We start from the raw sequence: 97,373 nt of genomic DNA, 5'->3' as shown, positions 1-97,373 counted from the left end.
CTTGCTGCCCGCCTTCGCTCGGTCCGTCGGGTTCTTGCCCGTACGGGCCCCCCTTTTGACGCTCGGACCGTCGAGGAGTCGACCGAGACGCGACTGAAGTCCACCTGGCCCCGTTGGCCCAACTCATTGAGCAGGACACGCTGCAGGTGCTCGAACACTCCAGCGCGCGTCCATTGTTCCAAGCGTCTCCAGGCCGTCATCCCCGACAGGCCGAACTGTTTGGTCGGAAGCATCTCCCAGGGGATTCCGGTTCTGAGCACGAAGACGATGGCCTCCAGAGCTGCTCGATCGTCGGCCCGGGGCCGGCCGGGCTTCTTCTTCTTCTTGGGAACCGGAAGCAGCGGAGCGATCCGCTCCCAGAGCGCATCCGGTACGAGGTCCTGAGCCATGAGGCTCAGGTGCTCATGGCCAGGTTCTCCGGCTACCCTCCCTTTCAAACCTTACTTTTGTTAGGCGCTCTTAGGAGTTGTTATGCCTCCGCATTCCGTGTCGTCCCGTCCTATGTGGTTCCACAGACTCCTGCGACATACGTGCTGACGAAGGTCGTATCAGGAAGCTTGGCCCGCAGGGCTTCAGGATTAGCCCCCTCCCATCCAGTTCATGAGGAACTCGCGGAGATACTGGTTTCCGTGTCGAGACAGGCGGGACTAGTGGCGTGGAAGTCGCGAGGCTTTACTGACAAGTCCAGATGCCACTAATGCATCGGCACACCATCCACTCGCAATAAGTAGGATCGTAGCACCGGCGTGAGGCGGTGGCCGCACAGGCGTGTCCTTCCACGTTGACGCAGAAATTCGACGGCTGTCCAGGTGTGCACATAGCAGCCTGCGTTTGCACCTCGACGCGTTCTTCAAGGGGGGCGTCGTCGGGGCTTTGTTCTTCTTGGCCCACGCCGCATGCCACAAGGGACATAGACAACGCCAAAAGGATGAACTCCGTTCGCAGGTTCTTCATAACGCGTTCCCTCTCCTCTCTATTGTACTGTTTCGATATGCCGCTGGCGTCCAGCCACAAGACGGCCCCTGTCAGGTCAGCAACGTATTGTCCTTGATGATTTCCAGGAGTCGGCTGTGCTCTTTCTCATGTGAGGCCGCTAACTCTGCACTCAGGCTGCCCGTGTCGGAGGTGCGATGCGCGTAGAAAGCTGCGTCAGCCCGATCGAACAGTGGATTCATGACACTGGTGTAGGGAAGCCTCTGGAAGCCGAGCTGGGGCATGATCCTCTCGAGTTCTTCCAGAGTCAGTGTCCCCGCTTCTCCCGGTTCGTGCTCCGCGGTTGCCCAGGAGGTCTGCAAGAAAGCTCGATGAGGCAGCAAGGACATTCTCTTCACTTGGAAGGCGAATAGGAACAACATGTCCTGGAGTGAGGGAAAGGCTACCGAGAGCATGTTGGCGTTCGCGAAATCCTCCCCAATCTCCGCCCGGATGATCTTGTAGTCGTCCGCCTCCGCGGATGAACCACAATCATAGTAGTAGCTGCTGTAAGGGTCTTCCTCGTGCGCAGCAATGAAGATGTACCGCTGTGGAATCCTGTCACGGGCTTTGCTCCGATAGAAGCGCAGGATCCGGTCGATGAGGAAGCTTGTCTCAGGGACGAAGAAATCTCCCATGCTGTGTCCCATGTGCCGTAGAAACTCCTGATATCTGCCAGGGAGCCTACGACCCACCAAGCGCTCGAGCTCGGACACCTCTTCGGAGCTCGCCCCGCGAATCCTGTCGGCATATCCCGCGTCGTACCGACTGATGAACTCGATGAGTCCCTTCATCATCTCTCACCCATTGTGGAGTCGAGGTATCGCAGTTGTTTCTTCATTCCAAGTGGCGTCACGGGCACGTTCTCTCATTTACGTCGCATAGCATCTGCGTCAGATGCACCTGGCACGTCTTGCATGAGGGAACACTCTCTCCATGAGCAAATGCCGAGGTCATCTGCTTGCCATTCTTGAAGAAGGTCACCTTGACGAACTGCTGCCCTTGAGTGTGGCGCTTGAGAACTCGCGGGCGGTACCAGATCTCGGACATGGCGCCGGGAATGTGCCCATCCGCCTGTGCTTTTTGGAGGAGTTGCGGGGCTGCACAGGTGCCTGCCGGCTTGCCACCTGGGACCATTGGCATCTGGGAAATAGGGACCTTGTCACCTCGGGGATTTTGGATGACGCTTGTTGGCCCGAGTGGGTGGCAGAGCGTCCATCTGCTGTCTTTGGCCTGCAGCAAGCTCACGGCGTCCTTGAACCCGTCCACGTAGGGAGCCCTGCCGGACATGGCCGCGTAGATCTTCTGCCCTCCTTTGCAGGTGAGGACTCCAATCATGTACCCGTTGCGAGGCAATCCATCTTCATCGAACTTGAGAGTATATCCGAGCCCCTTCTCCTTCGAGACGGTCATGAGCGCCCGCAGCAGGTCTCGGGCTGTACCTTGAACGAGCTGTGTCTCCAGGATGCGATGGCTCGGTTTGGGCTTCTTGCATATAGGGCACCTGGTCCTTCCCTCGATTGGGTCGTCACCATAGGCCAATCCTGTGCCGCCCTGTTGAGTGAAGGCTGTGTTGAAGGTATTCCCATTGTGCTGGGTGACATCCAGGAACCGGGCTACCCCTTTCCCTTCTAGCTTGACGTCGATGCTATAGCTGCCCCAGGTCATCTTCCCTTTCGTCTTCGAGGAGATGAGGCCACCACCCGCCGTCCCTGGTTCGTCGCCGCTGCTTGTGCTGAGATTCGAGTTTGCGAGGGCAACAGGATTGCCCTCGATACTTACCGACTTGCTTCCGTTGGAGAGGTCACTGTCTCGCGCCACATTCACATAGGGAATGGGTACGGGGCCTCCAGGAGAGGGCGTCTTGCATACGTCCGGAACTGCTCCCGTGTTGACCTGATTGTCGCCCTTGTGCACGGCAGTCCGGCCATTCACATAGACTTTGCTCATGGGTACCCCAGCATGGCTCCTCCAACGACCGGAATACAAACCCACTTTCGTGCCTGTAATCGCTGTAAGGCAATGTGCGGTGTCCGCGTCAAGGTGGAGGCAGGCCGCATCGCCTCTATCTGGGGTTACCGATCGAGAACGTCCAGAAGGGGGTCTGGTGATGCGGGTGGAGGAACTTGTCGAACAATTCGCCGAGAATGTGGCCGCGCAGACGGATGCCATCCGTCGAGCAGATGCCAGGGAGGGGAACAAGCACGCCAGGAAGTATGCAGCTGCGCTTCAAGAACTTCGGACTCACGGGGATGCTGGGAGGGATGCGCTGGCCGTGCTGCTGAAGCACCCCCGCACGGATGTCCGAGCCATGGCAGCGGCGTTTCTTCTCCGTTACCGGACTGCGGAAGCTAAAGCAGTCTTGGAAGCAGTGGTGAAAGAGGGAGGAATCGCCGCAATCGGGGCGACGATGACGTTGAAACGCTGGGAGGAAGGCACCTGGGCCTTGGATCCTGAGTAGCCATCCGTTTCGAGGCCCGGTGGGCGAGGCGGCGGGAATCGAACCCGCAGCTTCATGGCTTGATGGGCGGCTGCGAGGTGGAGGAGCCTTTCTGCGGTAGGGCTGGCACATAGCACCGGCCTCGGAACAAGATGGCGGGATTTGAATCCGCTGCCACTCGGACGAGGTGTTGCCGTCTGACTTCATACACTCGGTAGGCTTGGCAGTGGTGCCGGCACTCGGAGCGCCTTGTTTATCTCGAGGAGCTCCTTCAGGCTGACTCAGCAGCAACCAACCCAAGGAGGCAGCCATGGGCAAAGGCAGCAGTGGCGGTGGCAAGGGCGGGGGTGGCGGCGGCGGCGGCAGCGGCGGCAAGAGTGGTGGGGGCGGTGGAAGCAAGGGCGGAGGTGGCGGTGCTCCCAGGCCCCCCAACGGCCCGAGCACCACCGGTCAGCCATCGGGCGGTGGCCGAGGAAACAACCCTCCCAAGAAGTGACAGGTCCATCCAGAGAGGGGGACATGCCAGGAGCGTCATGAACCCTGATATCTGGGGCGTGTTCCATGATGGGGTGTTGACGGGGGCCCGAGTCGAAGGGCCCGCCTCGATGGTGCTCACCATCGAGATTCCCTACCTCCGGGAGATGCTCCCGGGAGCGGGAAATGCGTTCGTCGTCCGCCTCTCCGGCAACCCCCGCCTGGAGTATGCCGAATACGGCTCACCTCCACGGTCCAGCCTCGAGCACGCAGTCGAAGCCGCTCCGGAGCTGCTCTACGCTGAACCGGTCGAACGTGGCGTCGAACTGGACTGTGCCCGGGGAACACTTCGGGTGGAGTATGACGACATGGCGGTCTCACTCGATACGGGCGAGAACGTCACTTACGACGAGCTCGTGTCTGCCAATCAGCGCTACTGGGATGGCTGGACGCGCGCTCGTCGCACCGATTGAAGAGTGGTCTACGGGCAGGTCGCGGAATCCGGTCCTCCGCAGAGGCCTTGCGTGCACGTGAGTTCGAAGAGACATGCTCGGGGCTCGGCCACGCAGGACTCGCCGGGATGGCCTTGCGGCTTGCAGGTGCCCGAGGACTCGGAGCAATAGAGGAGGGGATCGCAGGCACGATGGGAGCAGTCTTCTCCTTTCCCCGCGTACCGCTTGCACGTGCCTCCTGAACTGTCCGGAGACGAGCTCTCGCAGTAGAGCCCCTGGCGGCACTCCGTGGAGTCGCGGCAGCCCGCGTCTTCGGCGAGCAGCTCACGGCACCGGCCGGGCTCGCTGGGTGCGGCATCACAGAAGAGTTCGCTCTGGCATGGGGCTCCGGAGGCGGTGGGGGACGGAGGGGTGCACGCCTCCCCCTTGCGGCCCGGAGCCTTGCAGGTGCCGTTGACGCAGAGGAGGTTCCAGGCACAGCGGCGGTTCTCTTCGTCGCAGGGCGCGCCCTTGGATGCGGGCTGCTGGCAGACGCCGGTGTCCTGTGCGCAGTAGAGGTCCTGCGCGCAGACCTCATAACGGTAGTGAGCACAGGGTTGGTCCTGCTCCAGAGGCTTGTGGCAACTTCCTTCGATGGGGAGAAGTCCCTCGGCGCAGTGGCGAGGCGAGTCATTGGGCCCTTCACCGCTCAAGGGCTGGCACGTGCTGGGGGAGGGATCGAGTACGTCGGAGGTGCAGGCCGACTGGGCGCCACATTCTCCCGACGACTGGCAGACTTCACCATCCGCGGTGGTGCCGAAGAAGAACCGGCACTCCTCGGACGTGCCCAGGCCCCGCTCGAGCATGCGCGGGGACAGCGGATCCTGGCTGCACGAGGTGTCCCGAATCTTGTCCAGGCACTTCTCGGCAGCGCTCTCGTCGTAGCGCATCCGGCTCGCGCAGGGTTCGCCCTGCCGCGCGTTCAATCCCACCCGGGCGATGAGTTCCGAGAGCAGGCGCTGCTCACAGGAATCCTCTTCGTAGGAGACTCCACAGCTGGTGTACTTCTCGCACAACGCCTCCGCGAGCCGTTCATCGAAGTCCTCGCGCGCCACGCCGCCGCACGCCACCAGACAGCATCCCGCCAGGGCCAAAGCCACCGGATTGCAACGCATGCATTCTCTCCTCGTTGGGAGATGAGCAGGTGGTTGCGTGACTCGTCCTTGGCGAGCTAGCGCAGGGGGCTGCCACCTGTTCCTTCGCCTGCTCATCATAGGGATTTGGGATTGACACTGGAACCAGTTCCCTCGTCCCGAGAGGCACCTACCGGTTCGCCGTCCGGTCCAAGCACCCCTCCGTCTGTCAGAGACCCACCCGCGTCTGGAACGCCTGCATCTTGCAAGTATGTGCGGTGAGCGCGTCCGAGTAGGTCTCGAAGGGTCCGAAGCTGGGCATGGGGCCCGGAAGCTCCTGCAGGGAAGGTTCGCCAGGGCCGGGCCGCACAACCCCGGGGATGGGCTTGGGCGGCGAGCCCCCTATCTGAGCAGCGTCAGGACTGGAATCTAGAGGCGCATACGTACTTATGCGCCTCTCCTCGACTCCTCCAAGTCGTGTCGCCTCGAGTGGGAGAAGGGGGGCTGTCAGGAATGGCCCCAGAGCCACTCCACGTCGGCCGCGGCGCGCCGCTCCGCGAGCCACTCCTGGAACAGGTGCTCGCCGATCGCGGCGCGGGTGGCGGAGTCAAACACCGCCGGCTCAATCGCGAGGACCTGCTGGAGCTCGTAGCCCGCCTTCGTCTCAAGAGGCTCCAGCACCGTTCCAGGCGTTGCCGCGAAAACCACTCCCGCCTGCTCCGAAGGCAGCGCTGACCGGCGCACCCGCTCCAGCAGGGGGGGCGGGCTCTCCCAGCGGTGAGGACTCGGCGTCTGCTCCCGGAGCGCCTCCATGGCAGCCTGGAGCAGGTCCACCTTACCCCCAAGCAACCGCTCGTATAGGGAGCGTGCGCGCTCGGGGGTTCCGAGAACGATCCGCGCGATCACCGCCACCTCGAACTCGCTCTTGTGGCTCGCGAAGTACGCTTCCTCTCGGCCAGCGACCACGCGTTGCCGCAGCTTCCGGATCTTCACGAAGCCTTCCAGGCGGGTCTCCAGATTCCGCTGCGTCAGGCCCTGCTGCTCGATCCACTGCATCATCGCCACTTCGCTCAGGAGGCCCCGCCGCCTGCGAAACGCATCCATCGCCGCTTGTAGTTCCTCATCCGAAGCGGTGAATGCGTCCGGCTCCTCCTCGATTGCGTCCGTGATCAGGACGGAGTCCACCAGTTGCCTCGCGAGCCAGGGCTCGGCCCAGAGGAAGTCGAGCTGGGTGACGACGTCCGCGACCCCGATGCGGCGCTGGTTGACGCGGAGCATGTCGACCTCGCTCCAGCGGAACGTGCCGCGCAGCGCCCACGGCAGCCCGTGCTCTGGGCAATAGCCGATCGACACGCTCCCCCAGCCGGGGACCCGCAGGAGCGCGTCATAGTGCACCGCACCTGTGACTGACTCCTGATCCCAGAGCACATCGAGCTTCACCGGCGTCCGTGGCTCGGCCTCCCGCGGCTCCTTCCGCCCCGTGTGCTCTTGCACGCGCCGCTTCAAGCGGGCCTCGCCCTCGCCAGGAGCGGCGGGCTCCCGGGCAAGCCGGATCATCTCTTCCAGCACGCCCAGGATCGTCTGGTTGATGTCGCTGTTCATTCGTTGCTCCTGAATCACGCCGGGGGTGGCTCCGGCGCCCGGCCGGAGGCAAGCAGATCGCAGATCGCCTCACTGATAGGCATTCCGGTGAGCTGCTCGATCCAGAGGAATTGCCCATTGGGATTGATCTCGAGGAAGACGTAGCGCCCGTCGGGCGTCAGCACCATGTCGATGGCGCCGTAGCTGAGCCCCAACTGCCGTACGAGTTCCACGCAGCTTCGCCGGACTCCGTCTGGCAGCGTGTGTGGGTAATGGGGCGTGTGACCCAGATCGTAGCGCCGCCAGTCGATCCTCGTGCGATTGGCTTTCTGGGAATGGATCTCCGCCGCGAAGACCTGCTCACCCACGACGGTGATCCGCAACTCCATTCGCTTGGGCACATACGCCTGAAAAGTCACGGGTGCGTACCGGATGGAGTCCGCGTGGACCAGGTCACGCCGGGTCACCTGCTGCGTGTAGCGGGCGAGCTGGAGGTGCTTCAGGGTCATTGTCAGCGCGGGGCTCGGGAGTTTGCTCACGATGTTCCCCTCGTGCTTCGCGTAGAACTCCAGGAACTCCTCGGGATCGTTCGTGATCAAGGTCGGAGGGAGTTCCATCCCGAGCGCGCTGGCGAGCTTGAGCTGCAAGGGTTGCCGGGAGGCACGGCGAATCACCGGCCATGCCGCGGGGATCCACCGGCACGGCAGCTCCTCCCAGATGCTGTCGAGGAAGTTCGCGCACTCCTGCTTCGCGTAGGCCTGGGCATCCGGATTCGGGGTTTGCGCGGGCGGGAGAGGGGGCGAGGGGCGCCGGAACCACACGGCGGAGACGCGACCGAGATCGATGTCGCGAGCTTGGGTGCGAAGGCCGAAGGAGGGGCGTCCGTTCACGGAGGACTTGAACGAGACGGTCGCGCGGGACGGGAAGTCGGCGAAGTCGAACCAGAGATGCTCGAGGCCTCTCTGGGTGAGCCGCTCATGGACGCCCACGGCGTGCACATCCTGGGGCGCGGTGAGAATGATGATCATGCGCAACCTTTCGTCGCAAGCCGGGCGGCAGGGCTGCCTCGGGCGGTGCCCCGCCGCCAGGTACTCATCGCGGTCTGCTCGACGAGCTCACAGCACCTGGTGGTCGTCGGGACCGCAGGGACCGCACGTGTTGGGGCATGAGCACCCCGCCCCACCCGTGACGAGAGCGAGCTCTGCCTCCTTGAGCTCTTCCTGCCGAGATGCCGGGTCGCCGCTGGTGAGATCCTTGATCTTCGTGCGAGTGTTCATGGCTTCAACTCCTGTGTTCGGGTGGGACTTCGCCTTCAGGACCATGAGTGCGTTCAGGTCCACCGGAACAGAGGAGGGCAGGAGCCGACTGTGACGAGGGGCTCCCAGAGGCACAGTCTCTGAGGGACCGCGCGAGCAGGTGAGAGCAAGGTACCTGTCACGCCATGCGAGGAGGCGGCCGGCGGAGTGGGAAGTGCTCGAACTCCACCGGGCTCTCGACTCGCTACCAGCCGAAACCCAAGCGCAGGAGGGAGAAGTGAAGCCCTCGCGTAAAGCAAGGGCTGTTCCAGGGCATGCAGGAGGCGTATCCAGAGGGGCGCCCCCACCGCGCATGACACGGCTGTCAGAGCCCTCACACCTCGGGGCCGCACGCCGTTGTCATGGCAGAGGGGGCTCCTTCCGCGTCAGTTGTACGTGACGCTGTAGCTCCCCGCCGGAGCCCCGTTCACGAACGCATAGGACACGCCCTTGATGATCTGCGTGACGGTGCTCACCGCCGTCCCGTTGACCGTCACGGAAGCGAGCGTCCGCCCCGAAGCCGAGCGCACCGGAATCATGAGGGACAGGTTCCGTACCGGGCTCGCGACGGAGAACGTGAGCACCGTGCCGCTGAACGCCACGCCCGAGAGGAGCGTCCCCTCGCGAGCATCCAGCCACTCCAGCAACTGCTTCGCGCTGATGACCGGCACGCCCTCGCGCTGCGCCGAGGCGATGATGGCGTCCGAGCCCGTGGAGGGCTGAGTGTCCACGTGCATGTTCGCGGTGAACGCACCGTAGTACCCCTGGGGGCCCAGGGCATTGGCCAGCAGCGTGTCGATGTGGAGCGGGAACGACTGCCCGGACTCATCGGTCATCTGCGTGGTGGCCTGGTACACGTCGATGGGCGTGCCGTCCTGGTCCGCGAAGCGCATCGGGATGCCCGAGCCGGTGAACAGCCCCGGCCGATCCTGCACCCACTCGGGCGGCCAGAAGTAGTAGTTCGTGTCGAGCCGGATGCCGTGGTTCAAGGACACCTTGGCCTGCGTGGCCCAATCGCTCCAGGCGATGCAGTGCGTGCGGTTGGTGACGGGGGCGGGGATGCCCGGATAGGTGGACGCGAAGTCGCTCAGTTGGGGCGTGTAGTAGGCCGGATCCAGGTTGCTGGCGGTGAAGTCCGCGCAGCCGGTGCTGATGTGGATGGCGTACTCGAAGCCCTGCGCCACGTAGGAGGCCGCTGTGGTTGCGTCCACACCGCCCACGTAGTCGTACGCGGTGGCGCGGATGCACTGCCAGTCCGCGACGCTGCAGCCCGCGGGGCTCGCCGCGAGGTACTGGTTGAAGCGCGCGACGGTGGCGTTGCCCGGGTGCCCGTCGCCCGTCATCACCACTACGGCCTTCAGGGCGCGCGGGAAGTACCAGAGGCGCGGCAGCGGGATGGTGCTCGTCTGGTGGAGCATGTTCGCCAGGAGCCGCTGCTGCTCGTCGGCCTGGGGAATCTGTACCTTGTTCATGTTCACCCAGTCCGGCTGCGGGTCGAACGAGGCCGCTCCGTAGAACAGGTCATCCGAGCGAGCGCCCGGGCCAATCGACGAACCATCGCGGTTCTGCCCCTGCCACGCCGGGTTGCCCTGGCGCGTGAGGATGACGGACTTCGCCAGGTCATACGCGAAGGCGATGGCTGTACCTGTGCCCACGGCGCGCAGGCTGATGGCGGCGGCCGTCGTCGGGGTGGTGGCATTGCTGTACAGCGTGGCCACGGCTCGGGTGCCCGAAACGAGCGTGTGCACGTCCGCTGTGCCGTGGAACTGCATCGTGTCCGCGGTGATGCCAGCACCCGGGGCCTGCGACGTGTCCACGAGCAGGTAGCCGTTGCTCAGCGTGCCCGTGGAGGGGTTGAGCCCGAAGAGCGCGTCGAGGTTGGCCGAGGGCCGCATGGCGATGACCGTGCCGCCGGCCGTCACCCAGTTGGTGAGCAGCGTCACCTGGGCAGCGGACAGCGTCTCCTCGCCCAGCACGACGACCTTGTAGTCATTGAGTGACACCGTGCTGCCGATGTTGCCCGCGTCGGTGGTGGCGAAGGTGGTGAGGCCCTCGGCCTTGAGGATCTCCTTCAGGTAGTCGGTGAAGTGGTTCGCCGGGTCGGTGGCGATGAGCACCGGGCCGGAGCCGGTGACGCCGGGGCGAGGCAGGGGAGCGTTGGGCTCGAAGAGGACGTCCACCCAGTAGTTGGAGTTGAGGTAGCTCTGCGTGGGGAACGTGGCCACCGAGCCATACGCGAAGACGCCGTTGCCGCCCGCCGTCGTGCTGCCGGGCAGCGCGTGAAGGGGCGTCGCGTCCCGGCCGTTGGTGAGCCCGTTCGTGTCGAACGCGTAGCCGCCCGTGGGCGCGAAGTACGAGGCCACATAGGTGGTGCCCGCCGTGATGCTCACGGGCGTGGCGAACGTCACCTGCTGCCAGCCGGACGTCGTCTCGGCCTGGAACGTGGCGGACGCGAGCAGGGTGCCGGTGCTGCTCCACAGGTGGCCCTCGTGCGTGCCGGTGTTGCCGCTGCCCTTGTAGAAGCGGATGCCCGTCACCTTGCCATCCACGTCGGCCTTGAACTTCACGCCGACCTCGATGGCCGCGGTGTCCGTGGCGGTGCTCACGGCGGGCGTGGAGGCATTCGTCCACAGGCTGTACGCGCCCGGGGGCGGCGGAGGCGGCGGCGCCACGCCCGTGGCCTGGAAGACGACGTCCACCCAGTAGTTCGCGTTGTTGAAGCTCTGCGAGGGGAAGCGCGAGCTGCCGTACGCGAACACGCCGTTTCCGCCGCTGGAGGGGCCTGGCAGCGCGTGTAGCGGCGCTGCGTCCACGCCCGAGGCCAGGCCCCCGGCGTCGAAGGCATACGCTCCATTGGGCGCGAAGTACGACGCCACATAGGTGGTGTTCGCGCTGATGGCGACGGGCGAGGAGAAGCGCACCTCCTGCCAGCCCGTGGCCGTCTCGGCCTGGAAGGTCGCCGTGGCGAGCAGCGCGCCGGTGCTGCTCCAGAGGTTGCCGATGTGAGTGCCCGTGTTGCCGGTGCCCTTGTAGAAGCGGATCCCGAGCACGTTGCCGCTTACGTCCGCCGTGAACTTCACGCCCAACTCTGTGGCCTGCGAGTCATTCGTCACCGAGGGCACGGCCGGCGTGGCGGTGGCGGGCCAGATGCTGACGGGCTCCGCGGGGCGGAACACCACGTCCACCCAATAGTTGGAGTTGAGGAAGCTCAGCGTGGGGAACACCTCGCTCGCCCCATAAGCGAACACGCCGTTGCCGCCGTTGCTGGTGCCCGCCAGCGCGTGCAGAGGCGGCGTGTCCACGCCCGCCGCGAGGCCCGAGTCGGTGAAGGCATAGGCCCCGGCCGGCGCGTGGTACGAGGCCACGTACGTGGTGCCCGCGGTGACGCGTACCGGTGTGGCGAAGTCCACCTGCTGCCAGCCCGTGGCCGTCTCGCTCTGGAAGGTGGCCGTGGCGAGCTGGGCGCCCGTGTCGCTCCACAGGCTGCCCGTGTGCGTGCCGGTGTTGCTGGGTCCCTTGTAGAAGCGGATGCCGGTGATGTCGCCATCCACGTCCGAGCGGAACTTCACGCCCAGCTCCACCGACGCGGAGTCATTGGTCACCGAGGGTGTGGCGGGCGTGTCACTGCTCTGGAAGAGGGAATAGGTCTGGGCCTGTGCGCTGCTCGCCACCAGCGCCACCAGCGCCACCGTGAGCAGCGCCGCGCGGGACTTCGTTGTTCGTGCCATGGACGTTTCTCCTGGGGGGAATCCAAGGAAGCGGCCATAACAGAACAACCTGTCAAAACGCTCAAGTCACGAAAGTCCTGTCGAAACATTCCAGCGACGGCGTGTCACGCCTTCCCTCTCCGAGCCGCTCTCCTCAGGCCCAGAGTTCCTGTTTGAGCGTGGCAACCAGGGAGGCGGCGATCTCCGGGGCGGGCAGGCCCGCCTCGGTGGCGAGCATGGCGTCCAGCGGCAGTGCCACCTCCTCGCGCAGCGTCGCCACGGCCTCACGCTGGGCCTCGCGCAGGGTGGCGCGCTCGGCGGCTGACAGCTGCTCGCGCGCCCAGCGATCGATGGCCCAGGACAACTCGGCGTGCCGCGTCTCGTCCTCGGCGATGCGCGTCATGGCCTCGCGCACGTCCGCATCCCGCGCGTGCAGTGCCTGGTAGTGCGCCACCAGCGCTCCGAACGTCTCGCGCACGCAGCCCTCCACCGCGTTGTCCAACGCCACCTCGAAGAGCGAGCGCAAGGGCAGCTCCGCTACCTCGGGCCGCTGGGGTGTCGCGCCGAAGCGGCGGGCGAGCCGCGTGCTGACGTCCGTGTGAGTCACCTCCTCCAGGGCGCTCACGAGCGCGGCGTTCTGCAGCGAGACATCCGCGCCGTGCAGCGCGAGCTCCTCTCGCAGCCGGAGGAACGCCTTGATGGATGCGGCCTCCAGGTGCGCGGCCGACGCGAAGTGACGGCCCAGTGCGTCCGTGCAGGCGACGCCGTCCGAGGCGCGCAGCCCCACGGGCCGCCGTCCGATGGCGCAGTTCGGGTCGCCGCGCTCCAGGACGTGGCTCTCCACCTCCTTCACCTCTCCCGAGGCGGATACCTCCAGGACGAACTGGGTCAACTTCGTGTCGCGCCCGCAGGTGTGGCCGCGGGTGCCAATGACGTTGAAGCCCCCCTCGTCGTTCGTCCGGACCGCGCCCTGCTTCAGGTCGCTGCAGGACAGGTTGTAGTTGGATGCGAAGGCGAGCAGCACGGCCTCCTGTGTCGTGTCGATGGGGCCCAGGAAGCCCTTGAGCGCCTCCAGCGTCGTGAGGGCCGTCACCTCGTCGCCCCGTGTCGTCGCGACGTAGTACGCGTTGCACAGATCCGTGCAGGAAGATCGGAAGCCCGTTTGCGAGGAGAGGTTGCTCAGGGCCAACTCGCAGGCGGCCCGGTCGGAAGCCGTCGCGCAGGCCGTCCCCGAGGAGCTGCGCCGAGTCTCGGTGAAGGTGTCCCCCCCGCCCGGGGTGTAGGAAATGGATCGCAGTTCCACGAAGTCCGGGGGGACAGCGGGAGACAGGCCGCTTACCGCCAGGGAGCCTTCATCACAGGCGGGCGCGGAGTAGTCAGTGAGGTCCACGCCTCCACAGCCCACGAGGACCAGGGGAGAGGCGAGCGAGGTGCGCAGGGCGCGCGAGAAGAGACGACGCAGCAGAGGTGAGTTCATCGATGGCTCCGGTGGAAGTGCGGCGTCCTTCCCTGGAGCAACGGAGATGCCATGGCCTCCCCTCCGCTCTGTCCCGAGTGCAGTGGCCTCCCTTCCGGGCTCGGAGAGGCGCCATGGCGGGCTCAAAAACCTGAGACCTGTGTCACCCGTGGCAGATGTCCAGGCTGTATGGGGGCTGCTGGGCGTCTCAGCGGCTGAGAAAAGACGGGATCGCCCAGGAGATGCACGGCGGGGACGATATGCCCGACGGTTTTCTTCGTTCGGGACTGCTGTCCGCCCGCCTTTCGCGGGCAGCAGTCCCAACCGTTGCCTCATGCACATCGAGGGTTCGCCATGTTCCGTCTCGGTCTTGCGATCAGTGTCTTTGTCGCGTGCACGTCCGCCTTCGCCTCCCCACCGCCGCTCACCGAAGCGGAACAGCTCGCGTCGGTCAGAGCTCCGTTCGCGGCAAAGCGCGAGCATGTCACCGCCGACATCTATCACTACCAGTTCGATATTCGCGTCGGGTCCGCGCCGAATGCCGTCGTGCGCATCCATCGCGTCGTGCGCGAGCGTTTGCCGTGGTGGCCGAAGCCGACCTCGCACGCGGTGATGCTGCTTCACGGGGACTTCGCCAACTTCGTCACGAACTTCGCGCCGACGCTCGGCACGCCCGCGTCATCGGCGCCGGGGCTCGCTCCGTACCTGGCGGCCCATGGCATCGACGCCTGGGGAGTCGATCGCCGCTGGACGCTGCCCGCCACCGATGGGGACATCTCGGATCTGGGCGAGATGGGGGTGGAGCAGGAACTCGGTGACATCGCTGATGCGCTCGCCTTCGCGCGGGCGACGCGGGCCGTCACCGACCACGACGGAGGCCGCATCGTACTGGGCGGATTCTCGCACGGCGGCCAGCTCACCTACGCGTATGCCGCTGCCGATGGCCGCCACGTCTCGGCGATCGCCGTGCTCGACGTCTACTACGACATCGCGCCCGAGCACTCGGACCTGCGGGACCTCGCGTGCGCCAATGCCGCGGCGGAGCGCGATTGGCTGGCTCAAGGATATACCGACTCCGAGAACAGCTTCTTCATCACGGTGGGCTCGCTGGATCGCAGCGCGCCGTTGGAGCCGTCTCCCGTGTTCCCGCCCTATACGAATCGCGGCGCGCTGTTCACCATGGTGGGGCAGACCTACGCGTTCGCGCCGTACACGCCGCAGTACCACTTGATTGCGCCCGTCCTCGACGCCGAGGGCAACGTCACGGCGCTGCGCGAGTCGTCCGAGGACAGCGTGAGCGCTTGGTTCGCCAGCGCGCCGCCACACCAGTCCCTGCGCGAGACCGCGGAGCTCGATGAGATCTGGTGCGGCACCACGCCGAGGCCCTCGCTCTCGAAGATCCGCGTCCCGTTGTTCTATCTCGGCGCCGCCGGGGCGTTCGGCGACTACGGCCTTTACTCGACGACGCGGGTGTCGTCGACCGATGTCACGACGCTCGTCGTCCGTCGGTTCGGGCCGGAGCGCGCTGCCGAGGACTTCGGCCATGGTGACCTCTTGTTCGCGGCGGATGCGCCAGCGCTCGCCTGGCGCCCTCTTGCGACGTGGTTGCTGCGCCACTGAGCGCCGGCGTCCACCGCTGCTGCGGAGAGACGCCGCCCAGGCTCCGCGAGGTTCGCTCTGCAGGAGGCAGGCGGTGCAGGAGTCAGATGCCCCCGGCACGAATGATTTCCGCGATGGAGCGCTCCGCCAGTGCGGTGATGGTCAGTGAGGGATTGACCGTCCCCGTGCTGCCGGGAACCGCCGCGCCATCGACGACATAGAGGTGGTCGTAGCCCTTCACGCGCCCATAGGCGTCCGTCGAGCGTCCGAGCACCACGCCTCCCAGTGGGTGCGCTGTGAAGGTGGCGTTGACGTCCGGGATCAAGCCCGGAACGCCCACCTGCGTGCCGCTGGCGTCGGCGATGCGGTTGTTGACGGTTCGCAGAGCGGACACGACGTCGTCATTGCCCTGGCTCGGCCACTCGAGCACCACCTTCTTGCGGGTGCTGTCGTAGCGAAAGCTCGCACGATGCGAGTCCAGCGCCATGCCGAGCGTGCCGATCAACCCTGGGTTGACGGGCAGGTTGGGGACGTACCAGTTCTCCATCGTCACAGGCATCCTGCTCTCGTCGAGGATGCGTGAGGCGCAGGGTGAGCCCTGGTTGAAGCCTTCCAGGCCAGAGAACACTCGCGCGACCGCCGCGTCTCCGTTCGTGCCCCAACCGGTGCCGATGGTCTCGTCCAGGTTGGGCAGCGCGCCCGTGTCCCGGGCCGCCACGAGCAACTCGCTGGTGCCGATGGAGCCGGCCCCCAGGAAGAGGCTGTCCGCCGTCAGCGTCCGTTGGCGGAGGACCGTGCCGTTCGGAGCCACGACGTTGACCTGCACCCAGTAGCGGCCATCCGCCTCGCGGCCAATGGCCGTGACTTGATGGCCGGAGTGGATGGTCACCTTGCCCGTGGCCTCGGCCTGGGGGAGATAGTTCTGACCGAGATCGTACTTGGCCCCGTTCGCGTTGCCGAAGGTGCTCTCCCCGAGGATCGCGGAGGGCCGCGCCGTCCCGGCCAGCTCGCGCCGGACGATGTCCCATTGGAAGATGGAATCGATGCGCTGTGGCGTGTAGCCCGCCTGGGATGCGTGGGCGTCCCAGACTCGGGAGTGTCCGAAGGGCGCGCTCTGGTACACATCCGTCGGCATGGGTGAGACACCCAGCATCCGCCGGGCGAGCGGGTAGTAGACCCGGTCCATCTCCTCGTAGCTCACGACGCCCTGGAAGACGTGGTCGAAGAAGCGTCGCTCGGGCTGCACCATCGCTCCGGTGAAGACGACCGAGCCGCCGCCCACGGCGGCTCCCCGCCAGACCTTGATGTGCTCGTATTCAGTGACGTCGAGGACTCCGCCGAAGGAGTCGACTGGCCGGACGATGCCGTCGAACCCTGGGAAGCTCGTCCTGAACCAGACGGACCGGCCATCGATCAGCGACTCGGAGGAGAAGATCTGGCGCCACAAGTCTCGCGGCCAGCGCGAGCCGCGCTCGAGCATGGTGACCTGCACGCCCGCCTGTCCAAGCCGCAACGCCGACACGGCCGCGCCGAAGCCCGTGCCGATCACGAGGGCCTGGGAATGAGAGGGAGCGGTGGGCAGGGCCTGGAAGATCTCCGGCACCGCGAGCCTGTACAGGATCTCGTTGAGAGAACTCGCGGGCGGCATGGCCTCCGCAGCCCGGGCCACGCCAGCTCCGAGGAAGAAGGAGCCAACGCCCGTGACGGCTTCCAGGGTCCCGAATTTGAGCAGGCTGCGTCGAGCGATCTTCTTGAGTGGCTGGGGCATGGCGAGAATTGAGCGGAGAGGACTGGACTGGATCGGCCCTTGCGCTCACGGGTCGCCGAGAAAAACGAGACTCGATAGTTTCGGAACTTGACGGTTCCGGAACTCACCAGTATCAATATCTCACCGAGGATGTCCTCATGACCCAGAACGATGACGAAGCTGTCGATGTCGAGCCCGCACAGCCGGGGCGGAAACGAGATCCCTCGCGCGACGCGAAGCTCCTCGACGCCACACTCGAGGTCCTCTCCGAGGTGGGCGCCGCGGGCCTGACGATGGACATCGTGGCCGCGCGAGCCGGAGCGGGGAAAGCGACCATCTACCGCCGCTGGGCGTCGAAGACGGAGCTGGTCATCGACGCCGTCGCGCACATGAAACGCAATCAGGTCGATCTCGAGCACTTGCCCGACACCGGCACACTCCGTGGAGACCTGCTCGGCCTGTTCAAGCCGCAGTCCATCGAAGAGGGCGAGCGCAGGCTGAAGATCATGACTGGGCTCGCCTCGTTGCTTTCGCAAGACCCGGCGCTCGCCGAGGCCGCAAACGCCGCAGTGGTCCAGCCGTGGGCCGAAGCTCACTTCGCGCTGATGAAGCGAGCGATCGAGCGAGGCGAGATCTCGGCATCCGCTGATATCGGCACTCTGTCCCAGGTCATCCCGTCGATGGCTGCATACCGCACGCTCGTGCAACGCAAGCCGATGGACCTGGCCTTCCTCGTGTCGATGGTTGATGGAGTCATCATGCCGGCCCTCCGGAGTCAGCCTTCGGAGGGATCTCCCTCACGTGCCGACAAATCCCCGTTGCCCCGAAGAGCCTCGAGCGTGCGGAAACGCTCGAAAACCTGAACCTGCATAGAGGAAAGTCATGACCGTCAGCGTTACCAACCACCTCAACTTCCGTGGCGATGCTCGCGCGGCGCTGGAGTTCTACCAGTCCGTGTTTGGGGGGGACATCACGATCGTCACATACAAGGACGCCCAGAACGTCCAGGCCCCGTCGGAGGCTGATCAGGTGATGTGGGGCCAGGTCACCGCGAAGAATGGCTTTCGAGTGATGGCCTATGACGTGCCCTCCCGGATGCCCTGGGAGCAAGGCAAGAACCCGTTCTTCGTCTCGGTTCGTGGTGACTCAGCCACCGAGATCTCCGCGCTCTGGGAGAAGCTCTCCGCTGGCGCGACGATCGCGCAGCCCCTGGCGCCGTCGGGATGGACCCCGCTGTACGGCATGCTCAAGGATCGCTTCGGCATCACGTGGGTCCTGGATGTCGCGACGGCGTACAAGGCGTCCTGAGCCAGTGCTCTGGGAGACAACATGACCCTGTCTTTTGGAGTGACGTCGACGACAGACGACGTGCTCGAGAACCACGATCTCAGCGGCAAGCGCATCCTGGTTACCGGCGTGTCGGCTGGCCTCGGAATCGAGACGGCGCGCGCGCTCGTTGCCCACGGCGCCCACGTGGTGGGCACTGCCCGCGATCTGGCGAAGGCGGAAGCCGCGACCCGCGGGGTGCGCGCGGCAAGTGCCGGTCCCGGCGGATTGGAGCTGGTGGAGTTGGACCTCGCTTCGCTGGCGAGCGTCCGTCGCTGCGCTGACACGCTGCGGGACCGGGGAGAGCCGTTCGACGTCATCATTACCAACGCGGGTGTGATGGCGTGTCCGTTGGGCCTGACCGAGGATGGATTCGAGACGCAACTCGGCACCAATCACCTGGGGCATTTCGTGCTCGTCAACCGGATTGCCTCCCTGCTCCATTCAGGCTCGAGGGTGGTAGTACTTGCGTCGGCGGGGCATCGCTACGCGGACGTCGATCTCGATGATCCCAACTTCGAGCGTACGCCTTACGAGCCGTTTGTCGCCTACGGGCGCTCCAAGACCGCGAACATCCTGTTCGCGGTGGAGCTCGATAGGCGCCTCCGCGAGCGTGGGGTGCGAGCCACGGCGGTGCACCCGGGCGTCATCCAGACGGAGTTGGGGCGTCACCTCCCCGCCGACTCCCTTGCGTCCATGGTCGAGGAAACCAATGCGGACCTCGCTGCTCGCGGTAAGCCTCTGTTCGTGCTCAAGACGATTCCTCAAGGCGCCGCAACCTCGGTCTGGGCCGCGGTGGTGGCCGCGGCGGACGACGTCGGAGGCCGCTACTGCGAGAACTGCCATGTCACCACCAGGGTGACCCTCGACCCGCTCGATCACACCAGCGAAGGGGTTCGTCCTTATGCGCTCGACACGGAGCGGGCTGCTTCGCTCTGGGCCCAGAGCGAAGCGTGGGTGCGCGAGAGTTTCTGAACTCTATCGTTAGAGACTCGAAGCCGGTCGCGCATGGCCTGCGGAACAACTTCATCCCGTAGGCTGCCCGGCCGTGCGAGGCGCCCTCGCGACAACGTGTCCTTTCGCTTTGGCTCTCCACAGGAGCCAGGCGCTCGCCACGGAGAGCACGAGCAGGGTGAACACCGAGCCCTCCACGCCGTACTGGCCGCCGGTGAGCCAGTCCGGGCCGCTCAGTCTCCCTTGAAGCAGCCCGGTGCTCTCATGGCCGGAGACCGCGATGGAGAAGAGGGTGCCCAGGGTGTAGTTCCAGGCGACGTGCATGCCGATGCACAGCCACAGGCGGCGCGTCACCATGAACGCCGCAGCGAAGAACGCGCCGGCCACCACAGTGTTCGCAATCGCCAGCACTCCTGCACCGGCTCCCGCGAGGTGTGCCAGGCCGAACAGGAACGCTGAGATGGCCAGCGCAGGCCAGCTCCCCAGGGACTGCTCGGTGATGCGGAAGAGGATTCCACGGAACAGGAGCTCCTCGAACACGCCGGCGAAGATCATCTCCGCCAGAGGAATGAGGAACGTCATGCTCCAGCCGTTGCTTCCCACCCACGCGTAGGCGCCGACCGTGGCGAGCATGCCGATGACGGCCACCACCAGCAGGGCCCCGGTCAGCAGCCCCAAGCCGAGTTCAGCGGGTGCTCCCTCCTGGGAGAACTCCGAGAGCGGACGCCTCTCCGTGAGGCGCACATAGAGTCCATACGCTGCCAGCGCGGCGCTGGCACCCATCAGCCACTTCCACATGCTGCCGCCCAGCTTGTCGCCCATGGAACTGGCCAGTGACATCGCCAGTCCCACGGAGAGCGCGACGGCAAACGTGCCCAGCACGATCCGCGTCAGCGGGAACCGCAGGAAACGCCTGCCCAGCGATTCGGACGGACGCCTCATGGATTCCCTTCAGGAAGGAGTGAACGCCCTCGGGGCGGAGCTGAACCGAACTGGTATGGCCAGCATACCAGCTGGTTCAGACCGCCAGGCCAGGGGCTGCCCTGAAGGGCTCAGAAGAAGAAGAACGCGCTGCTCTGCACGGCCCAGTCCTTGGCCAGGGTCCCATCCTGGTACGTGTCCCGGATCTGAGCGTAGTCCAAGCCGATCCGGATGGCCTGCGTCGCATCGACGAACGCGCCTCCCTCGATCATCGCGATGCTCTTCCGGGCGGCCGCGGGGTTCGTGGTGAAGTCCCCCAGGTTCTTCACATCCAACCGGTAGTAGCCGGCGAAGAGGCCCAGCCGGCCCTCGGTTCCGGGCACGTAGTACTCACCGTTCACGTACCAGCTCTGGGTCTTCACCAGGTGCAGCGCGCCGCTCGCGTCATAGACGGCGAGCCCCGGATCGATGCGCGCCGGGAACGCGGGTGACGCGGGATTGGGGTTCTGCGGCGTCGCTGTGGGAGGAGGCAGGGCGGGGTTGGCGATGCCGTTCGCCGCGGCCGTGTACTGGTCCGCGATGCCCGAGCCCCGCGCGAACTCCGCCGTGAGCGCCAGTGCGTTGTCCTTCTTGTCCTTCGTCCCGGGGATGATGGGGATGAAGGCGTCCACCGCGAAGGCGCCGCCCGAGGCTTTGTTGACGGCGTGGGGGTCGGCGGTGAACTCGGGCACCTTGAAGGTGCGCGTGTCACCCGTGATGGCCAGGGACAACGGCTGCACCGCGGTCGCCGTCAAGAAGGACGTGTGGATGCCCGTCCACTTCGTGAGGGCCGCGCGCGCACCCGCCTGGATGTTCGGGATCGACGAATCCCGCTGCGAGGGGCGAAGGGCCGCCACGGCCAGCTCGACCGTGAGCGGATCCGTCTTGATCGTCTTGCCCACGCGCGCCTGGACCGTGCGCCCGAACAGCTCGCCGACCACGCCGGGCCACTGGACGACAGCGGGGATATAGGTGCCCTGCCAGCCAATCAGGTTCCACGTCTGCCCGACGGTGAAGTCGAGGATGGGGGTCTCCGCCTTGAAGAAGGCATGGCGGATGCGCAGGGTGGGGTTGCTGAAGAAGGCCGCCTCGGAGTTGGTCGAGCCCGGCGTGGGCGCCGTGCCGCCCGTGTTCTGGAAGATGCCGGGCTCCGAGCCGAGGAAGTCCGCCTCGAGGTTGGCGGTGAACGAGTAGCCCGCGGGTGAAGGCGTCTTGACGCGCAAGCCAAAGCGGGAGTCTCGCGCCGTGAAGGTGGTGCGCCCGTGGTCTCCCGCGAAGGTTCCGGGGCGGGGGACTTGTTGGTTGCCCACGAAGTCGTTGAAGCCCTCGGTCGAGTGGTACATGAAGTCGGCCTCGGCAAAGCCGTAGATGGTCGTCGACCACTTGCCGAAGACGAAGGTGTTGGCGTCGCTCGCGCGCTGGCCCAGCGGCTCGCCCAGGTCGCGCAGCGCCGCCTGGTACTCCTCCTCGGTGAGGACCTGCTTCTCTCGAAGGAGGCGCAGCGTGGTGAACGCGGTGGCGCGCGGCTGGTTGGGGTCCGCCGGGGGCGCGGCCGGCGGCGGAGGCGACATGGGAGGCGGAGGTGCTTCCGCGGCTCGCGGCGCGGAAGGCGCGGGGACCGGGTCCGGAGTCTTGGTGTCCGGTGTCCCGGGCGGTTCCGGGGGTTGGGGGGGAGCGACAGCCGTCTGCGCCACTGCGGTACTTCCCAGACAGAGACTTGCTGCCAACCACGCAATCTGCCGAGTCATGACCATATAGAGAGCCCTCCGGGGCGGCAGCTTACTGTCGGGCGCTGGGGGATGAGGCATGAATCACTCCTCATGTGGAAAATGTTCCCGTTCACGACTTCCTGCGTCATGCGCCGAGTGCCTTGTTCTGGAGGATGAGTAGGGTAGGCTCCGCCCGCGCAACGGTGATTGGGGGAGCGCGGGAGCCACTCCGTGAGCAACGACTTCATCCTCGAGACGAGAAACCTCACCCGCGAGTTCAAGGGCTTCGTCGCGGTCAATGGCGTGAACCTTCGCGTGAAGCGCGGGACGATTCACGCGCTCATTGGCCCCAACGGCGCGGGCAAGACGACGTGCTTCAACCTGTTGACGAAGTTCCTGGTGCCCACCCGGGGTCGCATCTTCTACAAGGGGGCGGACATCACCTCGGTGAAGCCTGCGGCGGTGGCCCGGCGCGGCATGGTCCGCTCGTTCCAGATCTCCGCGGTGTTCCCGCACATGACGGTGCTCGAGAACATCCGCGTGGCCCTGCAGCGCAAGCTGGGCACCTCCTTCCACTTCTGGAGCTCCGAGCACACGCTGCGGAGCCTGAACGATCGCGCCCATGCCCTCCTGGAGGAGGTGGGCTTGCGCTCCTTCGCGGACACGCTCGCGGTGGAGATGCCCTACGGACGCAAGCGCACGCTCGAGCTTGCCACCACGCTGGCGCTCGATCCGGAGCTGCTGCTGTTGGACGAGCCCACCTCCGGTATGGGCCATGAGGACATCGCGCTCGTCACCGCGCTCATCCAGCGCGTCTCGGCCCAGCGCACCATCCTGATGGTCGAGCACAACCTGAGCGTGGTGTCCCACCTGTCTCACACCATCACGGTGCTCCAGCGCGGGAGCATCCTGGCCGAGGGGCCCTACGAAGAGGTGTCGAAGAATCCGCAGGTCCGGGAAGCCTACCTGGGAGCCGCCGTTGCCTCCTGACGATCAACCCACCGAAATCCTCCGCATCACCAACCTCCACGCCTTCTATGGGGAGTCGCACATCCTCCATGGCGTGGACATGACCGTGAACCGCGGCGAGCTGGTGACCCTGCTGGGGCGCAATGGCTCCGGGCGCACCACCACCTTGAAGGCCATCATGGGGCTGGTGGGCAAACGCAGCGGCTCCATCATGGTGAACGGGCGCGAAGTCATCGGCATGGCCTCGCACAAGGTGGCCCACCTGGGCGTCGGCTACTGCCCCGAGGAGCGGGGCATCTTCTCCAGCCTCAGCGTCGAGGAGAACCTCCAACTGCTGCCCAAGGTGCGCAGCGGGGGGATGACGGTGGAGGAGATTTACAAGATGTTCCCCAACCTGCTCGAGCGCCGGAAGAGCCAGGGCACGCGCCTGTCTGGAGGCGAGCAGCAGATGTTGGCGCTCGCCCGCATCCTGCTGACCGGGGCGCAGCTCCTGCTGCTGGACGAAATCACCGAGGGCCTGGCGCCCGTCATCGTCCAACTGCTCGGCCGGGTCATCGGCCAGCTCAAGGAGCGGGGCTACACCATCGTTCTGGTGGAACAGAACTTCCAGTTCGCCGCGCCGCTGGCGGATCGGCACTACGTGATGGGCCACGGCCACATCAGCGAGATGATTCGTAAGGATGAGCTGGCCTCGAAGATGGACTCCCTCCACCACCAGCTCGGCGTCTAGGGAGCCCGCGCCGCAATCGCTCTATCCCCCCTTCTCAAGGAGTCACCGCATGAAGCTGAAGCGTTCCCCCTCCGTGAAGTCTGGAGCCGTCCTGTCCCTGTTGGCTGGGGTGGCCCTGGCAGGTCAGCCCGCCAAGCCTGCTGCTCCGGCCGCGCCCGCCGCTCCGGCCGCGTCGACTCCGGCTGCATCGACTCCGGCTGCCGCGCCCAAGACGGTGAAGATCTCCGATGACGTCATCAAGGTCGGCGTGCTCACGGACATGTCCGGCCTCTACTCGGACCTGGCGGGCCAGGGCTCCGTTGTGGCCGCGCAGATGGCCATCGATGAGGCGACCGGGGGCAAGGGCACGTTGCTCGGCAAGAAGGTGGAGCTCGTCTCCGCGGACCACCAGAACAAGGCGGACGTCGCCTCGAGCAAGGCGCGCACCTGGTTCGACGTGGAGAAGGTCGACGGCATCTTCGATCTCACCAACTCCGCCACGGCGCTCGCCGTCCAGGAGCTGGGCAAGACCAAGAGCAAGTGGGTGGCCGTGAGCGGCGCGGGCTCCACGGCGCTCACCGGGAAGAACTGTTCGCCCACGGGCGTGCACTGGATGTACGACACCTATGCGCTGGCCACTGGCACCGGTGCGGCCGTGTTCAAGGAGGGGGGAGACACCTGGTACTTCCTCACTGCGGACTATGCCTTCGGACACTCGCTGGAGGCGGACACCGCCGCCACCATCAAGGCCAAGGGCGGCAAGGTGCTCGGCGTCTCGCGGCACCCGCTGAACACCTCGGACTTCTCCTCGTACCTGCTGCAGGCCCAGGCCTCCGGGGCGAAGATCCTCGGCCTGGCCAACGCGGGTGGGGACCTCATCAACTCGGTGAAGCAAGCCAAGGAGTTCGGGCTCACCGACTCCGGCCAGAAGCTGGCCGGCCTGCTGGTGTTCATCTCGGATGTACACAGCCTGGGACTGGAGAACACCCAGGGCATGTACCTCACCGAGGGCTTCTACTGGGACCTGGATGACAAGTCGCGCGCCTGGTCCAAGGGCTTCTTCGACAAGTTCAAGAAGGCGCCCACCATGGTCCATGCGGGCGTGTATTCCTCCATCTTCAACTACCTGAAGGCCATCGAGGCCACCGGCACGGATGACCCGACGGCCATTGCCCAGTACCTGAAGTCCATCACCATCAACGATCCCGTCATCCGCAACGGCAAGCTCCGCGACGACGGCCGCCTGGCGCACGACATGTACCTGCTCCAGGTGAAGAAGCCGTCCGAGTCCAAGAAGCCCTGGGACTACTACACGGTGAAGCAGACCATCCCGGCCGAGCAGGTGGCCAAGCCGCTGTCCCAGAGCGAGTGTCCGCTGATCAAGAAGTAGTCCGGCCCGAAGGGCTGCCCGCGGCGCGCGAGCGGGTTGTGCGCGCCGCGGAGGTGTTCCCCCTGCTCACGAGGTTCTCTTCATGTCGGCACAGGTGCTGATGGGGCAGTTGTTGATCGGGCTGATCAACGGTGCTTTCTACGCCATCCTCAGCCTGGGGTTGGCCATCATCTTCGGCCTGCTCAACATCGTGAACTTCGCCCATGGTGCGCAGTACATGCTGGGAGCCTTCGTGGCCTGGCTGGGGCTGACCTACCTGGGCATCAACTACTGGGCCTCGCTGCTCGTGGCGCCGCTGGTGGTGGGCGCAGTGGGCGTGCTCATCGAGCGATTCCTGCTGTCGCGCCTGTACAAACTGGATCCGCTCTACGGGCTGCTGCTGACGTTCGGGCTGGCGCTCATCTTCGAGGGCATCTTCCGCCACCTCTATGGAGTCTCCGGCCAGCAGTACAGCGTGCCCGCTGGGCTCGCCGGAGGCCGGAACCTGGGCTTCATGTTCCTGCCCAACTACCGGGCCTGGGTCATCGTCGCGGCGCTGGTGGTGTGCTTCGCCACCTGGTTTCTCGTCGAGAAGACAAAGCTGGGGGCCTACCTTCGCGCGGGCACGGAGAATGCGCCACTGCTGCAGGCCTTCGGCGTGAACGTGCCGCTGCTGGTGACGCTGACGTATGCGTACGGCGTGGGCATGGCGGCGCTGGCCGGAGTGCTGGCGGCTCCCATCTATCAGGTGAGTCCGTTGATGGGCTCGAGCCTCATCATCGTCGTGTTCGCCGTGGTGGTGATTGGCGGAATGGGATCGATCCTGGGCTCGATCGTGACGGGGCTGGCGCTGGGCTTGCTCCAGGGGCTCACGAAGGCCTTCTATCCCGAGGCCTCGAACGCGGTCATCTTCCTCATCATGGCGCTGGTGCTGCTGGTTCGGCCCGCCGGACTCTTCGGCAAGGAGGCATAGGGCGTGGAGAGACAACGGTGGGGATATGCGGTTCTTCTCGCCCTGGCGCTGGCGCTGCCCTTCTTCGTGGACGATGCCGTCCTCTGGATGAAGGTGATGTGCTTCGCGCTGTTCGCCAGCGCCTTCAATCTGCTGCTGGGCTACGCGGGGCTCTTGTCGTTCGGCCACGCGGCCTTCCTGGGCTCGGCGGGGTACGTCACCGGGCACCTCATCAAGGAGATGGGGTTCCCTCCGGAGTTGGGCATCCTGGCGGGCACGGGGTTCGCGGCGCTGTTGGGGTTCGCCTTCGGCGCGCTGGCCATCCGCCGTCAGGGCATCTACTTCGCGATGATCACCCTGGCGCTGTCGCAGCTGATCTTCTTCGCGGCGGTGCAATTGCCCTTCACCCATGGCGAGGACGGCCTGCAGGGCATTCCTCGGGGGAAGCTGTTCGGCGTGGTGGATCTCAACTCGCCCTACGGCATGTATTACACGGTGCTCGGCATCTTCCTGCTGGGCTTCCTGCTCATCTACCGGACGATCCACTCGCCCTTCGGGCAGGTGCTGCGCGCCATCAAGGAGAACGAGCCTCGAGCCATCTCGCTGGGCTACGACGTCAACCGGTACAAGCTGCTGGCGTTCGTCCTGTCCGCCGCGCTGTCGGGCCTGGCGGGCTCGACGAAGGCGCTGGTGTTCCAGCTCGAGTCCCTCACGGACGTGCAGTGGCACATGTCCGGTGAAGTCGTGCTGATGACGCTGCTGGGCGGAATGGGGACGGTGTTCGGCCCGCTGGCGGGCTCCTTCGTGGTGGTGATGATCGAGGACTATTTCGCCGGGCTGGGTGAGTGGGTCCCGGTCATCATGGGCTGCATCTTCGTCTTCTGCGTGCTTGTCTTCCGCCGTGGGATTGTGGGCGAGGTGGCCGCACTCTGGAAGAAGCGGGCTTGACGCTTCGCGCGAACCAGCTGGAGACTTCTGGCTCCAAGAGGGAGGAGCCGGATGACCGTGCGAAGCGCTGGAGCCCGAGCGTCATCCGGCAAGGAGCCCTCCCCGAAGTCTCCCGCTTCAGGTGAGGAGCGCACTCCTTCGAGTGAAGCCCGCTCCCTGCCAGGGCCTCTCTGGGGAGCGCTCTCCATGCGGGCTGCGTTCCCCACAGGTGGGCCTCCGTCCGAACCGCGTCGGGGCTACTTTCGCGGCTCGCCAGGGGGCCGGCTGCACCGCAAGTGCGGCGGGTGTGGGGGAGCACTCGATGAGGTGCAGCGAAAGTGCGCCTCCTGTGCGCGGGAGGAGGAACTGCGGCGCGAGGCGGATGGCTCGTCTCCGCGAGGGACTCAGGACGGGAGAGGGGGCGTTCCTCCCATCGTGGACACCGTGCTGGGAACTCCCGGGCGGCCATTGGACGCAGAGACGCGCGCGGCCATGGAGCGAGGGTTTGGGAGGGATCTCGGAGCGGTGCGCATCCACACGGATGCCCTCGCGGGTGAGTCGGCGCGGGCCGTGGATGCACTCGCCTACACTGTCGGAAACCACGTTGTCTTTGGTGCTGGCCGCTATGCCCCACTTCGAGCTTCAGGGCGGGAGCTGCTGGCGCACGAACTGGCCCATGTGGTGCAGCAGGGGCAGGGGGGCGCGAGCGTTCCCCAGGCGCGATCGCTGAGCATCAGCCAGCCCTCGGATCCTGACGAGAGAGAGGCGGACGCCATCGCCCAGCGCGTCGTCGCGGGGGACGTGGCGCGGATGGGTTCGGGCTCCGGCGCCGGCATCCTTCACCGAGCGGTGCGCGAATCGGTTGTCCGGGACTTCCTCCCCAACCCTCGCCAGGCCCGTGCCTGCCTCATCCACGTCCACGGCGACGAGCAGAACGCCTTCCAGTCCGCTACCGAGTTGCGCCGCACGCACTGCGTGAACTTCGTCCACCTCAGTGCGAACTCCAGCCGCTATGTGCACATCGACCTCCCCGGAGGGGGCACCTGCGAGGCCGATCCCAACCGCGTCTTCACTCCAGCGGGACTCGCGAGCCATGCGCTGCACGGCTCTTGCTCGAACTCTCGGGTAGCACGCAGCGACCTGTCTTCCTTCGCGGGCAGCCTGGAGGCGGCCATTCGCGAGTGCCGGCTCGGTAGCGGGAGCTCTGGAGTGGGAGGCTCCCTGCCGCTGGTGGCCTTCCACAACAACACGATTGGGAGTGGGCTCGACATCCACTCCTATGATCCGCCGTCTTCGCCGGGAGCCACCGGAGGCAGCGAGAGCGGCGCCACGGAGAGGGACCGCTCACGGCTGACGCCTCCAGGAGCCTCGGGGCCTGTCACCAACCCGGCCGTCCAGTCCGGGCAGAGCCCGGATGACTTCCTCCTCACCACCTCGCTCGCGGACATGCGGGCGTTGTCCACCGGCGTCCCAGGGGGCAGCGGGCGGCGGTACAACACCGTGCTCCAGTCGACGGCACCGACCGACGATGGCTCGCTTTCCGTCGCGGTGGCGCAGCAGGCCGCAGCCGCGAACGCGCCCGACCGCTACATCAACGTGGAGGCCGGCGGGAAGCGCTTCCGGCCAGCCACCACGCCCCGAGGAGGCGGCACGCCCGTTCCCTCCGCCGCGTTCGTCAACAACCTGCAGATGGGGCTCGACGTCCTGACGTTGCTCGGGGTGCCGAGGCAGCCCTGTGATACTCCGGGCTCTGCTCCTGCCCAGTCGTCCCCTCCCGCTTCAGGCGAAGGTCCCCGTTTGATGAGACAGGTGGATGGGGGGACTCCCGCGGAGGAACGCGCCGGCATGGAAGAGCAGCCCGAGGGCTTGCTGGAGCGCATCATCCGGCTCATCCGGCTCATCCTGGATGCGCTCGACGAGACGTCCCGCCTGCCGGCTCCGGCTCCTCGGGATCCGGTGCCCCCTTCCACCGATACCTGCCGCACGTTCGCGGACTCCGCCGCGCTCGATGCCCGCAAGGCTTCGTGGAGCACACAGCTCGCCGGAATGGCGATTCCGGACGTGGTCCAGTGGATCATCGGTATGGGCTCGGGGAGCGTCTTCACTGCCGCTCGGAGCGAGGCACGAGCCCAGATGGACTGCCTGCTCGCGGCGCTGGAGGCCGCTGCCGGGCGCACGGGTTCCGGCATCTCGGTTCCGGGGGGGCGCCGTGCGAACTGGGTCGTGGGCGCCGCGGGCCAGTGGGGCTACCGCGACTTCACTTCGCAGCGGAGGATCTGGGAGCGGAAGTTCGACTTCCGCGTCGACAGCCCGACTTCTCCGGTCATGCTCTCCGACCGGAATCCGAACGCCTTCGATCGGATCAGCGCCAGAGCGAGGCGCACCTGTGGCTCCCTGCTGGGGTCCGAGCTCAAGTGGAACCCCGAGAATCCGGCGCACCGGTTGGCGTGGGGAGCCGCCGCGCTTCCTGGGACCACGCCGCCCGCGATGCCGGCGAGAGCCCGGAGCCTCACCGCGGACGAGCGGCAGCGGGAGATCCTCGAGGCCTCCTCGGCGCCCGGGATTTCCCGGCATCACTGGGGCACCGACGTGGATCTGCTCAGCGTGGAGCCAGGGCATTGGGCAGCGGGTACGGGCCGCTTCGCAGGCGCCTATTCCTGGCTTCGCGCCAATGCCTCCACGTATGGCTTCATCCAGTCCTTCACGCCGCTGTCGGCGGTTGGAGGTCTGGGCTACATGGCCGAGCAGTGGCACTGGTCCTACTACCCGGTCGCGCAGGCGCTCCTGGACTTCGCCCGCGCGCATCTCACGGACATCGAGGGTGCACTCCAGACGCAGTGGGGCTCGGCTCCGCAGTTCAGCTACATCCGCCAGCACTGGCAGCAGTTCATGTTCAACGTCCACCAGCGGCCCACCCCGTTCTGACGTCCCGCAGTCGTCACGCGAGGATGAGCAGGGGGCGTGGTAGGCCATGCCCCTGCCGCGCCCGCGCCCTTTCTCTTCGGTTGAGAGCGACGCTCACGGCCCTCCAGCCTGGCTGTCGTCGCTCGTGGTCACGGAGTATCCGGTCGCCCCCCCGTCTTCCGTGTTGGGCCGTAGCACGATGCGCACGGTGGCCGCCGGGTTCCTCGCGCACTCCGTGGCGAGCTTCAACTCGATCGTCGCGTTAGGGCTGTTGGGGATCAGGTGGATCTCCGCGGGGTACCCGTCCAGGTTCACGCGGTCCGCGACGCCACCGAGCGTCTCCACCACCTGGCGGAGACTTACTTCCCCCGATTCGTCGTTGACGTAGATCCGTACCAGCACGCCGGAAGTACCGGGCCACGCCGTGACATCGAGCACATCGAGCACGCTCCCGGTGGTGCGGCATCGCGCGGGAGGGGGAAGCGGGTCCACGACTCCGTATGGAGGCTGACACGCCATGGTCACGGTGGTGGTGCCTGCCGCGATGAGCACATTCAAGTGCTTGAGCACGCGCTGGCGGACCGATGCCGCTCCACTCGCGGCGACTGGCTTGGGGAGGATCTCCGGCATCAACTTCTTGCGGTCGTCGCTCACAGGCTCACCTCCGCCCGGGCCCGCTGGAGTGGCGTCGCGACCCTGTCTCCGATCTCGGTCAATGGCAGCCCCTGGGGAACAGCCTGTGCCAGCCGTGCCGCCAGAGCCCGCGCTCGCACCCGGAGCCCAGCCTCCTCGGCGCGCAGGCGCTCCGCGAGTTCACGCGAGAAGTTGGGATCCCCCGAAGGTGGAGCCTCCTCGCGCACCCGAGCGATGATCTCCCGCATCGCTCGTACGCTGCCCGTGCCCAGCGCGCTGCACAGGGCCTTGCCCTCGTCCAGCCATCCGGGCAGCAACTGCTCCGGGTGGAAGCGGCGGACCACCTCCACGTCGAAGCGGGTGCTCATCAGCGTGTTGGCCAGCGCATCCGGGGCGAAGTTGCGCTCATGGAAGACGGTGCTTGTCAGCGCGAAGACCCGTTCCACCTGCGCGTCATGCAGCGAGTAGTCCCACTGCAACCAGTCCCCGCGCGCGCGCCCCTCCTTCTGCATGCGGTGGAGCAGCGGCGTGCCCGCGTACAGCTCCGTGCGCCCGAAGTTGAACGGGTGGTGAGCGTGCGCCTCCATGAACTCGAGGTTGTCCTCCAGGCTCTCGATCGTCGTGTCCGGGTCGAACAGCAGCACGTTGAAGCACGTGTACAGCCCGAGCCGCTCCACGCGCTCCATGGCCTCCCAGTTGTGTTTGGGCTTTGCCCAGCGCTGGAGTGTCTTCAGCCCCTGGTCCGCGTCTGTCTCGATGCCCACGTAGCAGCGGATGCAGTGCAGCCGCTCCACGAGCACTGGGAAGACGCGCTCCTGTACATCCGTGGGGCGCGCCTTCACCACGGTGGCGAAATGGCGGACCTTGCGCGCCTCGAGCAGGTCCGCGAGCCGGTTCAGCCGCTCGGCGTTCTTGGCTCCGCTGGGCAGGAAGAAGTTGTCGTCGTGGAACACGAAGATATCGATGCCGCGCTCGTGGTGGAGCGAGGCCATCTCGTCCGCCACGTCCTCGAGCGGCCGCTCACGGTAGCGCTTGCCCGGTAGTACCTGCTCGTGCCACGCGGCGATGCAGCAGAACGTGCAGTTGGCGTAGCAGCCCCGCGTGCTCACCAGCGGCGCGATGCGATGGCCAAAGCACTCGGCGGGCTCACCCCGGCGATCCGGCCAGGCCAGGGTGGCCAACTCCGGCGCATTGCGCAGGGGGTTGATGCCGGGCACGCCCTGGGCGTCTCGTACGGCGAGTCCCAGCATGTCCCCAAAGGCCTGCCCCGAGGCGACTCGCTGAACGAGCTCGACCAGCGTCTCCTCGGCCTCCTGGCGACAGATGGAGTCCACCTCGGGGAAGTCCCGCAGCACCTCCTTGGAGGCGAAGGTCGCGAAGTGCCCGCCGAAGGTGATGTGTCCGGAGTACCCTCCCTCCCGCAGGGCCACCGCGAGCGCGAGCATGTCCGGGGCCCGCCACTGGAACGCCATGGAGATGCCCACCAGCACGGGAGGCTCCGGTGCCCGGGTGATGCGCTCCACGAGGCCCGGCAACTGCGAGCCTTGGTTGAAGGGGAGAATCTCCGAGCGGAACCCCACGCGTGCCAGGGCACTCGCCAGGTATCGGAGTGAGAGGTTCTCTTCGAATTCAGGGCCTATGAGGGCGACCCACTGCTGGCGCATGCGCACTCCCACGATGGAGCAAGGGCGCCGGCCTCGCCTTGGACCTTTGGAGGTAATTCAACCCGGTCTTCGTTCCCCAGACAAGCCGAGTTCCCGCCTTCTGTGGCGGCCCCTTGGGGTGGGAGGGAGCGAGCTGGAAGGGGGCTCCCTCACGATGCTGGGGTTCCCTTCGCCCCAGTGTAGTAAGTTGGCCTGAATGGTACGTCCTTCAGTTCTGGTGGTTATCGGGTTCCTCGCTTTCACCTCCCTCGACGCATCCGCCGCGCCTCCCGAGGCGGCTCCCGCGAAGTCCGTGGCGGAGGCCTCGAAGCGGCTCGAGGGGGCTCGCGCCGCCCTCACTGCTGCTGTTCAGCGAATCGAGAAGGATCCGCCGAGCAATCCTGATCTCGACGCGGCTCTCGTGGCGGTGGAGGCGCTGAAGGGCGCGCTCGACGCGGGCGCGAGCTTCGAGACGGCGGATCTCGACTACGCCAGGTCCGTCCTCGCGGCGCGCAAGGAGCTCCGGACGCAGCGCGAGTACGTCGAAGGGCGTCGCGCCAAGGTCCACATCTTCGACTCCCGTCGGCGCATGGACGAGGCGCTCGCGACCCTGAACGATCGCATGACGAAGTTCTCGGGGAAGGAGCCCGGTCCCAAGGAGATGGACGATGCTCGGGCCGCGGTGGATGCGGTCAAGAAGCTGGCGGACGAGAGCCGGCCCCTGACGAAGCAGGATGAGAAGTTCGCCGCGTACATCTCCGACGTCGACGCGACCCTCGCCCGTCACCAGAAGGCGATCGACGACCGGTGGTTGGCGCAGTCGGCGCAGAAGCAGCGCGGACTCCTGGACGAGAGCCGCAAGGCGCTGGCCTCCGCGGTCACCGAGCTGGGCAAGGCCTGGTCGGACGAGAAGTTCTCGGCCACCGACAAGGCGGTCACGGCGCTGCAGAAGGCGATCGACGAGGGCAAGCCGCTCGAGGATCGCGACAAGGCGTACCGCGGGGAGGCGGACAAGGCTCGCGCCGAAGTCACGCAGGCCCGGCGCAAGATGGAGGAGTCGGTGGTGCAGGCGGGGGTCTCTCGCATCAAGACGGAGATGGAGCCCGCCCGGGAGGAGCTCAACGCGGCCGCAAAGGCGCTCCGCGCCCGGAAGCCCACGCCCGAGCAGTTCGCCGAGGCGAAGACCGCGGCGTTCGTGGTCCGCAAGCTGGTGGAGAAGTACGAGCCGCAGGCCGCGGCCAGCCAGCCCATCGCCCAGTACCTCACCGAGGTGAAGAACACGCTCACCGAGGTGGAGGTGTCACTCGAGGTCCGCAGCCTCGATACGGCCCGTGCCGACGTCACGCAGGCCCTGCGCAATCTCGAGAAGCGGAGCGTGACTCCTGAGCAGTTCGAGGAGGCCAACACGGCGATGGTCATCCTGCAGAAGACGCTCGAGACGGTTCACACGAAGAACCCCGCGGTCAGCCCCTCAGCTGCCGACGCGCGTCAGTTGCTCAAGGATGGGAAGACGACGATCGAGCGGCGCCGATACGAGGTCGACCTGCAGCAACAGCGCGCGAAGGTCGACGAGGCGCGCAAGAACGCGACGGCCCTGGTCGCTGGAATTCAGAAGGAGAAGCCCTCCGATGCGCAGATCCAGGAGGCGGAGAAGGCCATCCAGCAGATCGGCGTGGTGTTGGATGCCGGCGTTGCCTTCGTGAAGAAGGACCGCGACTACGGGATCTACGCCAAGGAGTCCAAGGAGCGCATGGCGGAGCTGACCGATCGCGTCAACCGGCGGAAGATCGTGCTGGCCGCGGCGGACGCCCGCGTGCAGCTCGCCGAGCGCCTGGCCACGGCGAAGGAGAAGCTCGACGCCGCGAAGCTCGCCACCTCCACTGACGGCGATATCGATGCGACCTCGAAGGTCGTGAACGATCTCATGCAGATGTTCGAGGCGCGCGCGGAGCTGGAGGGGCAGGACGCCGGCTACGCGTCGTACGCGGAGCGGTCGCGCAACGAACTGCTGAAGCTGGTGGAGGCGCTCGAGTTCGCGCGGCAGGCGCGGGCGTTGCGGAAGATCACCGGTGAGGCCCTGGCCGCTGCCAGCACGACGTCGGAGGCGGCCGCTTCCGCTGCGGACCTGCGCAAGAAGAAGGACCTGTACGCGAACGCGATGGACAAGCTCAAGGCTTGCCAGGACGAGGGCGCCAAGATGGTGAAGGAGAACGCCGGCCTCGCTGGGGTCGACGTGCTCATTGGCGGACTGCCTACGCGGCCCCAGGATGTGATGGCGCAGTGTGCCCAGAAGGCTGCGTCGCTGCAGGAGCCCCAGAAGAAGGTCGACGTGCAGATCCGGTTCGAGGATGGCCCGCGGAAGGCATACGACCTGGCGAAGTCCCTGCTGTCCAAGGGGCGCAAGAACGAGGCGCTCGATCAGTACAACGGTTGCGTCGCGGAGGGGCGTATCCTCGAGAACCGCTATCCTGAGTTCAAGGATCAGAAGTTCGATGTCAGCGGCACGAGCATGAGCGTGCTCGAGCTGATCCAGGTCTGCGTGAAGGAGCGCAAGCCACTGCAGGCGGCCCGCTGATCTCGAAAGGTGCGTATGGTCAGGCAAATCGGGATCGCTGTCATGGGCTTGGCCTTGCTGAGTTCATGCGCATCCACGCCACGCACCGCGGCAGCCGAAGCGCCATGCGACGGCAGCCTCTTGGAGATCGAGGGTCATCGGATTTGGGTGCATGCGCAGGGCGCCGGTCACCCAACCGTTGTTTTTGAGTCCGGCTTCGGAAATGACTCATCCGTCTGGGAGTCTCTCGAGAAGCATGTGAGAGAGAGAGGCTTCCAGACTTTCGTCTACGACAGGGCTGGGCTCGGTAAGAGCACCATCAACCCTTCAGCGACCTACAGCATTGATAATGATGCCCAAATCCTGAGGACAGCACTGGAGAGGTGCGACATTGCAGGGCCGATCGTCATGGTCGGCCATTCGTATGGCGGCGCAATTGGCCTCGTGCTTGCTGAAAAGAGCCAGCAGGTCAAAGGACTGGTTCTCCTCGATGCGGTCGTTCCAGGCGTCTGGGGGCAAGGAGAGCTCGAGAAGAACCTGGCGGTCATGCGGAGCCAATATGATGAAATCAGGAGGGAAGCTCCGGAACTAGCCAAGGTCGCCATCCCGTGGGCTGAAGCGCTGCCAAAGACGACTCAGCGAGTCGATGGCGTCTCGCTGCCTGAATCCCTGCCGGTCATTGATATTGTTGCGGAGAATGGCCAGAACAGCCCGGAGAGCACAGCGGTGTGGCGAGAAGCCCATCGAAAATTTGTTGGGTCCTCTCCCAGCCGGACGTACGTTCTTGCCACGGGGAGCTCACACAAAGTCATGAAGGACAAGGAACAGGTTGTCCTTGATGCCATCATGACAGTCATTGGCCGTGCGGGTGGATGAGCAGCCGTCTGGCAAAGCCGAGGTAGACCCCATTGCAGGTCGCTCTATGTCACGCGACGGGTTCGAGTCTTCCCCGGGGGGCTTTGTTGGGACTTACTCTTTGGCGTGGCTCGCTTGCCACGGGTGCCATGCGGGCGCGAACGAGTGGGGCTTGCTGGCTTGGCTCCAGGTAGAACCTCGGAGTTCTCCTCGAAGAATTTTCGGATGAAGGTCATCGCGTTCATCAGCGAATCCACAGGACCCATGCCAAAGATCGGTCTGATCCGAGGTCGGGTATACCCCTCGATCAGGATCGGGCAGTACCAGAGCCGCCGCTCGGGGTAGTGCACGGGCCTGCCCACCATGAGCCTCGAGCTCCGATGCTTGCCCGAGGGAGTTACATACTCCCAGCAGTCCTCGGTAATCGGATCTTCAATCCGCTTCAACTTCGGACGCCAGTCCTCATCATTCTCAGGCATGGATCATGACCTCAAGGGGTCCTGGGCGGGCCAACGTAGGCCCGGCAGAATACGAGGCATGCGGCCTTGCCTGTGTAGCATGAGCCAAAGCAAAGGGCCTTGAGCTTCTGTTGTCGCTTCGTCCTGCCTGGGAGGTTCTCGCAGAATCGCGTGACTCCCTGCCTGGCACGCCTGGATACATGCGAAGGACTGCCAAGGGTCTGCGGTGGTCTCGGACTCCCCAGGTTCCGGGGCAGGCAGTGGCTCCAAGCAGGCCTCCGGGTTCAACTCGCAGAATGAAGCGACATGTCCCTCGGTTGGCGGTGGTAGCACAGGGCTGGTGACCGGTGCCGTTTGGTAGAGGTCCCCTCTGCGTTGGTTTGCTCCGATTGCACACCCTGCATTGTGAGCATCAGCAGCAAGGGGAGCGCGAGGAGTCTTGGCACGCAGGCCAGTGTAGCCGGAGTCAGGGGTCCAGCGTTGAAGGCTTCCCGCTGAGGCTGGCGCGATGCTACGCGGGCGGAGGGGACGGCTCGCTCGCGGGTGACGGCAGGGGCGCAGGCGCCTCGGGGCGCTGGCCCGGTGTTCCGGTGAAGAGGAACTGCAACGCGGCGGGTGCGCGCTTGCGCCAGTCGTGCTCGCTGTGCTTCCCGTCCTGATCCGCGATCCAGCAGAGCGAGGAATCATTCCAGCCACGCTCGCGCAGGTGGTGCACCAGGCGCTCCGCGTCGGCGACCACCGAGCCTCCGTCCTCCCTGGCGCCCGCGTCGATGTAGATGCGAGAAGTCCACGGCTTCGGCTGCGCGGCTACGTAGTCGAAGATCTTCCGCTCCGCGAACCAGAAGGACGGAGACATGCACAGCGCGGCACCGAACAGGTCCGGATGGCGGAAGTGCGCGTACAGCGCGGCAAGGCCGCCCATCGACGAGCCGCCCACGGCGGTGCCCGCCGGATCCGTGCGCACCTTGAACTCCTGAGCGATCCGCGGCGCCAGCTCCGCCTTCACCCACGCGAGCAGATCATCCGCCCGCCCCGCACTGTCTCCCGAGGTGAAGGGGGACAGCTCGTCGAGCCGCGAGGAGCCGCCGTGATCGATTCCCACGATGACCGGCGCCGGCAGCCCCTGCTCCGCCAGTTGCTTCACCGCGTGGTGGATGTACCAACCGCCCGAGAACGAGGGCGCGTCATGGAAGATGTTCTGTCCATCGAACATGAACAGCACCGGCGCGCCCCCCGCCGCTTCGTTCGGCGCGTACACGCGCACGTGGCGCTCCTGCCCCAGGCCGGGCACCTGAAATGGCCCCAGCAGGTAGATGATGTGCTCTGCCATGGATGTGAGCTTCCCCCTCGGTAGGCCCAATTTTTGAAGCAGGCCGCGCTGTGACAAGCCCCCGCCGGCACGAAAGAGGTCCGCACGCGCTCGCGCGGCAGTGCACACCGTTCACCAGTGGATACAAACCTCGAACCGACCGAGGTTCAGATGCGCGTTCGCGACTCCGAGCCGGGTTGTTATGGTGCCCGCCATGCCTCAGCTCATCGTCACCGCAGTCGGTCCCGATCGCCCGGGTCTCGTCGCCGATCTGACCCGCCACGTGTATGACGTCGGCGCCAGCCTCGCCGACAGCCGCATGGTCAACCTGCGCGGCCACTTCGCCCTGCTAGCCCTCATCGAAGGCTCCTCCGAAGCGCTTGCCTCGCTTCGGCGCAAGCTCGAGAGCGATGGCAGCGAGATGGGGCTCCACGTCGAGATGTATGAGGCGGCCGCCGCCACCTCCCGCGCCCCCGGCAGCGTCCCCTACCGGCTCAAGGTCTACAGCAACGATCAGCCCGGCATCACCGCCCGTGTGACTGCGCTCCTCCGTGAGCACTCCGTCAACGTCGAGGAGCTGGAGACGCGGGTCGAGTCGGCACCCTTCGCGGGCACGCCGCTCTTCGTGCTCGAGGGCGTCGTCACCCTTCCGCAGGGCACGAGCGCCCGCAAGATGCGTGAGGAGCTGGCGACACTCGGCGAGAAGATCGGCTGCGACATCGATCTCGATACCATCTGAGCCCGGAAAACACCGTCCGAGAGCATGGACGGGCGTGGAACTCTGACAGGGTGCGTCATGGCTGGAGCCGGTGGCGTGGCTCCTTGCATGCGCTTTCATTTGCTCCTAGGTTGGCCCCGCGCTGACTCGCTGTGGACGGCGGGGTGCCTCCCTCTCCTCGCGTCAGTGCATGCAGACGCCCCTGAAACACTGGAGTTCACATGGAACGATCGCTCTCACGGCGGAAGCGTGCTTCTCGCGTTGCCCTCCTGCTGTTGGCACTCGCGGCCTGTAAGGATGACCCCAAGCCGGACCCCAAGCCGGATCCGGATCCGGATCCCCCCATTGAGCAACCCGACGACTGGGCCCCGGTCACGAGCGCCATTCCCAAGGATCCCGCCATCGAGGCGCAGATCGACACCCTGCTGGCCAGCATGTCGCTCGAGGAGAAGGTCGGGCAGATCACCCAGGTGGAGATCTCCAACGTCACCCCCGAAGAGGTGAAGCAGTACCACCTCGGCTCGGTGCTCAACGGCGGTGGCGCATGGCCCAACGGCAAGAAGGCCTCCACCCCCGACGAGTGGAACGCCCTGGCCGACCAGCTGTGGGAGGCCTCCATGGATGCGGCCAATCCCCACCGCATCCCCATCATCTGGGGCGTGGATGCCGTCCACGGCCACAACAACGTGAAGGGCGCCACGATGTTCCCGCACAACATCGGGCTGGGCGCCGCCAATGATCCCGAGCTGATCAAGCGCATCGGCGAGGTGACGGCGCGCGAAGTAGCCCGCACGGGCCTGGACTGGGCCTTCGGGCCGACGCTCGCCGTCGTGCGGGACGACCGCTGGGGCCGCACCTACGAGGGCTACTCCGAGGATCCCGCCATCGTCGAGGCCTTCGGCGGCAAGATGATCGAGGGGCTCCAGGGGCAGCTCGGCAAGGATGCGAAGAGCGGCGAGAAGGTGATCGCCACCCCCAAGCACTTCCTGGGCGACGGCGCCACCAAGGAGGGCAAGGACCAGGGCATCACCTATGTGACGGAGAAGGAGCTGCGCACCGTCCATGCCCGCGGCTACATCCCGGCCATCGCGGCCGGAGCCCAGACGGTCATGGCCTCCTTCAGCAGCTGGCAGGACGCGGCCAAGGGAGAGACGGCCAAGGCCTACAAGATGCACGGCAACAAGTACCTGCTGACGGACGTGTTGAAGACCAAGCTGGGCTTCGACGGCTTCGTCATCTCCGACTGGAACGGCATCGGGCAGATCACCAAGGCCAACAGCGACTCGCCCCGGGATTGCACCAACGCGGATTGCCCGCAGGCCATCAACGCCGGCGTCGACATGGTGATGGTGCCCTACCGCGCCGACTGGAAGCCCTTCATCACGAACACCATCGCGTCGGTGAAGAGCGGGGAGATCCCCCAGGCGCGGCTCGATGACGCCGTCCGCCGCATCCTGCGCGTGAAGTTCCGCTCCGGCCTCTTCGACAAGCCCAAGCCGTCGCTGCGCAACGCCTCGCACGAGATTGGCACCAACGACAACCGCGCCGTGGCGCAGGAGGCCGTGCGCAAGTCGCTGGTGCTCCTCAAGAACAACGGCGGGACGCTGCCGCTGTCGCGCTCGGCGAAGATCCTCGTGGCGGGCAAGAGCGCCAACAGCCTGTCGAACCAGTCCGGTGGTTGGTCCCTCACCTGGCAGGGCACGGACAACACCAACGATGATTTTGGTGGCGGAACCACCCTCTGGCAGGCCATCCAGAAGATCGCCCCCAACGCCAAGCTCGACACCAGCGTGGATGGCACCCTGGCGGATGACAGCTACGACGCCGCCGTGGTGGTGATTGGCGAGACGCCCTACGCCGAGGGCCAGGGCGACATCGGCAAGACGAAGACGCTGGAGCTCTCCCGGCTGCGCCCGGAGGACTACACGCTGCTGCAGAGCCTGAAGGCCAAGGGCGTGAAGAAGATCGTGACGGTGTTTTATTCCGGCCGTCCGCTCTACTCCAACAAGGAGCTCAACGCGTCGGACGCTTTCGTCGCCGCCTGGCTGCCGGGCACCGAGGGCGCGGGCATGACGGACGTGCTGTTCCGCAAGGACGACAACTCCATCAACTACGACTTCCACGGCAAGCTCTCGTACTCGTGGCCCAAGGCGCCCTGCCAGGTTTCGCTCAACAAGGGCGATGCGAGCTACGACGCGCAATTCGCATACGGCTACGGGCTGACCTACGCGCAGGCCCAGGAGCTGGGGGCGCTCGACGAGACGACCCAGACCAAGGGCTGTGGCGTCACCGACGGGGATGGCAGCACCACCAACACCCCGTTGGTCATCTTCGAGCGCGGCAACCAGGACGACTGGGTGATGCGCATCGGCGCGCCGTCCAACTGGGGCGGCATCGACGTGCTGCAGAACACCAGCAACACCACGGCCCTGGCCGCCAATGAACTCAGCGTCACGCCGGTGGACGACGGGGGCGGCATCCAGTGGGCCGCCGCCAACGTAAAGTTCAGCGGCACGGGCCAGGTCTACATGCAGAACAAGAACGGCGGCGTGGGCCGTCCCCTCAATCCCTACCTGAACTCCAGCGGCGCCCTCGTCTTCGCGGCGAAGGTGAACGTCGCGCCGGCCGCCCAGGTGAACCTCTCCATGCACTGCATCTACCCGTGCCTTGGGGAGATCCAGCTCACGGAGACCCTCAAGGGCCTGGAGGGCAAGGGCTGGAGCGAGCTCGCTGTTCCCCTCAAGTGCTTCGAGGACACGGGCCTGGACTTCAGCACCGTGAACACGCCCTTCCTGCTCTACACCTCGGGCGTGTTGGATGTGACGCTCGCCAACATCCGTTGGGAGCCCAACCGGGCCGGCAACGTGAGCTGCACGACCACGCCTCCTCCGCCTCCGGTGTCCATCACCGAGGACAAGGATGCCTACGTCAACGGCGCTGTCGCCGACACCAACCTGTTCGCCGCGCCCAGCGGGTGGACGAGCGGGACGTCGGGAACCGTCACGGTGGATTCCGGCTTCGACATTGGCGGGGGCGAGAAGGTGATCGACGTCTCCTTGAAGGGCCTCAAGGAGGGCGGCGGCAACGGTGGCTTCGCCTTCGGGCTCAAGGAGCCGCAGTTGATGGATGTCTCCTCCATCGCCGAGACGGGGGGGGTGGAGTTCGAGATCCGCGTGCTCGACTACGGCGCCACGACCCAGGACTTCTGGGTGAAGATCATCTGCGACCGCAAGGCGGACAGCTGCACGACGGGTGACTTGAAGACCCTCATCGGGCACCCGGCGCTCGACACGTGGACGACGGTGAAGGTGCCGTTCTCCAACGCGTCCTACCCGGCCACCTGGAACAAGGGCCGGGTCAGCTCGGTGCTGGAGATGCTGCCGGCCTGGGACGACCAGGCAGGCAACATCCACTTCCAGCTGCGGAACATCCGCATCAAGAAGCAGCTGAACTAAGCGTGTGTTGAAGCAGCGGGCCAGGGGGAGGCACCCCTCCCTGGCCCCTGTTTCATTCAGCGCCTGCCTGGGGGCGGCTCAGTCCGCGCTCTCGACCAGAGCCTTGAGCCGGCCGAGCGCTGCGTCCCACTGCTGGGAGATGCGATCCAGGCACCGGCGCGCCTCGTCGAGTCGTTGAGGCTCGAGCTCCCAGATGCTCTCGCGACCCTGGCGCTCGCTGCGCACCAGCCCGGCCTCGGCCAGCACATGCAGGTGCTTGGTGATGGCCTGACGGGTGACATCCGCCCCGTCGCTGAGCCGCGCGATGGACATGGGGCCATCCGCGCACAGGCGGGCCACCAGCCGCAGCCGCGTCTCGTCCCCGAGCGCCGCGAAGATGGGCGCGGAGGCTCTCAGCTCGGGTGTGCTCACTCCCACATTACGCGGCATGGCCGAGATAGCGCCCGATGGCTTCCATCTGGATGGCCCAGCCCTGCTCGTTGCCTCGGTAGGCCTCCGTGCGGTGGGAGAGAGGAATCTGATCGAAGCCGGATTCGGTGACCGTGAGCTGCGTGCCGCCGGGTACCTCCTCGAGCTCGAAGACAACCAGGGTGGTGGGTTGAGCGGAAGGAGGCTCGTCTGGTTTGACCGTCAGCGGTCCTCGCCAGGAGAAGAGCCGCTCGGGCTCCATCCGCTCGACGGTGATCTCGAACGGCACGTGCTCGTAGCCTGGGTGGGTGACCTTGCCCTTCAGGCGAGCCCCAGGCGCGAACTCGCCGGAGAGCCTGACGCCAAACCAATTGCCAAACTCCTCGGCATTCGTGAGCGCCCGCCAGACGCGGGAGCGCGGCGCGCGGAGCAACGTCTTCTTCTCGATGCGATCGGTGTTCGTAGTGCCCATATGCAACCCCCTGGTTGCATATTAGGGATGGTGAGTCCGAAGCGCAACCAAAGGGTTGCCTTTCGATTCAGGGAGCGCTCTGGGTGAGGCGCGCCGCCAGCTCGCGCAGCTCCTGGCTGTTGAAGGGCTTGCGCAACTCTCTTGGCCGTGTGCCCTCCTCGAACTCCCGGAGGATCTCTTCCCAGGAATAGTCGGAGTAGGCCGAGCAGAGCACCACGGGCAACGTGGGCACCACCCTTCTCAGGTGCCGCAGCGTCTCGACGCCGCTCCAGCCAGGGGGCATCCGGTAGTCCAGGAAGATCAGTGAGTAGGGGCTCCTCGAGGCCAGTGCCGTCTCCACCTTGGCGAGCCCCTCCTGCCCTTGAAGCGCCGAGTCCACCTCGAACTCCGGCGCGACGCTCCCTTGAGCAGGTGCTGTGCCGAAGAGCATGTCCGCCATCTCGTCGATCTCACCGCCGCTCACGCTCTTCTCCGGGCAGAGGATTCGCCGGAAGTCCTCGTGGATGGCCTCGGAGTCGTCGATGATCAGGATTCGCTTCTTGCTGGGGTTCATGCGCTCTTCACCCTCTGCGTGGAATCACGGGGAAGCTCCAGCGTGAACGTGGCTCCCTGCCCCGGACCATCGCTCTGGCCCGTCAGGGTGCCGCCCAACTGCTGGGCCGCCAGCGCGCTGGAGTGCAGGCCAAAGCCGTGCCCTTCCTTCCGGGTGGTGAAGCCATACTGGAAGATGCGTGTGAGCATCTCCTGAGGAATGCCCGCGCCGTTGTCGCGGACCGTGATGCTGACGCGGTCGGGTTCCTGCTGATCCAGCCCCACGAACAGACGTCGCTGCGCCACGGGGACGCCATCCATGGCGTACTTGGCGTTGCTGATGAGGTTGACCAGGATCATCAGCACCTTGTGCTTGTCGGTGACCACTGGCGGGAGTGTGGAGATCTGCCGCTCCAGCTTCACCTCGTGCCGGGCGAGCGCGGCCGCATTGATGCGCAGCGCGTCCTCCACCAGCGCCTCCATGGAAACGGCCTCGTCCAGCCGGGGAGGGCGGGCATGGGTCTGCTGCACCTTGACGATGTCGCCAATATGCTCGGTGTACCGGCCCACGTCGTCGAGCAACAGGCGCAGTTCTTCACGGTCCTCGAGCAGGCTCCGCCCCAGCTTGCCCAGGAAGGTGGGCACCATCCGCCCGCGCTCCTCCTGGGTGAGGAAGGTGGCCAGGTCACCCTGGCGCTCCTGGAGCAGGGTGGCCACGCGGGTGACGTGGTCGAGCCGCATCCGGTCCAGCCGCTCCTTGGCGAGCTGGGCCGCGGTGTAGACGCTGTTGAGCACGTTGCCCACGTTGTGCAGCACGTTGGTGGCGATCTCCGCCATGCCCGCCTGTCGCGCCGTCTGCACCAACTGCTCGTGGACCTGTTTTAGCTCCCGGCTGCGCTCGTCGACGCGATGCTCGAGGTGCTCGTTGGTCGTGCGCAGATCCTCTTCGCGCTCCTGGACCTTGTCGGACATCGCCTGGAAGGCCCCCGCGAGCTGGCCCAACTCGTCACGGCGCAAGGTGTTCAGCCGGACCTGATAGTCCCCGGCCGCCACGCGGTGGGTGGCCTGGGTGAAGTCCTGGAGCGGGCGGGAGATCTCCTGGCGGAGCACCCAGTACATGATGGCCAGCTCCAGCAGCAGCGAGGCCAGGCCGAAGAGCAGGACATAGCGCGCCGTGCCGAAGGCAGCCGAGGACACCACGCTCTGGGGCAGCACGGTGACGAAAGTCCAATCGGGTCCCCGGAGCTTCGCCACGGCCAGGTACTCGTCGGACCCGGGGAGCTCCAGGACGGACTGCCCCGGCTTGCGCCGCTTCAGCTGCTCGAAGAGCGCGCGCAGGTGGGTCTTCTGCTCCTCGGAGGCGAGCCGTGCGGGGGCTCCCTCCTCCGGTGACCCGGTGTTGCCCAGGATGTTGTAGGCCACCGAGGCATTCTCGACGTTCAGGTCGGGGTGGGCGATGAGCTGCCCGTCGTCGCGGACGAGCAGGTTGTAGGCGCTGGGCAGGTGGTCGTGGATGGAGCGCTTCATCAGCTCATCGAGCAGGACGTCGTGGTGCAGCGTCGCGACCTGGCTGCCGTCCATGTCCAACGGGGTGGAGGCGGTGACCATCCAGCTCTGGGTCGTCAGCTCCCGATAGACTCCGGTCCAGGCGGTGCGTCGCTCGGGGTTCTGAGCGGGCAGGGCGATGGTGTAGTACTCGCCGTCGAGGATCGGGTAGTCCGGCGGGGCCTCGAAGGCCCACTGGGGGTGCTGGGGCCACCAGAAGACGGTCGCCCCTTCTGCCAGGACGATGTAGGTGTTCAAGAATCGGCCTTCGAAGGCAGGCCCGTACTGAGCGGCCACGTCATACGCCGCCAGGAGGTGGCGGCGCAGCGAGAGGCTGTCCGGCACACCGTGGGGGATGAAGACCCCCACCATCTGGGTTCCATCGAAGGATTCCCGGCGAGGACGCACCGCGCCATCCGGTCCTCGCACGAACAAGCTGTCGAAGCGGGGGTTGGGATCCTGCTGACTCCAGGTCTGGAGGCTCCGCTCCAGGGCCTTCTTGAGCTGGACGTGGTCGTCCTGGGCCAGCAGGAAGATGGTCTCCTCTCGCTGACTGCGCTCCGACACATGGGTCTCCAGCTTCTGGAGTGCTTCGTCGCGCAACGTCCCGAGGATGTGGAGGTAGCTGACGAAGGTGGCCAGCGCGATGACGATCGCGACGCGCACGCCCATCTTGAGGAGCGTCGCGCGGGCCAGGGAGGCGGAGGGAGGGGGGAGCGGAGACGACATGGCGGTCAGGGAACAGTGCAGCCAACTGGACCCGAGTAATACCACCCTAGAGGAGATTCCTTCCCGAGCCTGCCTCGGGCACGGGCAGTCCCGTACTCGAGGCGCTCCGCGTCATGGCAGGAAGGCTTTCAAGAGGACGTGAGCCCCCCGAGCCTGGCAGGTCTGTTCCTCCCTGGAAGGAGCCAAGCATCCACCGCGGCCTCGAGAAGGGCGAGCTCCGACGCGTCGAGGGAGACCTCGAGACTCGCCAGCATGTCCGCGAGCTGGTTGCGCGTGCGAGCACCCAGGGAGCCCGCGTCTACAGGCAGGGCTCGGTTCTCTTGAGCAGGGCCGAGTTCAGGCAGGGCTCAGTTGGTCAGGCACTCGTACTCTGCGTCCCCGTCCCAGTCTTCGTTGGCGGAGAAGCACCCGCGCTGCATCCACACGTTATTCGGCTTCGAGGAGATGGGCACCTGCCGGATGCTCGTCGCGTTCGGGTAGAACTTCTGGCAGTAGGCCACGCCGCCGATGTTGCACCCGGACGTGCAGTCCGAGTCCCACGCCCAGCTCCCGCTCGCATTCGTGTGGATGTTCACCTTCCCGCAGTAGAGCGAGATGCGGCCCACCACCTGCGGCGGGCCCACGCACTCGAACTCGTCCGACCCGTCGTACTCATCAATGATCCCGGAGCACCCGCGGTTGGCCCAGACATTGTTCGCCTTCGAGGAGACGGCCACCTGCCGGATTCCGATCGAGGCCGGCCACAACTTCTGGCAGTACTCCAAGCCCCCGATGTTGCAGCCAGACACACAGTCCCCATCCGACGACCAGCTTCCGTTCGCGTCCGTGTGGATGTTGACCTTGCCGCACCAGCGAGAGAAGCGTCCCAGCACGGGACCCGAAGTGGTGCTGGGGCAATCCGACGGGCAGGTCGTGCTCGTCTCGCCACCGTTGCAGGCACCATCACCGCACCAGGTGCTCGGCGGGCAGGTGCCGCAGTCAGAACTACACGACGAGCAGGTCTCATTGTTGCTGCAGAGGCCGTCCCCGCAGGGGCTCGGTTCGCCATCACATGGTGGGCAGTAATAGCCACCCGTCGCGGCATCCTGGACAGGCGTGCGTGATGTGCTCGTGACGTGGCCCTTCTTCACCGCCTCTACGGGGCAGAGATTGCAGGACGGCTCGTGGGTCACGGGGTCTACCTGGGCCGACCTACCCGGGGGTTTCGCCTCCGCCACTTCACCGCACGCGGCCAGCACCCCGAGGGAAAGCCCCATCAGTACGACGACCAGACGATTCTTCATGAGCAGCTCCTGTTGAAGGTGGGGCAAGGAAACGAGTCGGCCGTCATTTCGATTTATTCGAAGCACTCGGGGTTCTTGAGCATGGCGTCGTAGTCCGCCCGGCTGCGCCACTGGGCATAGTTGGCGATGTGACGGCGGTCTGCGCTCACATGCAGATTGGCGGAGATGAAGCCGGGCATGTGACGCATGGTGTCCTCGGTTGCCTGGGACAGGACTTTCAGCAGCGCGTCCGCCCGCTCCAATTCGACCGTGGCGGAAGTCGATACGCCGTGGTCTCCGCCGTTGTCGAAGGGTAGGGTCTGCCGGCATGAACGCTCGTGCCGCCCTCTTCGCCTTCGTCGTCGCGTGCCTGTCCGCCACCGCCGTGCAGGCAAAGCCCTACCGCGCCATGGTGACACGCACCGCCGAGACCACCCGCAGCGGCAACCTGGAACTGGGCCTGCGCTACCAGGGCTTCTTCTCCCTGGACTTCGATAAGTCCCAGCCCTACCAGCAGATCTCGCCCAGCGCCCGCTTCGGCATCGTCGACTCCCTGGAGGCCAACATCTACCTCGAAGTCCTCGCACTGGGCCTGCCGGGAGACGAGGAGTTCAAGCTGGCCTTCGGCGACATTCCCATCGGGCTGCAGTGGACCTTCCTGGAGAAGCCCACCTTCGCGCTGGCCGCCTATGTGCGCGGCACCCTTCCCACCGGGCCGAGTGATCTCGACACCGTCCTGCCGACCTTGTCGGACGGCACTTGGGACGTGGAGGGCAGCCTCATTGCTGAACTGCGCCCGAGCAAGGATCTGCGCTTCATGCTCAACGCCAGCTACCTCCGCAACGGCACGCGCAGCCGCGGCGAGCTGGCCGACTTCGACGTGCCCGACGCGGTGCAGTTCGGGCTGGCGGGGGCCTACAACCTCGACAACTTCACGCTGGTGGGGCTCGAGGTGGTGGGCCGCTACTTCCTCGAGGATGCCATCACCCCGGCGTGGCAGGACAACGCTGTCCAGGCAGAGATCATCCCGGTGATTCGCTACGAGGCCTTCCCGGGCCTGGTGCTGGAGGCCGTGGCCGGTGTGTCGGTGACGCCGGGCCTGTGGGACATCTACCAGTTCCGTGCCCTGCTCGGAGGCACCTACGAGTTTGATCTCGGCGAGGGCCCCACACTCCCCAAGAGCGAGGACGATCTCCGCAAGCCCAAGCGCCCGGCGAAGAAGCAACCCTCCAAGCCCCGCCGCTGAGTGCCCACGCTCGCTCCTCAGCTCGCCTGTTCCAGTTCCCGCAGCCGCCGCACGTCCTGCCCCGGCGGCGTGCCGAACAGGCGGCGGTACTCGCGGCCGAACTGCGAGGGGCTCTCGTAGCCCACCCGGAAGCCCGCCGTGGCCACGTCCACGTCCGCGCTGAGCAGCAAGCGGCGAGCCTCCTGGAGCCGCAGCTGCTTCTGATACTGAAGCGGGCTCATGGCCGTGACGGCCTTGAAGTGGTGATGCAGCGAGGAGGGACTCATGTGCACCTCGCGCGCGACATCCTCGATGCGCAGCGGCTCCGCGAAGTGGCTCTTGAGCCAGCCAATGGCTCGGGCAATACGCTGCGCTTGGCTGTTCACCGTGGCAATCTGCGCCAACCTCCAGCCGTGCTCTCCCTTGAGCAGTCGGTAGAGGATCTCTCGGATGGCCAGCGGGGCCAGCGTGGGGATGTCCTCGGGTGTCTCCAACAGCCGCACCAGTCGGAGCACCACATCCAGCAACACCGAGGACGTCTCGCCGAGGAACAGGCCTCGAGAGGGGCCCTGCTGCTTTGGTGGAGGAAGGCCCGCCTTGAGGATCAGATCGGCGAGCACGACGGGATCCAGGTCGAGCTGGAAGCAGAGATACGGCGCCTTGGGCGTCGCTCGCGTCACCTGGCCCGTGATGGGCAGGTCCACGGACACCACCAGGTGGTGCGAGGCGTCATAGGGGTAGACCTCCTCGCCCAGCATCACCTGCTTGCTCCCCTGCGCGATGACGCACAGCGCGGGTTGGTAGAGGACGCGCAGCGGTTCGCCGGGCCGCGCGGCGCGGAGGAAGGACACGCGCTCGATGGCCGTCGGGTGCACGCCATCCCCAGGGGTGAAGCGCTGGATCCATGCGGCCAGCTCCGCCAGTCGTGTGGGGTCCATGGAGGATCAAGCTACTCTCTCTACGGACATGGCGCACGGTCTGAGGAGGCCTTGCAGGAATAGGCTAGAACGCGCCAGGAATGGTCTACCGGCCACCCCCGCCAGGTTCCTAGTTTTGGCCCAGTCCCGAGGCGCACTCGCCCCGGGCTCCTGACACCAGAACTTCGAGGGAACAGCCATGTCCAGAATCAAGGGAAAGGTCGTACTCATCACCGGAGCCAGCAGCGGGATTGGCGAGGCCACGGCCCGCGTGCTCGCCAGGGAAGGCGCTCACGTGGTCCTCGGCGCCAGGCGCACCGACAGGCTCGAGGCACTCACGAAGGCCCTTACCACCGAGGGTGGCTCCGCCCGCTACCGCGCGCTGGATGTGACGCGGCGCGAGGACATGGAGGCGTTCGTGGACTTCGCGCTCGGGGCCTTCGGCCGCGTGGACGTGATCATCAACAATGCGGGCGTCATGCCGCTGTCCAAGCTGGAGGCCCTGAAGGTGGACGAGTGGAACCGGATGATCGACGTGAACATCCGGGGCGTGCTGCATGGCATCGCCGCGGGACTGCCTCTGATGAAGAAGCAGGGGAGCGGCCAGTTCATCAACCTCTCGTCCATTGGCGGCCACAGTGTCTCGCCCACGGCAGCCGTGTACTGCGCGACCAAGTTCGCCGTCATGGCCATCTCCGAGGGGCTGCGCCAGGAGGTGGGGGGCGACATCCGGGTGACGGTCATCTCGCCGGGAGTCACCGAGTCGGAGCTCGCCGAGAGCATCAGCGATCCGCTCGCCCAGAAGGTCATGAAGGACTTCCGGCGGATCTCGATCCCCGCTGACGCAGTCGCCAGGACCATTGCCTTCGCCATCGAGCAACCCGATGACGTCGACGTCAGCGAAATCATCGTGCGGCCGACCGCAAGCCCCTACTGAAGCGCTCAGAGCTCGGCGAAGCCTGTCTTCACCAGGGCGAGGCCGAACCACCATTGCCCTTCCCCCGTGGCGATGTTCAGCGAGCCGGCCCGCATCCGCTGGTAGAAGTCTCCGAGTGAAGGGGTTGCGTCGAGAGTCTCAGCCCCCGTGGCGCCTGGGTGTCCGCTGCGGCGGGCCGTATGCAGGCAGGCCGTGCCACACATGACGGCCACCAGTCGGCGGTAGTAGGCAAAGCGGGCGGGGAACCGAGAGACCGGCGCTCCCTCGTAGGCCTCCAACATCTGTCGGCAGGTGGCCTCGTCCATGCGGAGGAAGACGGAGATCGCCGCGAGATCGTAGGCGGGATCATTCGGTCCAGCGGTCTCCCAGTCGAGCAGCAGGAGGTTCTCGCCGTCGTAGACGAGGTTGGTCGGATTGACGTCGTTGTGGCTCAGGACGGGAGCGCGCTCACGGGCGGGGACCTCCTCCGAGAGCGCGCGTTGTACCGCGTCGCGGACGAACGGCGGTACAGCGAAGGTCCCCTCGAGCCCTGCCCAGAGGGCGGTGAGCGTCTGCCGCGGGTCCTTTGGCTCCGCGTCCGGCGGCAGCGGGATCTCGTGCACGCGGCGAATCATCTGGCCCAGTTTCGAGAGCGCGGACTCTCGGGTGCGTGGATCTCCATAGAGCGCTGGGAACGAGCGGTCGACCACGAAGGCGCTCACGACCGCGCGCCGGGCCTCGTCACTGTGGACGACGCGAGGTGCCAGGCCTGCGTTCGACGCGAGCTGCTGGAGGTGGAGCTTGTGGCGCCACCCCTCGAGCGGTTCGTTGTCCGCCGAGAGCTTCAGCACGAACGTCTGTCCGGCGGCCTCGACCCGGTAGACGCCGGCACCGGACATTCCCGCGGCGATCCGGGTGATGGTGGTGCCAGGCTCCCGGAGATTCTCGGGCAAGCAGGCTTCAAGGTTCGTGAGCGATTCGCGAGTCATGCATCACCACCGAGAGGGACCGGAGGATCCGTCCGAAATCGTGTTCTATTCGAACACAGGCGGGGAGGGTGAGTCCCTGTACATGCTACCGTCGAGCACATGAAAGCGACGCGGCACGGTCAGGTGATCGCGGAGCGAACGTGCCGCGTGGTCCTACGAGAAGCCGCAGGAGTCGATGAAGCAGGTCGATCACTGGATTGGCTTCTGGGGGGATGTCTCCCTCACCGAATGACGGAGAGTGCCTCCGGTGTGCGCGATGAAGGGGTTCAGGCTTACGAGCATGTAGGGGCATGCCATCGTGGCCGGCTGAGGGTGTCGTCTCGAGCTTGACCCGCGATACTGGTTGGTTCATGGGAGGCCTCTTCACCTCTTCCCTAGAGGATGCCCCCGATGAGTGCCCGCCGCGAGACCGATGCCTTCAGCTTCCAGGTGATGGTCCTGCTGTGCGCGCTGTGGGGGCTGCAGCAGGTGGCCATCAAGCTGGCAGCTGGGGACATGGCTCCCGTGCTCCAGGCTTCGTTGCGCTCGGGCCTCGCGGCGCTGCTCGTGGGCCTGCTGATGGCGTGGCGGGGAGGCTGGGAGGGCTTGCGCCAGGGCACTCTTCCAGGAGGGCTGCTCGCGGGTGTCCTCTTCGCCGTCGAATTCCTGCTCGTGGCGTTGAGTCTTGGCTACACCAGCGCGGGTCACGTGGCGGTGTTCCTCTATACGTCGCCGGTCTTCTCCGCGCTGGGCTTGCACCTGATGCTGCCGGGCGAGCGACTGCGGCCTCTCCAGTGGCTGGGCATCGGGGTGTGCTTCGCGGGCATCGCGGTGGCGTTCATCGGCGGCACGTCCTCGGCGCACATGGATGCACGCACGTTGCTGGGAGATGCACTGGCCGTGGGGGCAGGGCTGGCCTGGGGCGCCACCACGGTGGCGGTGCGCACCTCGCGCCTCTCCGAGGCGCCGCCGGGCCTGACCCTCTTCTACCAACTGGCTGTCGCCTTCGTGATGTTGCTCGGCGTGGCGCTCGTTACGGGGCAGGCGGGGCGGACGACCCTGACGCCCATCGTGGTGGGCAGCGTGCTGTTCCAGGGAGTCGTGGTGTCCTTCGCCAGCTACCTCGCATGGTTCTGGTTGCTCCGCCGCTACCTTGCGTCGAACCTGGCCGTCTTCTCCTTCATGACGCCGCTGTTCGGCGTCACGCTGGGGGTGCTCATCCTCGACGAGCCCCTGACCCTGAACTTCGTCCTGGGTGCGGTGCTGGTGCTCGTAGGCATCGGGCTGGTCAGCGGAGAAGCAGGGCTGCGCCGCCTGCTCCAGCACCGGACGAGGGCGTGAAGCCTCGGTAGGTCACGGCGGTAGGCAACTGGCCGACCTCTTGACATGGCCTTGACGTCGATGTGTCTGAGATATATCTCAGTAACATCTTGATGGGCTTCACCGGACTTCAGGAGACGGACCATGCGCGGCAGGCACGGAAGAAGGCGGGACGGCGAAGCCGAGCACTGGCACGGCGAGCGGGATGAGCACAGAGGGCCGCATGGACATGGCGGGCGCCACCGGATGTTCGAGGGTGGCGAGCTGCGCCTCGTCCTGCTCCACCTCATCGCCCAGGAGCCGCGCCACGGCTATGACCTGATCCGCGCCATCGAAGGGCTCAGCCGCGGCGTGTATGCCCCCAGTCCCGGGATCATCTATCCGACGCTCACCCTGCTGAGGGACATGGGTCTGGTCGGCGAGCCGGATACCGACAACCAGCGCAAGCTCTTCTCCATCACCCCGCAGGGCCGGGCGCTGCTCAAGGAGAACGCGAAAGCGGTGGAGGCCCTGCTCCAGCGGCTCGGAGCCGCCGGGGAGGTGCGCGAGCGGACCGACGCGGCCCCGATACGGCGGGCCATGCACAACCTGAAGAGCGTGCTCTTCGACACGCTGTCGGCCGATGCCGACAAGCAGACCATTCTCAACGTGGCGGCCCTGATCGACGAGGCCGCTCAGAAGATCGAGAGGCTTCGTTCATGAATCGCCAGGACACTCAGGACAGACAGGGAATGGGTACGAGGCAGGTGCCGGAGGGCGATGCCAGCAAGCCGGGCGCGCCTCACCAGCTCGTTCGCGTGCGCCACGAACTGCGGCGGCGCAAGCTGCTCGTCACCAGCGTGGAGTCGCTGACCCCGCGCATGCGGCGAATCCGTTTCACGTCGCCCGATCTCGCGGATTTCAACAGCCCCTCGCCCGACGACCACATCAAGCTGTTCTTCTCGCAGCAGGACGGTGCGGCGGCGCAGCCGGTGATGCGAGACTTCACGCCTCGTGCCTTCGACAACGCCGGGAAGAGCCTGACCATCGACTTCGCCATCCATGGCTCAGGCCCTGCGACGGAATGGGCCGCGGGGGCGCAGGTCGGCCAGCTGCTTGAGATCGGCGGGCCGCGAGGCTCGACCCTCGTACCTGACGATTTCGACTGGTACCTCCTGATCGGCGACGAGAGCGCGCTGCCCGCCATCGGCCGCCGGGTCGAGGCGCTGCGCTCGGGTGTACCGGTGACGACCGTGGTGGCCGTGGCGAACGAGGACGAGAAGCAGACTTTCACGACTCGGGCCTCGTGGCGGCCGACATGGGTCGTGCGCGGAGAGCCGGGTGAACAGGACGCCGAGTTGCTGCGCCGCGCGCTCGTCGGATTCACGCCCCCCGCGGGAGACGGCTTCGTCTGGATCGCGGGGGAGGGGTCCATTGTTCGCGAGGTGCGGACCTATTTCGTCGAGGAGCGCCAGCATCCGAGCGACTGGATCAAGGCGGCGGCTTACTGGCACCGAGGTACAGATGACGGGCACGGCGGCCCTGGCACTCCTGCGTGAAGCACTGGGCCGGAAGGATGGGGCCTTGTTCGCTCGAACGGGGCTCTGGACAGGACTTGTTGGACGGACATCGGAGGATCCGAGCTTGGGTGGGCGGGCGTGTTCGTGCCGGCTCAGGCCAGCATACTGATCTTCAGTGAAAGGATTGCGCTTCACGCAGCCTGTCGCGTCGCGAGGCGGACAATGCCGTCCAGTGGGCTCGGCCCGAGCAGCGCGGGCTCGTGGCACGGAAGCTCGGAAGCGTGGCCTATGCCGTCTGCGCCACGCTCTCAATGCCCAGACCGCATGCAGATTGGGATGCCCGGTCCATTCTCGACAAACCAGCACCCCATGCCTTCTGGGCAATTGTCGTCCACGACACAAGGAAGTTCGCAGGTCCTTCCCAGCGTCCATAACGGACCGTTGCCCGTCGCCATGCATTCATGTTGGCGCGGGCAGTGCCCGTCCATCCAGCAGGGTGAGCCGATTTCTTTTCGAGAGGCTAGCGACCGGCCTGACATCGCCCCCACGACCACCAAGGCGAGCAGAGCGAGTATCGCGCATGCCACCCACGTCCTTCTCCGTTTCCACATCGGCCCTATTCCCCCCAACACTCATCCGTGAAGTCTTCCCACTCTTTTACCCATCAACCGCCGCAGGTTCGATTCCCGCCCGGGTGACCACCGGAGACGGGGATTGAACTGGTCAACGGCTTCGCGATCATCGAGGTGCGGCCGAGCGCCTGACACTCGCACGATAAACAGGGGCGGAGGAGTTTGGGGTTGGGAAGGGTTGGATCAATAAAATGGTCCTGTTCCCGGCGGGTGGTTCGTACGCCCACCCGCCGGAGATTCTCCCAGGCCGCCCGGTGTTGTGGCTCAGGAGTCGTAGCCGTGGTGGCCCTTCAGCAGGAGCACCTTGCCGCTGCCCGGGTAGAACAGCACCGCGTAGTCGTTGAAGTCGTGGCAGTTGTGGCACGGCGCCTCGTCGGTGAGCACCCACGCCTGGATGACTCCACCACCCGCGTACGCGTCAATCGCGGACAGCAGCGCGGCGCCACGAGAGCCACTGAAGAACTGCGTCTGCGCGAGGCCCGCGCGGTCGGTGAACGTGCCGTACTCCGCGAGCGGCAGATCCTGCGTCGTGTCGTTGAAGTGCGCCAGCACCGACTGGATGGTGACGGGCGAGGCGGGGCACTGCGGCGTGGTGTACGCGTCAACGGTGTTCAGCTCGCGCCACGACAGGGGCGAGGAACCGACGTTCCACGCCGCGCGAGCCGGCTCCAGAGACGACGCGTCGATGACAGTGAGCGCCAGGGGCTGAGGCGGAATCACGTCGCAGGCGGTGGCGTACATGCAGCGCGACACCTGGCGGTAGGTGCCACACGCGGCGAAGTCATTCGTGCCCGCGGGCTGCGAGTGGATGCAGTTGTAGACGCTGGCCTGGCACGGCTCGGACGGCCACACGTCGTACGGATCGCCCGCGGTGACCGCCAGCTCCGTCACGCGCGCCACCAGCCGTGCCGTCTTCTGCGCCGTGGTGCCGTCGGCCAGCGAGGCGGTGAAAGTGAGCGGAGTGGTGTGCGGATCGATGGCCTGGTACACGGCCGGGTACTGCCAGTCGAGCCGGAAGGTGTCCGCGTCCACGGGTGCCACCACCGGCACACCGTCCGGCGCAGTGACGGAGAGCGACGAGGCGGCCACGTCCACCTTGCCCCGGTAGGCGAGCACGTCGGTGCCGTTGCGCACGTAGACGGGATTCACGGCCTCGTCGATGAAGAGGGCGTTGGAGCCGCGGAAGTCGAAGAAGCGGGGGGCGGCGACGATGCGCGCGTAGTACCGCTCTGGCGAGCCCGTGAAGGTATCGATGGAGATGAACAGCGGCAGGCCGGAGAGCACGGTGTTCAGCTCGTGGCCCTCGCGCAGCACCACCTCGAAGCGGCGCTCGCTGATGATGCTCGTCTCGCCGAAGATGTCGTCGGGGACGAAGCTGAACACACTCTCCAGGTACCGGTTCGCCGTTCCGTGGAGGACGAGGACGCGCTCGCCGTTGCGCGTCTCGAAGGTACCCAGCGTCTCGATGCTGAGCTCGTTGTTGCCCACCGCTGCGTACAGCCGGTCGACGGTTGCGGCGGCGGTGACGGTGCCCGTCTCCTCGACGGGCTCGGACGTCTGGATGTCGTTACAGGCCGTGGCCCCGAGGGCGAGCAGACAGGACAGGGCAAGGCGCAATGGCTTCATGAGGTGTCTCCAGGTGAAAGGCCGCCGAGACTCTCACACTTGCCTGACAGGCCCTCATGGCCTCTGTATCAATCTCGTGACGTCGCGCGGACCTGCCCCAGTGAGGCTGGCACCCGAAGGCTCAGCAAGCACCACGCCAGATCGGCCAGCTCAGGTGCGGGGCACGAGCCGGATCGGCACCCGACGGGGGAAGCGGGTGTTGAAGATCACCTTGGGTTGCACAGGCTGGGTGTCAGCCCACTCGATCCGGTAACGCTGGAGGAGGCGCGCGACAAAGAGTTGCATCGACATGAGTGCGAACCGAGCACCGATGCACACGCGCGGCCCTCCTCCGAAAGGAATCCAGGCATAGGGGTGGCGGGCGCTCCCCTCGGTACCCTGCTGGGTGAAACGCTCGGGATCGAATTCGCCGGGCCGCTCCCAGAAAGCTTCGTGGTGGTGGGTTGCGAAGGGACTTACCCACACCGTTGTGCCCCGCCGCACCACGTGGCCGCCGAGCGTGACGTCATCCGCCGCCTTCCTCGGGAAGAGGAGCCAGACGGGCGGATGGAGTCGCAGGTTCTCCTGCAAGGCGGCCTCCAGGTAGCGGAACTCCGGCAGGTCCGCCGCCTGGGGCTCACGGCTCCCGATCACCCGGTCGATCTCCTCGACGAGCCGCTGCGCGATGTCGGGCCGTTGCGGCAGGAGAGCAAGGAACCAGGAGAGCGAGATCGCGGACGTCTCCTTGCCCGCGATGAAGAGACCGCTCAGCTCGAAGCGGATACTCGTGTCATCGAGCCCACCACCGTGCGCGTCCTGCATCTCGATCATCGCGGTCAGCAGATCTCTCGGCCGCGCTTCGGGCGGAGACGCGCGGCGCTCTTGGATGATGCGCATCGAGACATCCTCGAACGCCCGGGCCGCGCGCCGGGCCAGGCGCTGCTTTCCGAATTCAATGGGAGCGAAGGTCACTGCCTTCATCGTGAGATCGACGGCCTCCCCCGCGCGCGCGGTGTCGCGAGCATCGAGGTGGCTTCCCAACAGCGAGCGGATGAGAACGCTCAGGGTGAGCGCGTGCATCTCCGGAAGCGCGTCGAACGGTCGGCCATCGCGGACGAACCGCGACGCGATCGACTCGAGCTGCCGGTCGATGGCTTCGAGCATGATAGGCACCAGGTCCGCGAGCCGCTGGCGGCGGAAGCCCGGCTGCATCATGCCGCGCCGCTCGGTCCAGGCAGGGCCAGTGCGCCCGATGAGCCCGTCCCCGGTGATGGGCGCGAGCACGTCGTGCATGCGCGGCGGAAACTCAGAGCGTGAGACGCCTTTGCTCTCAATGAGGGCCAGACGCACATCATCCGGGTGCGTCGCCATGACGCCGCCGTTGCCGCCCGGCAGATCGAAAGAGAACACGTCGCCGAGGTGTTTCCGCGTGGTGCGCACCCACTCTGGGCCAAACTTCAGCGCGACGCCGAGCAGCGGGAGACCCGAGGCCTTCGGAAGGGCGGATGCGTTCATGAAGAGGAAGATATCGCCAGTGCGCAACGCCCGTGGGGCTGCCGCCACTCCATCGGCCCGGGCACCACATATACTGCGTCGCCGCTATGCTCGCTCCCTCTGCGCTCCTGTTGCTGGTCGTCTCCGCTGCCACCCCCGTTGAACGCCCGCTCCTGCTCACCGCCGCGCGGATGTTCGACAGCCGCAGCGGCACCCTCGTCACCCCGGGACGCGTGCTGGTGCGCGGCGAGCGCATCGAGGCGGTGGGACCCAAGACGGCGGCGCCTCCCGACGCCCAGGTGGTGGACCTCGGGGACGCGACGCTGCTGCCCGGCCTCATCGACGCGCATGTGCACTTGCGGCTCGAGCTCACGGACAACTACCAGGACTACGATATGGAGGCGCTCCAGAAGACGATTCCGGAGCTGGCGCTGGAGGCGGCCGAGCGCGCCCGGCGGACACTGCGCGCCGGCTTCACCACCGTGCGCGACGTGGGCAACGAGCGCGAGTACTTCATCAACGTCGGCTTGCGCCGGGCCATCCAGAGCGGTGTTGCCGAGGGCCCGCGCATCGTTGCCTCCGGTCCCCAGCTGGGTGCCACGGGTGGTCACTGCGACATCATGGGCTTCCGGGACGGTGTCCTGGTGCAGGACAAGGGCGAGGGCGTGGCGGATGGCCCGGATGCGCTGCGCGAGCGCGTGCGCTGGGTGGTGAAGAACGGAGCGGATGTCATCAAGGTGTGCGCCACCGGGGGCGTGCTGTCCGTGGGCGATGACGTGGACACCTCGCAGCTGACCCAGGCTGAACTCGACGCGGTGGTCGACGAGGCCCATTCGCTGCGCCGGAAGGTGGCGGTGCACGCCCACGGTGCCGTCGGGGCCAAGCGATCCATCCGGGCCGGCGCGGACTCCATCGAGCACGGCACCTTCCTGGATGACGAGGCACTCACGCTGATGAAGCAGAAGGGCGTGGTGCTGGTGCCCACGGTGTACCTGGAGCTCGTCCAGCAGGAGCAGCTCCAGCGCGGGGCCAAATTCCCGCCGAAGGTGCTGCAGAAGATGAAACAGGCGGGCCAGGCCGGGCGCGACATGTTCCGGCGCGCGCTCCAGCGAGGCGTGAAGATCGGCTTCGGCACGGATGCGGGCGTCTTCAAGCACGGCCGCAACGCGGAGCAACTGGCCTTCTTCGTGGAACTCGGCATGTCTCCGGCGGATGCCCTGCGCACGGCCACCACCGTGGACGCGGAGCTGCTGGGCCTGGGCTCGGAGGTGGGTTCGCTCGAGGTGGGCCGCCGTGCGGATGTGATTGCCGTACCGGGGGATCCACTGCGGGACATCACCGCCGTGCAGCGCGTGTTCTTCGTGATGAAGGACGGGCGCATCTACCGCCAGGACAAGGAATAGTGCCGTGAAGGCCCAAGGTGGCCTCGCCTTCCCCTCTGGTAGACTGAGCGCCGGCGAAATCCCTCGGCCTCTCTTCTCCAGGGCTCACCCGATGCCACCGCTATTCCGCTCGGTTCACCACGTCGCGCTCATCTGCTCTGACTATGCGCGCTCCAAGGCCTTCTACAGTGAGGTCCTGGGGTTTCCGATCATCCGCGAGGTGAATCGCGTGGAGCGGGGCTCCTTCAAGCTGGACCTGCAGGTCGCTCCAGGGCTTCAGCTCGAGTTGTTCTCCTTCCCCAATCCGCCGCCGCGTCCCACCCGGCCCGAGGCGTGCGGTCTGCGCCATCTGGCCTTCGTGGTGGACGACATAGAGCGGGCCGTCGCGGAGCTGCGGGCGAAAGGCGTCGAGACGGAGGAGGTTCGCGTGGATGCGCACACTGGCCGGCGTTTCACCTTCTTCATGGACCCGGATGGTCTCCCGCTGGAGATGTACGAGGGCGGGGGGCAGAGCGCGTCCTGAGGCTCTGCCCCGTTCCGCGAGCCCTACTGTGTTGAAGCACGGCCCCCACTCCAGGCCGGACACTCTTTCCCATTTGGAGAGGCACCCTTCGCGCCCTGGCCGTAGATGGTGCCGCGCGCCGCTCGCATTGTTCCTCAGGCGTGATGGACACGCTCGAACACGGGAGACGCATATGAAGACTGTCAATCGGGTCCTGGCCACCCTGGCCAGCCTCGCCGTTCTTGCCGGCGCACCGGCTCGTGCCGCCGACGAGCTGCCCCAGCCGAAGAAGCTCACGGTTGACCGGGGGTTGTCGCGCGAGCAGGCGCAGTCGCTGCTGCAGGCTGCTCGGCGCTACTACGCCTTCTGGAATACGGGGGAGGAAGCGTACGCCAAGGCGGCGCTCGCGGAGGACTTCGTGGACCTGAACCTCCCCGAGGGTCGTCCACAAGGGCCTACGGGGCCGCTTGTCGCCTCGCGCACCTTCCGCAAGGCGGTGCCGGATCTCAAGGTCTCGGTCGAGGAGGCTTGGGTGGCGGGCGACCAGGTCGTGGGCCGTCTCCACTTCACGGGCCACTTCTCCGGTCAGTTCGGTGAACTCCATGGAGATGGACGCGTCATCCAGTTCGATGCCGTGGACATCTACACGGTGAAGAACGGGCGTATCGCCACGAACTGGCACCTCGAGGACAACCTCACGCTCCTCAAGCAGCTCGGTGTCGTGAAGCCCTGAGCGCGGGTGTCCTGGACGGACGGCTCGCTCAGTCCGTCGCCTCGTTCCCGGCGCGGTCCATGTGGCTCCATTGGTACGCCGCGCGAAGCTCTTCTCCCACGAACTCGATGAACACCTTGAGCTTCGCTGGGATACCCCGATTGTGAGGGTAGAGGGCGTGGATGGGCGCGGCCGGTACCCGGTAATCGGGCAGGGCGACCTCGAGCCGTCCCGCGTCGATGTCCGGGCCCACGTCCCAGATCGACTTGAGCACGAGCCCGCCTCCTTCGAGCGCCCACTCGTGAGCCATCTCGCCGTTGTTGGTCGAGAGTGGACCCGTGATTCGCACAGTCGTCGTCTCGCCCTCAGGGCCCTCGAACTGCCAGTCCTGGTTCGGTGGGGTGCCGAAGGCGATGCAGCGGTGGTTCTTCAAGTCGGTGGGGCGCTTGGGTCGGCCCCACTGGGCGAAATAGGAGGGGGCGCCACACACGACGCGGTGGTTGGGGGCCAGGCGCTTCGCGATCAGGCTGGAGTCGGGCAGGGCGCCAAACCGGATGGCCACGTCGTAGCCCGACTCCACGAGATCCACGACGGCGTCCGACACGTCGAGCTGCACGCGGATGTCGGGATACCTTTCCAGGAATCGAGGAATGAGGCGCCCGAACTGGCGGCGGGCAAAGGCCGCGGTCGCGGTCACCTTGAGCAGTCCGCTCGCCCCACTCTTGTGCGCGCGAGCCCGTTCCGTCGCCTCGTCCAGCTCCCCCAGCAGGCGCACGCAGCGCTCATGGAAGTCGGTTCCCTCCTCCGTCAGGCTCAGGCTGCGTGTGGTCCGGTTCACGAGCCGCACGCCGAGCCGCTCCTCCAGCCGGGCGAGGCGCTTGCTGACGACCGCGAGAGACATGCCCAGCTCCCGGGCCGCGGCCGAGAGGCTCCCCGCCGTCACCACCCGCGTGAAGACGGTCACGTCGACCAGGCTGTCAATCATGGACGGGATGCTCCTTGTCTGCCCGGTGGTGTTCAACAGGTCCGCATGTGCGCGAATGGCGCACCACGTCAATCGACTTCTCCCAAGAAGAGGAATGCCCCTGCCCACCCAGCTGTCATTTCAGGCATTGTTTTGAGTCCCCAGGAGTGCAGGGGCCACAGCGATTCCACCTCGAGGAGACACCTGCCCATGAAGACGATCGCGGCACTCATCTGTCTGTTCGGGCTGCTGGGAACTCTTCCTGCTCATGCGTCCGAGTCGACGGATGTGCTCGGCCGCCAGGTGCCCGTCGGACAAGGGCGGCCGGCGTTGGTGCTGTACACCAACCGCGGCACCCGCGAGGAGCTGCGCAACACGGCCTATCCCTTCATCTACGGCCTGCGCTCGGCCCATCCCGTCATCGTCGTCCATGTGGACCTGCGCGATGTCCCGGGCCTCTTCAAAGGACTGGCGCGCAAGGAGCTCCTCAAGAGCTATCGCGCCTCGCTCGAGGCGATGCGGAAGGTGTACCGCGAGCAGGGCGAGCAACCTCCCGTCGATCTCGAGTCCTCCTTCTTCATGGTCGCTGACTCCCAGGGCGAATCCCACGAAGCGCTGGGGCTGAAGAAGGGATTCGATCAGGTCCTCGCCCAGGCGGTGGGCCCCTCGGGACAGGAACTGGCGCGTGGACCTTTCCCTCAATCCGCCCCCGTGATCGGCCGAGCCCTCAGTGCCGGGGGCAACCCTCCGCTCACTCCGGTGGCGGGCATGCTCCACAAGCCGTAAGCCGCCGGGCCGCCGAGAAGGCATCAAGCCCCCGCCCTCGTACAACGCTCACGTCCTCCAGTCGAAGCCTCTCTCGCACGAGAGGATGGGATGCGCGGCGTTGCGCGCGGATCGCTCAGGCAACACCTTGCGTCATACATGGGTGGCGCGGGTGCGTGGCGCATCCACAAGGATGTCATGCGGGATTCAACACCAGTTCTCACGAGGCTCAGCGGTCCCCTTCAGGAGCGGTATGAGCTCCTGGGCCTGGTAGGGCAGGGAGGGTTTGGCCAGGTCTATAAGGCCCGCCAGGTCACGACCGAGCAGGAGGTCGCGGTGAAGATCCTCCGGCCCCCCGCGGGAGGATCCGAGCACCAGCTCCAGAAGCAGTTGGCGCGCTTCCGGCGCGAGATGCGCATCTGCTCCAGGCTCTTCCACCCGAACCTCGTGCGGCCGATCGACTCCGGCCAGACGGAGGAAGGCCTCCTCTACAGCGTGTTCGAGTTCGTCCCCGGCGAGAACCTGGCGGATGTGCTGGCGCGGGAAGGTGCGCTCGAGCCCCGAGAGGCCCTCCGGCTGATGATCCAGGTGCTGGACGCCCTGGACTGCGCGCACCGACGCGGTGTGGTCCACCGGGACATCAAGCCCCAGAACATCATGATCACCGACACCGGCGCCCGGCGGAACGCCATGGTGCTGGACTTCGGTCTCAGCACCCTCGTGGAGGAGTTCAACGCCGAGGACGTGTCCGGGATCAGCAGCATCTTTGAAGTCCTCGGCACCCCGGCCTACGCCGCGCCGGAGCAGCTCCGGGGACAGCACCCCGACATGCGCTCCGACTTGTATTCCTGGGGGCTCGTCCACCTGGAGTGCCTGACGGGGGAGATGGTGATGAAGGGGCGCTCGGTCCAGGAGGTGCTCGAGAAGCAGATCGGCCCCGAGCCCGTTCCCATTCCCGAGACCCTGGAGGGGCTTCGGCTGGGAGAGCTGCTCCGGCGAGCCACGGTCAAGGACATCGACAAGCGCAACGTCACCGCCGCGGAGCTGATCCGCGAGCTGGACGCGTGCACGCAGGAGGAGGCGAGTATGGTGGTGAGACGATTCGCGATGGCGCGGACCCGTGCGGCTCCAGCTTCGAAGAAGAACCCTGGATCCTCTTCCCTGCTGTCCGGGGAGCATCTGCGGCAGATCACCGTGCTGTGCTGTGGCCTGAACGTGCTCCCGCTGCTCGCCGAGCAGGAGGGGGCGGATGTCGAGGAGCGCGACAGCGCGCTGCGTGCGCAGCAGAAGCGCTGCACCGAGATCGCCGAGGAGTTCGGCGGCTACCTGGTGCCGGGCGGGCTCGGCCAGGAGGTGATGATCTACTTTGGTTATCCCACGGCCCGGGAGGACGCGCCCCGGAGCGCGGCTCGGGCGGCGTTGAGGATCCTGGAGGATGCGGCGCTCCGGAAGGCGGAGCTGGAGACGAAGCGGGGGCTGTGGCTCGAGCTGCGGATCGGCATCCATACCGGCCTGTCCATCGTGAGGGATCCCCTCGCGCAGGAGCGCCAGGACTTCCCCATCGTGCTGGGCACCACGCCCACCATCGCCAGCCAGCACCAGGAGATGGCGGAGCCAGGGGAGTCGCTGGTCAGCCAGGACACCTACCGGTTGCTCCGGGACGACTTCGTGTTCGAGACCGTGCGGCGCGTCGAGCCTCGCACCCACCAGCCTGTCGAGGTGAGGCGCCTGGACCAGCCGCGTGCCTCGGAGTCCTCCCGGTTCAATACCCCCCTCGTGGGGCGCGAGGGGGAGCTCCGGCAGTTGCTCAAGTCCTGGGACGAGGTCCGGCAGGGCGTGGGCCAGGGCGTCCTCATCACGGGCGAGCCCGGTATCGGCAAGAGCCGGCTCGTGAAGGAGCTGTACCGGAGCCTGCGCGGCACGCCGTTCACCTTGCTCGAGTGCCGGTGCGCCTCGGAGGATCGCACCAGCACGCTTCGCCCCATCATCGACATGCTGGATCACCTGCTCGGCCGCGGGCGGGACTGGTCCGCCGAGCGCTGCCGGAGTGAGCTCGAGGCGATGCTGTCCCGGTACGGCTTCGAGCTGGAGGAGGCCATGCCGCTCTTCGCGTCCCTGCTCTCCATTCCGCTGGATGAGCGCTTCCCGCCCCTGAAGGTCACTCCCGAGTGGCAGAAGGCGCTGACGTTCGATGCGGTGTTGAACCTGCTCGTGGAGATCGCCGCGCAACAGCCCGTGCTCATGGTCGTCGAGGATCTCCACTGGGCGGATGCGACGACGCTGGAGTTGCTGATGTTCCTGCTGGAGTCCGTCTCCACGGCGCGTCTGGGCGTCTTCTTCACCGCGCGCTCCAGCTTCGTGACTCCGTGGGGCGCCTCCCAGACGGTTCATCTCCAGCTCGGACGCCTGTCGCGGGAGCATGTGGCGACGATGGTGGAAGCGCTGGCCGGCGGAGCGCGGATGCCCGCCAGGGTGGCCGAGCAGGTGGCGGAGCGGACCGATGGGATTCCCCTCTTCGTGGAGGAGCTCACCCGGATGGTGCTCGAGTCCCAGGAGGTGAAGCCGGGCTCGAAGCGCGAGCGGCGGGTGGGAACCCTCTCCGGTATGGCCATTCCCGGCACGCTTCGTGGCCTGCTGGAGGCGCGGCTGGACCGGCTCGGCCGGGCCAAGGAAACGGCGGAGCTCGCCTCGCTGCTGGGCCGGGAGTTCAACTACGAGCTGCTCCGTGCCCTCTCTCCGCTCGATGATCGGACGCTGCAGGCGGATCTCTCGACCCTGGTGGCCTCGGATCTGCTCCAGCACCGGCGCCGGCTTCATGACTCCACGTATGTGTTCCGGCATGCCCTGATCAAGGAAGCGGCCTACGAGTCCATCCCCCGGGCCACCCGGCGCGAGCTCCACTCCCGCATCGCCTCGGTCCTGGAGGAGCGCTTCCCCGCGCTCGTCGAGAGCCGCCCCGAGCTGCTCGCCTGGCACCACGCGGCGGCGGATCAGAAGAGCCGGGCGCTCTGGTACGAACAGCTCGCGGCGAGGAAGGCGCTCCTGCGCTCGGCCAACGCGGAGGCCATCGCGCACGCGAACCTGGCGCTGGAGTATCTGGACGCGCTCCCGGAGCAGGGGCGGCAGCGGATGGAGCGCGAGCTGGAGATCAACAGCATCCTCATCCCGGCGTTGATGTCCGCTCGGGGCTGGCCCGCCGAGGAGATTCAGGCCCGGAGCAGGCGCTCACAGGAGTTGATCGACGCCCTGGGGCACAGCCCGCATGCCGCTCAGGCGCTCTGGGCGCTCTTCTCCTATCACCATTGCCGGGGCGAGTTCGGTGTGGCCAAGGATCTGGTCGAGCGGCTGCTCGCCCAGGCCAAGAGCGGGAATGACACGGGTCTGCACAGCCTGGCGCTTTGCATTCGGGGAGAGCTTCACGGCCTCAAGGGGCAGCTCAACCGGTCCGTGGAGGATCTGACCGGGGGGCTGGGCCTCTACGATGTCGTGCAACACCAATCCATGGCCCAGTTCTATGGCCTGGACGCGAGAGCCTATGGGGAGGCGTTCCTGGGGATGCTGAAGTACCTCATCGGGTCGCCGAAGGAGGCGCTGGTGCATGCGCTCGACGCCGTCAAATGGGCTCGGCAGATCAACCACCCCATCACCGAGGGCACCGCCATCATCTACCTGGTCAGTGTCTATCACTTCCGAGGAGAGAAGGACGCCATCCCCGCGCTCGCCGAGCACGGCATCAAGCTGGCCGAGCGCTATGGCCTGCCCGTGATCGAGGCGTACAACCGCATCCTGCTGGCCTGGGCACGGCATGACGTCGAGACGCTGGCGCGCAACCTGGACAAGCTCCGCGAGTGGAAGATGCTCACCGGCTTCTCCTATTACACGCTGCTCCTCATCGAGGCCGAGTTCGAAGTGGGGCGGTATGCGTCGGCTCGGCAGCACGCCGAGGAGATCCTCCAGTGGGCTCGCCAGAGCGGGGAGACCTACTGCGTGCCGTTCATCTACGAGGTCCAGGCCCGGATCCTTCATCGGCTGGGTGATCAGAAGGGAGCCCGGGAGGCCTTGGATCTGGCCATCCAGGAGGCCCAGGAGCAGGGCGCCGTCATGCCGAGACTCCGGGCTGCCAAGACGCTTGGCCGGCTCTGGAATGACTCGCAGGCGCGCGCCCGCGCTCGCGAGGTGCTCGAGCCCTTGCTGCGGAGGTTCTCCGAGGACGTGGAGTCCCAGGATGTGCGCGAGGCCCGGGCGCTGATATTGGCGCTCCCTCGTGAAGAGGAGAAGCCTGAGGTGGGGGTGCAGGAGGCGCGTCCCAACCTGCACTGAGTCGCGGCGCGCTGCGGGAGCCTGTGTTTCGAGGGAAGGGGGAGGTTGATGGCGGTGACGGGGCGGGGGGCGGAGTCGAACGAGATGGAGCCGTGGGTGATGGCCTGGTGCAAGATCGTCGTCAGGTCCTGGATCGATCCGGGCTTCAAGGACGAAGTGCTGGGGGCCGGCGCGGCCAGGCTGAGGGAACTCTGCTTCGAAATGGGGTACGAGCTGCCGGCGGATATCGAGCTGACTGTGCGTCTCGTGGCGGAGCCCGTGTACGTGCTTCCTACGCGGGTGGGTGCATCGAGGATCGAGCTGCTCCTCCCGCCTCCTCCGGTGTCCGAGCACCAGATGATCGCGATCGCGGACTACGTGCGCGCCGGGGGCATGAGTCCCCCGTTCTGCTGCTGCTGACACCCTATCGTCGCGGCAGCCAGGACACAGTGTCGGCCGAGCTGCTCACAGGATGCAGGGCAGCGGATTGAGCGCGGACTCCGCGAGCGGCTGGCGGCTCCAGCCCATGTGCACTGGCACTTCATAGAGGCGCCCCGGGCCGAACCGGGGCCAGAAGTGACGCAGGCCTGGGACGATCACCTTCACGGCGCTCAGTCCAATGTCCGGGCGGGTCTGATCCAGCACCAGGGTCTCCAGGCCCGAGCGGGCGGCTCGCTCCACGCAGGTGGAGATGTCCTCGCGCAGATCCTTGCTGCGGTGCACGGCGAAGTCCGCCGCGGTCCGAGGACGCGCTGCGGGATCGGGGTAGAGCCAGGACGGGTCCTCTACGTCCGCCATGTTCCATGGCGGTGCGGAGCGCTGCCGGGGATCGAAGACCTGGTTGAACTCGGTGAGCGCCCGCTGGAGGGCGAGCCGCGCCTGGATATGCGCCCCCAGCCCGATGCAGAAGCGCTCCCCCCCGGTGGATGTCCCCAGGGCGGCGAAGACCGGGATGCCGAGGTCATGCGTGAGGTCCAGCGCCCACACCATCCAGCCGAGAGAGCGGTAGTGCGCGGCGAGTTCCTGGAAGTACGGCTCGTCGAAGCCGCGCAGCTCCACGGGCGGCCGCCTCAATCGGTTGTACCACCAGATCGCCACCGCATCCCGCTCCACGAGCTCGAGGAACCCCTGGAGGATGGCCTCTTCCAGGCAGTTGCCTGCGGCGTGTCCGTTGGAGTCTCTCGGGAAGAACCGCTGCTCCGGGCGAGCCGGGTAGCGCGTGTAGCAGTAGGCGGTCGGCGCGTAGCGCTTACGGTGGTGCGTGAGCGACCAGACGGGAGTCCACTCGAGCTCCGCGTGCTCGTTGAACGGGAGTGGCACCTGGCTCTTGGGGTGGAGGTGGCGGCTGTTCCACATGTCCCGTTCGGCGTACTGCTTCTGGCTGAAGTTCAGCAGGAGGTTCGGGGGGAGCGCCTCCGCGCCGAGCTCCGAGAGGCGCGAGAGGAACCGCGGCTCATCTCCCTGGAAGATGGCGCTGTAGCGCTCGAGTGCCTCGCAGAGCGCGCTGGCCCGGGCCTGGGCCGCGGTCCGCCCCTTGCCCGCGCTCGTCCAGTGGAAGTCCATGGGGCAGGGCAGATCGTCCGGCGGACGGCTCAGCCCGACGGCCGCGTAGACCGGCCGGAGCGCATGGTCGCGGTCGGGCACCGGCCCGAGGCTGCAAACAACCCCCGTGATGGGGCTGATCAGGTGCTCGAGGCGCTCCGTCGTCTCCTCGGGTGTCATGCAGCGGTAGCCCCCATCTTCTTCGAAGCGCTTCCGGCGCGGTTTGAGCACGAGGGGCTGGTGGGCTCGCTTCTGGAGCAGCTCCGGTTCTCCGCAAGCGGGGCACTGCGGACGCTTCACCACGACGTGCTCTTCGACGCGCAGGCGGTGGAGCTCCAACGTCAGCAGCCGCGTATCCAGCCGGGATTGCCGGCCTTGGGCGACCCACCGCGCCAACTCGAACGCGGCCAGGGACAGCGCGGCCTGGACGCTCGCCGGAGTGCCAGCGGTGGGAGGAAGGACCGGCCGCGTGGCGGTGGAGCGCCGCGAGAGGAACTCCTCGACCGGACGGTTGGCCCGGAGCCGGTGGGTGAGGCAGGCCCAGCAGGGCCCGGCTCCCGGTCTGAAGAGGGGTCCCACCCACGGGAAGGTTCCGCCCGGCTTCAAGGGCACCCACGCTGTCCCGCGCTCGATCATGGAGCGGTGGATTTCTTCCAGGCCCAGCTCCAGGTAGTCCTGCACCAGCACCACCTCCACCTGGCTGGCGGACGTGCCGACTCGGATACCCGCAGCGGCGAGCGCCTGCTGGAGCGGCTCCGGATCGAGGCCTTGCGACCGGACGCTCACCGTGCACTCCAACAAGTGCCGAGCCGCCTCCCGGGGATCGACTCCCAGGGACTGCCAGAGCGCGGCCTGCTCCGGGGGCAACTGAGGAATGGCCTGCGTCAGGTAGCCGGCCTGATGCAGCGAGGACAGCGCGTAGAGCACCTCCGGCAACGAGCTCTCCTGGCCCATCATCGCGAGGAGCTCCCTGCCGGTCCGGCGTCCATCGAGCAAGGGTGTCACCTGGGCGAGAGGGCGCCCGACGAGCAGGTAGTGCTCGCGCTCTCCCAGGAGGACCACCCTGTTCTCATCGACGCGCTCGAGCCGCAGGTGGGGCTTGAGCTGGAGTGCCTGCTCCAAGACATCGCTCATGAGGGCAGGCTCTCAGGGTGGCGTGCCAGCAGTAATGGCCCCGCGGGACGGGAGGAGTGTCCTGTGGGGTAAAGCCGTCGAGCCCTTCCCCTCTTGCCGCTCGGGTGGACGGCGGCGGATGGCCACATTGGGAAGCAAGGCATGTCCCATGGACTCGAGCAGGCGCAAGAAGCTGGAGGAGCAACTTCGAGCGTTGTGTCAGGCCCGGCAGTATGGGCGCGCCGCCGCGATCGCCTTGGAAGGTTACGGTGCGGAGATCCGCAAGGTGATGAAGGTGACTCTCAGGAATGAGAGCCGGGTAGATGACGCATTCAGCGCCTTCAGCGAGAACCTGCTGACGAGCCTGCCGGGGTTCCGCTGGGAATCTTCGTTCCGGACGTGGATCTACGGGGTGGCGCGCAACACCTGTCTGCACAGCTTTCGTGCGCCGGATGCCCGGGAGCAGCCGCTCCCCGAGGAAGCACTCGAGAAACAGCCCATGATCGAGCGTACGGTGACGCAGCCCTGGCTCCGGACCGAAGTCAAAAGCCGCTTCAAGGCCTTGCAGGAGCGGCTCACCCCTCACGAACAGCGGATTCTCTCGCTGCGTGTGGAGTCCGGGTTGTCCTGGACGGAGGTTGCGCGGGCCATGGCGGGCCGGGAGCTGCCCCCCGCGGAGCTGGAGAAGCGGGCGGCCGTCCTGCGCCAGCAGTTCCAGCGCATCAAGGCCCGGCTGCGCCTGCTCGCGATCGATGAGGAGCTGCTCTCGTCCCATTAGGTCTCGTCCGGGATGGGGGCGAGCGGCGGACGCCTGGCTGGCTCCGTGCCCCGTGGACATTGAAGCAGCCGCGCGCCGGGGCGCGTTGATCCGTCCCGCCGTTCACACCGCGCCGTGCCTGTCACCACCTCTCCGAGGGGCTGGATCTGGAGGGTCCTACGAACGAACGGTGGTGGTTTGGAATGAGCCGTATTCTCGTGGTGGAAGATGACGTGGACATGCGCGAGCTGTATCTCGACTTGCTGACGGAGATGGGACACGAGGCGGTGGGAGCATCGGACGGAGTGAGCGGGCTGGAGCTCGCGGAGACACTGAAGCCCGAGCTCGTCATCTCCGACTGGCGGATGCCGCGCATGGATGGAGCCGAGCTCTGCAAGCAATTGCGGCGAGACGATCGGTTCCGCGACACGCGCATCATCCTGCACAGCTCGGAGGGCACGCCTGTGTCGCAGCATGCGGACATGTGCCTGCGCAAGCTCTCGGACCCCGAGGGCTTCCGGCGCATGGTCGAGACCGCGCTCAGCGCCACTCGAATCGAGGATGTTGCGTAGCGCTCCGGCGGGGTGTCCGCAGCCACCGCCGGGCGGGCTCCTCCAGCCAGAGGAAGACTCCCAGGGAGATGAACACCGAGAGGAGGGCGTAGACGGCGAAGAAGGCCCGGGGCGAGGAGACCGCGAGCCCCACACCGAGCCGATGGTCCGCCAGCCGGATGTAGAAGCTCAGCGGGCTGTGAAGGATGTAGAGCGCGTAGCTGGCCTCGCCCAGGCGCACCGCCCAGGGCCAGGCCAGCAGCCGGGCCAGAAGCCCTCTCCCGTACGCCAGCCCCCAGATGAGCAGCGCGAAGGCGGGCATCAGCGCCAGTTCCTTGAAAGCAGCCGAAGACCCAGGCCAGGGAACGAGGAAGATCGCCAGGCTTGCCGCGGCGGCTACCAGGGCCTGTGCGGGAGCACCGGGCCCGGCCCCTCTGCCTTCGCTCAGGCGTTGGGAGAAGAGCCGTCCCAGCAGGACGCCCAGCAGGAACTGCGGCAGCCGCAGGACGGGGTTGTAAGCGGCCACCTGGAGCCACGTGTCCGGGCCGAAGGGAGGGGCAGGGCTCTCGGCGATCCACCGATCGACGAGCACCCACAGCACCGTGGCCACGGCCGACACACCCAGCGTTGCGGCCGCGCCGGCCCACAGCCCTCGCCGCCCCGCGCGGACCACGGGCACGCAGAGCAGGGGGAAGAGGAGGTAGAAGAAGGCCTCGACGGACAGGGACCAGCCCGGGCAGTTCCACACGCACGCGACCGAGGGCTTCCAGGCCTGCGTCAGGGTGAACACGGCCAGCCCCACGCCGGAGAGCTTCCAGAACACCTCCTGCGTGAGCCCTCCCGCGGTCCGAGCCAGGCTGTCCACCACGGCGGGCGCCATGATGACCAGCCCCAGCGCGTAGACCGGGTAGATGCGGGCGAACCGGGCGAGCCAGAAGGCCCGTCCCTGGACTCGCGGACTGTCCTGCGCGCCCAGGTAGCTGTAGGCGAGGATGAAGCCGGACAGGATGAAGAAGAGCGTGACGCTGTGGGGCCCGCTCGCCAGGAACCGCTCGAGCCACGCCGACACGCCCTCACGCGGGGCGTAATGGAAGGCCACCACGTGCAGGGCCGCGAGGAAGCGGACCCCCGTGAGGGCATTCAAGGAGACGCGGGAGGCAGGAGGCGCGTCGGACATGGGCGCGCCGTGGAGTATAGAGGAGGAGGCCCTTGCTGGCAGGTGCTACAGGAACGGCAGCGGCGCCACCTTCACGGTCGGCCCCTCGGCCAGCGTCAGCTCCGTGCCCGGCGTCAGGTGGTCCCGGTGCACGTAGCCCAGCGCCACCCGCTGGCCCTGCACCGGCGAGCGCACCACGCTGGTAATCCACCCCACCTTCTTCTCTCCCTTGCGCAGCTCCGTGCCGGGTGCCACCTCCAGGTCTCCCAGGAGCAGGCCCGCCAGCTTGCGGTTCATATGGCCGCGGAAGGTGGCGCGGGCAATCACCTCCTGCCCGATGTAGCAGCCCTTGTTGTAGGAGATGGCATGGGTGAGGTTCGCCTCCAGCGGAATGGTCGTGTCCACCATGTCCTGCCCGTAGCGCGGCACTCCCGCCTCTACCCGGAGCAGCTCCAGCGCCTGGAAGCCCAGCGGCTTGAGCCCGTGAGCCCCTCCGGCCTGGACGAGTGCCTTCCACACCGCCTCCAGCGCTCCCCGAGGCACCAGCACGTCCACTTGGTGCTTCTCGAAGCCCGGACTCCCCATGAGCAGCACCGGAGTCCCCGCCAGGGTGGCCTCCCGGGTGGTGTTCGCCGCCAGCGGCGCGAAGGGGCTCCCCAGCGTGGCGCCCAGCACCTCGGCTGCCTTGGGACCGAGCAGCCTCAGCAGGGCCCACTCGCCCGTCACCTCATGAATCTCCGCGTCCTCGGAAATGAGGTACTTTTCCAGGAACTCCTTGACCTTGGCGCCCATCCCCGGCTCCAGGTCCAGGAGCAGGTCGGCCTCGCGCTTGAGGAGCCGGGCGTCCGCCACCATGGCCCCCTTGGCCGTAATCATCGCCGTGTAGGCAGCTGTGCCGGGGGCCAGACCCTTCACGTCCTGGGTCACCATTCCGTGTAGGAAGCTTGCCCTGTCTTCCCCCGTTATCCGGAGCGTCTCGCGGTAGGAGGCATCATGTAGCGCGACGGCCTCTCGTGCCGCTCGATACTCGGCCTCCGAGTCTCCATAATCGGCCGCCACTTCCCGGCCACCCACCGCCGTGAAGCGGGCGCCCGCCTGCTCGTGAAGAAAATGCAGCGTCAGCGGTTCCATGCCCGTCGCTATATAGACGCCCAGGAGCGAATGCCACGATGGATGTGAAGCACCTGTCCGCCTTCCAAGGCTTCTCCGCGGAGAAGCTCCAGAAGCACAACGTGTTCCAGTCCGGGCGCTTCTTCCTGGACGTGTACTGCCTGTCCCCGGGGCAGGCCCAGAAGCCTCACAAGCACCCCATGTCCGACAAGGTGTACGTGGTGCTCGAGGGCCGCTGCCGCTTCCGCATCGGCGCCGAGGAGGAGTCCCACGGCCCCGGTGCCTCTGTCTTCGCCCCCGCCGGCGTGGAGCACGGCGTGACGAATGACGGGCCGGACAACGCCCGGCTCCTCGTTTTGATGACCCCCCCTCCGGAGCACGCATGAGCAAGGCCAACCCGCCCCCTCCCGTCCCCGTTCGCGGCGCCACGGCGCTGCTGGTCCTGGGGCTCGCCGAGAGCGCGCTCTCTCTCTTCCAGTGGTCCCAGCTCCTCACGCTGCGCAACGGTGGCACCACCGTGTGCAGCGTCTCCGAGCACGTGAACTGCGAGACCGTCTGGAACACCCCCTTCGCCAGCCGTATCCACGAGTTGCTCGGCATCCCCGTGGCGGGCTTGGGCCTGTTGTGGGGCCTGGTGGCCACCGCTCTGGCCGGCCTGTACCTGACGTGGCGCAGCGGAGGCCACTCCGTGCGGCCCGCCGTCAACGGCTTGAGGCTCACGGCGGCCGTGGGCGGGGTGACCACCGTGTTGCTGGCCAGCGTGAGCGCCTCGGCCGGAGCCCTGTGCCTCACGTGCCTGGGCACCTATGTGCTCGTGCTCGCCTTCGCGGTCGTGGCCTGGCGGGGACTTCCCGGTCCGCTCATGCCCCTGGCGGGTGAGTGGGGCTCCGCGCTGCAGTGGGCGGGTGGGTTCGCCGTGGCCGGTTTCATTGCCCTGAGCCTCCCGGGCCGAGCCACCCCGAAGGCCTCCTCCGAGGGAGACGTGCTGCCGCAGCTCACCTCCGAGCCGACCTCGCTGGAGTCGTACCTGCAGGCGCTGTCGCCGAGAGATCTGCAGCAGCTGTCCGACGCGCTCGCGCAGTACCGCCAGGAGAAGCCGCTGCCGGCCAAGGCGGTCGCCCGGCGCCGGGATGGGCCGGTGGACGCGCCCGTGAAGATCGTCGAGTGGACGGACAACAAGTGTCCCCACTGCCGGGCGCTCGTGGAGGCCATGGCCGAGATGCGCAAGCGCGTGCCCGAGGGGAAGATGTCCATGGAGGCCCGCCACTATCCGCTGGATGGTGCCTGCAATCCCACCATCTCTCCGGAGTTCACCGACGGTGGCCTGCGCTGTCTGGCGACCAAGGCGACCATCTGCCTGGAGAGCGCGCCGGAGTACTGGCAGCTGCGCGAGAAGCTCTTCGCGGCCCAGAACGCGCTGTCCGTGGACACGGTGATGAGCATTGCCTCGTCCGGCTCGGTGTCGCGCTCGCAGCTCGAGGCGTGCGTGAACAGCACGGACACGACGCGCAAGCTCCAGGAGGACATCTCCTACGCGATGCAGCACCACATCGAGGGCACGCCGCTCGTCGTGGTGAACGGGCGCGTGGTGATGCCCAGCGTGCCGTTCATCTTTGCCCTGGTGCTGGCGGGGGGAGATGCGAATGCTCCCGCGTTCCGGGTGCTCCCGCCGCCCAACCGCCCCGTGGCCGACTCGCACTGAGTCGCTGTCCCTCCCGCACGCTTTGGCTCGACGATGGGAAAGAAAGACAAGAAGCCTGAGCCCGCAGCTCCCGCGGCGCCGTTCAACAACCCGTTCGCGGGGCTGTCCGCCCGGCGCGAGGAGCTGCCCTCGAAGCCGGAGCCGGTGAAGGCGCCGGAGAAGGAGGAGCGCAAGGGGCCAGCGCGTGCGGTGGTGCGGATGGAGCGCAAGGGGCGCGGTGGGAAGGAAGTGACGGTGGTCGAGCAGCTTGGGCTGCCGTCAGCGGAGCGCGAAGTGTGGCTCAAGGCGCTGAAGGGTGCGCTGGGCTGCGGCGGGGTGGTGGAGGAGGAGTCGCTCGTGCTCCAGGGCGATCAGCGCGATCGGCTGCCCGCGCTGCTGGAGGCTCGCGGCGTGCGGCGCGTCACGGTGGGCTGAGCCGCTCGAGGGCCGCGGACTCCTTAATAGGAAGGGAGCGGCTTGCGCGGCAGATCCCGAGGCCGCTCCGTGGGGGGATTGTGCAGGAACTCCTTCATCTGCTGCTGCGCTCTGTCCGGCTGCCCCAACTGGAGCAGCACGGCGGAGTAGAGCCTCCGGCACTCGCCATGGTGGGGATCCACCTGGACACAGCGAGAGAGCACCTCGGCGGCCTCGGAGAACTTTGCCTGGTGCATGAGGGCGCGCGCGTTATCGGCCAGCGCCCATGCGTCCTGGGACGTGGAGCGCGCAGGCTCTTGGGCGGGCGGCGGCTCCGCTGGCGGAGGAACCTTCGGGGGCGAGGAGGGCTTCGTCGAAGCGGAGGACTCTGGGGGCGTGTCCTGCTTCGCCGTCGCTCCGGGGGCTGCGGGCTTGGATTCCGTCTGCGGGGTAGGGGCACTCCCCGGAGACGAGGGGACAGTTGAATCCGCCACTCCCGAAGGCGCGGGCGCCAGGGGGCCGGAAGGAGGCGGGAAGGTGGACTCCCACCACGCGGAGACGAATCGGTCCGGACGGTGTTTGACGCCCGCGAAGGCCACCCCAGCGGTGGCCGCCACCGCGAGCAGCACCCACGCCTTGCGCGACTGCCGCCGGAGCGCCGGCACGCGGGTGGACACGAAGGGCGCCACGGTCACGGTCTCGGTGTCCACGGGAGGCAGCGGCTGGGTCGTGGGAGGAGGGAGGGGTTGGGTTACCGGCACCTTCGCCCGGGTGGGTGCGGTGGGCGGTGCGCGCCAGGAGGCCAGCTCCTCGAGGAACGCGGTGGGCACTTGCACCGAGCGGCCCTCGGCACCCAGGTCCTCCCGGAACAGCTCCTGGACGAAGTGCGAGAGCGACAGCGCCGAGAAGCGGGGCGTCGAGGCGTACAGGTAGCTGGTGAGCGCGTCCCCGAAGGCGTGGCTGGACTCGAAGCGCTCCTCCCGCTTCAGCGCCAGCGCCTTCATGACGAGCGCCTCCAGCTCCTCGGGCATGTCGGGGCGCAGCATGCTGGGGCGGGGGAACGCGCCCGTCAGCAACTTGGGGAGCGCTACGTACTCGGGGCCCTCGACGGGGAGCCGCCCGCACAGCAACTCATAGAGCACGATGCCGGTGGCCCACACATCCGTGCGCGCATCCACCTCTTCTCCGCGCGCCTGCTCGGGCGAGAAGAAGAGGTACTTGCCCTTCACCATGCCCGGCTCGGTCTGGAAGTTGCGCTGCAGGCGCGCCTTGGCGATGCCGAAGTCCACCAGCTTGACCTGGCCCTCGTAGCTGACCAGCACGTTGTCCGGAGAGATATCCCGGTGGACGATGCCCAGGGGCTTGCCGCTGTCATCCCTGCGCGTGTGGGCATAGTGCAGGCCCCGGCTCATCTCGATGGCGATGAAGAGCGCCAGGGGCCGGGGGAAGGCGCTCAGCCCCGAGCGCAGCGTGCGCTTGATGATGCGATCCAGCGGCCGCCCGTCCACGAACTCCATGGCCAGGAAGTACTCGCCGTCCATCTCTCCGAAGTCGTGCACCTGGGCGATGTTGCCGTGCGACAGCGTGGCGGAGATGCGCGCCTCGCTGATGAACATGGAGATGAACGCCTCGTCGCTGGCGTACTCGGGGAGGATGCGTTTGATGAGCACGGGCTTGGTGATGCCGGCGGCGGCCAGGAGCCGGGCCCGCCAGGTTTCGGCCATGCCTCCGTGGCCGAGCCGCGAGACCAGCTCATAGCGGCCGAAGCGATCTCCCGGTTGAAGCCCCATGCGGCGGCCATCCTACCCGTCACGGCGTGAGACTTCACAGCCCCTCGGCTCCCAGGAGACTCAGCGCGGTGGACTGCGGCCGGGGCTTCTCGCGAGGATGCGCTCTGCATGAAGATCTGGGTCGATGCCGATGCATGTCCGGGACCGGTGAGAGACATCCTTCTGCGCGCGGCGCAGCGCTTGCGGATCTCCGCCGTCTTCGTGGCCAACAAACGTCTGAGCCTGCCGCGCTCGGAGTTCGTCTCCACGGTGCAGGTGGGGGCGGGGCTGGACGTGGCGGACACTCACATCGCCGCGTCAGCGCAGGCTGGAGATCTCGCCGTGACGCAGGACATTCCCCTGGCGGCGTTGCTGGTGCCCAAGGGAGTGGTGGTGTTGGATCCCCGAGGCGAGCTCTTCAGCGAGGAGAACATCGCGGAGCGGCTCTCGGTGCGCAACTTCATGCAAGAACTGAGGGACAGCGGCGTGATGACGGGAGGGCCCGGGGGCTTCTCTGCTCAGGACCGTCAACTGTTCGCCGCGACATTGGACCGCGAGCTGACCCGGCTTCTCAAGCGTGGGTGACGAGCTCGCGACCGGGCGGCGCAGCGCCTACGCCTGCGGGAGCGGCTCCGGGAAATCCTCGAACGGAGCGGGGTAGATGCTGGCAGCGGGGATCTCCGTCTTGAGTGCCTGCATGGATCGTTCTCCTCGTGAAAGGGCTGCGGCGTCCGTCCTCAGGGGAATCCAAGCAAATCCGGAGTGTCGAAGTCAACCCATGTTCTCGATATTTGATACTGACATGGTCCTTTAGGACAGTGGGTACGGCTTTACATCATGTAGGGCGCACTTTGAGTGTGTTTTTTAGCACGCTCTTTGGAATGTGGGGACAGAAAACCTACATCAGCGACAGATTGCAGGGTTCGAGGCCAGCCGTTGTCGCCCCGGTAAAATGCCGCGCCTCTTCATCCCCGAGATTCCCGACGATGAGTGCCCGCTACAACCTGCTGTCCCCCGAGTTGAAGGCCAACCCCTACCCGGCATACGCGGACATGCGCCTGAACGCGCCCATCTGCCAGGTGGATCCTGGCGGCATGTGGGGGGTGTCTCGGTACGACGACGCGATGCAGGTGCTGAAGAACCCGCAGCTGTTCTCTTCGCGGGGCTTCGGGGAGACGACGAACCCGCCGTGGCTGGGGGGCAATCCGTTCTCCGACTCGATGATTGCCCAGGATCCGCCTCAGCACGGGCGGCTGCGGGGGCTCGTGAACCGGGCCTTCGGGCTGTCCGCCATGGCCCGGCTGGAGCCGCGCGTGCGAGCCCTCACGGAGCAGATCGTCTCCGAGATTCCCCTGGGCCAGCCCGTGGACATGGTGAAGGCGTATTCCATGCGCATCCCGGCGAGCGTCATCGGCCACATGATGGGGTTGGACCCGTCGCTGCACGTCCGGCTGAAGCAGTGGGCGGACCTCATCACCGGGGGCGTCACCACGGTGCGGCCGGACGAGCCCGAGCGGATGCAGGTGGCGCGCAACGCGGTGGCGGAGCTGAGGCATTACTTCGGTGAGCTGCTGGAGCGGCGCCGGAGCGAGCCGGGCGACGACATGGTGAGCGATCTGCTGCGGGCGCGCATCGGCGGCGAGGCGCTGTCGCAGGATGAGTTGATCGCCTTCCTGGCGCTGCTGCTGGTGGGAGGAATCGAGACGACGGTGAACCTGCTGGGCTCCTCGCTGGCGGTGCTGCTGGATCGTCCGGAGTTGCTGGAGCGCCTGCGAGGCGACACCTCGCTCATTCCTCCTTTCGTGGAGGAGGTGCTGCGCTACGAGCCGCCCGTGCAGGCGGTGCCGCGGATGACCACGGAAGAGGTGGAGCTGCGAGGTGTCCGGCTGCCAAAAGGAGCCCGGGTGCTGGTGCTGCTGGGCTCGGCCAACCGGGACGAGACCCACTTTCCGGAGCCGGACCGCTTCGATGCGCAGCGGCCTGGGCCGCAGAACCTGCCCTTCGGGCATGGCGTGCACTTCTGCATGGGGGCACAACTGGCGCGGCTGGAGGGACGTCTGGGGCTGGAGGTGCTCTTGAAGCGGTTCAGTCGGCTGGAGCGAGCGCCGGAGTCCATCACCTGGAACCGCACGCTGTTGCAGCGAGGGCCTGGAATCCTCCCGCTGGTGCTACACCCAGCCTGAGCGGTGAGCGACGGCGCTCGCACGACAGGAAGGAGGGCCTCTGAGAGGAACGTTGCTCCCAGAGGCCCGGGACTTCAGGACGGCCCGGTGCTCAGTACTGGCCCGTCAGGGTGATGCCCGACGCGGTGCTATAGCCATACAGCCGCACATAGTAGGTGCCGCCTTGCGGGGAGGAGATCGTGCAGGATTCGGTATTGCCGCCCGCTGCCGAGAAGCAGGCATACGAGGTGCTCGTCGGCGTGGAGCCGAGCTGCACGTAGAGCTCCGCGTCTCCCGTGCCGCCGCTCGTCTGGAAGGTCACGCTCGTCTTCCCAGCGGGAACGTACAGCGTGTAGATGCAGGACCAGAGCCCTGTCGCCGCGCTGATGCCGGTCCTGGGCGAGCCATTGGAGAGCGTATAGGTGGTGGAGCAGCTCGTGGGGGGCGGGGTTCCAGGGGTGTACGAGCCCGTCAAGGTGATGCCCGTTGCCGAGTGATAGCCAAACAGCCGCACGTAGTAGGTGCCACCCTGCGCGGTGGGGATCGTGATGCTCTCGGAGTTGCCCCCGGCCGCTGACGAGAAGTCATAGGAACTCTCCGTCGGAGTGGAGGCGAACTTGACGTACAGGTCCGCGTCGCCCGTTCCGCCGCTCGTCGTGAACTTCAGGTCCGTGGCGCCCGCGGGCACGGACAGCGCGTAGATGCAGGACCAGATCTTCTCTCCTGCAGCCACTCCCGTCCTGGGTGAGCCATTGGAGAGCGTATAGGTGGTGGAGCAGCTCGTGGGGGGCGGAGTCCCGGGCGTGTACGAGCCCGTCAGGGTGATGCCGGACGCAGCGCTGTAGCCAAACAGCCTCACATAGTAGGTGCCCGCCTGCGGGGTGGGGACCGTGACGTTCTCGGAGTTGCCCCCGCCCGCCGATGAGAAGTCAGAGGAGCCATCCGTCGGAATGGAGCCGAACTTCACGTACAGGTCCGCGTCGCCCGTTCCGCCGCTCGTCGTGAACCTCAGGTCCGTGGCGCCCGAGGGCACGGCCAGAGCGTAGGTGCAGGACCAGACCTTCTCTCCTGCAGTCAGCCCCGTCCTGGATGAGCCATTGGAGAGCGTATAGGTGGTGGAGCAGCTCGTAGGGGGCGAGGTCCCGGTGGTGTACGAGGCCTTGAGGGAGACACCTGACACCGCGCTGTAGCCGAAGAACCGCACGTAGTAGGTGCCGGACTGCGGCGTCGCGACATTGATGGACTCGGTGTTGCCGGAGGAGTACGCCGAGCTCAAGTCGTACACCCCATCCGTGGGGGCGGAACCGAACTTCACGTAGAGGTCCGCGTCCCCTGTTCCCTCACTCGTCTCGAACTTCAGGTTCGTGGAACCCGCGGGTGGAGTGATGGTGTAGATGCAGGACCATGTCTTGTCTGGCGCATTGAGTCCCGTCTTGGCCACGCCGTTGCTGAGCGTGTAGACGGAGGTGCAGCCGACTTCGGTGAGCTCGATTTCCTTCAGGGACTTCAGGGACGTCTGGAGCTCTTGGCCTGGTTCCTCGGGCTCCAGGAGTGCTTCCTCATCGCCGGTCATCTCGGGGCCACAGGCCATGAGGGCCGTCAGGCACGACATCATCGCTGCTCTTGCAAGGGTGTTCTTCAACGCCGATCTCCTCGAGGGTGATACCGCCGACTCGTCGTCGTGGTGAGCAGCACCCTGAGACATCGGTCTGACATTCAATGGCGATAGCCGCTCAATAACAGTCGCCGCGGATCCAACCCATCTGGTGTCTATGTTTTCTCGCCACGCAAGAGGTCTTCGGGCGGAAGGCATGCTCACTTCGCTTTGCGAGCACCGGAGCGGCGGCGAGCATTCTCCTTGAGAGGGATCCGCTCGGGAGAGCGCTGGGGGTTTTCCCCAGGCTCGAGGAACTGCTGGCCCCACGTGTCGATGGCCTCCACCACTTTGCGGAAGGCGGCGCCCTTGGGCGTGAGCTGGTAGGCGACGCGAATGGGCGGGCCGGGTTGGACGTCGCGCACGACGAGCCCCTTGGCCTCCAGCTCCTTGAGGCGCGCCGACAGCGTCTTGTCTCCGATGGCGGAGATGCGCGTGGCCAATTCGCTGAAGCGCAGGGGGCCGTCCTGCAGCACGGCGAGCACCAACCCCGTCCAGGGGCGGCTCAGCAGGCCGAGCGCTGCCTGGATGCTGGGGCACAGAGGGTCCAGGGACTTTTCCATCGCTGCTTCCAAGTATGGGCTCGCCGCCGCTCGGGGGCCAGCTGTATTGAGGGGAGTCGCTTTCTCCAGGGAAGTGACTTGACAGGGGGAAGTTCAGCGTTAAGTCAAAGCTATCCACAGGGAAGTGACTTCCTGTGGGGAAGCAGCCCGGTCCCAAGAGGCCGTGGCATCGAAGGAGAACGTCATGAGTGGCAGCATCGGCAGAGTGCGGGAGGTCGCGAGCCTCACTTCTTCGCAGTATCAGCATGAGGGAGCGGGGTTCATCGTGCGGCGTCCCTTCCCCACGATGGGGTTGGACTCGGTCGATCCGTTCCTGCTCATCGACGAGCTGGGGCCGATCGACTACGGGCCCGGCGAGGCCCTGGGTGCTCCGGACCACCCTCACCGGGGCTTCGAGACGGTGTCGTACGTGCTGGAGGGCGAGCTGGAGCACGAGGACTCGGCGGGGCATCGCGGGGTGCTGCATTCCGGGGACGTGCAGTGGATGACGGCGGGAGCGGGCATCATCCACTCGGAGATGCCGTCGCGGCGCATCCGCGAGCAGGGAGGCCGCGTCCATGGATTCCAGATCTGGGTGAACCTGCCGAAGCGGCACAAGATGATGCGGCCTCGGTACCAGGAGATCTCGAGCGCGAAGCTGCCCGAGGCTCGCACCGAGGATGGGCTGGCGCACGTGCGCGTGATTGCAGGTGAGGCGTTGGGGGCGCGGGCAGTCATTGACACGGTCACGCCCATCGTTCTCCAGGACTGGACGTTGCAGCCTGGAGCCGACGTCACCGTTCCGCTGGCGCCCGAGCTGCGCGTGATGGTGTACGTGTTCCAGGGGGCGCTCCAGATTGGAGACGCGGGGAAGCGGGCCGAGGAGGGACAGTTGGCGGTGCTCGAGGAGGGAGAGGCCGTGCGCTTGAGGGGTGGGACGGGGACGGCTCGGTTCCTGCTGCTGGGCGGCGTGCCGCTCCGCGAGCCCGTGGTTCGCTATGGCCCCTTCGTGATGAACACGCGGGCGGAGCTGGTCCAGGCGTTCGAGGACTTCCAGAGTGGCCGGATGGGGGAGATCACCCGCACGGCGCAGGTGAGCGGTGACGGCGCCAGCCCTTGAGGCCCAGGGTGCTCGCAGGTAGGGAGGGGGAGCGGGTGGACAGCCCCTCCTCTCTGCGTGAGGAACACTGGCTGACAGAAGGGGTGGGCGGCGCGGGCAAAGCAGGGTAGATGCGTTTCCTGCGCGGGCTCCCTGGCGAGGATGCTGGGGAGGCCCGCTTGGGTTCTCTCATGATGCTGGCCTACCCCATGCCACTGTGCGTGGCGCCGATGATGGACTGGACCGACCGGCACTGCCGGTACTTCCACCGCCAGATCAGCCGGCACACGCTGCTCTACACGGAGATGCTGACCACGGGGGCCGTGATCCACGGCGACCGCGAGCGCCTGCTGGGCTTCTCGCCGGCCGAGCACCCGGTGGCCCTCCAGTTGGGAGGCTCCGAGCCCGACAAGATGGCTGAAGCGGCTCGCATCGGTGAGGAGTGGGGCTACGACGAGATCAACATCAACGTCGGCTGCCCAAGCGACCGGGTGCAGTCTGGACGCTTCGGTGCGTGCCTGATGGCCGAGCCCGAGCTGGTCGCGCGACTGGTGGGGGCGATGCGGGAGGCCGTTCGCATCCCGGTGACGGTGAAGTCGCGGATCGCCATCGACGAGATGGAGGAGTGGCCGACGCTGGAGAACTTCGTACGGCTCGTCTCGGGGGTGGGGTGCACGCGCTTCATCGTGCACGCGCGCAAGGCGTGGTTGCAGGGGCTCAGTCCTAAGGAGAACCGGGATATTCCGCCGCTGCGTTACGAACTGGTGCACCGGCTCAAGTCCGAGTTCCCGCACCTGGACATCAGCATCAACGGGGGCATCAAGACCCTGGATGTCGCCGCCGAGCACCTGAAGCACGTGAATGGCGTGATGATCGGTCGTGCCGCCTACGACAACCCATACATCCTGGCGGAGGCGGACCGGCGGTTCTTTGGATCCACGGAGACTCCGCGGGATCGCCATGGGGTGGTTGAGGCGATGTACCCGTATATCGAGGAGCGTCGGCGGGACGGGGCACCGCTCAATGCCATCACCCGGCACATGCTCGGACTCTTCCAGGGGCTGCCGGGGGCTCGGGCCTGGCGCCGGTACCTGAGCGAGAACGTGCACAGGCCGGGAGCAGGTCCTGAGGTGGTTTCGGCGGCGCTCGCCCTGGTGCCACGGGCTGCCCCGGCCGAAGTCGCGGCCTGACCGACTGGTATGACAGGCATACCGGTCGGCCGCGCCCGGCTCAGTTGAACAGCTCGAGCAGGTCCTCGCGAGTGATGGCTGTTGCCGCCGAGGTCTCGCTCAGGGCCGCCTCGAAGAGCGCGCGCTTCTTCTCCTGGAGCCCGAGGATTCGCTCCTCCACCGTTCCCTGAGAGACGAGCCGGTACACCATGACCGGCCGCTCCTGCCCGATGCGGTGCGCGCGGTCCGCCGCCTGCGCCTCCGCCGCTGGATTCCACCATGGATCCATCAGGAACACGTGGTCCGCCGCCGTGAGGTTCAGGCCCGTGCCGCCCGCCTTCAGCGACATGATCAGCACCGGCGCGCCCTCGGGGCTCTGGAACTTCGCGGTCACCTCTCCGCGGTTCGCTGTCGAGCCGTCCAGCCGATCGAAGCCGATGCCCGCGGCCTTCAGGTGCGGCTCGAGCAGATCCAGCAGCGACGTCCACTGAGAGAACACCAGTGCCTTGTGTCCGTCCGAGACCGCTGTGCTGAGCGCCTCCACCAGCGTCTGCACCTTCGAGGACGTGTTGGCCTGCTGGCCCGGTACGAGCGCCGGGTGGCACGCTGCCTGACGCAGCCGGAGCAGCGCCTCCAGCGCCTTGAGCACGTTGCCGCCCTCGCTCAGCAGCGCCACCACTTCCTTGCGCGTCGCCGCCATCACCGCGTCGTAGACCGAGCGCTCGCGCTCATCCAGAGACACGTGCATCACCGCCTCGGTGCGCGGCGGCAACTCGGGCGCCACATCCCGCTTCAAGCGCCGCAGCACGAACGGCCGGATGCGCCGCCGCAGCAGGTTCGCCGCGTCGGCCTGGCCGTCCGCGATGGGCCGAGCCACCTTCTCTTCGAACTGCCGGCGCCCGCCCAGCAGCCCCGGGTTCGTGAAGTGCATCAGGCTCCAGAGCTCCTCCAGCCGGTTCTCCAGCGGCGTACCGCTGAGCGCCAACCGGAAGTTCGCCTTGAGCCCGAACGCCGCCCGAGCCACCTGGCTCTCCGGGTTCTTGATGGCCTGGGCCTCGTCCATCACCACCGCGTCCCACGTCTTCTCCGACAGCACCGGTGCATCCAGTCGCAGGATGGCGTACGTCGTGAGCGTCACGTCCGCGGCCGCATCCAGTGAGCGGCCGGGCCCGTGGTACACGCAGACCTTGAGCGAAGGACGGAAGCGCTTGAGCTCCGCGGCCCAGTTCGCCACCACGCTGGTGGGGCACACCACGAGCGAACCCTTCCCCAGCACGCACAGCGTCTGCAGCGTCTTTCCCAGACCCATGTCGTCCGCGAGGATTCCGCCCAGCCCCGCGGACTTGAGGAAGCCCAGCCAGCTCACGCCCTGCTGCTGGTAGTGGCGCAGCGTCGCCGAGAGGTCTCCCGGCAGCGTCGGCGCTGGGAGCTTCTCGAAGCCCTCGATCATCGGCGCCAGCTTGTCCAACCCCGGCGGAGGCGGTTGCTCGAGCGTCTCGCACAGCGCGCCCAGCTCCGGAAGGGCGTGGTTGGCCACCTTCCCATCCGTTTGCCGCGCGGCCAGCAGGTCCGCCACGCGCTGCCCGTTCTTGTCCAGCCACGCCCGAGGCAGGGGCGCCCAGCCGCCTCCCTCCAATGGCACCAGCCCCAGCCCCTCGGACCACGCCCGGATGACCGCCGCCGCGTCCACCGTCTGCGCCTCGCCCTTGGCTCCCTCCACCTGGAACTCGAGCGTGAAGCGCACGTCCGGGATGCCGGACTCGGAGCCGGCCGAGTCCACCTTGAGCAGGGGCCGCAGCTTCACGTTCGGGCTCACCAGCCCCGCCGCGTCGCCCGTGAGGTCTCCGTGGAAGCGCCGCAGCTTGTCCGCCCAGCGCACCATCTCCGGGCCCGACACCGTCAGCCGCCGCCCGGGAACCAGGTTCAGATCCTCCCGGAGTTGGTGAAGGAGCTTCTGCTCGGCCGCCTCGTCGCGCAGCGGCACCGCGCCTCGTAGGTACACCATGCGTCCCGCGTCGATCCGCACCGCCGGCGGCGAGCCGTAGACGAGCGAGGGGAGCACGGACAGCCCCTGCTCCAACTGCTGCAACTGCAGCTGGATGCGTGGCTTCATCTCGCGATCGATGGGTGGCAGGCGCTTGCTGAGGACCTCGATCGGAATGCGCCGCGCCAGCTCTGGGAGCACCCTCGAGGTGACCTCTCCGAGCTGCTCCGGCGCGAAGGTCCGGACGATCGGGAGGCTCTGGAGCCACGCGCCCGTCATTGCCGTCTCGCCCAACCGCGCCAGCGCATCGCCCCACAGTGCGACGCCCGCACTGACCACTTCCACCACGCGCGGATCCCTCGCGACCGTCACCACCAGCTGCGCGCCCCGGTCCTCCACGATGGCCTTCGGGAGGACGACCTCACCCGACACGGCCACGGGCCGTCCATCGAGCAGCACGTTGCGCGCCGGCTCGAGCGCCTTGAGCAGGGCATCCAGCTTCTCGGGAGACAGCGCCCCTCGCGTGCGCTTCTCCAGCAGCCGGTCTGTGATGAGGTCCGACTGTTCGACCTGCAGCGTGGCGGCCTGAGTGGGCTTCGCCATCATGGAGAGCAGGCTGCCCTCCAGGGGCTCCTCCGTCCCATCGGCATGCGCGAGCGTGCGCTCGAGCTGCAGTCCTCCGTCCACCCGCGTGAAGCGGTACACCACGCGAGACCACTTGCTCGAGGTGGCCTCCAGCGGCTTGTCCTGGGTCTCCGCCTGCTGCAGGGAGATGGCGGACGCCACCACGTGCTCGCACGGATCCACACGGCTGGGGCAGTCGCACTCCCAGGCCTCATCCCCTGGATACAGGACGACCGTGACGGGGACTGATCGGCCGGGAGCTCGGACCCTCAGCTCGATCTCGGTGCCGCTCCGGGACTGGAGCGCCACGGCTCCCGAGCGAGCAAGATTCACTCCGTTGGTCCAGATGCCAGGGCGGGCTTCTTTCCGGACGGCCTCGAGCAGTTGTGTGGTCGCGGACATGGGAGACGGCACTCCCTACGCTTCACGGAGGCGCCGCGCAACGCACGTTCATCGAATTCGGCCAGTCCCGCACGCTCAGGGCTGCGGTGGCTCGACCGATGGGGAAGGGGAATCGGTCGGGCTCCGCTTCCGGGGAATGAGCGAGCGGCGAGGGCCTCGGAGGGCGAAGTGCAGCAGGAAGACCCCAGGGAGCAGCATCCCCAGTCCCTGGGTGAGGTTGTCCGGTGGGTGCGCCACCATGCCGAGCACCAGCGCGGCGAACAGCACACCACACACCAGACGGATGACGAGGGAGTTCACGCCGACACTCTACCCCAGGAGCCTGTCCTCCCGCCGCACGCCGTCCGGCTTCAGGCCACCTGGCGCTGCGGCGCGGGAGTGGCGCTGATGACGCGGCTGTGCGTCTCCGGAACGGAGAAGCCGGCCTCGCGGATGACCATGTTGGTGTCCGCGTACACCTGCCCAAAGTTGCTGTTGGGGCAGTAGGGGCGCACCGCCAGCACGGGGCCCGCCAGGGTGAAGGTGTTGATGAACACCTCGGGGGCTGGCGTCTGCTTCACGTTGGGAATCTGCGCCAGCCGCTCCGAGAGGATCTGGATGGCCGCGCGCGGATCATCCGAGTGGCTCAGCTGCGCCGACAGCTCGACGCGGCGGTGGGGGTTGGCCGAATAGTTCTGGATGTTGTCCGAGAAGATCTTGTTGTTGCCGATGAAGGTCCGCACGTTGTCGCCGGTGTTGATCACCGTGGAGAACAGGCCGATCTCCTCCACCACGCCCGTCACGCCCGCCGCGGTGACGACGTCGCCCACCTTGAAGGGCCGCAGCACCACCATGAAGATGCCCGCCGCGTAGTGCGACAGGAGGCCCGACCACGCCGTGCCGATGGCCACGCCGGCCGCCGCGAGCACGGCCGCGAACGACGTGGTCTCCAGTCCGAAGTAGCCGAGGATGGCGACGACGAGGACGACCTTCAACAGGACGTTGAGGGCGCTCTCCACATAGCGCGCGATCGTCGCGTCCAGCCGGCGCACCTCCATGGCCTTGCGTACCAGGCGCACCGCCAGGCGCACCATCCAGCCGCCGATGACCCACAGCGCGATGGCGCCCAGCATCTTCAGGCCGACGCTGGTCCCCTTGGTGATCAGGTCCGCCGTCAGCGCATTGAAATCCGTATTCATGGTGATGCACCTCTCCTGGGGCTGGGGCAATCCCAGCCGAAATGGACGACTGGCGAGGATAAGGAACTGCAACACCCTGGCCAGCCGTCCCGAGGGGTAGAAATCCTCTCAAGCTGGCGGCCGCGTGCAGGGAAGCGGGGCACTCAAGGAGGTAGGAGCTGGGTTCACTGGCCGTGTCAGCGGCCGGGTGACGTGTCAGCGCTCGCACTGACACGTCAGCCGCCCTCGGCTTAGAAGGCGATGGGCAGCCGCTCCAGGCCGTGGATGAGCATGCCGGTGCGCCATCGGAGCATGGATGGGTCCACGGCGAAGCGCATGTGCGGCAATCGTTGGAGCAGCAGGTTGATGGCCAGCATGGCCTCCAGCCGCGCCAGGGGGGCCCCGAGACAGAAGTGCATGCCGGCCCCGAACGAGAGGTGCCGGTTGGGCGAACGGGTGATGTCGAGGCGCTCGGGCTGGGGGAACTGCTCGGGGTCGTGGTTGGCGGACAGCAGTGAGGCCATGATCATCTGCCCGGCGGGGATGACCTGGCCCAGGAACTCGGTGTCCTGCTGCGCGAAGCGGCTGGTGGTGTGGTTCACCGGGCCGCAGTAGCGCAGCATCTCCTCCACGGCGGACTCGATGAGGGACGGATCGCCGCGCAGCCGCTCCAACTGCTCTGGATGCTTGAGCAGGGCCCACACGCCGTTGGTGACCAGGTTCACCGTCGTCTCATGGCCGGCCACCAGCAGCAGGAACACCATGCTGGTCAGCTCCACCGGGGTGAGTCGATCTCCCTCCTGCTCCGCCGCGATCAGGGCGCTGGTGAGATCGTCCTGGGGCTCGGCGCGCCGCCGGGCCAGGAAGTCCTGGAGGTACTGTTGGAAGTGGATGGCCGCCTTGCGCAGGGGCTCCAGGTTGTTGCTGTGGGGCGGGGACACGAGGGTGAGGGTCCACTCGCGGAAGCGGTCCTGGTCCTCGAGCGGCACGCCCAGCAACTCGGCGATGACGGTGACGGGCAGCGGGAAGGCGAACGCCTCCAACAGGTCCACGTTCCCGCCGGGAGGGAAGGAGTCCAGCAACCGTTGAGCGATGGCGAGGATTCGCGGGCGCAGGGCCTCCACGCGGCGGGCGGTGAAGGCCTGGGAGACCAGCGAGCGCAGCCGCGTGTGCACGGGCGGATCGGAGTTCAACATGTGCTTGTCGATCTGCTCGATCTCCTCCACCCGGAAGTAGCGCAGCCGGTCCTCGTCGGCCAACTTGTACTTGTCTTTGGTGAAGCGCGTGTCCCGGAGCAGCTCCTGCGTGTCCCGGTAGCGGCTGACGATCCACATGGGGACTCGCTGCGTGGGACTGAGCACCCGCGCGACGGGGGCCTCCTGCCGCATCCGTGCGTAGAGGGACAGCGGATCGACTCGCGCCTCGGGGGACCACAGGTCGAAGCGAGGCTCCGGCGCGCTCAAGGGGTTCTCCAGGCGAGGTTCACGGGTGTGGAGCGACGACAGTATCTCCTACGTCCCGTGCTCTCCATGACCCTCTGGGCGGGGCCGCCCCGAGCGCGCGCATACCTGCTACGTCGCGGGCGGAACGCTCAAGGGGCGGAGGTCGTGCAATACGCGTCGGTGGTCGCTCGGCTCTCGAAGATGACGGTGGTGTTCTTGGGAGACACGAACTCGCTCTGGCCAACGTGGTTGTCCGAGCCCCAGTCATAGGTATAGCCGAGTCCTGTCCACGGGTAGTTGGAGTACGTGGAGCCCTGGTTGTAGCTGGCGGTCCAGTTGGCGCACATCCACTTCAGATGCGCGGGCGCGACGTCGACGTATTTGAGCGACGTCTGGATTCCCGAGCAGGCCCACGGCGGCTGGTTCTCCGCGGGGACGTAGGGCGGCACCATGGGGATCTGCACCTCGCACTCATGGTCGGAGATCTCGGGATCGGGGCATGGGCGGAAGATGTTCTGGGGATTCACCCAGACCTGGATGAAGCCATCGTTGGGAGTCCAGGGGGGCGGGGGCATGCCCAGCATCTGGGCGATGCGCAGGCTCAGGTCGGCGCCCTTGAGGCCCGTCTGCTGACACCACTGCTGCATGAGGGGCACGGCGGTCCACCATGTGGCGTCCGTGAGTTGGAAGGACTGGCCGGGCTCGAGCTTCTCGAAGGGCTTCAGTTGCGTCCAGGTCCCCATCAGGATCATCCCGTTGTTCCACTGGAGCCCGGGGGTGGTGGGCAGCAGCGGAGTCAGCGTGACGGAGATTGCTCCCGTGCTGGGATACTTCGCGGCGGCGAGCGCGGCCCTGTATTTCTCGCACAGCGCATCGCACTCCATGGGAGGAGGCTGGCCAGGACGGACCTCGATGCTGCTGGGGTGGCGGAAGCGGGCCAGTGGACGTGAGGGGTCTGGTGCCTCGGTGCCTGTCAGGGCACCGTCGGTGCCGTGGGCGCAGGCGCCGAGACTGGCAATCACGAGGAGGGGAAAGAGCCGGTGGATGCGCAATGGAGACTCCGTAGAGGGAACCCAGGGCCAGACCTGCGAGTGCAGGCTGGCCGCACGGAGTGTGTCAGAACGCTGGCGCGGCCGGGAGAACTCTTCACTGGCCCATGGCGGCTGGACTGAATGCGATGGGCGGGATTTCTCGAGGTCCACACGCACTTGGATTGGCGGTGGAAGACTGGTCCTGGCGGCATGCTCTAGAAGTGGCCGGCGCGGGCCTCCTCGAAAGACACGCGGTGCTTCATGTACAGCGTGTCCAGCATGTGGTTGCTGATGAGGTTGAGGTTGCCGTCGGTGAAGCGGTGCACCACCGCGCCCTTGCCCGCATCCTTCAGGAAGGCCAGCGGATCCACGCTGCCGCCCAGGCCCGTGAGCGTGGGCACCGCGTCCGCGTTGTTCACGTAGTGCACGTACTGCGGCCCATCCACGTACTTCGTCGAGGCCGCACCGAACGTCTCCACCTTCAGGTGCCCCAGCAGCTTCTCCGTGTCCGCCTTCGACAGCCCGTCCTCCAGGCGCAGGCGGTCAGACACGTGCTGCAGCGCCCGCGCGGTGATGAGGCCGCCCTGGCTGTAGCCCATCAGGTGCACGTCACGCCCCGCCTTCAGCTCCGTGTAGACGGTGTCCGCCAGCGTATCCACCGCAGGGTTGCTGCCCTTGTCCAGCTTGTCCGTCACGCACTGCGCCAGGTCCGCCGCCAGCCCCTGCGTCGAGTTGTGGATCCCCACCACCTTCGCGCCCGACGTCTCCGCGATGGACTGCATCTCCTGCACCTGGTTGTCCAGCGGCGTCATGATGCCGTTGACGTAGAGGATCGTCTCCGAAGGGTTCGGGTTGCCCTTCGGCGTGATGCCGGGGATCTGCCCCAGCGAAGTGCCCGGCGGGAACGTCTGTCCCTGCGTCCCCACGAACTGCCCGTCGTTCATCCGGTCCGGCTTGGCGTTGCCGCCGAAGAGCTTCTCCACCTCGGCCACCGCCGTGGCGTCGAACACGTCCGCCCCCATCTTCAGGAAGCGGGGGATGTCGGCGATGCCTTCCTTGGCCAGGTTCGCCAGCTTCTCCAGCGGGTTGAACAGGCCCAACGACTTCTTCTCAGGGGCTGCGGTGGTGGCTGCGCGGGCGGTGGTCGCCGGGCTGAAGCTGCTGCGGCTGCGATCGATGGTGCTCATGGGGTGCTCCCAGAAATTGAATGTAAATCCGATGCCATATTGTCCCACAAGGTAGGCAAAAGTTGCCTGATGTCGGTGTGGAACGGAATGGCCTGTGGAAACAGGGACTTACGGGAGGCGGTGGTAGAGCGGGAGATTGGCCGGGGCGGGATAGAAGGAGAACCAGCCGCTGTAGCCGACGTCCGGGCTGCTGATGACGATGTCGGGATCCTTGGTGCCGGAGCTGGTGAGCTGGCTGGCGTTGAGGCGCCCGAACTTGCCCGCGCTGTGGGCGAACCAGAGGTTGCCGGACTCGTCGAACACGAGCCCGTCCGGGAGCGCGCTGACGGAGAGGGTGATCTGCACCGCGGGCGTTATCGTGGCCGTCCCCGAGCCGCTCTGGTCCGCGGGAGTGAGGCGGGCCAGGGTCCCGTTGAAGCTCACCCACAGGTTGCCCGAGGCATCGAACGCCAGCCCCGTGGGCGCGCTGAGGTTGCCAATGACGGGGGGCGGCGTGCGCGCCTCGATGACGAAGTCCGGGGCCGCGGTGGACGAGGCGGAGAGGCGGCTGGCGTTGTAGCGGCCCACCTTGTCAGCGCCGCTCAAAGCGACCCACAGGTTGCCCTCGCGGTCGAACGCGAGGCCCGAGGGGCCCTGGCTGTCCTGGGTGAACTCCACGGGTGGGGTGGGGCTGCCGCCGCCAGGGAGCTGGGCCTGGTTGTACTTGACGATCTTGTTGTTGAAGCCGACGCTCACCCAGAGGTTGCCTGTCGGGTCGAAGGCCAGCGCGCGGGCTCGCGGGAAGCCTCCCTCGAGTGGGCCTCCACTCAGGGTGACGGTCGCCGTCTTCGGGCCCGAGCTCCCCAGCGTCGAGGACGCGTACATGATCACCGGGGGATCCCCAGCCGTGCCCCCCACCACCCAGAGGTTCCCCTCGCGGTCGAACGCGGAGCCCTCCGCGCCGCCCGTCGCAGCGGCCACGGTGGCGGCGGGACTCCCGCTGGAGCCCAGCACCTCGGCGGAGAACCCGAGGAGCGGGGCGGTGTTGCCGCCCGAGCCGTTGCTCGTCCAGAGCTTCCCGCTGCTGGGGACAGGGGCGAAGGTGACGGTGGCTTCGGAGCGCTTTCCCTTCTCGATGCAGATGGGGGGGATGCTGCCGTCGGGACGGTAGGCCGTGCGGAAGAGGGGGTGGGGCGCGGCCACCACCGACGGGGGGCCCAGGGTGTACGTCCCCGTGGTCAACTCCAGCGTCTGCGTCCCGTTGACGATCTGGGTGCCCCCGCCCCCGAGGACCTGCACATTCGCTGGGAGGGAGCCCGGCAGCCCGGTCACCGTGAGCTGCAGGGTGCCGGTGCCCGTGCCCGCCTCGCATTCGTCGGAGGGGCCTTCATCATCACAGGCGGCGAAGAGCAGCGAGAAGCCAAGGAGCCCGGCGACGGTGATTCGGCGCATCATTTCCCCCACGGGTTGAAAGCGGGGGAGAGTTCAAGCCCCGGAGCGCCCGGCGTCAAGCCCACCCGGCTGCTTTCCCTCCGAGCTTGATTTGGGCGGCCGTTTGCCTCGGAATCTACCTACAGGGTATTCAGTCTGCTTCGGCCCATTAGAGAGAGGGAAGCATGAGCATCCTCATCAAGAATGGTCGCATCGTCACCGCCGTGGATGACTACATGGCGGACGTCTTCATCGAGGGCGAGAAGATCTCCCTCATCGGTAAGGACCTGAAGGTCCAGGCCGACCAGGTCATCGATGCCTCGAACCGGTTGGTCCTCCCCGGCGGCATCGATCCCCACACCCACTTCGACATGCCGTTCGGTGGCACCACCTCGGCGGACGACTTCGCCAGTGGCACCAAGGCGGCGGCGTTCGGTGGCACCACCACCATCATCGACTTCGCCATCCAGCCTCGGGGCGAGTCCACGCTCAAGGGGCTGGACATCTGGCACGACAAGGCCAACGGCAAGGCGACCATCGACTACGCCTTCCACATGATCATCACCGACATGCCGGACGAGCGGCTGCCGGAGATGCGCAGGCTGGCCGACGAGGGCGTCACCTCGTACAAGCTCTTCATGGCGTACCCGGGCGTCCTCTATGTGGATGACGGGACGCTCTACCGCACGTTCCGGCAGGCGGGGGAGAACGGCACCCGCATCTGCATGCACGCCGAGAACGGCATCGTCATCGACGAGATCATCAAGGCGGCGGTGAAGGACGGGAAGACGGAGCCCAAGTACCACGCGCTCACCCGGCCCACGCGCATGGAGGCCGAGGGCGTGCACCGCGCCATCAGCATCGCCGAGGTGGCCAAGGTACCGCTGTACATCGTCCACCTGTCGAGCTCGGACGCGCTGGAGCAGGTGAAGATCGGCCGGGCCCGTGGCGTGGACGTCATCGCCGAGACATGTCCCCAGTACCTCTTCCTGGACCAGAGCTACTACGAGCGCGAGGGCTTCGAGGGAGCCAAGTGGGTGATGACGCCCGCGCTGCGCGAGAAGTGGAACCAGGACGTGCTGTGGCAGGGCCTGAAGTTCCGGGACCTGGAGACGATCGCCACGGACCACTGCCCGTTCTGCTTCAAGGACCAGAAGGAGCTGGGCAAGGACAGCTTCACCAAGATTCCGAACGGGGCGCCGGGCGTGGAGAACCGGATGAGCCTTGTCTACAACGGCGGCGTGGTCGGCGGGCGCATCAGCCTCAACCGCTTCGTGGAGCTGACGTCCACGGCGGCGGCCAAGGCGTTCGGCCTCTTCCCGAAGAAGGGCACCATCGCCGTGGGCTCGGATGCGGACATCGTCATCTTCGATCCGAACCGCAAGGAGACCATCAGCGTGAAGAACCCGCACACCCACCACATGAAGGTGGACTACAGCGCCTACGAGGGCTTCGAGGTGCAGGGCTTCACCGAGACGGTGCTCTCGCGCGGCCGCGTCATCATCGAGAAGAACGTGATGAAGACGGAGCGCGGCGGACAGTTCGTCAAGCGGGCGTTGACCGGCTCGCTGCTGCGCTGAGTCCCAGGACGCTCCCTTTCTCCCCACCCCCAGCACATCACCCTCCCAGAGGATTCATGGCACGTAAGGTCATCGGCGGGCTCATCCAGATGTCCAATCCCATCAACGACCCGTCGGCCTCCGTGCAGACGATCCGCGATGCGATGTTCGAGAAGCACCTGCCGCTCATCGAGGAGGCGGGCAAGCGGGGCACGCAGATCCTCTGTCTCCAGGAGGTCTTCAACGGCCCCTACTTCTGTCCCTCGCAGGACGCGAAGTGGTGTGACATCGCCGAGCCCATCCCGAACAGCCCCACGGTGGAGCGGCTGTCCGCCTACGCCAAGAAGTACCAGATGGCGATGGTCATCCCCATCTACGAGCGGGAGATGGCGGGCGTCTACTACAACACCGCGGCGGTGGTGGACGCGGACGGCACGTACCTGGGCAAGTACCGCAAGAATCACATCCCGCAGACCAACGGCTTCTGGGAGAAGTACTTCTTCAAGCCGGGCAACCTGGGCTACCCCACGTTCCAGACGCGCTACGCGAAGATCGGCGTGTACATCTGCTACGACCGGCACTTCCCCGAGGGCGCGCGCCTGCTGGGACTGAACGGGGCGGAGATTGTTTTCAACCCGTCGGCCACGGTGGCGGGCCTGTCTCAGTACCTCTGGAAGCTGGAGCAGCCGGCCCATGCCGTCGCCAACGGCTATTTCATCGCCGCGAGCAACCGCGTGGGCACCGAGGCCCCGTGGAACATCGGCAGGTTCTACGGCACCAGCTACTTCTGCGATCCGCGCGGCAACATGCTCGCGGTGGGCAGCGAGGACAAGGACGAGCTTGTCACCGCGGAGATGAACCTCGACTTGATCGAGGAGGTGCGCCGCACCTGGCAGTTCTATCGGGACCGCCGGCCAGAGACCTACGAGAACATGGTCAAGCAGCTCCCGTAGGCAAGTGTCTCCGAGGTCTTCACCCACATGAGAGTCATGGAACCGAAGCGTTTCGAGCTGCCGTCGGGTCGTGCCGAGGAGGGCTTCAAGGACAAGAAGCCCCTCTACACGCAGGCCGAGGCGGTGGCTGAGGCCAACCGTTGCCTGTATTGCTCGGATGCCCCGTGCATCAAGGCATGCCCCACGGCCATCAACATCCCCGAGTTCATCCGGAAGATCGGCACGAGCAACATCCGGGGAGCCGCGCGGACGATCCTCACCGCCAACATCCTGGGGCAGAGCTGTGCCCAGGCGTGCCCGGTCGAGGTGCTGTGTGCCGGCTCGTGCGTGTACACGGGCTGGGGCCGCGAGGCGATCAACATCGGCCGGCTGCAGCGCTTCGCGGTGGAGAACACCCTGAAGAAGACGCCGGAGCTCTTCCAGGCGAAGCCTGCCACGGGCAAGAAGATTGCTCTGGTGGGTTCGGGCCCCGCGTCCATCGCGGCGGCGGGAATGCTCGCGCTGGAGGGGCACACCTGCATCATCTATGAGCGCAAGGCGATCCCCGGTGGGCTGAACTCGCTGGGCATCGCTCCGTACAAGCTCAAGGGCCCCGAGGCGCTCCGCGAGATGGAGTGGGTGTTCTCGTTGGGCCGCATCGAGCTGCGCACCGGCGTGGAGGTGGTGGAGCAGGCGAAGGGGCCGGGGCAGGTGTCGGCCTCGGAGCTGATTGCGAGCCATGACGCCGTGTTCCTCGGGCTGGGGCTCGGGGCGGACTCGCGGCTGGGAGTTCCGGGCGAGGACGGCGAGGGCGTCGAGGGCGCCACGCTCCTCATTGAGCGCATCAAGGCGGAGCCCGGTTTCAAGCTGCAGGGCGTGAAGCGCGCCATGATCGTCGGCGGCGGCAACACGGCGTTGGACATCGCCCACGAACTGGTGCTGCTCGGGGTGGAGGTGGACATGGTGTACCGCCGCTCCGAGAAGGAGATGGGCGGCTATGCCCACGAGCTGGACAGCGCCCGCGTGGACGGCGTGCGGCTGGTGGAGAACCGGCAGCCGGTCGAGGTTGTCCGCGAGGGCGGCAAGGTGGTGGCGGTGAAGCTGGCCACCACGCGCGATGGCAAGCCCGTGCCGGGCACCGAGGAGGTGGTGCCGGCGGAGCTGGTCGTCATGGCCATTGGCCAGGAGCGCGCCACGGGCGTGGCGAAGGCCTTCCCGGGCGTGGAGTTGGACGCGCGCGGGCGGGTGAAGGTGGATGCGGCCACGCACCGCACGGGCCACGCGAAGGTGTGGAGCGGCGGCGACTGCGTCAACGGAGGCAAGGAAGTCGTCAACGCCGTGGCGGAAGCGAAGATCGCCGTCCGGGACATCCAGCGGCACCTGGTAGGGGAGTGAGACGAGATGGCCGATCTGTCGATTGATTTCTGCGGCGTGCGCAGCCCGAACCCCTTCTGGCTGGCCTCCGCGCCGCCGACGAACACCGGCGACCAGGTGATGCGGGCCTTCGATGCGGGCTGGGGCGGCGCGGTGTGGAAGACGCTGGGCAACCCCATCGTCAACGTGACGAGCCGCTTCGGCGGCATCGACTACGGCAACACCCGGCTGATGGGGCTCAACAACATCGAGCTCATCACCGACCGGCCGCTCGAGGTGAACCTGCGCGAGATGCGCGAGGTGAAGCGGCGCTATCCGAAGCACACCCTCATCGCCTCGCTGATGGTGGAGACGAAGGAGGAGTGGAAGGAGATCATCCGCAAGGCCGAGGACACCGGCGCGGACCTGCTGGAGCTCAACTTCGGCTGCCCTCATGGCATGTGCGAGCGCGGCATGGGCTCGGCGGTGGGCGCGGAGCCCAAGGTGCTGGAGGAGATCTCCCGGTGGGCCATGGAGTTCGCCCGGGTGCCCGTCATCGTGAAGCTCACGCCAAACGTGGGTGACATCACCGAGCCGGGTGAGGCGGCGGCGCGCGCGGGCATCCCGGCGCTGTCCCTCATCAACACGGTGAAGTCCATCATGGGAGTGGACCTGGACCGCATGGTGCCGCTGCCGCGCGTGGGCAAGGCGTCCACCAACGGTGGTTATTGCGGCCCGGCGGTGAAGCCCATCGCGCTGCACCTCATGTCGCAGCTCACGCGGCACCCGCAGGTGGGCAAGCTGGCGTTCTCGGGGATTGGCGGTGTCTCCAACTGGCGGGACGCGGCGGAGTTCATCGCGCTGGGCGCCACCTCGGTGCAGGTGTGCACGGCAGTGATGCACTACGGCTACCGGATCGTCGAGGACATGATCGAGGGCCTCTCGAACTTCATGGACGAGAAGGGCTTGAAGTCCGTGGCCGAGCTGCGCGGCCGCGCGGTGCCCGCGTACCAGGATTGGGGCGAGCTGGACCTGTCCTACAAGCTGGTGGCGAAGATCAACGAGGACAAGTGCATCGGCTGCCAGCTCTGCTACGTGGCGTGCATGGATGGCTCGCACCAGTGCATCCACATCCCGGGGCGGACGGAGGAGGAGTCCCGCAAGGCCGGCCACACGCACATCCCGACGAGCATCCCCAACCGGGTGGTGACGGCGAAGGCCGGCACGCCGGGGGCGCGGGTGCCCTTCGTGCATGAGGACGAGTGCGTGGGGTGCAACCTGTGCCAGTTGGTGTGCCCGGTGCCGGACTGCATCACCATGGAGGAGATTCCCTCGGGCAAGCCCACGGAGACGTGGAACGATCGCGTGGCGAAGGGCACGGACTTCGTGCCTGGCGGACTCGATGCCACGGTCGCGGCTCGCGGGAAGAGCAGCTGACCTTTTCTGAAGGCGGTCCCCTCCCACCTCAGCGGAGGGGACCCCAGCGCCTGCTTACGGACACACCCAGTGGTTTCCGGACGAGCAGGCACAGTAAGTGGTGATGGTTCCCTCACAGCAGCTCTTCTGTGCGCCCCGAGGGGTGCAGTTGGCTCCATCGAGTGACGCGCACTGAGGGAGCGTGCTGGAGCATTCAGCGAGCTCCTGGGAGATCGGCGTACCCTCCGCGGTCTCCGGGTCCTCTGCTGAGGCAACACCACACCCCGTGCCAAGCAAGGTGACTGCCGCGAGCGCTGCGAACACGTGCTTCAAGGGGAGTCCTTTCTGTGGATTGCTGAGGCACCTTACAGGCGCTCATCCTGAAGGGCATGTCCGAACGTTTGGACATGCATCCTCATGCCGGCGGAGCTCTCCCTTGGGCCGTACGGGCCTCCGTTGGGGTGAGAAGTCCGTGTCATGGGTGCTTGAGCGCATCTTACCTGAGCGGTTGTGTTAGCGTGAGCTTCCCTACCAGGGAGGCCCGCCATGAGTGAACCCGCCGTCAGGCCCGCTGCGGCGAAGGGGCGCCGCAGGCGGCATCACACCTCGGTGTCGCAGATAGGGCCGGGCACGGAGGTGGGCCCCTATATGGTGGAACGGCGGCTGGGAGCGGGCGGCTTCGGCACGGTGTTCCTGGCGCGGCGGGGTGAGCAACTGCACGCGCTGAAGTTCCTGTCGCTCAAGGACCACTCGGGCTGGGCCGAGCGCGAG

General features: G+C 66.8%; 80 protein-coding genes and 1 pseudogene. 42 read left to right on the top strand and 39 right to left on the bottom strand.

Annotated elements, in window-relative coordinates:
- The 3 genes and pseudogenes from KY501_RS48485 to KY501_RS48475 all read right to left on the bottom strand — a co-directional run.
- Positions 1 to 389, bottom strand: a pseudogene (locus KY501_RS48485) (IS5 family transposase); the annotation flags it as partial.
- Positions 390 to 1,025: 636 nt separating this feature from the next.
- Positions 1,026 to 1,769 carry an SMI1/KNR4 family protein gene (locus tag KY501_RS48480; RefSeq protein WP_224372195.1) on the bottom strand — a complete coding sequence of 248 codons (744 nt, stop codon included), beginning with the start codon at positions 1,767 to 1,769 and terminating at the stop codon, positions 1,026 to 1,028.
- A 55-nt stretch (positions 1,770 to 1,824) separates the two neighbouring features.
- Complete coding sequence (locus KY501_RS48475) at positions 1,825 to 2,922, bottom strand: DUF4150 domain-containing protein (RefSeq protein WP_224372193.1); 1,098 nt, start codon at positions 2,920 to 2,922, stop codon at positions 1,825 to 1,827.
- 160 nt (positions 2,923 to 3,082) lie between these two features.
- Between KY501_RS48475 and KY501_RS48470 the strand changes: the two genes are divergently transcribed.
- From KY501_RS48470 to KY501_RS48460, 3 genes are all read left to right on the top strand, one after another.
- On the top strand, positions 3,083 to 3,433 hold the full coding sequence (locus KY501_RS48470) for a DUF2019 domain-containing protein (protein ID WP_224372198.1): 351 nt from the start codon (positions 3,083 to 3,085) through the stop codon (positions 3,431 to 3,433).
- A gap of 289 nt (positions 3,434 to 3,722) precedes the next feature.
- Positions 3,723 to 3,908, top strand: coding sequence for a hypothetical protein (locus KY501_RS48465; protein ID WP_224372191.1), 186 nt, complete (start codon positions 3,723 to 3,725; stop codon positions 3,906 to 3,908).
- 37 nt (positions 3,909 to 3,945) lie between these two features.
- Complete coding sequence (locus tag KY501_RS48460; RefSeq protein WP_224372189.1) at positions 3,946 to 4,359, top strand: hypothetical protein; 414 nt, start codon at positions 3,946 to 3,948, stop codon at positions 4,357 to 4,359.
- Between the two features lie 8 nt (positions 4,360 to 4,367).
- Here the strand turns inward: KY501_RS48460 and KY501_RS48455 are convergent, their stop codons facing one another.
- The 6 genes from KY501_RS48455 to KY501_RS48430 form a co-directional block, all read right to left on the bottom strand.
- Positions 4,368 to 5,492: a hypothetical protein gene (locus KY501_RS48455; protein WP_224372187.1), complete on the bottom strand. Its 1,125-nt coding sequence runs from the start codon at positions 5,490 to 5,492 to the stop codon at positions 4,368 to 4,370.
- A gap of 465 nt (positions 5,493 to 5,957) precedes the next feature.
- Positions 5,958 to 7,052 (bottom strand): TIGR04500 family putative peptide maturation system protein, encoded by a 1,095-nt coding sequence (locus tag KY501_RS48450; RefSeq protein ID WP_224372185.1) that lies wholly within the window; start codon positions 7,050 to 7,052, stop codon positions 5,958 to 5,960.
- A 14-nt stretch (positions 7,053 to 7,066) separates the two neighbouring features.
- Positions 7,067 to 8,059: an MvdC/MvdD family ATP grasp protein gene (locus tag KY501_RS48445; protein WP_224372183.1), complete on the bottom strand. Its 993-nt coding sequence runs from the start codon at positions 8,057 to 8,059 to the stop codon at positions 7,067 to 7,069.
- Between the two features lie 87 nt (positions 8,060 to 8,146).
- Positions 8,147 to 8,308 carry a hypothetical protein gene (locus tag KY501_RS48440; RefSeq protein ID WP_224372181.1) on the bottom strand — a complete coding sequence of 54 codons (162 nt, stop codon included), beginning with the start codon at positions 8,306 to 8,308 and terminating at the stop codon, positions 8,147 to 8,149.
- 404 nt (positions 8,309 to 8,712) lie between these two features.
- On the bottom strand, positions 8,713 to 12,054 hold the full coding sequence (locus KY501_RS48435; protein WP_224372179.1) for a DUF4082 domain-containing protein: 3,342 nt from the start codon (positions 12,052 to 12,054) through the stop codon (positions 8,713 to 8,715).
- 133 nt (positions 12,055 to 12,187) lie between these two features.
- Positions 12,188 to 13,510, bottom strand: a complete 1,323-nt coding sequence (locus KY501_RS48430; RefSeq protein WP_224372177.1) for a ferritin-like domain-containing protein — start codon at positions 13,508 to 13,510, stop codon at positions 12,188 to 12,190.
- Between the two features lie 333 nt (positions 13,511 to 13,843).
- Here KY501_RS48430 and KY501_RS48425 point away from each other — a divergent pair, with 333 nt between their 5' ends.
- Positions 13,844 to 15,109: an alpha/beta fold hydrolase gene (locus tag KY501_RS48425; protein ID WP_224372175.1), complete on the top strand. Its 1,266-nt coding sequence runs from the start codon at positions 13,844 to 13,846 to the stop codon at positions 15,107 to 15,109.
- An 82-nt stretch (positions 15,110 to 15,191) separates the two neighbouring features.
- Here the strand turns inward: KY501_RS48425 and KY501_RS48420 are convergent, their stop codons facing one another.
- A complete protein-coding gene (locus KY501_RS48420) occupies positions 15,192 to 16,856 on the bottom strand; it encodes a GMC oxidoreductase (protein WP_224372173.1) in 1,665 nt (554 codons plus the stop codon).
- A gap of 137 nt (positions 16,857 to 16,993) precedes the next feature.
- Here KY501_RS48420 and KY501_RS48415 point away from each other — a divergent pair, with 137 nt between their 5' ends.
- Genes KY501_RS48415 through KY501_RS48405 form a run of 3 tightly spaced genes read left to right on the top strand, consistent with a single transcriptional unit; the run spans position 16,994 to position 19,136 of the window.
- On the top strand, positions 16,994 to 17,698 hold the full coding sequence (locus KY501_RS48415; protein ID WP_224372171.1) for a TetR/AcrR family transcriptional regulator: 705 nt from the start codon (positions 16,994 to 16,996) through the stop codon (positions 17,696 to 17,698).
- 19 nt (positions 17,699 to 17,717) lie between these two features.
- Positions 17,718 to 18,143: a VOC family protein gene (locus KY501_RS48410; RefSeq protein ID WP_224372169.1), complete on the top strand. Its 426-nt coding sequence runs from the start codon at positions 17,718 to 17,720 to the stop codon at positions 18,141 to 18,143.
- 21 nt (positions 18,144 to 18,164) lie between these two features.
- Positions 18,165 to 19,136, top strand: coding sequence for an SDR family NAD(P)-dependent oxidoreductase (locus tag KY501_RS48405; RefSeq protein WP_224372167.1), 972 nt, complete (start codon positions 18,165 to 18,167; stop codon positions 19,134 to 19,136).
- A 51-nt stretch (positions 19,137 to 19,187) separates the two neighbouring features.
- Here the strand turns inward: KY501_RS48405 and KY501_RS48400 are convergent, their stop codons facing one another.
- The gene (locus KY501_RS48400) at positions 19,188 to 20,057 is read right to left on the bottom strand and encodes a CPBP family intramembrane glutamic endopeptidase (protein WP_224372165.1); all 870 of its coding nucleotides are present in this window, start codon (positions 20,055 to 20,057) and stop codon (positions 19,188 to 19,190) included.
- A gap of 110 nt (positions 20,058 to 20,167) precedes the next feature.
- Positions 20,168 to 21,646, bottom strand: coding sequence for a hypothetical protein (locus KY501_RS48395; RefSeq protein ID WP_224372163.1), 1,479 nt, complete (start codon positions 21,644 to 21,646; stop codon positions 20,168 to 20,170).
- A gap of 369 nt (positions 21,647 to 22,015) precedes the next feature.
- On the opposite strand from KY501_RS48395, the gene KY501_RS48390 reads away from it, so the two are divergent.
- The 6 genes from KY501_RS48390 (at position 22,016) to KY501_RS48365 (ending at position 29,635) form a co-directional block, all read left to right on the top strand.
- Positions 22,016 to 22,774, top strand: coding sequence for an ABC transporter ATP-binding protein (locus KY501_RS48390; protein WP_224372161.1), 759 nt, complete (start codon positions 22,016 to 22,018; stop codon positions 22,772 to 22,774).
- Positions 22,764 to 23,483, top strand: a complete 720-nt coding sequence (locus KY501_RS48385; RefSeq protein WP_224372159.1) for an ABC transporter ATP-binding protein — start codon at positions 22,764 to 22,766, stop codon at positions 23,481 to 23,483. Before KY501_RS48390 ends, KY501_RS48385 begins: the two co-directional genes overlap by 11 nt.
- A 49-nt stretch (positions 23,484 to 23,532) precedes the next feature.
- A complete protein-coding gene (locus KY501_RS48380; protein ID WP_224372157.1) occupies positions 23,533 to 24,852 on the top strand; it encodes an ABC transporter substrate-binding protein in 1,320 nt (439 codons plus the stop codon).
- Between the two features lie 82 nt (positions 24,853 to 24,934).
- On the top strand, positions 24,935 to 25,804 hold the full coding sequence (locus tag KY501_RS48375; protein WP_224372155.1) for a branched-chain amino acid ABC transporter permease: 870 nt from the start codon (positions 24,935 to 24,937) through the stop codon (positions 25,802 to 25,804).
- A gap of 3 nt (positions 25,805 to 25,807) precedes the next feature.
- Complete coding sequence (locus KY501_RS48370) at positions 25,808 to 26,731, top strand: branched-chain amino acid ABC transporter permease (RefSeq protein WP_224372152.1); 924 nt, start codon at positions 25,808 to 25,810, stop codon at positions 26,729 to 26,731.
- Between the two features lie 306 nt (positions 26,732 to 27,037).
- Positions 27,038 to 29,635 (top strand): eCIS core domain-containing protein, encoded by a 2,598-nt coding sequence (locus tag KY501_RS48365; protein ID WP_224372150.1) that lies wholly within the window; start codon positions 27,038 to 27,040, stop codon positions 29,633 to 29,635.
- Positions 29,636 to 29,728: 93 nt separating this feature from the next.
- Here the strand turns inward: KY501_RS48365 and KY501_RS48360 are convergent, their stop codons facing one another.
- On the bottom strand, positions 29,729 to 30,268 hold the full coding sequence (locus tag KY501_RS48360) for a hypothetical protein (RefSeq protein WP_224372148.1): 540 nt from the start codon (positions 30,266 to 30,268) through the stop codon (positions 29,729 to 29,731).
- Entirely contained in the window at positions 30,265 to 31,911 is a 1,647-nt protein-coding gene (locus KY501_RS48355; RefSeq protein WP_224372146.1) for a B12-binding domain-containing radical SAM protein, read from the bottom strand. The genes KY501_RS48360 and KY501_RS48355 overlap by 4 nt, the downstream gene beginning before the upstream one ends.
- Positions 31,912 to 32,107: 196 nt before the next feature.
- Between KY501_RS48355 and KY501_RS48350 the strand changes: the two genes are divergently transcribed.
- Complete coding sequence (locus KY501_RS48350; RefSeq protein WP_224372144.1) at positions 32,108 to 34,465, top strand: hypothetical protein; 2,358 nt, start codon at positions 32,108 to 32,110, stop codon at positions 34,463 to 34,465.
- Between the two features lie 42 nt (positions 34,466 to 34,507).
- Complete coding sequence (locus KY501_RS48345) at positions 34,508 to 35,320, top strand: alpha/beta fold hydrolase (protein WP_224372142.1); 813 nt, start codon at positions 34,508 to 34,510, stop codon at positions 35,318 to 35,320.
- 948 nt (positions 35,321 to 36,268) lie between these two features.
- On the opposite strand, the gene KY501_RS48340 is transcribed toward KY501_RS48345, so the two are convergent.
- Positions 36,269 to 37,087: an alpha/beta hydrolase gene (locus KY501_RS48340; RefSeq protein ID WP_224372140.1), complete on the bottom strand. Its 819-nt coding sequence runs from the start codon at positions 37,085 to 37,087 to the stop codon at positions 36,269 to 36,271.
- 193 nt (positions 37,088 to 37,280) lie between these two features.
- Here KY501_RS48340 and KY501_RS48335 point away from each other — a divergent pair, with 193 nt between their 5' ends.
- Together KY501_RS48335 and KY501_RS48330 are read left to right on the top strand one after the other, a co-directional pair.
- Positions 37,281 to 37,805, top strand: coding sequence for a glycine cleavage system transcriptional repressor (locus KY501_RS48335; protein ID WP_224372138.1), 525 nt, complete (start codon positions 37,281 to 37,283; stop codon positions 37,803 to 37,805).
- Positions 37,806 to 38,005: 200 nt separating this feature from the next.
- Positions 38,006 to 41,239 (top strand): glycoside hydrolase family 3 protein, encoded by a 3,234-nt coding sequence (locus tag KY501_RS48330; protein WP_224372136.1) that lies wholly within the window; start codon positions 38,006 to 38,008, stop codon positions 41,237 to 41,239.
- A 78-nt stretch (positions 41,240 to 41,317) separates the two neighbouring features.
- Here the strand turns inward: KY501_RS48330 and KY501_RS48325 are convergent, their stop codons facing one another.
- The 6 genes from KY501_RS48325 to KY501_RS54135 form a co-directional block, all read right to left on the bottom strand.
- Entirely contained in the window at positions 41,318 to 41,668 is a 351-nt protein-coding gene (locus KY501_RS48325) for an ArsR/SmtB family transcription factor (RefSeq protein ID WP_224372134.1), read from the bottom strand.
- Positions 41,658 to 42,119, bottom strand: coding sequence for an SRPBCC family protein (locus KY501_RS48320; protein WP_224372132.1), 462 nt, complete (start codon positions 42,117 to 42,119; stop codon positions 41,658 to 41,660). Before KY501_RS48320 ends, KY501_RS48325 begins: the two co-directional genes overlap by 11 nt.
- 67 nt (positions 42,120 to 42,186) lie before the next feature.
- Positions 42,187 to 42,672 (bottom strand): response regulator, encoded by a 486-nt coding sequence (locus KY501_RS48315; RefSeq protein WP_224372130.1) that lies wholly within the window; start codon positions 42,670 to 42,672, stop codon positions 42,187 to 42,189.
- Positions 42,669 to 44,924, bottom strand: a complete 2,256-nt coding sequence (locus KY501_RS48310; protein ID WP_224372128.1) for an ATP-binding protein — start codon at positions 44,922 to 44,924, stop codon at positions 42,669 to 42,671. Before KY501_RS48310 ends, KY501_RS48315 begins: the two co-directional genes overlap by 4 nt.
- Positions 44,925 to 45,271: 347 nt before the next feature.
- Positions 45,272 to 46,207 carry a solute carrier organic anion transporter gene (locus KY501_RS48305; RefSeq protein ID WP_224372126.1) on the bottom strand — a complete coding sequence of 312 codons (936 nt, stop codon included), beginning with the start codon at positions 46,205 to 46,207 and terminating at the stop codon, positions 45,272 to 45,274.
- Between the two features lie 53 nt (positions 46,208 to 46,260).
- Complete coding sequence (locus KY501_RS54135) at positions 46,261 to 46,605, bottom strand: antibiotic biosynthesis monooxygenase family protein (protein ID WP_224372124.1); 345 nt, start codon at positions 46,603 to 46,605, stop codon at positions 46,261 to 46,263.
- On the opposite strand from KY501_RS54135, the gene KY501_RS48295 reads away from it, so the two are divergent.
- The gene (locus KY501_RS48295; protein WP_224372122.1) at positions 46,515 to 47,432 is read left to right on the top strand and encodes a transporter; all 918 of its coding nucleotides are present in this window, start codon (positions 46,515 to 46,517) and stop codon (positions 47,430 to 47,432) included. The genes KY501_RS54135 and KY501_RS48295 overlap by 91 nt on opposite strands.
- Positions 47,433 to 47,449: 17 nt before the next feature.
- On the opposite strand, the gene KY501_RS48290 is transcribed toward KY501_RS48295, so the two are convergent.
- On the bottom strand, positions 47,450 to 48,349 hold the full coding sequence (locus KY501_RS48290; protein ID WP_224372120.1) for an AraC family transcriptional regulator: 900 nt from the start codon (positions 48,347 to 48,349) through the stop codon (positions 47,450 to 47,452).
- A gap of 178 nt (positions 48,350 to 48,527) precedes the next feature.
- On the opposite strand from KY501_RS48290, the gene KY501_RS48285 reads away from it, so the two are divergent.
- A complete protein-coding gene (locus KY501_RS48285) occupies positions 48,528 to 49,265 on the top strand; it encodes an SDR family oxidoreductase (RefSeq protein WP_224372118.1) in 738 nt (245 codons plus the stop codon).
- Positions 49,266 to 49,270: 5 nt separating this feature from the next.
- Here the strand turns inward: KY501_RS48285 and KY501_RS48280 are convergent, their stop codons facing one another.
- Positions 49,271 to 50,233: a phosphotransferase gene (locus tag KY501_RS48280; protein WP_224372116.1), complete on the bottom strand. Its 963-nt coding sequence runs from the start codon at positions 50,231 to 50,233 to the stop codon at positions 49,271 to 49,273.
- A 390-nt stretch (positions 50,234 to 50,623) separates the two neighbouring features.
- Between KY501_RS48280 and KY501_RS48275 the strand changes: the two genes are divergently transcribed.
- The 3 genes from KY501_RS48275 (at position 50,624) to KY501_RS48265 (ending at position 53,070) form a co-directional block, all read left to right on the top strand.
- Positions 50,624 to 51,553 (top strand): DMT family transporter, encoded by a 930-nt coding sequence (locus KY501_RS48275; RefSeq protein ID WP_224372114.1) that lies wholly within the window; start codon positions 50,624 to 50,626, stop codon positions 51,551 to 51,553.
- Between the two features lie 123 nt (positions 51,554 to 51,676).
- Positions 51,677 to 52,234 (top strand): PadR family transcriptional regulator, encoded by a 558-nt coding sequence (locus KY501_RS48270; protein WP_224372112.1) that lies wholly within the window; start codon positions 51,677 to 51,679, stop codon positions 52,232 to 52,234.
- Between the two features lie 29 nt (positions 52,235 to 52,263).
- Positions 52,264 to 53,070 carry a siderophore-interacting protein gene (locus KY501_RS48265; protein ID WP_224372110.1) on the top strand — a complete coding sequence of 269 codons (807 nt, stop codon included), beginning with the start codon at positions 52,264 to 52,266 and terminating at the stop codon, positions 53,068 to 53,070.
- A gap of 857 nt (positions 53,071 to 53,927) precedes the next feature.
- Here the strand turns inward: KY501_RS48265 and KY501_RS48260 are convergent.
- A complete protein-coding gene (locus KY501_RS48260; protein ID WP_224372108.1) occupies positions 53,928 to 55,289 on the bottom strand; it encodes a hypothetical protein in 1,362 nt (453 codons plus the stop codon).
- Between the two features lie 150 nt (positions 55,290 to 55,439).
- Positions 55,440 to 56,783 (bottom strand): cytochrome P450, encoded by a 1,344-nt coding sequence (locus KY501_RS48255; RefSeq protein WP_224372106.1) that lies wholly within the window; start codon positions 56,781 to 56,783, stop codon positions 55,440 to 55,442.
- A gap of 86 nt (positions 56,784 to 56,869) precedes the next feature.
- Here KY501_RS48255 and KY501_RS48250 point away from each other — a divergent pair, with 86 nt between their 5' ends.
- The 3 genes from KY501_RS48250 (at position 56,870) to KY501_RS48240 (ending at position 59,379) form a co-directional block, all read left to right on the top strand.
- A complete protein-coding gene (locus KY501_RS48250; RefSeq protein WP_224372104.1) occupies positions 56,870 to 58,165 on the top strand; it encodes a metal-dependent hydrolase family protein in 1,296 nt (431 codons plus the stop codon).
- Positions 58,166 to 58,256: 91 nt separating this feature from the next.
- Positions 58,257 to 58,667, top strand: coding sequence for an SMU1112c/YaeR family gloxylase I-like metalloprotein (gene gloA2 / locus KY501_RS48245; RefSeq protein WP_224372102.1), 411 nt, complete (start codon positions 58,257 to 58,259; stop codon positions 58,665 to 58,667).
- Between the two features lie 172 nt (positions 58,668 to 58,839).
- Positions 58,840 to 59,379: an ester cyclase gene (locus tag KY501_RS48240; protein ID WP_224372100.1), complete on the top strand. Its 540-nt coding sequence runs from the start codon at positions 58,840 to 58,842 to the stop codon at positions 59,377 to 59,379.
- A gap of 28 nt (positions 59,380 to 59,407) precedes the next feature.
- Here the strand turns inward: KY501_RS48240 and KY501_RS48235 are convergent, their stop codons facing one another.
- A complete protein-coding gene (locus KY501_RS48235) occupies positions 59,408 to 60,343 on the bottom strand; it encodes a LysR family transcriptional regulator (RefSeq protein ID WP_224372098.1) in 936 nt (311 codons plus the stop codon).
- Positions 60,344 to 60,532: 189 nt separating this feature from the next.
- On the opposite strand from KY501_RS48235, the gene KY501_RS48230 reads away from it, so the two are divergent.
- The 3 genes from KY501_RS48230 (at position 60,533) to KY501_RS48220 (ending at position 65,806) form a co-directional block, all read left to right on the top strand.
- Entirely contained in the window at positions 60,533 to 61,108 is a 576-nt protein-coding gene (locus KY501_RS48230; RefSeq protein WP_224372096.1) for a hypothetical protein, read from the top strand.
- 177 nt (positions 61,109 to 61,285) lie between these two features.
- Positions 61,286 to 65,407, top strand: coding sequence for a TOMM system kinase/cyclase fusion protein (locus KY501_RS48225; RefSeq protein ID WP_224372094.1), 4,122 nt, complete (start codon positions 61,286 to 61,288; stop codon positions 65,405 to 65,407).
- A gap of 48 nt (positions 65,408 to 65,455) precedes the next feature.
- Positions 65,456 to 65,806, top strand: a complete 351-nt coding sequence (locus KY501_RS48220) for a nitrile hydratase subunit alpha (RefSeq protein WP_224372200.1) — start codon at positions 65,456 to 65,458, stop codon at positions 65,804 to 65,806.
- Between the two features lie 45 nt (positions 65,807 to 65,851).
- Here the strand turns inward: KY501_RS48220 and KY501_RS48215 are convergent, their stop codons facing one another.
- Positions 65,852 to 68,062, bottom strand: coding sequence for a TOMM precursor leader peptide-binding protein (locus KY501_RS48215; RefSeq protein ID WP_224372092.1), 2,211 nt, complete (start codon positions 68,060 to 68,062; stop codon positions 65,852 to 65,854).
- A gap of 148 nt (positions 68,063 to 68,210) precedes the next feature.
- Here KY501_RS48215 and KY501_RS48210 point away from each other — a divergent pair, with 148 nt between their 5' ends.
- Positions 68,211 to 68,819 (top strand): RNA polymerase sigma factor, encoded by a 609-nt coding sequence (locus tag KY501_RS48210; RefSeq protein ID WP_224372090.1) that lies wholly within the window; start codon positions 68,211 to 68,213, stop codon positions 68,817 to 68,819.
- A gap of 182 nt (positions 68,820 to 69,001) precedes the next feature.
- A complete protein-coding gene (locus KY501_RS48205) occupies positions 69,002 to 69,370 on the top strand; it encodes a response regulator (protein ID WP_224372088.1) in 369 nt (122 codons plus the stop codon).
- Here KY501_RS48205 and KY501_RS48200 read toward each other — a convergent pair.
- Both KY501_RS48200 and ygfZ read right to left on the bottom strand, forming a co-directional pair.
- Positions 69,339 to 70,526: an acyltransferase family protein gene (locus tag KY501_RS48200; protein ID WP_224372086.1), complete on the bottom strand. Its 1,188-nt coding sequence runs from the start codon at positions 70,524 to 70,526 to the stop codon at positions 69,339 to 69,341. The genes KY501_RS48205 and KY501_RS48200 overlap by 32 nt on opposite strands.
- 45 nt (positions 70,527 to 70,571) lie before the next feature.
- Complete coding sequence (gene ygfZ / locus KY501_RS48195) at positions 70,572 to 71,636, bottom strand: CAF17-like 4Fe-4S cluster assembly/insertion protein YgfZ (protein ID WP_224372084.1); 1,065 nt, start codon at positions 71,634 to 71,636, stop codon at positions 70,572 to 70,574.
- 38 nt (positions 71,637 to 71,674) lie between these two features.
- Between ygfZ and KY501_RS48190 the strand changes: the two genes are divergently transcribed.
- From KY501_RS48190 to KY501_RS48180, 3 genes are read left to right on the top strand one after another with little or no spacing between them, the layout of a single operon-like run.
- Positions 71,675 to 72,001, top strand: coding sequence for a cupin domain-containing protein (locus tag KY501_RS48190; RefSeq protein ID WP_224372082.1), 327 nt, complete (start codon positions 71,675 to 71,677; stop codon positions 71,999 to 72,001).
- A complete protein-coding gene (locus KY501_RS48185) occupies positions 71,998 to 73,317 on the top strand; it encodes a thioredoxin domain-containing protein (protein ID WP_224372080.1) in 1,320 nt (439 codons plus the stop codon). The genes KY501_RS48190 and KY501_RS48185 overlap by 4 nt, the downstream gene beginning before the upstream one ends.
- Positions 73,318 to 73,350: 33 nt before the next feature.
- Complete coding sequence (locus KY501_RS48180) at positions 73,351 to 73,731, top strand: translation initiation factor (RefSeq protein WP_224372078.1); 381 nt, start codon at positions 73,351 to 73,353, stop codon at positions 73,729 to 73,731.
- Positions 73,732 to 73,754: 23 nt separating this feature from the next.
- Here KY501_RS48180 and KY501_RS48175 read toward each other — a convergent pair whose 3' ends face one another.
- Positions 73,755 to 75,500, bottom strand: a complete 1,746-nt coding sequence (locus tag KY501_RS48175; protein WP_224372076.1) for a serine/threonine-protein kinase — start codon at positions 75,498 to 75,500, stop codon at positions 73,755 to 73,757.
- Between the two features lie 108 nt (positions 75,501 to 75,608).
- Between KY501_RS48175 and KY501_RS48170 the strand changes: the two genes are divergently transcribed.
- Together KY501_RS48170 and KY501_RS48165 are read left to right on the top strand one after the other, a co-directional pair.
- Positions 75,609 to 76,064: a YaiI/YqxD family protein gene (locus KY501_RS48170; RefSeq protein ID WP_224372074.1), complete on the top strand. Its 456-nt coding sequence runs from the start codon at positions 75,609 to 75,611 to the stop codon at positions 76,062 to 76,064.
- A 401-nt stretch (positions 76,065 to 76,465) separates the two neighbouring features.
- Positions 76,466 to 77,662: a cytochrome P450 gene (locus tag KY501_RS48165; protein WP_224372072.1), complete on the top strand. Its 1,197-nt coding sequence runs from the start codon at positions 76,466 to 76,468 to the stop codon at positions 77,660 to 77,662.
- 91 nt (positions 77,663 to 77,753) lie between these two features.
- Here the strand turns inward: KY501_RS48165 and KY501_RS48160 are convergent, their stop codons facing one another.
- Both KY501_RS48160 and KY501_RS48155 read right to left on the bottom strand, forming a co-directional pair.
- Positions 77,754 to 79,283 (bottom strand): PPC domain-containing protein, encoded by a 1,530-nt coding sequence (locus KY501_RS48160; protein ID WP_224372070.1) that lies wholly within the window; start codon positions 79,281 to 79,283, stop codon positions 77,754 to 77,756.
- A 173-nt stretch (positions 79,284 to 79,456) separates the two neighbouring features.
- The gene (locus KY501_RS48155; RefSeq protein ID WP_224372068.1) at positions 79,457 to 79,858 is read right to left on the bottom strand and encodes a winged helix-turn-helix transcriptional regulator; all 402 of its coding nucleotides are present in this window, start codon (positions 79,856 to 79,858) and stop codon (positions 79,457 to 79,459) included.
- A gap of 184 nt (positions 79,859 to 80,042) precedes the next feature.
- Here KY501_RS48155 and KY501_RS48150 point away from each other — a divergent pair, with 184 nt between their 5' ends.
- Together KY501_RS48150 and dusA are read left to right on the top strand one after the other, a co-directional pair.
- Positions 80,043 to 80,957, top strand: coding sequence for a pirin family protein (locus tag KY501_RS48150; RefSeq protein WP_224372065.1), 915 nt, complete (start codon positions 80,043 to 80,045; stop codon positions 80,955 to 80,957).
- Between the two features lie 170 nt (positions 80,958 to 81,127).
- Entirely contained in the window at positions 81,128 to 82,126 is a 999-nt protein-coding gene (dusA, locus tag KY501_RS48145) for a tRNA dihydrouridine(20/20a) synthase DusA (RefSeq protein WP_224372196.1), read from the top strand.
- Positions 82,127 to 82,166: 40 nt separating this feature from the next.
- On the opposite strand, the gene KY501_RS48140 is transcribed toward dusA, so the two are convergent.
- The 7 genes from KY501_RS48140 to KY501_RS48110 all read right to left on the bottom strand — a co-directional run bounded on the left by KY501_RS48140 (position 82,167) and on the right by KY501_RS48110 (position 91,366).
- Positions 82,167 to 85,115 (bottom strand): DEAD/DEAH box helicase, encoded by a 2,949-nt coding sequence (locus KY501_RS48140; protein WP_224372063.1) that lies wholly within the window; start codon positions 85,113 to 85,115, stop codon positions 82,167 to 82,169.
- 75 nt (positions 85,116 to 85,190) lie between these two features.
- Entirely contained in the window at positions 85,191 to 85,415 is a 225-nt protein-coding gene (locus KY501_RS48135; protein ID WP_224372061.1) for a hypothetical protein, read from the bottom strand.
- Between the two features lie 50 nt (positions 85,416 to 85,465).
- The gene (locus KY501_RS48130) at positions 85,466 to 86,293 is read right to left on the bottom strand and encodes a mechanosensitive ion channel family protein (protein WP_224372059.1); all 828 of its coding nucleotides are present in this window, start codon (positions 86,291 to 86,293) and stop codon (positions 85,466 to 85,468) included.
- 230 nt (positions 86,294 to 86,523) lie between these two features.
- Positions 86,524 to 87,735 carry a cytochrome P450 family protein gene (locus tag KY501_RS48125; RefSeq protein ID WP_224372057.1) on the bottom strand — a complete coding sequence of 404 codons (1,212 nt, stop codon included), beginning with the start codon at positions 87,733 to 87,735 and terminating at the stop codon, positions 86,524 to 86,526.
- Between the two features lie 128 nt (positions 87,736 to 87,863).
- On the bottom strand, positions 87,864 to 88,766 hold the full coding sequence (locus KY501_RS48120) for a hypothetical protein (protein WP_224372055.1): 903 nt from the start codon (positions 88,764 to 88,766) through the stop codon (positions 87,864 to 87,866).
- A 194-nt stretch (positions 88,767 to 88,960) separates the two neighbouring features.
- Complete coding sequence (locus KY501_RS48115) at positions 88,961 to 89,932, bottom strand: hypothetical protein (RefSeq protein ID WP_224372053.1); 972 nt, start codon at positions 89,930 to 89,932, stop codon at positions 88,961 to 88,963.
- Positions 89,933 to 90,040: 108 nt separating this feature from the next.
- Entirely contained in the window at positions 90,041 to 91,366 is a 1,326-nt protein-coding gene (locus tag KY501_RS48110) for a Vgb family protein (RefSeq protein ID WP_224372051.1), read from the bottom strand.
- Positions 91,367 to 91,527: 161 nt separating this feature from the next.
- Between KY501_RS48110 and hydA the strand changes: the two genes are divergently transcribed.
- The 5 genes from hydA to KY501_RS48085 form a co-directional block, all read left to right on the top strand.
- The gene (gene hydA / locus KY501_RS48105; RefSeq protein WP_224372048.1) at positions 91,528 to 92,922 is read left to right on the top strand and encodes a dihydropyrimidinase; all 1,395 of its coding nucleotides are present in this window, start codon (positions 91,528 to 91,530) and stop codon (positions 92,920 to 92,922) included.
- Positions 92,923 to 92,978: 56 nt separating this feature from the next.
- Positions 92,979 to 93,854, top strand: coding sequence for a nitrilase-related carbon-nitrogen hydrolase (locus KY501_RS48100; protein WP_224372046.1), 876 nt, complete (start codon positions 92,979 to 92,981; stop codon positions 93,852 to 93,854).
- Between the two features lie 36 nt (positions 93,855 to 93,890).
- Positions 93,891 to 95,228, top strand: a complete 1,338-nt coding sequence (locus KY501_RS48095) for an FAD-dependent oxidoreductase (RefSeq protein ID WP_224372044.1) — start codon at positions 93,891 to 93,893, stop codon at positions 95,226 to 95,228.
- A 6-nt stretch (positions 95,229 to 95,234) separates the two neighbouring features.
- Positions 95,235 to 96,623, top strand: a complete 1,389-nt coding sequence (preA, locus tag KY501_RS48090) for an NAD-dependent dihydropyrimidine dehydrogenase subunit PreA (protein ID WP_224372042.1) — start codon at positions 95,235 to 95,237, stop codon at positions 96,621 to 96,623.
- A 525-nt stretch (positions 96,624 to 97,148) separates the two neighbouring features.
- Positions 97,149 to 97,373, top strand: a 225-nt coding sequence (locus KY501_RS48085) for a hypothetical protein (protein WP_224372040.1), incomplete at its 3' end; no start/stop codon positions are given.

Source organism: Hyalangium versicolor, from assembly GCF_020103695.1.
Taxonomy (GTDB): domain Bacteria; phylum Myxococcota; class Myxococcia; order Myxococcales; family Myxococcaceae; genus Hyalangium; species Hyalangium versicolor.
The sequence above is the reverse complement of the archived record's forward strand: the minus strand, read 5'-3'. Positions and strand labels throughout refer to the sequence as shown.

Bases quoted from the DNA above. Each gene is read 5' to 3' on its own strand.
- KY501_RS48400 (WP_224372165.1), bottom strand. From the start codon at position 20,057: ATGAGGCGTCCGTCCGAATCGCTGGGCAGGCGTTTCCTGCGGTTCCCG.
- KY501_RS48405 (WP_224372167.1), top strand. From the start codon at position 18,165: ATGACCCTGTCTTTTGGAGTGACGTCGACGACAGACGACGTGCTCGAG.
- KY501_RS48335 (WP_224372138.1), top strand. From the start codon at position 37,281: ATGCCTCAGCTCATCGTCACCGCAGTCGGTCCCGATCGCCCGGGTCTC.
- KY501_RS48350 (WP_224372144.1), top strand. From the start codon at position 32,108: ATGGTACGTCCTTCAGTTCTGGTGGTTATCGGGTTCCTCGCTTTCACC.
- KY501_RS48305 (WP_224372126.1), bottom strand. From the start codon at position 46,207: ATGAAGAATCGTCTGGTCGTCGTACTGATGGGGCTTTCCCTCGGGGTG.
- KY501_RS48200 (WP_224372086.1), bottom strand. From the start codon at position 70,526: ATGTCCGACGCGCCTCCTGCCTCCCGCGTCTCCTTGAATGCCCTCACG.
- KY501_RS48325 (WP_224372134.1), bottom strand. From the start codon at position 41,668: ATGCCGCGTAATGTGGGAGTGAGCACACCCGAGCTGAGAGCCTCCGCG.
- KY501_RS48475 (WP_224372193.1), bottom strand. From the start codon at position 2,922: ATGAGCAAAGTCTATGTGAATGGCCGGACTGCCGTGCACAAGGGCGAC.
- dusA (WP_224372196.1), top strand. From the start codon at position 81,128: ATGATGCTGGCCTACCCCATGCCACTGTGCGTGGCGCCGATGATGGAC.
- KY501_RS48460 (WP_224372189.1), top strand. From the start codon at position 3,946: ATGAACCCTGATATCTGGGGCGTGTTCCATGATGGGGTGTTGACGGGG.
- KY501_RS48130 (WP_224372059.1), bottom strand. From the start codon at position 86,293: ATGAATACGGATTTCAATGCGCTGACGGCGGACCTGATCACCAAGGGG.
- KY501_RS48425 (WP_224372175.1), top strand. From the start codon at position 13,844: ATGTTCCGTCTCGGTCTTGCGATCAGTGTCTTTGTCGCGTGCACGTCC.
- KY501_RS48205 (WP_224372088.1), top strand. From the start codon at position 69,002: ATGAGCCGTATTCTCGTGGTGGAAGATGACGTGGACATGCGCGAGCTG.
- KY501_RS48270 (WP_224372112.1), top strand. From the start codon at position 51,677: ATGCGCGGCAGGCACGGAAGAAGGCGGGACGGCGAAGCCGAGCACTGG.
- KY501_RS48430 (WP_224372177.1), bottom strand. From the start codon at position 13,510: ATGAACTCACCTCTGCTGCGTCGTCTCTTCTCGCGCGCCCTGCGCACC.
- KY501_RS48100 (WP_224372046.1), top strand. From the start codon at position 92,979: ATGGCACGTAAGGTCATCGGCGGGCTCATCCAGATGTCCAATCCCATC.
- KY501_RS48330 (WP_224372136.1), top strand. From the start codon at position 38,006: ATGGAACGATCGCTCTCACGGCGGAAGCGTGCTTCTCGCGTTGCCCTC.
- KY501_RS48380 (WP_224372157.1), top strand. From the start codon at position 23,533: ATGAAGCTGAAGCGTTCCCCCTCCGTGAAGTCTGGAGCCGTCCTGTCC.
- KY501_RS48435 (WP_224372179.1), bottom strand. From the start codon at position 12,054: ATGGCACGAACAACGAAGTCCCGCGCGGCGCTGCTCACGGTGGCGCTG.
- KY501_RS48220 (WP_224372200.1), top strand. From the start codon at position 65,456: ATGGCGGTGACGGGGCGGGGGGCGGAGTCGAACGAGATGGAGCCGTGG.
- KY501_RS48240 (WP_224372100.1), top strand. From the start codon at position 58,840: ATGAAGACTGTCAATCGGGTCCTGGCCACCCTGGCCAGCCTCGCCGTT.
- KY501_RS48320 (WP_224372132.1), bottom strand. From the start codon at position 42,119: ATGGGCACTACGAACACCGATCGCATCGAGAAGAAGACGTTGCTCCGC.
- KY501_RS48290 (WP_224372120.1), bottom strand. From the start codon at position 48,349: ATGGACCCCACACGACTGGCGGAGCTGGCCGCATGGATCCAGCGCTTC.
- preA (WP_224372042.1), top strand. From the start codon at position 95,235: ATGGCCGATCTGTCGATTGATTTCTGCGGCGTGCGCAGCCCGAACCCC.
- KY501_RS48210 (WP_224372090.1), top strand. From the start codon at position 68,211: ATGGACTCGAGCAGGCGCAAGAAGCTGGAGGAGCAACTTCGAGCGTTG.
- KY501_RS48315 (WP_224372130.1), bottom strand. From the start codon at position 42,672: ATGAACCCCAGCAAGAAGCGAATCCTGATCATCGACGACTCCGAGGCC.
- KY501_RS48440 (WP_224372181.1), bottom strand. From the start codon at position 8,308: ATGAACACTCGCACGAAGATCAAGGATCTCACCAGCGGCGACCCGGCA.
- KY501_RS48260 (WP_224372108.1), bottom strand. From the start codon at position 55,289: ATGAAGCCATTGCGCCTTGCCCTGTCCTGTCTGCTCGCCCTCGGGGCC.
- KY501_RS48215 (WP_224372092.1), bottom strand. From the start codon at position 68,062: ATGAGCGATGTCTTGGAGCAGGCACTCCAGCTCAAGCCCCACCTGCGG.
- KY501_RS48250 (WP_224372104.1), top strand. From the start codon at position 56,870: ATGCTCGCTCCCTCTGCGCTCCTGTTGCTGGTCGTCTCCGCTGCCACC.
- KY501_RS48175 (WP_224372076.1), bottom strand. From the start codon at position 75,500: ATGGGGCTTCAACCGGGAGATCGCTTCGGCCGCTATGAGCTGGTCTCG.
- KY501_RS48155 (WP_224372068.1), bottom strand. From the start codon at position 79,858: ATGGAAAAGTCCCTGGACCCTCTGTGCCCCAGCATCCAGGCAGCGCTC.
- KY501_RS48115 (WP_224372053.1), bottom strand. From the start codon at position 89,932: ATGAGCACCATCGATCGCAGCCGCAGCAGCTTCAGCCCGGCGACCACC.
- KY501_RS48340 (WP_224372140.1), bottom strand. From the start codon at position 37,087: ATGGCAGAGCACATCATCTACCTGCTGGGGCCATTTCAGGTGCCCGGC.
- KY501_RS48180 (WP_224372078.1), top strand. From the start codon at position 73,351: ATGGGAAAGAAAGACAAGAAGCCTGAGCCCGCAGCTCCCGCGGCGCCG.
- KY501_RS48465 (WP_224372191.1), top strand. From the start codon at position 3,723: ATGGGCAAAGGCAGCAGTGGCGGTGGCAAGGGCGGGGGTGGCGGCGGC.
- KY501_RS48375 (WP_224372155.1), top strand. From the start codon at position 24,935: ATGTCGGCACAGGTGCTGATGGGGCAGTTGTTGATCGGGCTGATCAAC.
- gloA2 (WP_224372102.1), top strand. From the start codon at position 58,257: ATGCCACCGCTATTCCGCTCGGTTCACCACGTCGCGCTCATCTGCTCT.
- KY501_RS48150 (WP_224372065.1), top strand. From the start codon at position 80,043: ATGAGTGGCAGCATCGGCAGAGTGCGGGAGGTCGCGAGCCTCACTTCT.
- KY501_RS48110 (WP_224372051.1), bottom strand. From the start codon at position 91,366: ATGATGCGCCGAATCACCGTCGCCGGGCTCCTTGGCTTCTCGCTGCTC.
- KY501_RS48470 (WP_224372198.1), top strand. From the start codon at position 3,083: ATGCGGGTGGAGGAACTTGTCGAACAATTCGCCGAGAATGTGGCCGCG.
- KY501_RS48275 (WP_224372114.1), top strand. From the start codon at position 50,624: ATGAGTGCCCGCCGCGAGACCGATGCCTTCAGCTTCCAGGTGATGGTC.
- KY501_RS48310 (WP_224372128.1), bottom strand. From the start codon at position 44,924: ATGTCGTCTCCGCTCCCCCCTCCCTCCGCCTCCCTGGCCCGCGCGACG.
- KY501_RS48455 (WP_224372187.1), bottom strand. From the start codon at position 5,492: ATGCGTTGCAATCCGGTGGCTTTGGCCCTGGCGGGATGCTGTCTGGTG.
- KY501_RS48395 (WP_224372163.1), bottom strand. From the start codon at position 21,646: ATGTCGCCTCCGCCGCCGGCCGCGCCCCCGGCGGACCCCAACCAGCCG.
- KY501_RS48410 (WP_224372169.1), top strand. From the start codon at position 17,718: ATGACCGTCAGCGTTACCAACCACCTCAACTTCCGTGGCGATGCTCGC.
- KY501_RS48165 (WP_224372072.1), top strand. From the start codon at position 76,466: ATGAGTGCCCGCTACAACCTGCTGTCCCCCGAGTTGAAGGCCAACCCC.
- KY501_RS48345 (WP_224372142.1), top strand. From the start codon at position 34,508: ATGGGCTTGGCCTTGCTGAGTTCATGCGCATCCACGCCACGCACCGCG.
- KY501_RS48280 (WP_224372116.1), bottom strand. From the start codon at position 50,233: ATGACTCGCGAATCGCTCACGAACCTTGAAGCCTGCTTGCCCGAGAAT.
- KY501_RS48445 (WP_224372183.1), bottom strand. From the start codon at position 8,059: ATGATCATCATTCTCACCGCGCCCCAGGATGTGCACGCCGTGGGCGTC.
- KY501_RS48415 (WP_224372171.1), top strand. From the start codon at position 16,994: ATGACCCAGAACGATGACGAAGCTGTCGATGTCGAGCCCGCACAGCCG.
- KY501_RS48185 (WP_224372080.1), top strand. From the start codon at position 71,998: ATGAGCAAGGCCAACCCGCCCCCTCCCGTCCCCGTTCGCGGCGCCACG.
- KY501_RS48285 (WP_224372118.1), top strand. From the start codon at position 48,528: ATGTCCAGAATCAAGGGAAAGGTCGTACTCATCACCGGAGCCAGCAGC.
- KY501_RS48140 (WP_224372063.1), bottom strand. From the start codon at position 85,115: ATGTCCGCGACCACACAACTGCTCGAGGCCGTCCGGAAAGAAGCCCGC.
- KY501_RS48235 (WP_224372098.1), bottom strand. From the start codon at position 60,343: ATGATTGACAGCCTGGTCGACGTGACCGTCTTCACGCGGGTGGTGACG.
- KY501_RS48225 (WP_224372094.1), top strand. From the start codon at position 61,286: ATGCGGGATTCAACACCAGTTCTCACGAGGCTCAGCGGTCCCCTTCAG.
- ygfZ (WP_224372084.1), bottom strand. From the start codon at position 71,636: ATGGAACCGCTGACGCTGCATTTTCTTCACGAGCAGGCGGGCGCCCGC.
- KY501_RS48295 (WP_224372122.1), top strand. From the start codon at position 46,515: ATGAACGCTCGTGCCGCCCTCTTCGCCTTCGTCGTCGCGTGCCTGTCC.
- KY501_RS48450 (WP_224372185.1), bottom strand. From the start codon at position 7,052: ATGAACAGCGACATCAACCAGACGATCCTGGGCGTGCTGGAAGAGATG.
- KY501_RS48420 (WP_224372173.1), bottom strand. From the start codon at position 16,856: ATGCCCCAGCCACTCAAGAAGATCGCTCGACGCAGCCTGCTCAAATTC.
- KY501_RS48255 (WP_224372106.1), bottom strand. From the start codon at position 56,783: ATGAACGCATCCGCCCTTCCGAAGGCCTCGGGTCTCCCGCTGCTCGGC.
- KY501_RS48480 (WP_224372195.1), bottom strand. From the start codon at position 1,769: ATGATGAAGGGACTCATCGAGTTCATCAGTCGGTACGACGCGGGATAT.
- KY501_RS48095 (WP_224372044.1), top strand. From the start codon at position 93,891: ATGGAACCGAAGCGTTTCGAGCTGCCGTCGGGTCGTGCCGAGGAGGGC.
- KY501_RS48230 (WP_224372096.1), top strand. From the start codon at position 60,533: ATGAAGACGATCGCGGCACTCATCTGTCTGTTCGGGCTGCTGGGAACT.
- KY501_RS48265 (WP_224372110.1), top strand. From the start codon at position 52,264: ATGGGTACGAGGCAGGTGCCGGAGGGCGATGCCAGCAAGCCGGGCGCG.
- hydA (WP_224372048.1), top strand. From the start codon at position 91,528: ATGAGCATCCTCATCAAGAATGGTCGCATCGTCACCGCCGTGGATGAC.
- KY501_RS48170 (WP_224372074.1), top strand. From the start codon at position 75,609: ATGAAGATCTGGGTCGATGCCGATGCATGTCCGGGACCGGTGAGAGAC.
- KY501_RS48355 (WP_224372146.1), bottom strand. From the start codon at position 31,911: ATGCGCCAGCAGTGGGTCGCCCTCATAGGCCCTGAATTCGAAGAGAAC.
- KY501_RS48190 (WP_224372082.1), top strand. From the start codon at position 71,675: ATGGATGTGAAGCACCTGTCCGCCTTCCAAGGCTTCTCCGCGGAGAAG.